We start from the raw sequence: 112,025 nt of genomic DNA on the forward strand, positions 1-112,025 counted from the left end.
CGCTGTCGCCAGGCGGGAGCGTGCGTGGTGCGCATGGCTCGGGCCCTCCTGCGGTCGATGTTCTCGGTGCGGCATTCGCGATCTACAGTGCTCGGGGATGGCCCCGCAGGCGGGCTGCGCCGGGTGAGGTGAAGAGGAGATGGCGGCGCCCCGGTCGGCGCCTCAGCGCAGCAGGCCGTGCCTGCGCCCCTGGAAGACCGCCTCGGTGCGCGAGGTGACGGCCAGCTTGCGGTAGATGTTCTTGGTGTGGCATTCCACCGTGAGCCGCGAGATCGACAGCGATTCGGCCATGTCGCGGTTGCTCAGCCCCTGCGCGACGAGCTCCAGGATGCTGCGCTCGCGCGGCGTGAGCGCCACGGGCAGCGGCGGCGGCGCATCGGCCGCCAGCACCGCCGACAGCGACGGCTGCTGCGCCGCGAGCCAGCCGAGGATGCGCCGCGCGATCGCCGGATCGATGGGCGCGCCGCCCTGCTCGATGCTGCGCAGCGCGATGCTCAGCTCCAGGTCGTCGCGTTCCTTGAGCAGATAGCCGATGGCGCCGGCACGCAGCGCGGCAAAGATGATTTCCTCGGTCCGCCAGGCCGAGACCACCACCGCGGGCACCTTGGGGTGCAGCGTGCGCATCCAGCCGATCAGCTCGACGCCGCTGCCGTCGGGCAGGCCGATATCGACCAGCGCCACGCCGAAATCCTGCTCGTCGAGCAAGGCCTTGGCCGTGGTCACGCTGTCGGCCCAGGCGATCTGCGGCTCGTCGCATCCGAGCGTGGACAGCACATAGGCCAGCCGCTCGCGCATGGCCGGATCGTCTTCGACCACCAGGGCGGGGCTCAACGAAACGGCTTCGACGTCTTCCAGCTGCAAATTGGACATGTGGGCGGAATTTTGATCGGTCCCTGGGTCTGTACGACGTTTTTACTTATATCGGGATTGTTGCAGAACATGCCGGTTGTATCCGAGAGTTTCCTGGTTGAAAACAGGGCGGCGAAGAGCCGGCACGAACCATCGCGCTCTTTGGAATAGGGCGTTCCGATCGGGTCCGGCAGGCCGTTGGGGGCCTGGATGGCACGAATACCGCCGTATTCGCCCGCGAGCGCCTCCAAAGACCTGGAGACAATCCCCGCATGCCCGACCTTCATGAACTGACCCGCCGATTCGCGCGGCCCGGCCGCCTCGAGGCCATCCTGCTGCGCCCGGCGCGCCGCGCGCCGGTGCTGTCGGTGAGCGAGGCGGTTGCGGTGGAAGGGCGCGGACTGGAGGGCGACCGCATCGGCGCCGCGCGTCCCGGCGGCAAGCGGCAGGTCTCGCTGATCCAGCACGAGCACCTGCCCGTGATCGCCGCGCTCACCGGCCATGCGCAGGTCGATGCACAGGGGCTGCGCCGCAACCTCGTCGTCTCGGGCCTGAACCTGCTGGCGGCGCGCTCGCTGTTTCGCGACCAGCCGCTCGTGCTGGCCATCGGCGCCGAGGTGCTGCTCGAGGTCAGCGGCCCGTGCGAGCCGTGTTCACGGATGGAAGAGCTGCTCGGCCCCGGCGGCTACAACGCCATGCGCGGCCATGGCGGCGTGACGGCGCGGGTGCTGCGTGGCGGGGTGCTGCGCGTCGGCGACGGCATCGCATGCCGCCCGCTTTCCGCCGATGACTCACAACAGGTTGCGTAGCGCGGCCTCGACCGCCGCGGCAGTCGCCAACGGCTTCTCCATCGGAAACAGGTGCGTGCCGTCGAGCATCGCGATGCGCCCCTTGGTCACCTGCTCGGTCATCGCCATGCCCACGCGCTTCATCTCGGCCGACTGCCGCCCGCCGATGAACGCCGCCTTGCACTTGAGCGGGTGGCTGCGCAGCAGCGCGCCCAGGTTGTGGGGCAGGGTGTTGTAGATCGCGGTTTCCACGTCGCGGTCGAAGCTCAGCTCGCGGCTGTCCTCGCCTGCTGTAATTCCGCTTGAAGTGCCGTCGAAGGTGCCGTGGTCGATGTAGTCGTGCAGCACCTGCTCGTCCCACTTGGCGAACGCCTTCTTGCTGCGAAAGTGCTCGAACACCGCCTCGCGGTGCGCCCAGGTGTTCTTGCGCTTTCGGCTGATGGCGCCGGGCGAAATGCTCTTCATGAGCGGCGTGCGCTTCACGACATTGAGCGTGTTCGCGCGCCAGCCGCCCAGGATCGGCGAATCGATCAGCACCACACCGCGCGCGAGCGCCGGATGCAGCGCCGCGCACATCAGGCTCAGGAATCCGCCGAGCGAATGGCCGATAAGGAACACCGGCCCGCCCGCGCGATCGGCGCGCACCTGCGCGAAATCGGCCAGCTGCTGCACCAGATGCGGCCAGTTGTCGGTGACGGGGTACTTCGGGTCATGCCCGAATTTCTCGATGGCATCGACCTCGAAGCCGCGGTTGCGGAGGCTCTCGAGGACGACGCGGTAGGTGCTCGCGGGAAAGCTGTTGCCGTGCGAAAAGATGACGGGCGGCACGGCTTTCAGATGAGCTTTTCGTCGGGCGTCGAGATTTTCCGCAGCGCGCCGTGCCGCGTGGCCGGCATCTTCAACGGATGCTCGGTATGGCTGTCGTCCCACACCGGGTCCTCGATGCTGTCGAACACCTCGCGCAGCTTCTGGCCCCAGCTGTTGTGCATCATGCGGTAGTAGGGGTTGTCGGCGTCGATGCAGATCACCCGGTCGGTCTCGAACTTGTTGGCCTCGTACACCACCAGGTCCAGCGGCAGGCCCACCGAGAGGTTCGACTTCATCGTCGAGTCCATCGACACCAGCGCGCACTTGGCGGCTTCATCGAGCGGCGTCTCGGGTGTGAGCACCCGGTCGAGCACGGGCTTGCCGTACTTCGATTCGCCCACCTGGAAGTAAGGCGTCTCGGTGGTCGCTTCGATGAAGTTGCCCGCGGCGTAGACCAGGAAGAGGCGCATGCCCTCGCCCTTGACCTGCCCGCCGAAGATGAAGGACACGTTGAAGTCGAGCCCCGCGTGCTTCAGCGCCTCGGCATCGCGGTCGTACACATGGCGCACCGCCGAGCCCAGCACGCGCGCCGCGTCGAACATGCTCTTGGCGTTCCAGATGGTGATCGGGTCGCCCTGCGAGCCGTCTTCGCGCGTTTCGCGAAGCTCTTCGATCTGCAGGATCTCGCGCACCGACTGCGAAATGCTCAGGTTGCCCGACGACAGCAGCACCATCACCCGGTCCCCCGGCTGCTCGTAGACGATCATCTTGCGGAAGGTGCTGATGTGGTCCACGCCCGCGTTCGTGCGCGAGTCGGAGAGAAACACCAGGCCGGCGTTGAGTTTGATGCCTACGCAATAAGTCATGAGTTCGTCTCGCATGAATCAGGCCACTCAGGCGGCACTGCGTTCACGCGTGTTCAGTTTCTGGAGGGCATAGAGCGCGTCGAGGGCTTCGCGCGGGCTCATGGTGTCGGGGTCTAGCGCAGCCAGCGCGGATTCTACGGCGCTGGCCAGCGGCGTCTCGGCCACGGGCGGGGGGCGAACAGGTCCACCTGCGCACGCGTTTGGGCATGCTGCGATTCGAGCGCCTCCAGCGCCTGTCGCGCATGGTTGACCACCGCGGCCGGCATGCCCGCAAGCCGCGCCACCTGGATGCCGTAGCTCTTGCTGGCCGGGCCCGGCTGCATTTCGTGCAGGAACACGATGTCGCGGCCCGCCTCGGTCGCGCTCACGTGCATGTTCACCGCGCCGTGGTGCGTGGCCGGGAACTCGGTCAGCTCGAAGTAGTGCGTCGCGAAGAGCGTGAAGGCCTTGCTGCGGTCATGCAACTGCGCTGCAATGCCCGCGGCCAGCGCGAGGCCGTCGAAGGTGCTGGTGCCGCGGCCGATTTCGTCCATCAGCACCAGCGATTGCGCCGTGGCGCTGTGCAGGATCTGCGCGGCCTCGGTCATCTCCAGCATGAAGGTCGATTGCGCATTGGCCAGGTCGTCCGCCGCGCCGATGCGCGTGTGGATCGCATCGATCGGCCCGAGCCGGCAGGCCGCCGCCGGCACGTGCGAGCCGATGGAGGCGAGCAGCACGATGATCGCCACCTGCCGCATGTACGTCGACTTGCCGCCCATGTTCGGCCCGGTGATCACCTGCATGCGCTGCTGCGGTCCGAGCTGCGTGTCGTTGGCGATGAAGCCGCCCGACGATTTCTCTGCAAGCCGCGCCTCCACCACAGGATGCCGTCCCTGCTGGATCTCGATGCACGGATGCGCCACGAAGCTCGGCGCGCGCCAGTGCAGCGTGTGCGAACGCTCGGCCAGCGCGCACAGCGCATCGAGCGTCGCGATGCCGCCGGCCAGCTGCGTAAGCGCGGGCACCGAGGGCTGCAGCGCATCGAGCAACTGCTCGTAGAGCCACTTCTCGCGGGCGAGCGCCCGGTCTTGCGCGCTCAGCGCCTTGTCTTCGAAGGCCTTCAGCTCGGGCGTGATGAAGCGCTCGGCGTTCTTCAGCGTCTGGCGGCGGCGGTAGTTGTCGGGCACCTTGGAAAGCGCGCTCTGCGTCACCTCGATGTAGAAGCCGTGCACCCGGTTGAACTGCACCCGCAGGTTGCTGATGCCGGTGCGCTCGCGCTCGCTCACTTCGAGCTTCAGCAAGAAATCGTCGCAGTTGTCGCTGATGGCGCGCAGCTCGTCGAGCTCCGCGTCGTGGCCGGTGGCGATCACGCCGCCGTCGCGCACCAGCGCCGAAGGGTCGGGCTTGATCGCGCTCACCAGCAGATCGGCGCACCCCGGCGGCGGCGCGAGCCGCTCGGCGATGCGCGCCAGCAGCGGCGCGGCGGCGGGAAGCAGCGGTGCCAAATGCTCGGCCTTGTCGAGCGCCAGACGCAGCGCCAGCAACTCGCGCGGGCGCACCTGGCGCAGCGCGATGCGCGCGGCGATGCGCTCCACATCGCTCGTGTTCTTCAATTGTTCGCGCAGCGTGCGCCACGGCGCGGCCGTGCCGCCGAGCACCGTGGAATGCAGCGCGCCGATGGCTTCGAGCCGCGCTTGCGCTTCGCTCCGGTCGCGCCGCGGCGAGAGCAGCCAGCGCTTCACGAGGCGGCTGCCCATGCCCGTCATGCAGGTGTCGAGCAGCGAGAACATCGTGGGCGAATCTTCGCCGCGCAGCGTCTGCACCAGTTCGAGGTTGCGCCGCGTGGTGGGCGGCAGCTCGATCAGGTCGCCATCGCGTTCGACAGAAAGCCGCTTCACATGCGAGAGCGCACGGCCCTGCGTGTGCTCTGCATAACCCAGCAGCGCGGCCGCGGCGGCATGCGCGTTGGTCAGCGATTCGGCATTCCACGCAGCCAGGCTGTTGCTGCCCATCTGCTCGCTGAGCTTGCGCTCGCCCAGGCCGCCGTCGAACTGCCACGCAGGGCGGATCGAGAGCGTGAAGGGCGTTGCCGCCCGCGCGGCTTTCAGGCGCTGCTCGAAGGCCGGCGTCACCTCCGCGCTGTAGAGCAGTTCGCTCGGCGCGATGCGCGCGATCCACGCCTCGAGCGCATCGGCCGGGCACTCGGCCAGCCGCAGCTCGGCGCCCGTCACGCTCAGCCACGCGAGCCCGCAGAAATTGCGCGTGCCCGCATGCACCGCGAGCAGCAAAGATTCGCTCTTGTCGTTGAGCAGTTCCGAATCCGTCAGCGTGCCGGGCGTGACCACCCGCACCACCTTGCGCTCCACCGGCCCCTTGCTCGCGCCGACCTCTCCCACCTGCTCGCAGATGGCTACCGATTCACCCAGCTTGATGAGCCGCGCGAGGTACGTATCGACCGCATGGAAGGGCACGCCGCACATCACGACGGGCTGGCCCGCCGACTGGCCGCGCTGGGTGAGCGTGATGTCCAGCAGGCGCGCGGCCTTTTCGGCATCGGCCCAGAACAGTTCGTAGAAATCGCCCATCCGGTAGAACAGCAGCGTGTCCGGATGGTTCGCCTTGAGGCCCAGGTACTGCGCCATCATGGGCGTGTGCCCGGAGAGATCGCTGGTCGGGGGAAGGGATTGGGCAGTCGTCGTTTTCACTCGGGGGATTATCGGGGACGGGAGGGCGGCGCTCAGCCGACGCTCAGCTTCACCGGCTTGCCGATGCGGCTGAGCATTTCGACCAGTGTGTCGAGGGTGAATTTGGTGGTCTTCCTGTTGACCACGTCGGAAACCCGAGGACGGGAGACCATCAGGATTTCTGCGGCTTCGGCCTGTTTCAGGTGATGCGCTTCGATCCAGTTCGACAGCTCCTCCATGAGCTGCTGCTTCAACAGCCGCGTGTCGTTGATCTGCTTTTGCGATGCGGCGTGCAGACGCTTGGCCTCGGCCGCCGGAAAGCCCAGTTCGAGAAAGATGTTGGCGCCCGGCTTTGTGACGTGCTGGATGGTGGTGTCGGTCTTCATGGTCGATGCTTCCTTGTGTCGATCATCGCGCGGTAGCGCGTCTCGGCGATGGCCTTGTCCTGCTGGCTGGTGGCTTGTGTCTTCTTCTGGAAGCAATGCAGGACATAAATCGCTTCCTCGAACTTGGCTACGTACATCACGCGATAGATACCGCTTGAATCCCTGAGCCGGATTTCCCGCGTGCCGGCGCCAACGTCGTTGAAGGGCTTCCAGTCCGTCGGGTCCAGCCCGGCCTGTACCTTGCCCAACTCGAAGCCGGCTGCCCGGCGTGGCTCCTCGGGGAAGGTCAGCAGATCCGCATAGGAAGAGCCAACCCACCGAATTTCCTTTTCGTCCATCAACGCGCCTGTCTGTATAAGATTTTATACGCGAAAGCCGATGCGCTCCACACGCAATGGCTTCCCCCCTGTCGAATCATTCTCGGCACGGCCTGCATGCTTTTTCGCAGGCGCTGGCCAACTCGGTCCCGATTACCGTGAACTTTGCGCGGGTACCGAGGCTGATCGTTCGCGCGGCCTGCGGCAGCGATACCGGGCGCAATGTCCGCATCCATCCGTCCGCATCCCCCGCTCTAAAATCCCCCCGCGCAAACCCCGCGTGAAGAACAAGGCGCCCATGGCCCCCCCGGAAGAAATCAAAGGCCCTGAAGCGGACGCGCTCCCCGACACCGCCACCTTGCCCGCCGAACTCGCGGCGCTGTATCTGTGCATGTCGCCCGCCCAGCTGGCGGACCTGCGCAAGTCGAAACGCCCCGAGCGCGGCGCAGGCAACGGCCCCTCCGTCATCCGGCCCGTCGAAGGCGGCCCGGCCGGCCCCAAGGACCCGGTGCTCTACCAGCTGGGCACCCTGCGCGACTATGCGAAGGCGCACGCCGCGCCCTCCGACTACGACACTGCATCCAAGAGCGGCATGCTCGGCTGGGTCTCCGCCAAGCTGCCTTTCTTCGCCGAGCGCGAGCCGCGCATCAAGCGCGGCAAGCGCGTGCTCATCGGCGGTGCGTGGGACCGCGCGGACCCGCTGCGCGAGAAGCGTTTCATCGATCTGGCCAAGGGCCGCATCCGCTTCACCTCGCTCACCTGCGCCGAAGCCGCGGTGAGCCTGTGGGCCGACGTGGCGAGCCACGCGGCCTTCGCCGAAAAGGGCCTCGCCTTGCTCAACGGCGAGACGCAGGCCATCGAGGCCTCGCTGGCAGCCACCCGCGACCTGGCCGCGGCCGCGAAATCCGACGCGGCGATCTGACACGTCGCGCCGCACGACTGACATGGACGAGCACCGATGCTGATCAACTGCGTGGCCTACGAAAACGGCGCCAAGCTCGCCGACATTCCCGTCGAGGACATCAGCGACTACATCACCCGGCCCGGCTGCTTCGTGTGGGTGGCGCTGAGCGATCCCGCGCCCGAGGAACTGGCCGAGATGCAGAAGGAATTCAACCTGCATCCGCTGGCCGTCGAAGACGCCCACCACGGCCACCAGCGCCCCAAGGTCGAGGAGTACGGCGATTCGCTCTTCGTCGTCATGCACCTGGTGGAGCCATCGGAAGAGGGCGAGCACTGCGTGAACGTGGGCGAGGTCGATGTGTTCGTCGGCCGCAACTACGTGCTCTCGGTGCGCAACCGCAGCCAGCAAGGCTTTCTGGGCGTGCGCGAGCGCTGCGAGCGCGAGCCCGACCTCTTGCGCAACGGCGCGGGCTTCGTGCTCTATGCGCTGATGGACGCGGTGGTCGACCGCTACTTTCCCGTCATCGATGCGCTCGAGGTCGAGCTGGAGACCATCGAGCAGCAGATCTTCGGCCACAGCGGCGCGGCGCGCGACAAGATCAAGCAGCTCTATGACCTGAAGCGCCGCAGCATGACCCTGAAGCGCGCGGTGGCCCCGCTCGTGGAGGCCGCGGGCAAGCTGTATGGCGGGCGCGTGCCGCAGATCTGCATGGGCACGCAGGAATACTTTCGCGACGTGGGCGACCACCTGGGCCGCATCAACGGCTCGATCGACGCGATGCGCGACACCATCGGCACCGCCATCGCGGTGAACCTGTCGATGGTGACCATCGAAGACAGCGAAGTCACCAAGCGTCTCGCGGCCTGGGCCAGCATCTTCGCGGTGTGCACCGCGTTCGCCGGCATCTGGGGCATGAACTTCGAGAACATGCCCGAGCTGAAATTCAGGTACGGCTATGCGGTGGCGCTGGGGCTCATCGTCAGCACCTGCGGCTATCTGTACTACCGGTTCAGGCGCGCGGGCTGGCTCTGAAGGCCGTGCGCCGCTCAGCCTGCTAATCCCAAACTAATAAACATGTAGATAATCCAGTCCCTTATGAAAAGGGACTTCACCCAGCGCTTCGGCTTCCTCGTCAAGGAGGTCGGCAAGCTCTACGTCGATGAGTTCGACCGCCTCGCGCGCGAACGCATCGGCCTGACCAGCGCGCAATGCCGCCTCCTGGGCGTGCTCGCGATGCGCGGCGACGAAGAGCCGCTCTCGCAGGCCGAACTCGCGCAGCGCCTGGACCTCACCCCCATGGCCGTCGCGGGCCTGTGCGACCGCATGGCCGCAGCCGGCTGGATTCGCCGCGAGCCCAGCGCCACCGACCGCCGCGTCAACAAGATCCACCTGCAGCCCAGCGCCGAGAAGGCGCTCGATGCGGCGCTGAGCATCAGCGACGGCCTCAACGCGCGCGTGATGTCGGTGCTCTCGCAGCCCGAGCGCGCGCAGTTGCTGGTCCTGCTCAACAAGGTGCGCGGCAGCCTTGTGGACATCACCTCCGGCGACGCGCAAAAACCATGAGCGTCGCCCCCGGAACCACCGTGCCGCACCGCGGCATGATCACCATCTCGATCATGCTGGCGACCATCATGCAGGCGCTGGACACCACCATCGCCAACGTCGCCTTGCCCCACATGCAGGGGAGCCTTCAGGCCTCGCAGGACCAGATCACCTGGGTGCTCACCTCCTACATCGTCGCCTCGGCCATCGCGCTGCCGCTCACCGGGTGGCTGTGCGGCCACTGGGGGCGGCGGCGCGTGTTCATCATTTCGGTGATCGGGTTCACGGTCGCTTCGGCGCTGTGCGGCGTGGCGACGTCGCTCGTGGGCATCGTGGCCGCGCGCCTCTTGCAGGGCGTGTTCGGCGCGGCGCTGGTGCCGCTGTCGCAGGCGGTGCTGCTCGATATCAACCCGCGCGAGAAGGTCGGCCAGGCCATGGCCATCTGGGGCGCGGGCATCATGGTCGGGCCCATCCTCGGGCCGCTTTTGGGCGGCTGGCTCACCGAGAACTTCGACTGGCGCTGGGTGTTCTTCATCAACCTGCCCGTGGGCATCTTCGCGTTCTGGGGCATCGCGCGCTACCTGCCCGAGAGCCGGCCGCAGGGCGAGAAGCTCGACATCTTCGGCTTCGTCACGCTGAGCCTCGCGATCGGCATGCTGCAATTGTTTCTCGATCGCGGCGAGCAGCTCGACTGGTTCGACTCGTGGGAAATCAAGCTCGAAGCCGCCGCCGCGCTCGTGGCCTTCGGCTTCTTCGTGGTCCACACATGGACGGTGCAGGGCGTGTCGTTCTTCGACCGCGATTTGCTCAAAGACCGCAACTTCGTCACCGGCCTCCTGTTCGCGTTCATCGTGGGCATGATCCTGTTCGCGACGATGGCGCTGTTGCCCAACTTCCTGCAAGGGCTCATGGGCTATCCGGTCGTCTACACCGGCGAGGTGACCGCGCCGCGCGGCGTGGGCACCATGATCGCGATGATCATCGTCGGGCGCCTCGTGCAGCGCATCGACGTGCGCGCCATCATGGCCGTGGGCTTCGGCCTCACGGCGTTCTCGCTCTACCAGATGACGCGGCTCACGCTGCAGATGGACAGCAGCCTCATCGTTCTCTCGGGCTTCATCCAGGGGCTGGGCATCGGCTTCACCTTCGTGCCGCTGTCGACCGCCACCTTCGCGACGCTCGCGCCGCGCCTTCGCAACCAGGGCACGCCCATCTTCAGCCTGCTGCGCAACATCGGCAGCAGCGTGGGCATCTCGATCGTGCAGGCGCTGTTGACCGAAGGCTCGAGCAAGGCGCATGCGCAGATCGCGGCGACGGTCACGCCCGGCAACCCGGGGCTGATCAACCTGCCGCCGATGATGTCGCCCGACACCATGACCGGGCTCGCGATGCTCAACGCCGAGGTCACGCGGCAGGGCGCGCTCATCGGCTACCTCGACGACTTCGCGATCATGATGGTGATCACGCTGCTGGCGATTCCGCTGCTGCTGCTGATCCGCAGCCCGCGGCGCAATGCGGCCGCGTCAGGCCCCGCCGAAGTGCCGCACTGACGACGCGCGCTTACTCGTCGTGCGAATCGTGCGTGGCCGCAGTGCCGCGCCGCCAGTAGCCCGACGCCCGCGTCCACTTCGGATTCGCGCCGCGCTCGCTCACGAGGTGCGCGCGCACGGCCTTTGCGATGCCCGACTCGCAGCCGACCCATGCATGGAAGTCACCGGCCGGCAGCTTCGCGGCCTTCAGCGCATCGACCAGCACTGTGCTCACGCCGGCCTCGGCGCCGCGCCGGTACACCCACTGCAGCGTGAGCTCGGCCTTCGTCTCGAACGGAATCTCGTCCGCTTCGCTGTCGACTTCCGCCAGCACCACCGCCCGCGCACCGGCCGGCAATTCGGCCAGGCGGCGCGAGATGGCGGGCAGCGCGGTGTCGTCGCCCACGAGCAGGTGCCAGTCGAATTCGGTCGGCACGATGAACGAGCCGCGCGGGCCGCCCACGCCCAGCGTGTCGCCGGGCTTGGCCTTCTCGGCCCATTGCGTGGCGGGGCCGGCGTCGTGCAGCGCGAAGTCGATCTCCAGCGTGTTGGCCTTGGCGTCGTGGCGGCGCGGCGTGTAGTCGCGCATCGTGGGGCGGCCGCTCGCGGGCCAGACCGGGCCATCGGGCCCGGCCGTCGGCAGCGTGAGCTGGCCCGTTGCGGCATCGGGGAAAAAGATCTTCGCGTGGTCGTCGAACCCCGGGCTCGTGAAGCCCGCGAGGTCGTCGCCCGTGAGCACGATGCGGATGAGGTGCGGCGTCACGCGCTGCACCGTCTTCACCGTGAGCTGGCGAAAGCGAAGGTCATGGCGCACGCGGCGCGGCGTGCGGTCTGGAGTGCTGGAAGAAGCAGTAGTGGTTGTGAAGTCGGTCATTTCAAAAAAGTTGGTTCAGATGCGCTCTAACTGTTGAGCGGCGCTGTCGAGCACCGCGGCGAAATCGTGGGCTTGTTGTTCGGTGAGGGGCGCGCCCGACAAGCGCATGCGCATCGCGAGCTTCAGGTTCTCGATGGCGCGCGTGACCTGCGGCGGGCGTCCGCCGCGCGGGCCCGCGCCGTCCACGCCGCCCGACATGCGGGCCATCATGGCGTCGGCCGTTTCGCGGTTGGCGGCCAGAAACTCCTGGCCGCCGGGCGTGATGCTGTAGCGCTTGCGGCCACCGCCATCGGCCGTTTCCACGCTCAGGTGGCCCATCTCCTCGAGCAGCGTGAGGGTGGGGTAGACCACGCCGGGGCTCGGCGCGTAGCTCCCGCCCAGGCGGTCTTCGATGGCCTTGATGAGCTCGTAGCCGTGCGACGGTTTGTCGGCGATCAGCTGCAGCAGCACGAAGCGCAGGCCGCCGTGGCCGAATACGCGCCCGCCGCCGCGTCCGCCGCGGCCTCCGTGCATGCGCTCGTCGCCGGGCGCGCCGTGGTGCCGGCCGCGGCCGCCCGAGCAGCCGTCGTCGTGTTCGCCACGGGGGGCGTGGCAGTGGTGGTTGTGGTGGTGATGGCCGAAGTGGGGGTGTCGCATGTCGATGTCCTTCATGACTGGTATCGAAAGTATTTTAGATATATCGATTTAAAAGTCAAACAGACATGCATCCGGCCATTTCCGGGAGCGGGGCGAAGGGGCGCTACGCAGCGCCGGCCCGGTGCTGGTGAAGGTGCGCCAGCGTCAGCGCCTCGCCGATGTGCGACAGCTGCACGGCCGCCGCTTCGGCCGAGCCTTCCGCGATCTCGGCCACGCGCTCGAACATCTGCGTTTCGTAAGCCGCGACGGCGCTGTCCCAGTCCTGTTCCGAGGCCAGCAGCGCGGCCAATTCAGCGGCATCCCTCAGCGCGGCATTCACGCCTTCGCCGCCGAACGGCGACATCACATGCGCCGCATCGCCCAGCAGCGTGAGCCCGCGCCGGTGCGCCCAGCAATGCCCGACCGGCAGCGCATGAATCGGCCGCGCCGCGAAGTTGTCGTTGCTCGCGCGAAAGAGATCGGTGATCGCATCGCCATACCCCGTGAACTCGGCAAGCAGGGCGCTGCGCACAGCGGCGGGCGAGGCGAAGTCGAAACGCTGCGCCGCCCAATCCGCCGGCACCCGGAAGATCGCGTACCCCCGGATGTGCGCGTTGCCGTTGCGCTGCGCAATGATCGACATGCCATTGCCCTGCACGTCGAGCTTGCCGCGCCCGACCAGCTGCGCGAGGGCAGGGTGGCTGCGGTCCACGTCGTCGATGCCGAACTCGATGAAGGTCAGCCCGCTGTACTGCGGCTTGTACGGCGACAGCAGCGGCCGCACGCGCGACCACGCGCCGTCCGCGCCGACCACGAGATCGAAGGGCCCGGCCTCACCGTTCGAGAAGGCGAGGCTCCATTGACCATCGCCTTGCGGCACCACCTCGCGCAGCGCGCACCCCCACTGCACGCAGCCATCGGGCAGCGACGCGAGCAGCATGTCGCGCAGCGCCGTGCGATCGACCTCGGGCCGGTCGCCCGCGGACGCATCGGGCTCCTCGAAAAGCACGCGCCCCGACTTGTCGACCAGCCGCGAGCCCTGGTCGTCATAGCGCGCGATGCGAAGGAACCCGGCTTCGAGGCCGGCGCGGCGCACGGCCATCAGCCCCGAGTCTTCGTGCAGGTCGAGCGTGCCGCCCTGCGGCCGCACGAGCGCGCTGTCTTCGCGCTCGAACACGGTGGCCGCGATGCCCGACAGGTGCAGCAGGCGCGCCAGCATGAGGCCGCCGGGGCCCGCGCCGACGATGGCGATGCGGGGCGTGAAAACAGAAGAAGAGGGATGCATCCGGATGACTCCGCAGAAAGGATAGGTTCCTATGCATATTAGCATAGGAGCCTATGTATAGAATGAGCGCATGACCGAAGCCAACGACACCCTCGATCTCCCTGAAACCAACCCCCTCAAGCTCATCGGCCGCGTCGCCCGCGGCTTCGTGCGCATCGCCGATGCCGATCTGCGCGAAGCGGGCCTGGCCGCGGGCCAGCTGCCGGTGCTCGTGTCGCTCAAGAAAAGCAAGGCGCTCTCGCAGGCCGAGCTCGCGCGCATCGCGCAGGTCGAGCAGCCCAGCATGGCGCAGCTGCTCACCCGCATGGAGCGCGACGGCCTGGTCCAGCGCGTGGACGACCCCGCCGACAAGCGCAGCCGCCTCATCTCGCTCACGCCGCTGGCCGCGCGGCGGCTGCCCAAGGCCACGGCGCTGATGGAAGGGCACACGCAGCAGGCGCTGGCCGGCTTCTCCAAGGCGGAGGTCGCGCAGCTGCTGGCGCTGCTGCGGCGCGTGAATGCGAACGTGGAGCGCATGGGCGGCGGCTGATGGCACCGGCGCGCAGCGGTGTCGCCTTGAGCGATTGACGGTCGGCCCTCGCGAAGCGCATCGCATCGCACAGTGCGACCGAGGGAACGAGGGAACGAGTGATCGCGCAGCATCCCCGGCTTCATCGCGCGCTTTGCGGCCCCATGTGCGCGATGAATTGAGCGGGACGAATTGCGCACAGCCCCGCCTCGTTTTTCTTCGTCGGATGCCGCGGCTTTTGCACCGCGCCTGGCGCGCGTCGGGCCTTCAAATGTCAGCCCTTTGTGTCCCTCGGCCGCGAGCCCGCAGATACCTCGCGAATTCGAGAATTCCTAGACGAATTCTCTTCGCCGGACACGGCTTTGCTTCTCTACAGTGAATGCCCTGACGACAAGACGCCGCACCGAGTGCGCGACGAACAGCGTCAGACAAACAGCCCCGGAAAAACGAATGAACGAATGAACCGCTTTGCCTCACAGCGGGTGTCGATGGCCTTGTGCTGGCGATGCGAATGTGAGGCGCAAAAGGCGACGGCCAAGGTGTTCACGCACCTTGACCGTCTAACCACATGACGTGCATTAACTTTTCAGGACGCACACCAAATGGCTAAGCAAATTATCGCCGGGCGCTCTACGCCCAAGTCTTCCCGTCACACGGCAACCGCCCTCACCAGCGGCTCACCGCCCGTGCCCCCGACCGGCCAGGACGCGTTCGACCTCCTCGAAAACAAAGCCGCCCAACTCAGATCACTGCTGTGGTGCGCCTACGGCGACGGCAACGGCTGGTTCGAAGAAGCAGGAGAAGAACACCGATCGAACATCGTCTGGATCGCTGCGGATCTGGCGATGGAGGTGGAGGAACTGGTGCAGGGGAGTGTGAGGGGGTAACCCCGAGGCCTCAGTCTCTGAGGCCACGGCTCAGAATCAGCTCGTTGAACTCTGAGTCTGATATGAGCTGTGAAGCGGAAATGGCTTTCTGAAACTGCGTCCGAGGAGACGCAGTTTCCTTCGCTCTACAAAGTCGAAACTCGCTGCCAGGGCACCGTGCAGATCTGCTTCCGCAGTGGCGCGGATCGACCGTGCGTCAGCTCAAAAAGGGACATTTCACGCCCGGCTTTCTGTGCCGGATAGCCTGACGGTCCTGCAGAATCACCTTTAAGTCCACTTTTCGGACGCTGTGGGCATTTGAATCACCAGATGGGAGAGCACTGATGATTTACCAGGCCCGCCATACAAGGCGAAAAATAAATGAGTAAAGCAGGCATTCAGTCCAATAGAGGGGACGGCTATCAAACTTTGATTGCTTTTGAGTGGGCGTTATCTGTCTTATCCAATCCAAATTACCAGTGGATCGAGGTCGATTCAGTAAGATGGACCGTCGACGATGTGGTTATCGGAAAATCCGACGGCACTAAAATTTGCTGTCAATGTAAAAAAAATCACCCAAAACATCAAGCTTGGTCTATCGCAGATCTAGCCGGTGAGTTAGGGAAAGCGAGTCAGCTGCTGGCGAATGACCCCTTGGCTAGCGTTCGATTTTATTCGCGCAGCGCTTTCGGTGAGATATCCGCTCTTCGAGAGTACAGCGTCAATTTTGGCGACGAGTCGACATACCAAAGCGATCTAAGCAAAGGGCATCGCGAGGTGGACGCGAACCTAAAAACGCTGATTGGCAAACACACTAAAAATCTGTCCACCTACGAATTTTTGCGGCGCACAACGTTCGAAATTAGTCCGGAAATGGACCGCATGGCCGAGTTGCTGCGTGGACGACTGAGTCAATTAGCCAGTAATCATTCGGCAGTCTATGACGCTCTATGGGTGAACCTTGATAACCTAGGAATGCGTTTGAGCGAAAAGGGTCCGCACGCCGCAATCCAGCACCGCCTTACAAAAGAGGATATGAAATCCTTGTTGGCCAACGTGGGTTCGATGTTGACTCCGTCTATGGATATCGCGGAGGTTCGTACCGCATTCAAAAATACATCTGCCATTGGTCGCTCATGGCGAAGGGATATTGGTGACGAGCGGATAAAAAGCCCACTAGTCGATGAACTTATAGGCGCTATTGAAGACAAGTGCGATTCCATTTTGCTCACGGGAGCTCCGGGTTCTGGCAAAACCTGCGTAATGCTCGGTGTGCAGGAGGCACTGGAAAAAATCGCAACAGTGCGCAGCGATTTGTTGCCGATTTTTATTCAATCACGCGAATTCGCAGATCTTGCTTCTGCGCAGGATCGTCAAGCCTTCGGCCTGCCGGAGCAATGGATAGAAAGGGCAGCCCGCGCGGCGGAGTACGCGCATGTGGTCGTGCTGATTGACTCGCTAGATGTATTGTCTATTGCCCGAGAGCATAGTGTACTTACATATTTTCTAGCTCAAATTGATCGACTTTTATTAATTCCGAACGTCACCGTCATTACTGCCTGTCGGGACTTTGACTCTCACTATGAGCGACGTATTGCTCAGCGCGAATGGGGCAAAAAAATAATTTGCCGGCCGCTTGACTGGAATTTGGAAGTTGCACCGCTACTCGAAAAACTAAAAATTTCTTCTGAAGCAGTCGACGCAACCACGCGGGAGCTAATACGCAACCCCCGCGAACTTGCTTTGTTTGTAGAGCTGGCTCAGCATGGAGGTAGCTTTAATGTAGTGACAAGCCAAGCTCTTGCGCACCAATATCTTGTTCAAATCGTCAGGGAAAATAATTTGCTTGGCGATCTCGCGATGCAGGCGCTGGAGGCTATCGCATCCGAGATGCTAAGACTGCGTAGCCTGGCGGTGTCACATCTAAGATTTTCGGCGTCACAAGACATTAAACGAGCGCTTCTCAGCAATAAGATATTGCACGAAACCCAAGATGGAAATCTGACATTTGGACATCAGACCCTGTTAGATGTGCTCGTGATCAGCGGCGCAATTCGCCAAGGTGCTAGTTTGCATGTATTCATTCAATCTTTGCCACCGGTGCCTTTTGTGCGCCCCACAATACGCAGCTTTGTAACGCAATTGGCGACTGGCGAGCGCCGTGAATTTAGAAGGCAGGTGCGCACAGTCTTAACCGGAGGCAATGCCTTTCATATCCGCCGTCTTGTTGCTGAGACTTTTTCAGAGCAAATTCCTCAGGATGAGGATTGGATATTGATACGCGATCTGCGTGTTCATCATCCAGAGATTTTCCAAGTCATTTACACCCAAGCAGTTCGCGTAGAGTGGCATTATTTCTGGATGAAGCACTTGGTGCCTATGCTGAAGGACATCCCAGATAAAGAAAGCCTAATAGCACATTCGCATCGATCAACCCAGTGGAAAAATGACGACCCTGCGGGGGTGCTTGAATTTTGGCTCGAAATATTGGAAATGGTTGAGGTCGAGAAAGTTCAGTTAGCTGGATCGATGGCATATGCAATTACGCAAATTAGCGCCGAGTACTCTGAGTTATGCGTCCCCTTGCTTTTGAAGTTACTCGAGCTCCCGCGACAGAAGCACAGCTTTCTTGGACATGCGCTTGCTAGGTGTGTGAGCGATGGTTCTGTGGATGATGATGAATTGTGGCGCTACATCGCCGGTGGGGTTGTAGAGGCTGATGTTCTTGGCTATAGCTTAGACGATAAATTGCATTGCCAACCGCATGAATTTGGTGACAAAAATGAGAATTTCCTTTCAGATCGAATGCGGCAATCAGAAGCATTGCTTGAATTGGCCGTCACGTCGATTGAGGAATGGAGTCGAATAAAAAAACGCCGATACGAAGAGGGCACAAACTACTGGGTTGGTTTTTTGTCTCAAACCTCTCACGAAGACGCGCATAGTCAGACCGATATCCGGCATTTGAACAGCGAACGCATTTTGCTAGATGCAATCGAAGCTGCTGTAGTGCATCACGCGAAAATTCAATCTGTTTGGTGGAAATCAAATTGCGAGCGTCTTTGCTTTAGTGCGGAAGGTGCACTGCGCTATTTTTCGATCCTCGCATGCACCGCGTCGCCAACCACCAACCTTGATTTGATTTCTCGGATGCTATGCGACAAGGATTTACTAGAATCCCAGCTATCGTATGAACTTGGAACGTTGATCGGAGCGGGATTTTTTTATCTTGATGCTGCAGCACAAGACGCTGTGCAGTCAACAATCTTAGCTCTTCGCCATGAATCCAAAATTGATCCGGAGCAACGAATTTTGGCTCTTAACGAGCAGGCACAGTTTTTTATTGCGATTCCGCATTTTTTGCGTTCTTACGAAACGCAGGCTGTTTTGAATGAATGCGAAAAAACGACATGGCCGTTGGTTCGTCGACCAAGCATTGGAATCCGGGGCGGAATTATCGCTGCGCCATTTTCCTTTGATGTTTTTATGGGCATAAGTGACAAAGGTGTACTTCGTTTGTTAAACCATTACAAGGACTATAAAAGAAATTCTTTTGATGATTTTGGGTTGGGTGGCGAGAGGGAGATTGGTGTCCAACTGAGTGAAGCGGCTTCGCGGTGCCCCAATCGTTTTGTCAAAATCCTGTCGACGAACTGGAAGGAAATTTCAGATCGATTTCGCGATGACATTCTCGAAGGTGCTAGTTCATATCTTGCGTATCGCTACGGAAATACGCAGCCAAGTAATAATTGGTCTGCCCAAGAAAATCCAGACGCGGAAGATTTGGTGCAAATAATTCTTGATGAACTAGAAAAACATCCCGAGCATTGGCGTCATAACCGAGCTGCATCTAAAGCCATACAAGGTTGCGCGCACGCGATGATGAGCGTTCAAACCGCGAGCCGAGTGGTCTCATTGGCCACTGATTTCTCGATTTTGCAAGAAGAAAGCACCATCTCTGGGGACTCTGTTGATTTAATTACTATTGGCATCAACATGGCGCGTGGCAATGCGGCGGAGGCGCTAATGATCGTGGCAAATCAGATGGAAAAAAATGCCGCGCATTGGCCTCATTCGTTGCAAGATGCGCTACGTTTATTTGCAGAAGATGAAAATCCTGCTATTCGTGCTTTGTTGTTAAGGCGGTTGCCATATTTGCAAAGCCATCATCCTGAATTTGGCTGGGAATTGTTTGAACGTGCCATGCGTGTGAATGCGGTCGGGCTATGGCCGGCGGCGGAGCACTGCTTGTACTATGCCTATCACCAGCAATTTGAGATTGTTGCCCCTTGGCTAGCACGCCTTTGTCGGGAAGGCACTGGTAAGGATCTTGAGATTTGGGGGCGTATTTCTGCTTTGGCGGCACTTTCGCAGAAGCTGGATTTTTCGGACTTTATTTCACAGCTAGAAGCATTAGAAGATGCGCAAGCCTGGCGCGGTGCAGCGAACGTTTGGACGCACTCGGGTAATTTCCAGCAGAACGAGGAGCAGTGTGTTTCGGGCCTTAGATTTGGGTTAAATGCTGGAGAGCACGCCGTACCGATCGCGCACAGATTTTGTACCTTATTGCAAGAAAAAGCGCCGGTAATTATTGCACCTATCGAATTATTGCGACGTTGTTTTGGTTTGCTGGAGGCCAAGGCAACCATCTATGGTTTTGACGCTTGGGTAAATGCCGTTTCGCTTCGAGATTCGGCATACGCGCTGGAGGCCATAGAGATTTATCTGGATTTTGTTCGTCGTACAAAACCTTATATGTACGATCACGAAAACAACTTCATGCAGCTTCTAACGCGTCTTTTCGCGCAGGCTGAAGAACAGGAGGAGTCAGATAGCGGTGCAATGTTGCAGCGCGTGGTCACGTTGCAAGATGAACTGCTTGCGCTGGGTGTTAGCGGCATGAATGATTGGCTTAAGGCTGCTGAAAGACCATGAAATCGACAGCCGGAGAACAAGCGTATTTCGATGAATGCCTCTGCGGCTCGAGGTTTCTCCACGACTCCGATGTTGCGTCACTGATTTCCTCTTCGCCATATTCAAATACGCCAAGGTAATCAAGCCGCGATCGCTCAATTGGTTAGCAATCGCCCATTAAAAAGCACCCGCACCGTCCGAACCGCCAACACAAACATCGTTGCAGTCAGCACCACCAACATCCCCCCAGCCACCACCTTCAACGGCACCGCCCCCCGCACACTCGCGTACTTCAACCCCGCATTCACCATCGCAGCCAGCGGAAAGCTAATAGCCCACCACCCCGCCCCGAACGGCACGCTCCGCTTGAACACCTTCGGCGCCAGCACCACGAACAAGAACAGCCCGAAGTAGAACAGCAGCCCCGCGAACAGATCCACCCGCCCCGTGAGGTTCACATACGCCGTGAACCCCACCTCGAAGGGCGCGACAAGAATCAGCAGCGAGGGCGTCATCGCCGGCGCGAGCGGCTTGTGCTGGATCAGCCGCGTGACGATCATCGTGAACAGCACGAGCGCCAGCACCGAGCCCACCGCCGCCGACAGCAGCAGCACCAACCTCGCCGCCCCGGCTCACCTCACAGCAGCGGCAACCGCCCCGACTCCTTCACCGTCTGCATGATCAACGTGCTGCGCACCTCACGCACATGCGGCAGCCGCGCAATCACCTGGCGCATGAACAGCGCAAACGAGTCGAGGTCGCGCTCCACCACCCGCAGCAAATAGTCCTCCTGCCCCGACAGGACCTGGCACGACAGCACTTGCTCGATCGGCGCCAGCGCGCGCTCGAATTCGAGCGCTTCCGTTTCGTGGTGCGAGTCGATCTTCACGAACAGGTAGCCGTCGATGCCCAGGCCCAGCGCGCGGCGGTCCAGCTCCATGCGGTAGCCGCGAATGAGGCCCGCCTCCTCCATGCGCTTGACCCGGCGCCAGCACGGCGAGATCGAGCTGTTGGCCTTTTCCGCCAAGGTGGCCAGCGACATGCGCGGGTCTTCCTGCAGGTAGGCGAGCAGTTGCCGGTCGAGGGGAGAAAGCGCAAGCGTGGTCATGGAAGGCGTCCTGAGCGGGAGGGTGAGAGACAGAGCAAGCGAGCAAGAGAGCAAGAGAGGAGGGGAGGAAGAGCGCAAGAAAGGCGGGCGATGGCCGTGCACTTCGCATGCACGGAACGTTTTTTTATTTTCACGGCCGCATTCGAAAAAGCATTCCCGAAACACCGTGCCCGCGTGCCGATTCAGGAAAAAGCTCACGGCCATAGTTCAAGAGAATTTCTGCACCGAGGCGTGTCCGCGCAGGTGCTGACAACCCGGCCCATCCGACTCAACAAGAAGAGCAAGGCAGGCCATGCAGGAAATTCAATTGAAGCGCGTGCTCAATGCACGACAGGTCCGGTTCATCGCGCTGGGCGCGGCCATCGGCGTGGGGCTGTTCCTGGGCTCGGCCAAGGCGATCCGCATCGCGGGCCCTTCGGTGTTGCTCGCGTACCTGGTGGCAGGCGGCGTGGTTTTTCTCATCATGCGTGCGCTCGGCGAAATGGCGGTCGAGCAGCCGGTGTCCGGCTCGTTCAGCACCTACGCGTCGCAGTACCTCGGGCCGTTCGCGGGCTTTCTGGCGGGCTGGAACTACTGGGTGCTGTGCATCGGCGCCGGCATCGCCGAAACCACGGCGGTGGCCATCTACATGAAGCTCTGGTTTCCCGGTGTGCCCCAGTGGGTCTGGGCGCTCGCCGCGGTGGTCTCCATCGGCGCGCTGAACGCGACCACCGTCAAGCTGTACGGCGAGCTGGAGTTCTGGTTCGCGTTGATCAAGGTCGCCGCCATGCTCCTGTTCATCGCGGCAGGGGTGCTGATGATCACGACCGGCTGGGGCAATGGGGGCGCGCCCATCGGTCTCTCGAACCTCTGGGTCCATGGCGGCTGGTTTCCGCACGGAATCTCCGGCACGCTCATGGCGTTGCCCACCGTGATCTACGCCTTCGGGGGCATCGAGATGATCGGGCTCACGGCCGGCGAGGTCAGCGATCCGAAGCGCGTTCTTCCCGGTGCCATCAACTCGGTGCTGTGGCGCATCCTGATCTTCTACGTGGGCTCGCTCACGGTGATGCTCGCGATCTATCCGTGGAACCAGATCGGCACGCAAGGCAGCCCCTTCGTCATGACCTTCGAGCGGCTGGGCATCCGCGAAGCGGCGGGGCTCATCAACTTCGTGGTGATCACCGCGGCGCTCTCGAGCTTCAACTGCACCATCTTCGGCGGCAGCCGCCTGCTGCATGGGCTCGCGCTGCAAAAGCAGGCACCGGCCGCGATGGCGCGCACCGCCGCCAACGGCGTGCCGGTGCGAAGCGTGCTGCTGTCGCTCGCGTGCCTCTTCATCGGCGTGGTGCTCAACTACCTCGCGCCCGAGTCGATCTTCGACTGGCTCATGGCGCTGGTGTCGTTCGCCGTGATCTGGACGTGGGCCACGATCCTTGCCGCGCACTATCGCTTTCGCGTGCTGCGCCGGCGGCGCCTGCAGCCCGCGGCCGCGTTCCCGATGCTGGCCTGGCCGCTGAGCTCGTGGATCGCATTGGCGTTTCTCGCGTTCCTGGCCTGCACGATGGCCATCGATGTTCACAGCCGCGCCTCGCTCATCGCGGGCGTCGTGGGCATCGTTTTTCTGGGTGTGGTCTACAAGGCGTTCGGGCTGGGCGCTTCGGCGCTGCGCGCGGGCGAGCCGACGACCCGCGATGCCCGCAAGAAGACCGCAGCGCCATGAGCACCGACGTCATCGTGCTGGGCGCGGGCATCGTGGGCGTGTGTTCCGCGCTGCATCTGCAAGACCGCGGCATGCGGGTGGTGCTGGTCGACCGGCGCGGTCCGGGGGAGGAGACCAGCTTCGGCAACGCGGGGCTGATCCAGAGCGCATCGGTCGTGCCGTTTGGCTTTCCGCGCGACGTGGGCACCGTGCTGCGCTACGCCCGCAACGCATCGACGAGCATGCGCTACGACTTCGTCTCGCTGCTCCGATTCGCACCATGGCTCGCGCGGTACTGGTGGGAGTCCGCGCCCGAGCGGCTGGCCAGCGCGGGCCGCGACCTGTTGCCGTTGATCACCACGAGCGTGAGGGAGCACGACATGCTCATCGACCGCGCCGGCCTGAGGCATCTGGTGCGCCCGAGCGGGTGGCTCCAGGCATACAGCACGCAAGCGATCTTCGCTCGCGAAGCGCGCGTTGCGGCCGACCTCGCTTTCAAGCACAAGCTGGCCATGCGCATCCTGGACGCCGCTGCGTTGCGCGCCGCCGAACCGGCGCTCGGCGATGGCTACGTGGGCGCGATTCATTGGCTCGACCCCAAGACGGTCAGCGACCCCGGCGCATTGACCAAGGGGTACGCACGGCTCTTTCGGCAAGGCGGCGGCAGCATCGCGCGTGGCGACGCCATGACGCTCGAACGTCGCGAAGGCGGGTGGTGCGTTCAAACGGAACGTGGCCTCTGCACCGCGCCGGCCGCCGTGCTCGCGCTCGGGCCGTGGTCCGACAGGGTGTATCGCAAGCTGGGCTATCGCATCCCGCTGATGCCCAAGCGCGGGTACCACATGCACTATGCAAGCGCAGCGCATCAGCCCGTGCTGAAGGTGCCCGTCATCGACGCCGAAGAGGGCTTTGCCATCGCGCCGATGGACCGGGGCCTGCGCCTGAGCACGGGCGTGGAAATCGCGCGGCGCGGGCTGCCTCCAACGCCGATGCAGCTGGAGCGCGCGGAGCGAAAGGCCCGCCCGATCTTCGGATTGGGCGATCGCGTGGACAAGACCCCGTGGCTCGGAATGCGCCCGTGCACGCCGGACATGCGACCGGTCATCGGTCCTGCGCCCCGGCATGTCGGGCTGTGGTTTTCGTTCGGGCACAACCACCACGGGCTGACCCTGGGGCCGGGCAGCGGGCGGCTGCTGGCGGAATTGATGACCGGGGCCACGCCCTTTGCCGATCCTCGCCCGTTTCGGCCGAGCCGGTTCAGTTGACGCGCTGCATGGTGGGCTGCTCAGGCCTTGGGCTCAGGCCGTGAGCAACCGGCCGTTGAACACGATGCGCAGCGTGCGCAACGTCAGCACGACGAGGCCGGCGGTCAGAAGCACCAGCATTCCGCCGGCCATCAACTGCAACGGCAGCATGCCCCGCACTGCCGCATATTTCAAAGCCGCATTCACCATCGCAGCCAGCGGAAAGCTAATAGCCCACCACCCCGCCCCAAACGGCACGCTCCGCCTGAACACCTTCGGCGCCAGCACCACGAACAAGAACAGCCCGAAGTAAAACAGCAGCCCCGCGAACAGGTCCACCCGCCCCGTGAGGTTCACATACGCCGTGAACCCGACCTCGAAGGGCGCGACAAGAATCAGCAGCGAGGGCGTCATCGCCGGCGCGAGCGGCTCGTGCTGGATCAGCCGCGTGACGATCATCGTGAACAGCACGAGCGCCAGCACCGAGCCCACCGCCGCCGACAGCAGCAGCACCTCGCCGGCCCAGGCCATGGGCATGTGGCTGCCGGTCACGGGAATGTCCAGCGCGGCGACGCCCGGAATGATCCACGCAGGCACCGCGTGCGCGGGGTGGCAGTTGCCGCCCAGAAGGCGCGAGACCACGTATGCGGCCAGCAGCAGCGTGGCGACGGTGCCGGCGATCCACATGGCCTGGCTCAGCGCGTGGCCCAGCGCGCTGTCGCAGGTGGTGCCGAGCACAGCCGATTGCAGCAGCAGCGCAATGGCGATGGTGCCGAAGAAGTTGCCGGCAATCGGGTGATGGAACTCCGCCTTCACGGCCGCCGGGTGCCGCAGCAGCTTGGCGCCATAGCCCACGAGCAGCACGACGAACACGAAGGTGGCGAAGAGGCCGATCGCATCCGACACGACGCGCGGCACGCCGAACTCGGTGTGCGCAAAGCGCCAGCCCATCGAAAGGCCCGAGAGGCCCATGACCGCGGCGAAGAGGTTGACGGGGAGGTTCTTGATCGAAGCGCCGGAGGCAGGGCGAGTGCCCGCCGCGGCGAGGGCAGAGGTAGCGGAATTTGTCATGGCGCAGTCTCGGGCCCACGAGGGCCGGCCGTCAGTGCCGTGGGGCGGCGATTCCTGCCAAATTCAGGTGTTGTCTGACGTGCGCGGTGGTCCCCGCTTTTTTCCGCTCCACGTGGCCTCGGCGATTTCGTTTTGTCTGAGTTGTCGCAGTTCAACTGCGACAACGCGAACAAATCGAAATCGGCCGAGCAGATCAGGCTTGGAAAAAGGTCAAGCCATCGCAGGCGCAGCCCGGCCCTCAGCCCTGCGCCGTGTCGCCGCCCACGCGCCACAGGCTGGTCATCGCATCCTGCGCAATCCGCAACTCGAAGATGAACCGCACCGCGCCGGGCCGCGACAGCATGCCCGCGGCCACGCCCGCCGAATGATCGAAGGCCTGTTGCCAGGTGCGCGCGTTGTCGCGCTCGATCTTGTTCATCCAGTCGAAGCCGCTCTCGCGCTGCTTTTGCCACGCACGAAAGCAGGCGATGACATGGTCCGGCCCGCCCAGGCCCTGCTCCAGCATCACGAGCATGGCCTGGCTCACCTGCATGCGATCGCGCAGCGTGATGCCGTCGCCTTCGAGCCGGACGGCGTAGGGCGAGATGAACGAGGCGCTGTGCCGGCGCGCGAAGGCCTGCGCCTCCTGGGCGCCTCTTGCCTCGTCCTCACCGTGCGCTTGTCGGGCGCCCGTGCTCACCACTTCACGCGCACACCGAGGGAGCCGTTGATCGCGCTCTTGACCTTCGCATCGCCGCCCGACGACCACAGCTTGCCGACCTCGCCGTAGAGGCTGGTCGTGGGGCCGAGCGCCAGCGTGAAGCCGCCCGCGAGTTCGGTGCTCGTGCCGCCGGTGGGCGCCGCGATGTCGGTGGTGGTCGCGCCGTTCACGAAGCGCGCGATGTCGGTGCCGCTCGATGTCTTGTAGACGTTGAAGCGGCCGTACGGCTGCAACGCGCCCATGGCGGTGTCGATCTCGCCCTTCACGCGCACGCCGGCGCGCGCGATCCAGCCGCTGTCGGCCTGCGGTTGCACCACGGCGCCCAGGATCACCGAGTTGCCCAGGTCCAGGTGCTGGTGAATCAGCTGCAACTGCGGCTCGATGCGCCAGCCGCTGCCGCCCAACGGAAAGGACTGGCCCACTTCGATGGAGCCCAGCAGGCTGTTGCCCTTGCCTTCGGCACCGGTGCCGATGTTCGTCTGCACGGTGTAGCGGTGGCGGCCCGACTGCACGACGGCATCGGCATAGAAACCGTTGTCGCCGGTGAAGGTGCCGTACACGCCGACGTATTCGTTGTGCAGGTCGTTGCGGCCCGTGCGCAGGTTGCTCACGCCGCTCGCGAAACCGTTGACCGTGGCGTCGCCGTCGAGCTGGCCGACGTACAGGCCCGCGCGCCAGTTCGGCGTGGCCAGCAAATCGGTGCCGGCCTGGAAGCCCGTGAGGCGCCCCTTGCTGGTCGGCGACACGGTGCCGCCTTGCTGGATGTCGATGTCGGTGGAGAGCACGCGCGCCCAGGCGCGGCGGGCGGTCCCCTCGGAGGCCGCGGCCGGGCCCTTCACGTCGTCGTCGCCGATGCGTTGGTGCAGGCTGCCGAGCATCGAAAGAGAAGCCTGGCGCAACTGCGCGGGCAGCGCGGCGAACAGCGGCACTTCGGTGCGGTAGGTCGGGATGACGATGGGCGCAGGCGCCGGTGCGGCACCACCCGGTGGATTGCTGGGGGCGTCTGGCGTGCCGGGGTCCGCGGGCGGCGTGCCCGGATCGACCGGCGGCGCGACCACAACGGCCGAGCGCAGGTACCAGCTCTCGCCCGCGCCGCCGGCATCGGCCGCATGCAGGCGGTATTCGAAGGCGCCCGCATCGACATGGCCGCCTGCGAGGCTGAAGGCGTCCTTGGTCGTCTGCGCGGTGGTGGTCGCGCCGTTGATCGCGCTCACCACTTCGATGCCGTTGCCTGTGGTGAGCGCCCCGAGCCCGCCGAGGTTGGCGATGCGCACTTGCGTGTTGCCGCTGGCGATGGCGCCTGCGCCGTCGAGCACCAATCGGTCCGTGGGGCTCGCGCTGTTGCCCAGCGCAGTGCCCAGGCGCAGCGTGCCGCCGTTGCCGACCCACGCGCCTTTCACGGTGAGCGTGGTGCCCGGTGCGGCGCCCACGAGCGACACGGTGCCCGCGTTGTCCACCGAGGCGAGCGTGTGGCTGAAGCCGGCCAGGTCGAGCGTGCCGGCCGCGGCCACGGTGTAGGCCGAGGCGGCGCTCAGCGTGCCGGCCGCGCCCGCGCGCAAGGTGCCGGCCGCCACGCGCGTGGTGCCCGCGTAGCTGTTGGCGCCGCTGAGCACCGTGGTGCCGGGGCCGCTCTGGCTCACCACGGCGGCGGCGGAGCCTCCGAGGATCGGCACGGCGAAGCGGTAGTTGCCGTCGGTGTGGTTGAAGTCGATGGTGGCCGCGCCGGTGCTGAGCGTGACCGATGCCGCTTCGAGCACGCCCGGCGCCTGGGCCGCCTGGCCCAGCGCGCCGCCGATGCTCAGGGTGCCGCGGGCCGCGGCCGCGCTGGCGATCTTCACGGTGCCGACGCCCGCGCGCGCGGAAGCCGTGCCGCCGTTGGCCAGCTGGAGCGAGGCGTCGCCGGCCCGCGCGATCTCGAAATCGACGCCTGCGCTGGAGGAGCTGGACACCAGTTGCGAGCCCACGCCCGAGATGACGGTCGAGGCCGTTTGGCCTGCGGTGGTGCCGATGCGCGTGTACGCGGTGGCCACCACGCCGCCATCGAGAATCGCAAGGGAGCCGTCGTGCAGGTTCGCTGTGCCGGTATCGAGCCGTGAGCCGGGGCCGGTCACCGTCACCGCACCGGTGCCTCCCGCCGAAATCGTGCCGATGCCGCCGATGGCGAACGAGCCGCTGTCGATCTTGCCTCCGGCCGTGACGTCGATGAAACCCGTTCCGCGGAATATCGACAGTCCGTTGATCGAGACCAGGGAGCCCGCACCGTCGACCCTCAGTCGTCCCGTCGTGCCCGCTGTATCGCCGAGCATGAGCGCGTTGCTCGTGCGGAACTGGCCGCCGCTCTCCACGGTCAGCGAACTGCCGGCCACGGAGCCCACCCTGGATGCGCCGTCGCGCGCATCCATCAACGAGCCCGCGCCGGTGATGGTGACGCTCGCGTTGTTGCCGCTCACCTCCAGCCCTGTGTTACCGACGGCATTGCCGAAGGTGATCTGTCCGCCGCCCTGCACGCGCACCGCGCCGGCCCCGATCACCATGCGGTTGGTGTAGCTGCTGCCCGTGCCCGTCAAGACCAGCGTGCCCGCGCCGTTCTTGTTGAACTGGCCGGTGCCCGTGATGCGGCCGTCGACGGTCACCGTCGCGCCGGCCGCTGCATCGATGCTGCCGTTGCCGGCCGTGGCCAGCATGAAGGCGCCGGGGCTGATCGTCAGCGCCTTGGTGGCGGAGGGCACCGCGCCGGGTGCGGCGATGGTGATGTTGCTGGTGAGGGTGATGGTGGACGACGGATCGCCGTCCGCATTCGCGGACGCGATGGCGGTGGCCAGCTCTGCTTCGTTCGATGCGGTGTAGGCGGCGGCCAGCGCCGATGGCGCGATGGCCAGGGCCAGCACCGCCGCCGCGGCGTGCGGCGCGAGGCGAATGGCCGCATGCCGCGTGGCGCGGGCCGAGCTCTTCACCCGCCCCGACGCCAGCTCCGATGCGGCGACCCATGCGCCCAGCGTTTCGTTCCACACCGACCTGTATGTCCTGTTCAAGCTCTCGCTCCTCGTTGTTTTGTGAAGGCGCCTAAGAAACAATATTTAACGTTTGGCGCGGGAGCGACTGTCAGGGATCAGGGGGGTGGGGTCAACGCTCGTTCCTTTCACTAAGTTGCAGAGAATTGCAGCGGCACGCGCGCCGTGCGCGCCGTGCGTGCTCGCCTTTTCGCCTGCGCGCGCGCTACGCGGCGAACTGGTAGCCCGCGCCGCGCACCACATGCAGCGGCAGGCGCATGCCGGCCTGCTCGCTCTTGCGGCGCAGGCGGCTGGCGATCACGTCGAGCCGCTTGGGGTCCAGGGCGCCGGCTTCGCCTTCCAGGCCCGCGAGCAGGTCGTTGCGGCTCACCACGCCGCCGTGCGAGCGCATCAGCACGGCGAGAAAACCGCGCTCGTTGCTGGTGAGCTTGAGCGTCTTGCCCTCGGGGTCGCACAGCATCCAGTCGCCTTCGGTCAATCGCCATCCGGCGCCAGAGGGCAGGGCGGGCGAGGAGGGCAGTGAGGGCAGGGTGGGCGCCGATGCATTGGCCGGCTGCATGGCCGAGCGCACGCGGCTGCCGAGCATGCGGATCGTTGCGCTCAGTTCATCGACGTGCACGGGCTTGACCATGTACACGTCGGCGCCCTGGCGCAGTGCCGCGATGCGGTCTTCGACAGCGCCGCGGGCCGACGCCATCACGATGCCGATCGAGCCCGAGGCGCGCAGTTGCGACGCGAGCGAGAGGCCGTCTTCGCCATCGAGCCCGATGTCGAGCACCACGACCTCGCAGGGCGCGAGCGCGTGGGCCTTGTAGAACGCGGGCGCATCGGCCAGCCCCAGCACCTCGAAGCCGGCGCTGCCCAGCAGCAGGGCCATGTCTTCGCGCAGGTCGTCGTCGTCTTCCACGAGGTAGACGCGAAGGGGCGTCGATGCGTCGATCATCCTCATGCGATGCGCCTTGCGGCGTCAGGATGCAAGGGGGGCACTCGACGCATCCGATGCACCCGATGCAACGGGCATCCCGAAGCGAAAGAGCGAGCCCTCGATGCCCGAGCGCACGAGCGTGAGCGAGCCGCCGTGCGCATGCGCGATCTCGGCGCCGAGAAAGAGCCCGAGCCCGGTGCCGCTCGCGATGCGGGAGCCCGCGCCGCGAAAGAAGCGCTCGAAGATCCGGCCTTGCTCGCCGGCGGGAATGCCGCCGCCGCGGTCTTCCACGTCGATGCGCGCGGCGCCCTCGTGGTCGGTGAGCCGGATGTCCACGGGGCTCTCGGGCGGGGAGTACTTGATGGCATTTTGAACAAGGTTGTGAAGTGCGATTTCCAGCAGTGCGGGGTCCGCATGCACCCAGCTGCCGGCGGCGGGCAACTGGATGCGGATGCGCGCCTGGTCCAGCGGCGCGAAGGGCGAGGCCAGCGCCTCGACGATGGCCTTGAGATCGACCGTCTCGGTCCTGGGCAGCATGCGGTCGGCATGCAGGCGGTCTTCGGCGAGGCAATTGACCACCAGCAGCGTGAGGCGCTGCACGGCGCGCCGGATCTTGACGATGCGCGGCTCCACCGCGACGCCCGGCAGCGCGATGGACTGCGCCGCCGCATCGATGACCGCGAGCGGCGTGCGGAATTCGTGCGACACCAGCGAGACGAACTGGCGCTGCTGCTGCATGGCGCTGCGCTCGGAGCTGAGCGCGGCCTCCAGGCCGGCCTCCGCGCGGCGGCGGCGGTCGATCTCTTCGGCCAGGAGCGCGTTGCTGCGCGCGAGCTCGGAGGTGCGCTGCAGCACCTTCTCTTCGAGCACGCGCTCCGCGCGCTGCGCCTCGTCCAGCTCGCGGCGCCGGGCGCTGCGCACATGCAGCTCCGCGCGCCGGGTGCGGTCGGCAACGATGATGGCCAGCAGCAGCATGTAGGTCAGGCGCACGACGATCCACGTCGGCCCGAGGCCTTCGTCGGGCCCCGCATCGAGCACGCCGAGCCAGCGCAGCCGACCGACGAGGCTGGCCACCGCGAGCAGCAGCATCAGCGCCGCGGGCCAGGTGAACTGCCACTGCCGCTTGACGAACAGCAGCCAGCCGGCCGCGGCGATGGTGCCCGCGAGCGCCGAGAGTTCCAGCACCGCGGTGAGGTACTCGATCGCTTCGTGATGGCCCGCCAGCGAAATGACGCCCGTCACCACGTTCAACGCGACGAACACGCCCACCATTCGCGCCGCCATGGGAAGGTAGCGCCTGAACTCGAACATGCGCGAGACGAAGAGCGCGGTGGTCGCCTGGAACAGCGACTGCATCGCGCCCCGAAGCGCCAGGTCGCCCACGCGCTCGGGCTCCCACATCGAGGGCGCGATCTGCCAGGCGTGCAGCAGCACGGCCGAGAGCATGACGAGCGCGAAGTACAGAAAGAGCCGGTCGCGCAGCCACCGCCAGAAGATCAGGTTGAGCACCAGCAGCGCGAAGGTGGCGCCGGCGCTGATGTTCAGGTACGTGCTCAGCTGCCGCTGCTGGCGCTCCAAGCCGCCGTCCTGCAGCAGCGAGAAACCGTCGACGCCGAACGTGTCTTCCAGGCGCATGTAGTAGGTCGCGGGTTGCTGCGTGAGCTGCACGGGAAAGAACAGGTCCGAGCTGACGAAGCGCCAGTTCAGCGGGAGCTCGCGGGGCAGCAGCGCGTTGGTTTCGTTCGTCTTGTTCGCACCGGCCGCGTACAGCGCCACGGCGCCGGGCCGCACGGCCCTCGCGCGCAGCCACCAGTGGGCCGGTGCCTGCGCACTGCGCTGCAGCGTGAAGCGGACCCAGCACACGGTGCCGTCGTTGCACTTGAGGTTCGGCGAGTCGGGCTCGATGAACCCGGCGTCCCGACGGCCCGACAGCACCTCGCTGGTGGCCAGTGAATTCGCAGGTGTGCGAAGCACCGCGATCGCCTGCCCGAAGCCGAAGGGCTGCGCCACGCCATCGGCCTCGGTCGCTTCGACCGATTCGAGCGCATCAACCGATTGGGCCGATGCGGTGCAGGACAGGCAGAAAAGAAATGCGGCCAGCAGGCAGAAGAGAAACCGGTGCGCAAGGCGAGGAGGTGCGAGGTTCGGGATGGAGGCGTCTCCGTTCGGGGCTGAGGGGCCGCCGGATTCTCACACTCAACGCCGGATGCTGCAGGCCGCGTCACGGCGCGGGGACATCACAAGGCGCCCCAGGGGGGCGCCTCGGTCAGACCTTCGCCCGGCGCTCGCTCGCCAACTGGAAGATGCAGTCGCCGCGCTTGACCATCGCGATCGCGCGCTTGCAGATCACTTCGCCGTCGCCCGGGAAGTACACCGTCTCGGGTTCGCGCTTCGGGTGCGCCGGAAAGTGCACCAGCGCGGCGGGATCGCCCTTGCGCACCACCGCGCCCAGGCCCACCAGCGGCTCGTGCACGCCGTCGTCCATCGCGTACACGTAGTGCAGCTTGCGGTCGATCTGCATGAGACGCGCGGTCGCCGGCGGCGCGGCCGGTACCAGCGCGCCGTGCAGCAGGCCGATGTAGCCCAGCAGGTGCAAGAGGCCGTGGCGGCCCTGCTCGACGAGCGCCCCATCCACGCCGCCGCCGCCCCCCAGCTCGGTGAGAAAGCAGATGGCGCCTTGCCGCCGCGCGGCCGCCGTCACGTTCACCGGGTTGGGCTGGTAGAGAAAGGCGCGCGGCAGGCCGAAGGCTTTCAAAAGGCCCGTGACGCGCGCTTCCTCTTCGGCATCGCGCGGCTCCAGGCCCATCATGTTGGCGCCGTCGTACACGAGCGAGGTGCCGCCCGAGTGCAGGTCGATCATGTACTGCGCACGTGCGAGCAGCGTGTGCTCGATGTAGTGCGCAATGACCTGCGAGGGCGTGCCCTGCGGGTTGCCGGGGTACAGGCGGTTGAGGTTGCCGTCGTCCAGCGGCGAGGTGCGAAGGCCCGCCTCGGCCGCGGGCGCGTTGGCCATCGGCATGAGGATGAGCTGGCCTTTCACCATCGCGGGGTCGATCTCGCGGATGAGGCGCGAGACGATGATCTGCCCCTCGTACTCGTCGCCGTGCGTGCCCGCGGACACCAGCACCACGGGGCCTTCGCCGTTGCGAATCGATGCGATGGGAATCGGCAGCCACCCGTAGGCTGAGCGGTGCACGGAGTGCGGCAGGCGCAGGAACCCGATGTGCTTGCCGTCGGCATCGAGGTCGATGTCGCACTGGATGGGGTTGGCCGCTGTTGTCGTTGTCGTTGTCGTTGTCGTTGCCGCGCTCATTTCCAGGCCGAGCCCTTCTTCATGTTGCCCACCATGTCGTAGCCGGGCGCGACGTACTGGTCGGCGAGCTTTTGCAGCGTGCCGTCCGCGATCATGTCGCCGATGGCCTTGTCCATGGCCGCGAGCAGCGCGGGCGAGTTCTTGGGCACCACGGCCGCGCCGAGCGAATACACCACGGGTTCGCCGACCGATTTGATCGGCAGCTTGTTGACGGTCTTCATCTTGTAGCCGTTGAAGTACGAGTCCACGATGCTGTCGATGCGCCCGTTCACCAGGTCGTTGAAGACGAAACCGCCACCGTCGTAGGCCTTGATCTCGGAGGAGGGCAGGTTGTTGCGCGCCCACATCTCGTTGGTGGTGCCCGCGCTCACGCCCACGGTCTTGCCCTTGAGGGTGGCCGCGTCCTGGATGTCGGTGTTGCGCTCGTGCACCCAGAGGCGAAAGTCCTGCACCGTGTAGGGCACGGTGAAGTCGACCACCTTGGCGCGCTCGCTGGTGCGCGCGAGGCTGTTGACGACCACGTCGTACTTCTTCGCGTTCACGCCGTCGATGAAGTGCTTGAACTTGTCCGCGACGAATTCGACCTTCGCAACGCCCAGGCGGCGGAAGATCTCGCGCGCCACGGCCACGTCGTAGCCCGTGGGCAGGTTGTCCGCGCCGAGGTAGCTCCAGGGCGGGCTCTCCTGCGTGTTGGCGACCTTGACGACGCCGGCTTTCTGCAGGCGCGAGAGCGAGTCGTCCGCTTGCGCGGTGGCGAGCGATGCGCCGCAGAGGCCGGCGGCGGCGAGCGCGATCGCGCCTGCCGTGCGAAAGAGAAGGCGGCGCTTCATGGCTTGGCGCTTCATTGTTTTTCCGCCTGCTTCTCGGCCTTCGCGATCTCCACCGTCATCTGGTAGCTCACGCCGAGCCAGCGTGTGGAGAGGCGGTCGATGGTGCCGTCCGCGCGCATGTCCCGCACGGCCTTGCTCACCGCCTCGCGCAGCGCGGGCTGGTTCTTGGCCATGGCCGCGGCCGACAGCTGGTAGGTGAGGATGGGGCCGACTTCCTTGATCGGCAGCTTGTTCACGGTCGCGTACTTCATGCCGCCGAAGTGCGAACTGATGACCGCATCGATGCGGCCGATGGCGATGTCGTTGAACACGAGGCCGCCGTTGTCGTAGGTGACGATCTCCGAATCGGCGAGGTTCGCGCGCGACCACGATTCGTTGCTCGTGCCCGCAGTCACGCCGATGCGCTTGCCCTTGAGGTCGGGGCGGTCCTTGATGTCGTTGTTGGCGGTGCGAACGAAGATGCGGAAGTCCTCCAGCCCGTAGGCCGCGCTGAAGTCCACCTGCTTCTCGCGCTCCACGGTCGGCGTGAGGTCGTTCATCACGAGGTCGTACTTGCCGGCCTTCAGTCCCTCGACGAAGTTCTTGAAGAGGTCGGCCACGAACTCGACCTTCGCCACGCCGATGCGCCGGGCCACTTCCTTGGCCACTTCGACGTCGTAGCCGGCGGGCTGGTTCTTGTCGTCCAGCATGCTCCAGGGCGGGCTGGCCTGCGTGTTGGCGATGCGGATCACGCCGCTGCTGCGCGCGGCGGCCAAGAGGTCGCGCGGCTGCTGGGCCCAGGCGGCGGAGCCGAGGAGTGCGAGCGATGCGCAAGCGCCCATCAGGCTGCACAGCAGTGTTCGGCGAAGAGGGGTTCGGCGAAGAGGGGTTCGGTTCATGGCGCTGTCCTGCAAGAAGGTGTGAATGAGCGCGATCTTGTCGGCGTCATCCGCCCGCCACAATCGGGCGCCGGTAGTTGCTCAATAACCTGAGCTTATGCACCAATGAGGGAAACCACTATCCCCTTTTAGGTGCCCGCTTCACCGAAGACACGGCCGAGCGGCCCAGCACCTCGCGCACGCGCTTCAAGTCCGCATCCAGCTGGATGCGCATCACGCGCAGCAGCTCCTTGGCGTTGTCCGACAGCGGCATGCCGGGCCGAAAGACCAGGAGCGACGTGGCCGGAATGTCGAACACCATCGGCTTGAGCAGCAGGCCGCGCGAGATGTAGTCCAGCGCCATCACCGGATGCGCCATGCCCATGCCCACGCCCTGCAGCGCGAATTCGCACACCGAGATGGAGTAGGGCGTCTCGATCACCGGGCGCAAGGTCTTGCCTTCTTCGGCCAGCGCCTGGTCGAGCGCGCGGCGGCCCACGTCTTCGGGGTTGAGCGCGATGAAGGGGTGGCTCGCCAAGTCGTCCGCGTCCAGGATCTTCTTGCGCGCGAGCGGGTGCTTCGCGTTCATCACGATGACGCCGCACACCGCGGCGAACGGCGAGTGCTCCAGGCCCGTGACCGACAGCTCCTCGGCCATGAGCCCGAAGTCCAGCTGGCCGGCCGACACCTGCTGGTAGACCTCGCGCGAGCTCATGACCTGGAACGACAGCTGGATCTGCCGCTCGTGCAGCCCGAACGCAGCGATCGCGCGCGGCATGAAGCCGGTGCCCAGCGCGGGCAGCGAGCCGATGGCCAGCCGCCCCAGGCCGAAGGACTTCAAGCTGCGGATGCGGTGCTCGATCATCTCCAGGCCGGTGAAGTAGCGGTCCACCTCGACCATGAGCGCGAGCGCCTCCTGCGTGGGCACCAGGCGCCCGCGCACCCGCTCGAACAGGCGCAGTTCGCAGGCGGTCTCGAACTTGCGCAGCGACTGGCTCACCGCGGGCTGCGACACCCCCAGCAGGTTGGCCGCCTGGCTGGTCGTGCCGGCGCGCATGACCGCGCGGAACACCTCGATGTCGCGTTTTTCCATCCATAACCTCTGCTTATTGAGCGACTCTTGCAGCCTGTTGAGCCGATAGGGCGGAAGGCGAATACTTCCATGGCACCGGTCGCGGACCGCCTAACCTGAACGAATAGCATAAATGCAATCTATAGACCCAACTAATGTGGCGTTCGAGAGCCTTTCGCCCCCGGTGATGCGCGGCTCCACGGTGGTGTTCGACACCTTCGCCGACTTCGTGAACCGCAAGAGCCGCCAGCCCGACGGCTTCAGCTACGGCATCACCGGCACGCCCACGGCGCGCGGGCTCGAGCGCAAGATCGCCGAGCTCGAGGGTGGGCGGCACTGCGTGGTCACGCCCTCGGGGCAGTCCGCGCTCATGACCACGGTGATGGGCTTCGTGCGGGGCGGCGAGCACCTTTTGGTGTCGGCCGCCTGCTACGGGGCGCTCAAGACCTTCGCGCAGAAATGGCTCGCCGCGATGAACGTCGACGTGGAGTTCTACCCGCCGGCCATCGGCGCGGAGATCGAGGCGCTCATCCGATCGAACACGCGAATGATCTGCATGGAATCGCCCGGCACCGTGACCATGGAGATGCAGGACACGCCCGCCATCGCGGCGGTGGCCCGGCGCCACGGCGTGCTCACGATGATGGACAACACCTGGGCGAGCCCGCTCGGGTTCCAGCCGCTCGCGAACGGGGTGGATTTCAGCATCGAGGCGGCGACCAAGTTCATGGGCGGGCACTCCGACCTCCTGATGGGCAGCATCAGCACGAACGACCACGCGCACTACGAGGTGCTGCGCGAAACGCAGAGCATCCTGGGTCAGCAGGTGAGCCCCGACGACTGCTTCCTGGTGCTGCGCGGGCTGGAGACGCTCAAGGTGCGGCTGGCCGCGCAGAGCGCCTCGACGCTGCACATCGCGCAATGGCTGCAGGCGCAGCCGGCCGTCGAGCGCCTCTTGTACCCACCACTCGAATCGGACCCGGGCCACGCGCTGTGGAAGCGCGACTTCCGCACCAACGGGTGCCTCTTTTCGCTGGTGCTCAAGCCCGCGCCCGAAGGCGCGTTCCACGGCTTCTTCGATGCGCTGCGGCACTTCGTCATCGGCGCGAGCTGGGGCGGCGTGCACAGCCTGGCCGCGTACTACCCTGCGGCGCTGCAGGCCGACCGCGTGTTCCCGGCCACCGACCAGCCAGTGGTGCGCCTGTCGATCGGGCTGGAAGACACGGACGATCTGATCGCCGATCTGAAGGCGGCGCTTGCCGGCTACAGCGCGCACGGCACCGCAGCGTCCGCGCGCTGACGAACCCCAAGGAGTCCCACGATGATGGATCTGTTTCTGAGGGCGCTGCCCTTGCTCGAGAAGGCCGTGCTGGTCACGCTGGGCCTCGGGTTCTCGGCGTTCTTCTTCGGCTGCGTGCTGGGCCTTCTGATCGCGCTGGCGCGCATCTCGCCGTTCCGGCCGCTGCGCTGGTTCGCGTTCTCGTACGTGTCGGTGTTTCGCGGCACGCCGCTGCTGATCCAGATCCTCTTGATCTACTTCGGCCTGCCGACCTGGGGCATCGTGATTCCGCCCATTCCCTCGGCGCTGCTCGCGCTCAGCCTCTTCGCCGCGGCCTACCTGAGCGAGAACTTCCGCTCCGGGATCATGGCGGTGGACAAGGGCCAGTGGGAGGCCGCCTGGGCCATGGGCATGGGCTACTGGAAGACGCTGGTGCGCATCGTGCTGCCGCAGGCCTTTCGCATCGCGCTGCCGCCGGTGGGGAGCCGCCTCATCGGCCTCATGAAGGACACCTCGCTCGCCTCGACCGTCACCGTGGTGGAGCTCACGCGCGTGGCCGAGCAGATGGGCGCCACGACCTTCCGGTACATGGAGATGTTCCTCATCGTCGGGGCCATCTACTGGTTCATCAACCAGATCCTCACCATCCTGCAGACCTGGCTCGAAAACCGACTCTCCAAGCGCTACGCATGAACGATTCGCTCAACCCCCCGGTGCAGGTTCGCGGACTTGCCAAGAGCTTCGGCGCCAACCAGGTGCTCAGGCACATCGACTTCTCGGTCGCGCGCGGCGAAGTGGTGGTCATCATGGGGCCCTCGGGCTCGGGCAAGACGACGCTGATCCGCTCGCTCAACTTCCTGGAGATGCCCGACCGCGGCAGCATCCGCATGTGCGGCATCGAGATCGCCGATGCGGGGCCCAGGCCCTCGGGCGAGACGCGCCGCAAGATGCGCGAGATCCGCAAGAAGACCGCGATGGTGTTCCAGTCGTTCAACCTCTTCGCGCACATGACCGCGCTGGACAACGTGATCGAGGGCATGGTCTCGGTGCAGGGCATCCGCAAGGCCGAGGCGCTGCCGCGCGGGCGCGAGCTGCTCGGCCAGGTCGGGCTGCTGGAGAAGGCGAACGAGTACCCGGGGCGCCTGTCGGGCGGGCAGAAGCAGCGCGTGGCGATTGCGCGCGCGCTCGCCATGAACCCCGAGGTGATCCTGTTCGACGAGCCCACCTCGGCGCTGGACCCCGAGCTGCGCGGCGAGGTGCTCAAGGTGATGCGCGATCTCGCCGACAAGGGCATGACGATGCTCGTGGTGACGCACGAGACGCGCTTCGCCAAGGACGCGGCGGACCGCATCATCTTCATGGAAGGCGGCGTGATCGTGGAAGACGCGGCGCCCGATCACTTCTTCGGTGCCGCCGCGAGCCAGCGGTCGAGGGACTTCCTGGGGCTGATACAGGATTGAGGGGGGCCGTGCCGCGGCGGCGCTGTCAGCGCTGCGGCATGTCCTTGACCGAGTAGCCCAGGCTCACCGTCGCATCCTCTGGAATCGCCGGCATCGTCGCGTTCCACGCATCCCAGTTCGCGCGCATCGCGGCCAGCCGCTCGGGCTCTTTCTTCGCGAGGTTCGCGCGCTCGCGCTCGTCCGCCGGAATGTTGAACAGGTACTCGTTGCCATCGACCTTCAGGTACTTCCAGTCGCCGTCGCGCATCGCCTGCTGGCCGCGGTGGTTCATGCGCCAGTGCAGCGGGCGGGCAAAGCTCTGCGTCGCATCTTTCAGCACGGGCATGAGCGATACGCCATCGAGCGGGTAGGCCGCATCGGCCTTCACGCCGGCCGCGTCGAGCATCGTTGCGGACCAGTCCATCGTCATGCACAGCTGCGTGCTCTCGCTGGCCTTGGCGATCACTGCGGGCCAGTGCGCGATCCATGGCACGCGGATGCCGCCTTCGGTCAGGTCCATCTTGCCGCCCACGAGCGGCCAGTTGTCCGAGAAGCGCTCGCCGCCGTTGTCGCTGGTGAACACCACGAGGGTGTTGTCGGCCATGCCGTGCTTCTCGAGCGCGGCCATGATCCAGCCGATGCCCTCGTCCATGTGATGGATCATGCGGCGGTACACGTGGATGTTGCCGCCGGCCAGGTCGAAGAGGTTGTCCTTCACGGCGGGCGCCTTCTCGGCGTCGTCGCGCGTTTCCCACGGCCAGTGCGGGGCGGTGTAGTGCAGGCTGAGGAAGAAGGGCGCTTCTTCCTGCTTTTGCTTTGCGGCCATGCGCTCTACGTAGTCCACCGCGCGCTTCGAAAGAATGTCGGTGAGGTAACCCTCTTCCGCCTTGTCTTCTTCGCCGAACCACAGGTCGTGCTTGCCGGTGGAGTCGCAGTGGGTGAAGTAATCCACGCCGCCCGACATGGGCCCGAAGAACTCGTCGTACCCCGAGCGCAGCGGCCCGAAGTGCGGCGGATAGCCCAGGTGCCACTTGCCGATGAGCGCGGTCTGGTAGCCGCTGGCCTTGAGCAGCGAGGGCAGCGTGGGGTGGTCGGTGGGCAGGCCCAGCGTGGTGCTGCCGCGGCTGCTGCTGCGGATGGGCTCCTCGGCCGCGCCGCGCAGGCGGTACTGGTAGCGCGCGGTGATCATCGCGAACCGCGTGGGCGAACACACGGGCGAGTTCGCGTAGCCCTGCGTGAGCTTCAAACCATTCGCGGCCAAGCCGTCGAGCACGGGCGACACGGGGCCGAACGCGGCATCGCGGCCGCCGTAGCAGCCCAGGTCCGCATAGCCGAGGTCGTCGGCGACGATGAAGATGATGTTGGGTCGGGTCATGTCTCTTTTTTTAAAAGGTCAGGGCTGGTAACCCGATTTCTGCACGACGGGCGCCCACTGCGTCTTGTACGCCTTGAGCATCGCGATCGTCTGCGCCTGCGAACTCACCACGGGGGTCATGCCCGAGTCCTTGAACTTGCGCTGCGTGTCGGGGTCCTGCATCACGTCGCGGATGGTCGCGGCCAGTTGCTCGACCTTGTTCTTGGGCATGGTGGCGGGCGCGAAGAAGGTGTTCCAGCCGGTGGCCGCAAGGTCCAGGCCCGCTTCCTTGAAGGTGGGAATGTTCGGCGCGAAGGGCGAGCGCTTTTCGCCCGAGAGCGCCAGGATGCGCAGCTTGCCCGCGTTGTGCTGGGGGATCACCACGTCTTCGGTATCGACGGCGATGGGCACCTGGCCGCCGATCAAATCATTCAGCAGCGGCGCCGAGCCGCGGTAGCCGATCACCTGGGTCTGGACCTTGGCCTTCTCGCCGACCATGAGGCCGAAGAAGTGCGGGAGGCTCCCGGTCGCGGGCACGCCCACGTTGGCCTGCTGCGGGTTGGCGCGCATCCATGCGAGCAGGTGCGGCAGTTCGCGCACGGGCAGGGTGGGCGAGACGGCCAGCGCGAAGTCGTAGGCGTTCACGTGCGACACGGGCACGAAGTCGCGCTCGGCGTCGTAGTTGTTGTCCTTGAAGACCAGGGGCGCGACCACCATCACGGCGGGGTTGGCGAGCATCAGCACGTTCTGGTTGGCGGGCGTGAGCTTGACTTGCTGGGCCGCCAGGCGCCCGCCCGCGCCGGGCTTGTTGTCCACGATGACGGGCACGCCCAGCTTGGCGCCCAGCTTCTCGCCCACGATGCGCGCCACGCGGTCGGTGGCGCCGCCGGGGGCGTAGCCCACGACGATGTGCAGGGGGCTGTCGAGCTTCAGCTGCGCGCTGGCGGTGGTGGGCACGGCGGCGATGGACGCCATGAGGCCGGCCGCGGCCATGAGGCCGGCGGCGCGGCGGGTGATGCGGCGGGTGATGCGTCGTGCAGTGGGTTGGTTCGGGTTCGGCATGGTGTTGGTTCCTCCTCGTTCAGTCATTCGGTCGTCTGTCGTTCAATCTCAATCGTTGGCCTGGAAATTCACGGCCTTCATGATGCCGGCCCAGCGTGTCGTGTCTTCGCGCATGGTCTTCAACAGCGCCTCGCTGCCGTCGGCGATGGGGTACATGCCGTTCTGCAGCAGCAGCTGGCGTACCTCGCGCGAATTGACGGCGCGGGTGAGTTCGGCGCGCAGCTTGTCGACGGTGGCCGGCGGCGTCTTGAGCGGCGCGTAGTACGCGAACCATGCGGTGGCCACCACGTCCTTGTAGCCGGCCTCCAAGAAGCACGGCAGGTTGGGCATGAGCGGCGAGCGCTTCTCGCCGCTGGTGGCCAGCACCTTCACGCGGCCCGAGGGCAGCATCTGCTGCGCGCCGCCGATGGTGTCGAAGTACACGGGCACGGTGCCGCCCATGAGGTCCTGCCGCGCGGGCGTGGAGCCGCGGTAGGGCACGTGCACCATCTTCAGGCCCGCCGCGCGGTTGAGCATTTCGCCCAGAAAGTGCGAGGGCGTGCCCGCGCCGTAGGAGCCGAAGCTCAGCTTGTCGCCTTGTGCCTTGGCCCAGGCGATGAATTCGGGGAGCGTGCTGGCGGGCACGTCCTTGTGCACGGCGAGCGCGAGCTCGAAGCGGGCCGCGTTCAGCAGCGGGATGAAGTCCTTCACCGGGTCGTACGAGAGGTTGCGGTACGCGCTCGGGAACATCGTCATCATGCTGGCCGTGCCGAGCAGCAGCGTGTGGCCATCGGGCGGCGCGGTCTTCACTGCGTCCACCGCGATGCGGCCCGCCGCGCCCGAGCGGTTGTCGATGATGAGCGGGCCGAGCGACTCGCGCACCTGCTGCGCGATGGCGCGCGTGAGCACGTCCTGCGTGCCGCCGGCCGGCACGCCGATCAGCACCTTGATCGGCTGGCCCGGCACGAAGGCCTGTTGGGCCTGCTGGGCGTGCACGCGACCGGCGAGCGGCGCGAGGGCCAGTCCGCCCAGGGCGGCCAGTGCATGGCGGCGGTCGAAGGCGAGGCGGCTGCGGGACATGGGCATGGGCGGGTCTCCGGTTCTTTCGTTCGGTGGCGAACGACTTTAGAGACGCTACATTCGATTGATCTAATCAACCATCCCCCGGACTAACCCCCACATGCCCGCCCCAGCCTCCGCCGCGTCCCGCCGCCCGCTGGACGACCTGCTGCTGTACCGCCTGTCGCGGCTGCTGGCCGTGGCGGGGAGCATGGTGATTCGCCTGTGCGAAGGGCGCTTCGGCATCACGCGGCGCGAGTGGCGGCTGATCGCGGTGCTGGCGAGCCGAGGTGAGCTGGGGTCTTCTCAACTGGCCGAGCACGCGCAGCTGGACCGGGCGCGCACCTCGAAGGCGGTGGGCTCGCTGGTCGCAAAGCACCTGATCTCGCGGGTGGCCAAGGCCGGGGACCGGCGGCAGGTGCAACTGGGACTCACCGAGGCGGGGCGGGCGCTGTACGACGAGCTCTTTCCGCTGGTGACGAAGATCAATGCCGACCTGATGGGTGCGCTGGATGAGGACGATGCGGCGCGCTTCGATGCTTCGTTGAATCTCTTGCAGGCGAGGGCGGAGCGCATGGTCGAAGAGGCGGTGCTGCCCAAGGCGGACCGGGGTCGCCGCGGCGCCAAGGCATAGACCCCGTGGGGACAAGCGCCCCGCACGAACACTGCCGCCCCGCCTACGCACAGCCCGATTGACGGGTGCTAGAAGTTGTCGATCGATTCCATCATCACCAACTCAGGAGCATCCCCCAATGGCAGCCTCGAAGAACACCAAGCCGACCGCGCGCACGACGTCCGCCCGCTCGAAGCAGGAAGAAGTCAAACCCGATCTCGACCAGAAGAGCCACGAGACGCAGCGCTTCGGCGAGATCGTGAAGCTCCCCAACGGGTTGTCGGAGAAGGTCTGCAAGGAGAGCGTGGCGCTGCTGAACCAGTGCCTGGCCGACACGATCACGCTGCGCGACATGTACAAGAAGCACCACTGGCAGGTGGTCGGCCCGACCTTCAACCAGCTGCACCTGATGTACGACCAGCACTACGAAGGACAGGTGCTGCTGGTGGACATCCTGGCCGAGCGCATCCAGCTCCTGGGCGGCATCGCGCTCGCGATGGCGGCCGACATCGCCGAGACCACGAAGATCGCCCGTCCGCCGCGCGGCCGCGAGCCCGCCGCGGTGCAATTGCGCCGGCTCGCCGAGGCGCACGAGCACATCATCGTGGGTGCGCGCGAGGCGGCCGAGAAGGTCGACAAATCGGGCGATGCGGGCAGCAACGACGTGTTCGTGAGCAACGTGCTGCGCACCAACGAGCTGCAGGTGTGGTTCCTGACCGAGCACCTGGTCGCCGCGTCGCCTGTGACGGCCTGAGGCAACGGCCTGCGCCTTTTCAGCGCATTGGCGATCGATCCACAAGAGCCGTTCGGGCTGAGCTTGTCGAAGCCTCGCGCGGCGCTTCGACAGGCTCAGCGTGAACGGGTCCCTCTTTTCGAACGCGCCTTGGCAGCCTTTGCAGCCTTTGCAGCCTTTGCAGCCTTTGCAGCCTGGTATCAGGCCGGTGCGCGCAGATCGTTCTCGCGCAGCATGATGGGCGCCGTGGAGCCCGCTGCCAGCCGGCGCCGCACGGCCGCATCGAACTCCTCGATGTGCATGCCGTAGGTGTCGAGCGGGTCGGCGTTCTCGGCGGTGCGGTAGTGGTAGCGCAGCACTTCGCGTCCGATGCTGGCGTTCACGTCCTGGCCCTCCACCGTCACCGAAAACCTGACCGTGCCCGAAGCGTCGTGAAAGAAGGGGGCGTCAGCCATGGCGTGGCTTCGTGTGTGTCAAGGAGATTCCTTTGGACGGATGCGCAGGAGGACTCCCGCGTCGGGCCACTCTAGTCCTTTAGGCGGGTGGCGTCTGTCGGGTCTCACGCTTATGCTCTCGCCGGCGCCAAGACCCCGAGGCACCGGCGCACGAGAAGGAGAGGCCGATGAGTTCCATGGAAGAAGTCTGGGCGTACCGCGAGGAGACGCTCTACCCGCAGCTGTTCGGCGACAAGCGCAGCGGCATCTACGTGCTGGACTTCGATGTCTTCTCGTCGCTCGGCGCAGAGGACATCGACCCGGCCTGGCTGCACCTGGGCGTGTTCGAGTTCGAGCCCACGCCCGCGCGCAACTCCTGGCTCTATGTCACCTCGGGCGGATCGACGCCCTGGGCAACGGAGCCGGCCGAGTACGACCCCGAAGCCTATTCATGGCTCGGCTCCGAACTCGTCATCGAGGTCGCGGAGCAGCCGAAGGACCAGTGGGCGATCAAGCTGCTGCGCCGGCTGCTGGCCTTCAACGTGCTGCTCGCGCACGGGCGTTTCGGCGAAGACAAGCCGCTGCTCGACTACGGCGACCGGGTTCCGATGGGCGAGGTGGTCCGTGAGAAGGGCGCCGTGGGCCTGCGCAACGTGGTGCTGGCCGAGCCGAAGCACTATCCCGCCACTGCGCAGCTGGCTTCGGGCAAGTTCGACTTTCTGCATGTGGTCGGCATCACCGATTCCGAGAAGGACTGGGCCAAGGCGCACAGCTCCGAGGCGCTGGTGCGGTTGCTCGAAGTGCATGGCGGTTTTCCGGTAACGGACCCGGGGCGCAAGGCCGTCGCTTGAACTGAATCAGCCGCCGACGTACGCCGCGAGGTGCTTGCCTGTGAGCGTGGCGCGCGCCTTGACCAGCGCGGCCGGCGTGCCTTCGAACACGACCTTCCCGCCGTCATGCCCCGCGCCGGGCCCGAGGTCGATGATCCAGTCCGCATGCGCCATCACCGCCTGGTGGTGCTCCACCACGATGACCGACTTGCCCGCATCGACCAGCCGGTCGAGCAGGCCGAGCAGTTGCGCGACATCGGCCAGGTGCAGGCCGGCGGTCGGCTCGTCGAGCACGTAGATGCCGCCTTTCTCGGCCATGTGCGTGGCCAGCTTCAGGCGCTGGCGCTCGCCGCCCGAGAGCGTGGTGAGCGGCTGGCCGAGGCTCAGGTACCCGAGGCCGACGTCGGCGAGCCGTTCGAGGATCGCGTGCGCGGCGGGGGTGCGCGCATCGCCCTTGCCGAAGAATTCGGTGGCCTCGGTGACGGACATCGCGAGCACTTCGCTGATGTCGCGTTGGCCGAGCTTGTGTTCGAGCACCGAGGCGTGGAAGCGCTTGCCCTCGCACTCCTCGCAGACCGTGGCCACGCCGGCCATCATCGCGAGGTCGGTGTAGATGACGCCCGCGCCGTTGCACGCGGGGCAGGCGCCTTCGGAGTTGGCGCTGAAGAGCGCGGGCTTCACGCCGTTGGCCTTGGCGAAGGCGTTGCGGATCGGGTCGAGCAGGCCCGTGTAGGTCGCGGGATTGCTGCGCCGCGAGCCGCGGATCGAGCCCTGGTCGACCGAAACCACGCCCGCGCCCGCGGGAATCGATCCATGCACCAGCGAGCTCTTGCCCGAGCCCGCGACGCCGGTCACGACGACGAGCACGCCCAGCGGCACGTCGACGTTCACGTTGCGCAGGTTGTGCGCCTTCGCGCCGCGGATCGGCAGCGTGCCGGTGGGCGTGCGCACCTTCTTCCTGAGCGTGGCGCGGTCGTCCAGGTGGCGGCCGGTGAGGGTGGTGCTGGCGCGCAGCGCATCGACCGTGCCCTCGAAGCAGATGCGGCCGCCGGCCGCGCCCGCGCCGGGGCCCAGGTCCACCACGTGGTCCGCGATGGCGATGGCCTCGGGCTTGTGCTCCACCACGAGCACGGTGTTGCCCTTGTCGCGCAGCCGCAGCAGCAGGCCATTCATGCGCTGGATGTCGTGCGGGTGCAGGCCGATGGTGGGCTCGTCGAAGACGTAGGTCACGTCGGTGAGCGAGGAGCCCAGGTGGCGGATCATCTTCGTGCGCTGCGCCTCGCCGCCCGAGAGCGTGCCCGAGGGGCGATCCAGGCTCAGGTACCCGAGGCCGATTTCCACGAACGAATCGAGCGTGTGCGCGAGCTTCTCGAGCAGCGGCGCGACCGAGGGCTCGTCGAGGCCGCGCACCCATTCGGCCAGGTCGCTGATCTGCATCGCGCAGGCGTCGGCGATGTTGATCTTCCTGATCTTCGAAGAGCGCGCGCCTTCGCTCAGCCGCGTGCCGTCGCACTCGGGGCAGGTGCTGAAGGTGACCGCGCGTTCCACGAAGGCGCGGATGTGCGGCTGCATCGCATCGACGTCCTTCGCGAGAAAAGACTTCTGCACCTGCGGGATCAGGCCCTGGTAGGTGAGGTTGATGCCGTCGACCTTGATCTTGGTGGGCTCCTTGTGCAGCAGGGCGTCGAGCTCTTTCTTCGTGAACTTGCGGATCGGCTTGTCGGGGTCGAAGAAGCCGCAGCCGTTGAAGATGCGGCCGTACCAGCCCTCCATGCTGAAGCCCGGAATGGTGAGCGCGCCTTCGTTGAGCGACTTGCTGTCGTCGTAGAACGCAGTCAGGTCGAAGTCGGTGACCGCGCCCCGGCCTTCGCAGCGCGGGCACATGCCGCCGGTGCGGTTGAAGGTTTGCTTGACCGTCTTGCTCGCGCCGCGCTCCACGGTGATGGCGCCGGTCGCCTTCACCGAGGGCACGTTGAAGGCGAACGCGCTCGGCGAGCCGATGTGCGGCTTGCCCAGGCGGCTGAAGAGAATGCGCAGCATCGCGTTGGCATCGGTCGCGGTGCCGACGGTGGAACGCGGGTCGCCGCCCATGCGCTCCTGGTCCACGATGATCGCGGTCGTGAGGCCATCGAGCACATCGACCTCGGGCCGCGCGAGCGTGGGCATGAAGCCCTGCACGAAGGCGCTGTAGGTCTCGTTGATGAGCCGCTGCGATTCCGCGGCGATGGTGCCGAAAACGAGGGAGCTCTTGCCCGAGCCGGAGACGCCGGTGAACACGGTGAGCCGGCGCTTGGGGAGTTCGACGCTGATGTCCTTCAGGTTGTTCACGCGCGCGCCCTGCACGCGGATCATGTCGTGATGGTCGGCGGCGTGGGGCGTGTTCTTGGTGTCCTTCTTCGGGGCTTTGCTCATCAGGTCTCCGGCGTTTTCCTGTCGTGCGGCTCAGCGCAATTGCTGGATGCGGATCATGTTGCCCGCCGGGTCGCGCACCGCGCAGTCGCGCACGCCGTAGGGCTGGTCGGTCGGCTCCTCGACGATCTCGGCCTTGCCGGCCTGCAGCTTGGCGAAGGCGCCGTCGAGGTCCCTGGTGGCCAGCAGCATCGTGGCGTAGGTGCCCTTGGCCATCATCTCGGCGATGGTGCGGCGCTCGTCGTCGGTGATGCCGGGGGTGGCCGCCGGCGGGTACAGCACGATGGAAACGCCGGGCTGCCCCACGGGGCCGACGGTGATCCAGCGCATGCCGCCGTAGCCGACGTCCTTGCGGATCTCGAAACCGAGGGTGTCGCGGTAGAAGGCCAGCGACACCTCGGCGTCGGTGTGCGGAAGAAAGGTGGAGTGGATGGTGATGTCCATGGCAATGTGCTTCTAAGTGGGTTCGGGCGCCGATGCTATTTCGGCAGGCGCGGTCGGCGCTTCTCGATTCCTGATCGGTCGCGTCACCTGGCGGGCGACGCACGACGGCATGCCCTCGGTCGTGTTCGCGTCCTGGCGCCGGTACACGCCGGGCGGCACGCCCACCAGCTCGGTGAAGCGGGTGGTGAAGGTGCCGAGCGACCCGCAGCCGACCGAAAAGCACACCTCCGTCACGCTCAGGTCGCCGCGGCGCAGCAGCGCCATCGCGCGCTCGATGCGCCGCGTCATGAGGTACGCGTAGGGCGGCTCACCATAAGCGATGCGGAACTGGCGGCTCAGGTGGCCGGCCGACATGCCCGCGTCGCGCGCGAGCGTCTCGACGTCCAGCGGCTGCGCGTAGTCCCGGTCGATCCGGTCGCGCACGCGGCGCAGGCGCGCAAGGTCGCGCAGGTGCTGCGCGGCGGTGGGCTTGGTGGTCATCGACGGGATCGTGCCACGTCGCACCGGCGCGCTCAAGCCGCCCCCCGCGAGGTTGTTGTCGTCAGGCCGCGGCGGGCCCCTGGACGTGCGCCGGCGCGGCCATCGCCGGATCGGCCTCCACGCGCATCTTCGGCAGGAACTGCGGGTACTCGCGCTGCATGAAGTCGATGAGGCCTTCGCGCACGCTGCAGCGCAGGTCGAAGGCCAGGCCCGAGGTGGCCGCGGTGCACAGCACGCGGACCTGCATGGTGCGCTCGGTGGCGTCGGTCACGCGCAGGTTGAAGAAGCGGCCGTCCCATTCGGGCGCGGCCTTCACGATGCGCTCGGCCTCCGCGCGCAGCGGCGCGAGCGGCATGCCGTAGTCCACGGAGATGAACACCGAGCCGAGCAGTTGCGCGGAGTGGCGCGTCCAGTTCTGGAACGGCTTCTCGATGAAATAGGTGAGCGGCAGGATGAGGCGCCGGTCGTCCCAGATGCGCATGACCACGAAGGTGCCGGTGATCTCTTCCACGCGGCCCCATTCGCCCTCGACCACCAGCACGTCGTCGATGCGGATCGGCTGCGCGAGCGCGATCTGAAGGCCCGCGATGAGGTTGCTGAAAACCGGCTTGGCCGCAAGGCCGGCCACGATGCCGATCACGCCGGCCGAGGCCAGCAGGCTCGCGCCGACCTGGCGCGCGCCCGGAAAGGTCATGAGCATCATCGCGCCGCCGGCCACGATGACCACCGACATGGCGGTGCGCGCGAGCACGCGGGTTTGCGTGAGCACGCGGCGCGCCTGCAGGTTGTCGGCCACGTCGGAGGGGTGCTGCGCGAGCACGCCGTCGGCAAAACCGCTGATGGCGCGCACGATGAACCAGGTGGTCGCGGCGATGAGCAGGAGGCCGTTCAGGTGCCGCACGCTGGCGATGAAGCGCAGGTCGTCGGGCGCGGCCTGGAACACCAGCAGCAGCGCGGCCAGCGGCAGCACCAGCCGCCCGGGCGACTGGCAGTTGACGACCATGGCATGCACCGCGGGCGCGGGCCGCGTGATGCGCCGGAGCACGAGGCCGCCGATGCGGTGAACAAGAAGCGCGAGCGGGACGGCGACGAGGACGGCAAGCCAGGTGCCGAACCAGGGGTGGGCAAGAATGTCTCGGATCATCAGGCGGTGGTGGTCGCTGGTTCTGTTGTCTCGTTCAGAGGTTGAAGAATGCGCGCCGCGTCGTCGCGCAGCTGCGTGGCAAGGGCCGTCGCCAGGTCGAGCCGGCGCAGCAGCCAGGGGCTGATGTCGTTGTCGAACGGGTCGGGCAGGGGAATCGGGCCGCCCACCGTGGTGGAGCCCGGGCTCTCGGGTTGAGAGGGGCCGGTGGTCGGGGTGGTTCCGATCGCGGCCTCGATTCGTTGCGCGGTGCGCGCGAGCGGGCCTTCGACCTCGCCGGGCGTGAGGCGGTCGCGCCGCAGCACGAGCATCGATTTGACGGCGCTCAGCTGCGCGAGCATCTGGTAGCTGTGGGCCTGCAGGTGTTCGAGCGGCTCCAGCGGCGGCTGCACCGCGCGCGGCTCGGAGAGCGCGCGCTGTGTGGCCTGCACGAGGGCCGAGAGGCTGTCGAAGGCCTCGCGGCGCGCGAGCCGCCATTCGAGCTCGGGGCTGCTGTCGATGGCCTGCAGTTGGCCCAGGCCCAGCGCAAGGCGCGCATGCCGCGCCTGCGCGGTGAGCACGCGCGCCACCAGCGCGGGCAGCTGCGTGCGCTCCCACGAGGGCAGCACGTAGCAGAAGCCCCAGGCGAGCGCGGCGCCGATGAGCGTGTCGGCGATGCGCTCGAAGAGCGCGAAGATGGGCGCGGTGCCGGTGTTGAGCATGTGCGCTTGCACGAGGCCGAGCACCGTGGCGGCCACCGCCGTGATGAGGTAGCGCCGCACCGCGAAGCTGTGGGCAATGGCCTGCGCCACCGTCACGATGACCAGCAGCCACAGCGCCGACGGATGCGCCGAGAGCAGCCCCACCGCGAGCACGCAGCCCAGCAGCGTGCCGGCCACGCGGGCGTTGCGCCGCTCCAGCGTCTGCGAGAGGCTGCCGCGCAGCACCACCACGATGGTCAGCAATATCCAGTAGTCGTGCGAGCCCCACGGCATCGACACTGCGATGCCGTAGCCGGCCGCGATGGCGAGCGACGCGCGAATGGCGTGGCGCAGCGGCGGCTGGTCCCAGCGCCACAGCGTGAAGAAGGGGCGCCACGACCAGTCGGTCGGGCTCACGAAAAGCTGCCAGTTGGCGCGCACCACGGCCAGGTTGGGCTCGGCATCGCCGCGGGCCATGGCCGACAGGCGCAGCACCTCGTCGTTGATGTGGCCGATGCGGCTTGCGAGGCCGCGCGCGAGCATCGCGGCGGTCGGGCCGGGGTGGCCGTGGTGATGTTCGTCATCCGCCGAGACGTGGATGGCCGCCAGGCGCGGGCGGCGGTCGGTCACCGCATCGGGGTGGCGGCGCAGCATGAGCGCGTCGGCCAGGGCGATGGTGTCGTCGGAAAGCTCTTCGAGCACGCGGCGCATTTCGATGAGCGCATCGGAATGGGCGGGGTGCGCCAGCAGCGCGTCGAGGTCGAGCTCGCTCGCGAGCAGCTGGTCGCGCATCTCCAGCACGATCACCAGCATGGCGGCCAGGCGTTGGCGACGCGGCGTGCGGGGCGATTCGAGCACGATGTCGCGCGTGGCCTGCAGCTGGTCGGCCAGCGCCGCCTGTTCGCGCAGCAACTGGCCGAGCACCGGGGCGGGGGTGTCGCGGATGTCGCGGGTTTCGTCCTGCGGGGTGAACTGGCTGGCCTCGGTGCGCATGAGCGCGGCCAGCGAATAGAGCACGTCGGCCACCGACTGGGTGCGAAAGCGCCCGTTGAGCACGAGGTTGGCCAGCGTCGCCCAGATCACGTAGAGCCCCGCGCCGAGGCCGAAGTGCCAGGTGCGCTGCACGGCCTCGGCCATGTCGACCGGCGCGGGCGTGGCCATCGAGAAGATCATCGAGAACATCACCGCGATGGCGATGGGAATGCCGCGCTTGCCCCAGGCCATGGCCAGGAAGGCCATGAAGGTGGCGGGCACCAGCAGGAGCCCCAGGCGGATCGGCGCGGTGTGCAGCATCTGCACCGCAAAGAACAGCGGCAGACCGATGAGCGGCGCCGGCAGCATCTGGAAGAACTTGCCGCGGCGCGGGCCGGGCAGGTCGGGCGGGGCGGTGACGATCACGCCCGTGGCCGCGGCCGACGCGGCGATGGTGCCGAGCCAGAGGTGAACGCCGCCCGAGATGAACAGGAGGCCGAGCGCGACGGTGAGCCCGCTCGCCACGTAGTGGCTGAGCGCAATGCGCAACGCGGCTCGGCCCCGGACGGCTGCGCTGGGCCCCGTCATCACTTGGCGGAGGCGTCGCCCTCGGAGGGGCTGGTGGGAGCGTCGCGGCGGATGCGCGTGAGCTTGCGCTGCACGGGCTTGGGGGCCACGGCGGGTGCTTCACCCTCGGCGGATTCATCCGCGAAATCGACCACGGTGCTGCGCGCGTACAGGTCCACCGAGGCGTCGTCGGCGTTCGACTTGGTCGAGGCCGACACGGCGCGCACGCGGTCGCTGGCGCGCAGCTTGTCGTCCACGTTGGCGAACTTGGAGTACTTGGCCAGCAGCGGCACGATCTGGCCGTAGATGCGCGGGGCGCCTGCGAGGCACTCGCGCTGCTCGAGGAAATCGGGCTCGCCCGTGAAGTTGCCGATGAGGCCGCCGGCCTCGGTGACCAGCAACGAACCCGCGGCCACGTCCCAGGGGTTCAGGCCGGTCTCGAAGAAGGCGTCGGTGAAGCCGGCCGCCACGTAGGCGAGGTCGAGCGCGGCAGCGCCGGGGCGGCGCAGGCCCGCCATGCGGGGCATCATGTCCGCCATGATGGCCAGGTACTGCTTGAAGTTGTCGCCGCTGCGGAACGGGAAGCCGGTGGACACCAGGCACTCGCTCAACTTGGTGCGCTTGGAGACGCGGATGCGCCGGTCGTTCATGTAGGCGCCGCGGCCCTTGGTGGCGGTGAACAGGTCGTTGCGGCTCGGGTCGTAGATGACCGCCTGCTCGATCTTGCCGCGCACCGACAGCGCGATGGACACGCAGTAGACCGGGAAACCGTGGATGAAATTGGTGGTGCCGTCCAGCGGATCGATGATCCAGACGTAGTCGGAATCCTTTGCACCGTATTCGGTGCCCGATTCTTCGGCCAGGATGCCGTGCCCCGGATATGCGCCAAGCAGCGTTTCGATGATGACCTTCTCGCTGGCGTGATCGACTTCGGTGACGAAATCGTTCACATGCTTTTGCGAGACGCGGACCGATTCGACGTCGAGCGCGGCGCGGTTGATGATGGCGCCGGCGGCGCGTGCGGCCTTGACGGCCACATTGAGCATGGGATGCAGGTTGGGGGACGACATTCTGGATTGTGAGAAGAACGGTGGGAGTGGCCCCCAAGAGGTGATCCTGGCGACCCCGCGGTCCGGCGATGCGGGCGGCGAGAATCGGGCATTTTACCGGCTCCGCCCCGTTAGTGTCTCCAAACCCTCCCATGCGCACCCGTTTCATCCTGATCCAGACCAGCCACGCCGGCAATGTGGGCGCCGCCGCCCGCGCCATGAAGACCATGGGTTTCGACGACCTCGTGCTGGTGGCGCCGCGCTGGGCCAACGTGCTGCGGCGGGAAGAAACCATCCAGCGCGCGAGCGGCGCGCTCGACGTGCTGACCAACGCCCGCATCGTCGAAACGCTGGACGAGGCGCTCGACGGCGTGACCCATCTGTGCGCCACGGCGATGATTCCGCGCGACTTCGGCCCGCCCACGCGCACGCCGCGCGAGCACCTGGAGCCGCTGGCAAAGCAGGATGACCAGCACGTGGCCTTCCTGTTCGGCTCGGAGCGTTTCGGCATGCGCAACGAGGACGTCTACCGCTGCAACGTGGCGCTGAGCATTCCCACGGACCCGAAGTTCGGCTCGCTGAACCTGGGCGCGGCGATCCAGGTGGTGGCCTACGAATGGCGCCTCGCGCTGGGCGGCTACGAGGTGCGCGATGCCACGGCGCCGGTGCAGGCGGCCGATGCGCAGGCCGTGGCGGGCATGCTGGACCACTGGGAGCGCTCGCTGGTGGACATCGGCTTTCTCGACCCGGCCGCGCCCAAGAAGCTGATGCCGCGGCTGCAGCAGCTTTTCAACCGGGCGCAGCCCACGCCCGAGGAAATCCACATCCTGCGCGGCATCGCCAAGGCCATGACCGATGCGGCCAAGGGCCCCAAAGGCGGCGCCGAGGGCGGCTCGGGCGCTTAAAACCCCATCGAAAGTACGCGAAGACACCGGGCCTTAGACTGCCCGCCCACTATCGATATAACGACAACAAAGGCAGCGATGTTCTCTCGACTGCGCGCCGACATCCGGTGCATCCTCGAACGCGACCCGGCGGCCCGCAGCGCCTGGGAAGTGATGACGGTCTACCCGGGCTTTCACGCCGTGGTGCTGCATCGCTGGGCGCATGCCTGTTGGACGCACGGTTTCAAGTGGCCCGCCCGCTTCATCGCGCACTGGGCGCGGTGGATGACCGGCATCGAGATCCATCCGGCCGCCAAGATCGGCGAGCGCGTGTTCTTCGACCATGCGATGGGCGTGGTGGTCGGCGAGACCGCCGAGATCGGCGACGGCTGCACCATCTACCAGGGCGTGACGCTGGGCGGCACCTCGCTCTACAAGGGCGAGAAGCGCCATCCGACGCTGGGCCGCGACGTGGTGGTGAGTGCGGGCGCCAAGGTGCTGGGCGGCTTCCTGGTGGGCGATGGCGCCAAGATCGGCAGCAACGCGGTGGTCATCAAGCCGGTGCCGGCCGGGGCGACCGCGGTGGGCATTCCCGCGCGCATCATCCCCTCGAAGGCCGGCGAGAGCGCCGACGTGTCGGCGCCGCAGAAATTCTCGGCCTACGGCATCACGCAGGAAGACGATCCCCTGAGCCAGGCCATGCGCGGACTGATCGACAACGCATCGAGCCAGGAGCACCAGATCGCGCTGCTGTGGCAGGCGATCGAGAAGCTGTCGGCGCGTCCGGGCAACGGGGACTGCGTGCCCGGCGATGCGGCGCGCGACGAATGCTTCGAGGCGGAGAAGCTCACGCAGCTCATCGGGAAGTAGGCCCCCCAAACACCGATCACCGCCGATCAGGGCTTCGTCAGCGGCTGGTAGAGCTGGATCAGATTGCCGCAGGTGTCCGCGAAGATCGCCAGCTTGATCGGCCCCTGGTCGATCGGGTCCATCGTGAAGCGCACGCCATGCCCGCGCAGGCGCTTCGCGTCGGCCTCCAGGTCGTCGCTCTGGAACGCCGTGGCCGGGATGCCCTGGCTCATCAAGGCCTGCTGGTACGCGCGGGCCGCGGGGTTGGCGTTGGGCTCCAGCGACAGCTCCGTCTCGCCGCCTTCGGGCGACTTGACCGTGAGCCACCGGTACTCCCCGGCCGGGATCTCCAGGCTCTTCACGAAGCCGAGGACCTGCGTGTAGAAGGCCAGGGCCTTGTCCTGGTCGTCCACGAAGATGCTGGTGAGGTTGATGCGCATGATGAAGAAGGGGTTCAGTGAGGTGGTGGAACGCCGCCATCCTGCCCGACATGCCCGCTCGCGACTTCGCCGAAATTGCGGTCGCCCGCATGGGCCAGGTTCATGAGCGAGATGCACCCCGCGGGCGCCGCGGACGGCTGGGCGCTGCGCCGGTAGGCCCGCGGCGGCACGCCGAAGTGCCGGGTGAAGAGGCGCGAGAAACTCCCCAGGTCGGTAAACCCCAGGGCCAGGCCGATCTGCGTGGCCGGCTCGTCGCTGGCCAACAGCATCGCCCGCGCGCGCTCCAGCCGCGCGCGCGTGCGGCATTGCAAGGGCGTCTCGCCGAAGAGCGCGCTGAACTGGGTGATGAAGTGCGAGGTCGACAGGCCCGCCTCGCGCGCCAGGTCCGCCACCCGGGCCGGCGGCTCCAGTTCGAACTGGAGCCGGTCGCGCGCATCGCACATGCGGCGCAGCAGGTCGGGCGAGATCATGGCGAGGTCGATCTCAGGCCGGGCGCCTGGCCGACGCGCCGTGCAGCGAGCCGTGCACATGGCCCGCATGCTGGCCGAAGGTCTCGGGCGCGAGTGCGGCGGTGTCCAGCTCCTGCAGGATGCCGCAGGCATTGGCCGATTCGGGCCCGCAGCACTGCAGGCGCAGCGCCTTCAACTGCTTCTCCAGCGTCTTGAGTTCGGAGATGCGCGCGGCCACGTGGCCGATGTGGTCGTCCAGCAGCTGGTTGACCTGGCCGCAATCGTCCTGCGGCGCATCGCGGAATTTCAGCAGGCTGCGGATCTCGTCCAGCGTCATGTCCAGCGAGCGGCAGCGCCGGATGAAGCCCAGGCGCTGGGCGTGCTCGTCGTCGTAGATGCGGTAGTTGCCATCGGTGCGCGCGGGCGCGGGCAGCAGCTGCTCGCGCTCGTAGTACCGGATGGTTTCGACCGGCGTGTTCGCGGCCTTGGCGAGTTCACCGATTTTCATGATGCGGCAAATCGAAGTGAAGGGATTTGCGTTTGACTCTACACCTGCTTCAGGGTTTCCAATCGACTTCATGACGAACCAGAACGCCCTGAAGCCCGTGACGCCGGCCCTTCATCAAGACCATGACCACGGTCACGATCATTCGCATGGCCATCCTCATGCGCATGCAGAAACAAGCTGCTGCGGCAGCCCGGTCTGCGCCTCGTCCCCCGCCGCGGACACCACCGACATTCCCAAGGGCGCCTTGCTCTTTCGCATTCCCACGATGGACTGCGCGGTCGAAGAATCCGAAATCCGCCGCGCGCTCGAGCCGGTTGCCGGCGTCAAGGGCCTGCGCTTTCGCCTCGGCGAACGCACGATGGCCATCACGGCCGACGATGCGGCCTTGCCCCAGGCGCTCGATGCGATCCGCAAGGCCGGCTTCAAGCCCGAGCCAGTCGGCGATGCAGCCGACCCGGCCACCCCTGTCGTCCCGGCGCGCATCGCGGGCATGAGCACCGGCCTCGCGCGGCTGGTCGCCGCGCTGGTGCTGGCCATCGCGGCCGAATCGATCTCCTTCCTCGCGCTCGAAGGCAAGGGCTTCATGGCCGTCGAGATGGGGCTCGCGCTCGCGGCCATCGGCCTCGCGGGCCTGGACACCTACAAGAAGGGCTTCGGCGCGCTGGTGCGCGGCCGCCTCAACATCAACGCGCTGATGGCCGTTGCCGTGACCGGCGCCTTCGTCATCGGCCAGTGGCCCGAGGCCGCGATGGTGATGGCGCTCTATGCGATCGCCGAACTCATCGAAGCGCGCGCCGTGGACCGCGCCCGCAATGCGATCCAGGGCCTGCTCGCGCTCACGCCCGAAGAGGCCGAGGTGAAGCAGCCCGACGGCAGCTGGCAGACGGTGCGCGCCGACGCGGTGCCGCTCGACGCCATCGCCCGAATTCGCCCCGGCGAGCGCGTGCCGCTGGACGGCGTGGTGACCGCGGGCCTGAGCGCCATCGACCAGGCGCCCGTCACGGGCGAGAGCATTCCGGTCGACAAGACCGTCGGCGATGCGGTCTTCGCGGGCACCATCAACCAGACCGCCGCGCTGGAATTCCGTGTCACGGCCGTGGCCGCCGACACCACGCTCGCGCGCATCATCCACGCGGTCGAAGAGGCGCAGGGCACGCGTGCGCCCACGCAGCGCTTCGTCGACAAGTTCGCCGCCATCTACACGCCCACGGTCTTCGTGCTGGCGCTGGCGATTGCGCTGTTCGCGCCGCTGTTCATGGACTGGACCTGGCTGCAGGCCCTCTACAAGGCGCTGGTGCTGCTGGTCATCGCCTGCCCGTGCGCGCTGGTGATCTCCACGCCCGTCACGGTCGTGAGCGCGCTCGCATCGGCCGCGCGGCGCGGCATCCTCATCAAAGGCGGCACCTACCTCGAGGAGGCGCGCAAGCTCAAGGCGGTGGCGTTCGACAAGACCGGCACCATCACCGAAGGCAAGCCCAAGCTGGTCGAATCGACGCTGCTCGATGCATCGGGCAACGAGACGGCGGTGTTCGCGATCGCCGCGAGCATCGCGGGGCGTTCGGACCATCCGGTGTCCAGGGCCATCGCCGCGGGCCTGAAGGGCGAGCGCGCAGAGGTCGGCGACTTCACCGCGCTGCCGGGCCGCGGCGTGCAGGCCGCGCTTTCGGGCCAGACCTACATGCTCGGCAACCACCGGCTGATCGAGGAGACGGGCCTGTGCACGCCGGCGCTCGAAGCCGAACTCCAGCGCCATGAAGAGGCCGGCCGCACCGTCACGCTGCTCGCATCGGGCCAGGCCGTGCTCGCGCTCTTCGCCGTGGCCGACACCATCAAGGAATCGTCGCAAGCGGCGGTGGCCGAGTTGCGCGCCCTGGGCGTCGTGCCGGTGATGCTCACCGGCGACAACGCCGCGACCGCCAGGACCATCGGCGCCCACGCCGGCATCGAGGACGTGCGCGGCAACCTGCTGCCAGAAGAAAAGCTCGGTGCCATCCAGGCGATGCAGGCGCGCTACGGCGCGGTGGCGATGACCGGCGACGGCATCAACGACGCCCCCGCGCTCGCGCAGGCCGACATCGGCTTCGCCATGGGCGGCGCGGGCACCGACACCGCAATGGAAGCGGCCGACGTGGTCATCATGAACGACGACCTGCGCCGCATCCCCGAGACCATCCGCCTCTCGCGCCGCGCGCACGCGGTGCTGTGGCAGAACATCACGCTGGCGCTGGGCATCAAGGGCGTGTTCTTCGTGCTCGCGGTGTTCGGCAGTGCGACGATGTGGATGGCGGTGTTCGCGGACATGGGAGCGAGCCTCCTGGTGGTGGCGAACGGGCTGCGGTTGATGCGTGCGGAGAAAGGCTGAGGCCTACCAGCGCGCGGCCCATTTCTCCAACGGTACGCGCGCCGCATTGCACACATAGCTCACCGCGTGGTACCACCCCGCGAGCATCATCAGCTCGATCAGTTGCGCGTGACTCCAGTGTTCGCTGAGCGATTGCCAGAGCTCGTCGTCGATGTCGCTGCGGTCGTGCAACTGGTCGACCATCGACACCAGCAGCCGGTCGCGCGGCGCGAGCAGGTCCACGTCTTCGGCGACCGACGCCATCACGCGCCGATCGACTGCGCTGAACCCCGCCGCATCGGCAAACGCCGTGACGTGCACGCCCCATTCGTACTCGGCGCCGCAGCGGGCGCAGGCGCGGGTGATCACCAGCTCGCGGTCGCGCAGGCCGACGGCGGCCTTCCGGCCCAGCAGGTAGCGGCCCAGCCCCAGCGTCCGCTCGGCGAGTTCGGGGTTCACGGCCAGCACGCGGAAGAGCGCGAGGATCTCGGGCTGTCCGGGCGGATTCATCCGCGCCAGCAGGTCGGCGATGGGCTCGGGGAAGGGCGCTTCGAGCGGTGGAATGCGTGGCGCGCTGAGGGGCTGCAGGGCGGCGGTCGTCATGGTCGGAATCCTTCATAGAATGCGTCGAAATCGCTACGAAAAACGTAGCGATCCGGCGCAGTCTATCGCTACGAAATGCGTAGCGCAAGAGGCGCCCGTTCGATCACCGGAAGCACGACATGGACAACGAAGAAGCATCGGCCTCGGAGCCCGCGCCCCCCACACCTCCCACGGCGCGGCGGCCCATCATGCGATTGCTGGAGCAGTTGGGCCGCAAGGGCACGCTGCGCATCCTGTGGGAGTTGCGCGATGGCTCGCCGCAGAGCTTCAGGGCGCTGCGCACGAGCACGGAGGACATGTCGCCCTCGGTGCTGAACGACCGGCTCAAGGAGCTGCGCGCGGCTGGCGTCGTCGAGCTCTCGGGCACGGGCTACGTGCTCACCGAGGCGGGCGGCGAACTCGTCAAGCGGTTGACGCCGCTCAACCAGTGGGCCAACCGCTGGTTCGAATGACCCTGTATTTCATCTGCAATCGTTCCCGCTTCATCTGAATCGGCCGCGCCGCGCGCGCAATTCGTGCGCAACGCGCGCTTTGCAAAGTAGAGCCCGAGACAAGCACCGGCACCCCCGGTGCCTGGATCACCCAGTGTTGGCTCGGGGCCTGCCGGACGCGTGTCTGCCGGCGCACCCCTTCTACTTTTTCAGATGCGCAAGAAGGAAACGATCATGAAGAAACTCAATGCCGCCATGGCTGCCCTTGCCGCCACCGTGATGCTCACCGCCGCCGGCGCCGCCTCGGCCCAGAGCCTGACCCGCGCCGAAGTCGTCGCGCAACTGAAGGCGGCGCAGGCCAGCGGCCAGTTGGCTGCACTGACGGGCGAAGACAGCGGCTCGGCCTACCTGTCGCGCCACTTCCAGTCGAGCGAACCGCGCGCCGAGGTGAAGGCCGAACTGGCGCAGGCCAAGGCCGACGGCACGCTGGGCGTGCTGGTCGCCAGCGACAGCGGCTCGGCGTATCTCTCGCGCAACTTCAAGTCGACCGAGCCGCGCGCCGAGGTCAAGGCCGAGCTGGCCACGGCCGAGAAGAGCGGCCACTTCGATGCGCTCTACGGCGAAGACAGCGGCTCGTTCTTCCTCGCGCACGGCGGCAACGCGGTGGCGACGAACAGCGCCGTCGCGATGGCCACGCCTCAGAACGCGGGCCAGTGAGCGCCACGTCACCACGCCGCCGGCGCGGCATCGCGCTGGCGGCTGCAGTGGGCGCCGCGCTGGTCGCTGCCGCGGGCGTTCTGCCCGCGGCAGCCGACTCGCTCGCCGCCGCCTTCGCCGCCGAGAACGACGCCGCCATGAACCGCATGATGGCCGCGATGGAGGTCAAGCCCTCGGGCGATGTCGACCGCGATTTCGCCGCGATGATGATCCCGCACCACCAGGGCGCCATCGAGATGGCGCAGGCCGAGTTGCGCTACGGCCGCAACGAGCAGCTGCGCCGCATCGCGCAGGAAATCATCGTCGAGCAGCAGCAGGAGATCGCGGCGATGCACCTCGCGCTCGGCCAGCCGCTGCCGCCTTCGGCACCCGCGCCCACGCAGGGCCTTTCCGCCATCAACACAACAGATGCCATGCCGCATCGACACACGATGCCCGGCATGCACATGGAGCACCGAGACAACCCATGACCCCCATTCGTCACGCCGCCGCGCTGCTTTGCGCATCGTTCGCTATTGCCGCGTCGTTCACGTCGTTCGCGCACGCGGGGCAGGCCCCCGGTGCCACCGCGTCCGCCGACATTCCGGTGAGCCACCGCGACCGCCTCTACGCCGCCGAGCAGTTCTCCAACACCGTCTCCGTGACCGACCCGGCCGACAACCGGCTGCTGGGCGTGATCCGCCTGGGCGATCCGTCGCCCGGCAACTTCAGCCCGCTCTACAAGGGCCAGGTGCTGGTGCACGGCATGGGCTTCTCGCCCGACCACCGAACGCTGGCCATTGTGTCGATCGGCTCCAACTCGGTGACCTTCATCGACACCGCGACCAACGCCGTCAAGCACACCACCTATGTCGGCCGCTCGCCGCACGAGGCCTTCTTCACGCCCGACGGCAAGGAGGTGTGGGTCACGGTGCGCGGGGAGAACTACGTGTCGGTGATCGACGCGGCCACCTTCCAGGAGAAGACCCGCATCGTCACGCCCGCCGGACCCGGCATGCAGATCTTCTCGCCCGACGGCAAGTACGGCTACGTGTGCTCGTCGTTCAACCCCGAGACCGTGGTGATCGACACAGCGACGAAAGAGATCGCCGGCCGCGTGAAGCAGGACAGCCCCTTCTGCCCCAACATCGCCGCCACGCCCGATGGCAAGCAGGTGTGGTTCACCCTCAAGGACGTGGGCCGCACGATGGTGTTCGATGCGAAGCCGCCGTTCGCTGTCATCAAGTCGTTCGACACCGGGCCGATCACCAACCACGTCAACTTCGCCGCCACGAAGAAGGGCACCTTCGCCTACGTGACCATTGGCGGGCTCAACCAGGTGAAGGTGTTCCGCACCGACGATTTCTCGCAGGTCGCGACGATCCCGGTGGGCAAGCTGCCGCACGGCATCTGGCCCTCGGGCGACGGCTCGCGCATCTACGTGGGGCTGGAGAACGCCGATGCGCTCGCCGTCATCGACACCGCGACGAACAGGGTCGTGGGCGAAGTGCCCATCGGCCAGGCGCCGCAGGCGATCGCCTATGTGCCGAACGCGGTGCCCGAAGGCGATGGCACGCAGGGCCTGCAGCCGCTCGGCGTGGCGGGGCAGGCCGCGCACCTGACGCTCATGGCCGTGCAGGGCGACAAGGCGGGTGCGCCCACGCCCACCAGCGTGGCGCTGTTCGACCAGGGATTGACGCAGGTGCTGCAGGCCTCCGCGACGGGACTCGAGCCGAAGTCGCCCTACGTGCTCGCGCTCGCCGAGCAGCCCGACGGCGGCGGCGCGCTGCAGCCGCTGGCCAACTTCATGACCAACCCGGCGGGCTCGGCCATCGTGAACGCGATCGGGCCGATCCGCCAGATCGTGCAGTCGAATGCGGATGCCTCGCGCCGCTACCTCGTGATCGCGCCGCAGGTGGCGGGCCAGCCCGGCAAGCCGGTGCAGGTGCAGGGCCTCTGACGGGCCTCTGACGACGCTTCAGTTCAGCGCGTCGACCTGCGTGTCGAACACGTAACCCGCACCGCGCTCGGTGCGGATGAACTGCGGCGCCGAGGCATCGACCTCGATCTTTCGCCTGAGGCGCAGGATCTGCACGTCGATCGACCGGTCGTACACCTCCGCGCCGTGCAGGCGCGAGAGTTCGAGCAGCTGGTCGCGCGAGAGCACGCGCTGCGGCGCCTCGCACAGCGCCAGCAGCAGGTTGAATTCGCCGTTGCTCAGCTCCACCCGCCGGCCGTCCGGCGCGGTGAGGCGGCGCACCAGCACGTTCAGTTCCCAGCCCGCGAACCGGTAGGCCCGCCGCTCGGTGCCGCCCTTGGCCGGTGCCGCCGCGGTGGCGTCGCGCTGCACCTGGTAGCGCCGCAGCACCGCGCGGATGCGCGCGAGCAGCTCGCGGTTGCTGAAGGGCTTGGTGATGTAGTCGTCGGCCGCGATCTCCAGGCCCATCACGCGGTCGGCCTCATCGCGCTTGCCGGTCACGATGATCACCGGGATGGCGCTGGTCTCGCGCAGGTGGCGCGCCAGGTGCATGCCGTCCTCGCCGCCCAGGCGCAGGTCCAGCACCACCAGGTCGATGACCGATTCCGCGAGCGCCTTCTTCATCTCGGCGCCCGAGACGGCGGTGGTCACGCGCAGCTCGTTCTCGGTGAGGTACTCGGCCATCAATTCCCGGATGGCCGGATCGTCGTCGACAACAAGGATGTGGTGGCTGGCGCTCATGGAGGCGAAGGGTAATGCAACTTCGCTGCGCGCGGCGTGCGGGCGCATTACAGATGAAACGCCCGCGCCGCCGCCGACATGAGCGCGGCATGTGCAGGAGCGCCAATAGCGTCATGGCGGCAACCCGCGCCGCCCGCACCTGCAGAGAGACCATGCCCACCGTCGTAGTGATCGAGGAAGATAGCGCCATGCGAACACTGATTTGCGAATGGCTGCTGGGCGAGGGCTACGCCGTGCGGGCGCTGCCCGCGCAGGGCCTCGCCACCTCCTCCCACGGCGGTAGCGAGGCAGACCTGGTGATCGTCGACGTGCCCGACCTGCGCGGCGGCGGCGCCGACACCGTGCGCGCCGTGCGGGCCGGCTATCCGCGCGCGGCGCTCATCGGCCTCTCGACCCGCCTGGGCCGCAGCCTGCACAGCGATTCGAACCCCGCGCGCGCCCTCGGGCTGCGCCGCCTCGTCGCCAAACCCTGCGCGCGCGGCGAGCTTCTCCAGGCGGTGGCCGACACCATCGGCGCGGCGCACTGAGAACGCGTGACGCCATGAAATCCGCCGACCGCCTGCGCCGCCGCATCGTTGCCGCCGGCGTGCTGCTGATCGCCGCGTGCATCGGCTCGGCGGGCTACGACGGCTGGCGGCTGCACCAGCAGATCATGCTGGCCAACGAGCGCGAGCTCGGCAACCTCGCCAAGGCGCTGGCCGAGCAGTCGCTGCGCAGCATGCAGGCGGTCGACGTGGTGCTGCGCGACACCGCGAGCTGGTACGGCGCCTCCAGCGGCGACTTCGGCCCCGGCGAGGTGTCGCCGGGCCTGGCCTCCCGCACGGTCGGTGTGCCGCAGGTGAGCGTGCTCACCATCGTCGATGCCCGCGGCATGCAGCGCCATCGCTCGCGCGAGACGGGCGGTCCGCTGTCCGATGTGTCCGACCGGCCGTACTTCACCGCGCAGCGCGATTCGCGCGACACGGGTCTTTTCATCAGCGAGCCGATGACCACCCGCACGGAAGGCATGCCGGGGCTGGTGGTGTCGCGCCGCATCGACGGGCCGGGCGGCGCGTTCGCGGGCGTGGTCACCGCCATCGTCACGCTGCAGCACCTCGAAGGCATGTACTCGGCCATCCAGCTGGGCCAGGGCAGCTCGCTGCTGCTCACGCTGAGCGACGGCACGCTGGTGGTGCGCCAGCCCGGGCCCACGGACCCCGAAAAGAAGCTGAGCTTTCCCGAACTCGCGGCGCTGAAAGAAGGCGGCAAGGTGGCGCGCGCCATCAACCCGATGGACGGCCGCCCCAAGCTGATCGCCGCGGTGGGCGTGGGCAAGCGGCCGCTGATATTGGCCATCATGCGCGACGAGGAAGAGGCGCTGCGCCCCTGGTACGACGAGATGTGGAGCTCGGGCATCCGCACGGTGCTGCTGATCCTGCTGGTGGTGCTCACCATCGTCGGCCTCCTGCGCCAGTTGCGCCGGCAGGAGCGCGGCGAACTGGCGCTGCGCCAGAGCGAGGAGCGCTACGCCATGGCCATGGAGGCCGCGAACGAAGGCCATGCCGAATGGAACTTCGCCGAGGACTCGGTGTTCGTCTCCGACAAGTGGCGCGCGCTCCACGGCGTCGATGCGTCGGTGCCGCTGGGCACCTCGGCCGACGTGCTGCGCCATGTGCACCTGCACCCCGACGACGCCCCGCGCGCGAAGGCTGCCATCGACGACCACCTGGCCGGCCGCACGCACGCGGTCGAACTCGAATACCGCGTGCGCCACGCCGGCGGCGAATGGCGCTGGATCCACGCGCGCGGCCGCTGCGTGCGCGACGAGGCGGGCGCTGCGCTGCGCCTCTTCGGCGCGGCCACCGACGTGAGCGACCGCAAGCTCGCCGAGGCCGACAAGGCCCGGCTCGAGGCGCGCCTGCAGCAGACGCAGCGCCTGGAGGCGCTGGGCACGCTCTCGGGCGGCATCGCGCACGACTTCAACAACATCCTGGGCGCCATCCTCGGCTTCGGCGAAATGGCGCAGCAGCAGGCCGAGGCCGGCAGCGCGATGCGCCGCCACATCGACCGCGTGATGCAGGCCGGCGCCCGTGCGCGCCTGCTGGTGCGGCGCATTCTCGATTTCAGCCGCAGCGGCATCGCCGAGCGCGTGCCCGTCAACATGCAGGCGCTGGTCGAAGAGGTGATCTCGATGCTCGTGCCCACGCTGCCGCCGGGCCTGCGCGTGGACGCGCGGCTGCAGTCCGGCAGCGCGGCCGTGGTGGGCGACGGCACGCAGCTCTACCAGGTGGTGATGAACCTCTGCACGAACGCCGTGCAGGCCATGGGCGAAGTGAGCGAGGTGGGCGTGGTGAGCCTGCGGCTCGACCGCGTGGACATCGGCGAGAAGCGCGCGCTGCTGCACGGCGACATCGCCGCCGGTTCGTACGTGCGCCTGGACGTGGGCGACACCGGCCCGGGCATTCCGCCCGAGGTGCTGCAGCGCATGTTCGACCCGTTCTTCACCACCAAGAAGGTGGGCGAGGGCACGGGGCTCGGGCTCTCGGTGGTGCACGGCATCGTGGCGGACATCGGCGGCGCCATCGATGTGGTGACGGGCAATGGCCAGCCGACGGTCGTGTCGGTGTGGCTGCCGGTGCTGCAGGGCCAGGCGGCGGAGGGCGAGCCCGAACAGGCGCCGCTGGACACCGTGCCCGGCTGCCCGCGCGGCAACGGCGAGGTCGTGATGATCGTGGACGACGAGCAGCCGCTGCGCGAGCTGGCCGAGGAACTGCTCGCGAGCCTGGGCTACGAGCCGGTGGGCTTCGGCACCAGCGAGCGTGCGCTGGCCGCGTTCGAGGCCGATCCGCAGCGCTTCGACGCGGTGCTCACCGACGAGATGCTGCCCGGCATGCCCGGCAGCGAGCTGGCCCGGCTGCTGCGCGCGAAGCGCCCGGCGCTGCCGGTGGCGCTGGTGAGCGGCAACGTCAACGTGGCGCTGGAGCAGCGGGCGCGCGACGCGGGCGTGGCCGAGGTGCTGCACAAGCCGCTGGGGCTGCAGGAGCTGGCCGAGTGCCTCGCGCGCATCCTGGCGGCCCGGCGGCCGGATTGAACCCGGCCCCCCGCGGCACTAACATCGCCGGCTACGCCCCCTGGCGCCCGCGCCCCGATCTCCCATGTCCGTCACCACCCTGCTGCTGCAACTCGTCGTCATCCTCACCACCGCGCGCGTCTGCGGCTGGGTGCTCCGCTACCTGGGCCAGCCCAGCGTGGTGGGCGAAATGGCCGCGGGCCTGATGCTCGGGCCGGCGGTGATGGGCGCGCTCTTTCCCGCACTGCATGCGCAACTGTTCGCCAAGGATCTGCTGCAGGGCCTCTCGTCGCTCTCGACCGTGGGGCTGGTGCTTTTCATGTTCGTCGTCGGGCTGGAGCTGCGGTCTTCGCAGAACATGCGCTCGCAGCTGAAGGCGGCCGGCGCGGTGGGCGTGCTCAGCGTGATCGTGCCGCTGGCGCTGGGCCTGGCGATCTCGCCGACGCTGTATCCCGCGCTCGCGCCGGCCGGCGTCGCGTTCTGGCCGTTCGCGCTCTTCATGGCGGCGGCGCTGTCCATCACGGCTTTCCCCGTCATGGCGCGCATCCTGAAGGACCGCGGCATGACGCGCACTTCTTTCGGCCAGCTCTCGCTCAGCGCCGCTGCGGTGGTCGATGTGTTCGCCTGGATCCTGCTGGCCTTCGTGGTGGCCATGGTCGGCGCGGGCGAGGGCTATGCGGGCCTCGTGAAGATCACGGTCGGCGTGGTGGTGATGCTGGCCTTCCTGTTCTTCGGCCTGAAGCCGGCCTTCGCCTGGCTGCTGCGCGTGAAGGCGCCCGACGGCGAGCCGTCGACCACGGTGATGGCCTCGCTGATGATCGGCCTGCTGGTCACCGCGCTGCTGACCGAATGGCTGCACCTGCATGCGGTGTTCGGCGCCTTCCTGTTCGGCGCCTGCCTGCCGCGCGACGACCGCCTCTTGCGCTCGCTGAGCGAGCGCATCGAGCCCATTTCCATCGTCGTGCTGATGCCGCTCTTCTTCGCGCTCGCGGGGCTGGGCACCACCGCCAGCGCCTTCACGGGCACGAGCCTGGGCGCGATGCTGCTGATCATCGGCGTGGCCACTGTCGGCAAGGTGGCCGGCGGCGCGGCCGGCGCGCGCATGGCCGGCTACAGCTGGCGCGACAGCATGGCCACCGGCTCGCTGATGAATGCGCGCGGGCTGATGGAGCTGATCGTCATCAAGATCGGCTTCGACGTGGGCCTGATCGGCCCCGAGCTCTTCACGATGCTCCTGGTGATGGCGCTCGCCACCACCGCGATGACGGGGCCGCTGATGACGCTGTGCATCGGCCGCAAGCCCAAGGCGGTGGCCGGCGTGGCCGCCCCGGCCGAAGCCGAGGCGCACGCCAAGCCCTGAGCGCGAGGCGGCGCTTTCAGCCGTTGCGGCGCACCGTGAAGCCGATGCGCGTTTCCCCGCCCTCGCTCGACGCGAACACGCGCCCGCCGTGCATGCGCGCGATGGCCTCCACGATGGCAAGGCCCAGACCGTGGTGCCGCGTCGATCCGTCGCGGGCCTGCGCGGCGCGGTAGAAGCGCTCGAACAGGCGAGGGAGCGCGGCCGCATCGATCGGCTCCCCGCGGTTCACGACCGAGAGGATGAACGCGTCGCGGTCTTCCTTCAGTTCGATGCCGATGGCCGAAGCCGGCGCTGCGAAGCGGATCGCGTTGCCCAGCAGGTTGGAGAGCGCGCGGCGGACCAGTGCGGCGTCCACGTCGGCCATCGCATCGCCGGTGACTTCGGCCCGCAGCCCGGCCTCGTCGAGCATCGCGTCGTAGAAGTCGATCACGTCGCGCGCCTGCGCTGCCAGGCTCACGACGGCGCGCGAACGCGTCGAGGTGCCGCGGTCGGCCTTCGAGAGAAACAGCATGTCGGTGACGATGCCCGAGAGCCGGCCGATCTCCTCCAGGTTCGATGCCAGCACGCCCTGCAGTTCTTCGTTGGAGCGCGGCCGCGTGAGCGCGAGTTCGGTGGAGCCGATCAGGTTCGCGAGCGGCGTGCGCAGCTCGTGCGCCACGTCAGCATTGAACGATTCGAGCTGCACATAGGAACGCTGCACGCGCAGCAGCAGCGCGTTGAACTGCGTGATCCACGGGCGCAGCTCTTCGGCGAAGGCCAGTGCATCGATCGGTTGGTTGGCCTTGTCGGGCGCCATCGCCGCGGTCCGGTCGGCCAGCGCCTTCAGCGGCCGCAGGCCGCGCCGCACCAGCCACATGCCGGTGAGCGACACGAGCGCGGTGCCCAGCACCACGGCGCCGAGCAGCGTCCAGGCGAGCCGCTCGAGCAGCCGCGCTTCCTGCGCCACGTTCACGCCGAGCTGCACCTGCAACTGGGTTGCGGGACCGTTTTGCTGCCAGGGCACCGTGAGGTCGCGCCGCATCCAGCGCCCGCCCGCCGTGGGCCGCGACTGAAAGAGTTGCTGGCCCGCATGCGAGATCGACAGGCTCACGTCGTCCTGCATCGAGAAGAAGTCGTCCAGCTTGTGCTTGAGGAAGACGAGGTCGCCGCCTTTTTCGGCCTCCTGAAGCAGGTGCTGCACCAGCACCGCCTTCTGGTCGAGCTCGTCCTCCTGCTTCTGGCCGAAATTCCAGGCCGTCACGAGGTAGATGGCCAGGCAGATCACGCTGAGGCCGAACAGCGTCTGCGCGGCGATCCAGAGCGAGAGGCGGCGCTGGATTGAGTTCGCGTGCGGCCGGGGGCTCATGCCCAGGAGCGGTCTTCCAGCACGTAGCCCATGCCGCGCACGGTGTGGAGCAGCTTCACTTCGAAGGGGTCATCGATCTTGCTGCGCAGGCGCCGGATGGCCACTTCCACCACGTTGGTGTCGCTGTCGAAGTTCATGTCCCACACCTGCTCGGCGAGCGTGGTGCGCGAGAGGATCTGGCCGCGCCGGCGCAGCAGCACCACCAGCAGCGTGAATTCCTTGGCCGTGAGGTCCAGCCGCCCGCGGTTGCGAAACACCTTGCGGCTGGCCATGTCCAGTTCCAGGTCGGCCAGGCGCAGCACCGTGGAGTCCTGTGCCTTGCCGCGCCGAAGCAGCGCCTGCACGCGCGCCAGCAGTTCGGAAAAGGAGAAGGGCTTGACGAGGTAATCGTCCGCGCCTTGCTGCAGTCCCTGCACGCGGTCCTCGACCTTGTCGCGCGCGGTGAGCACCAGCACGGGCACGTTCTTCGTGCGGCGTATGGCCTGCAGCACGGCGAATCCGTCGATGCCGGGCAGCATCACGTCCAGCAGGACCAGCGCGTAGTCTCCCTCGGTGGCGAGGTAACGGCCCTCGATGCCGTCGCGGGCTATGTCGACCACATATCCGTTTTCCTCCAGCCCTTTTTTCAGATAGTCGCCCAGTTTGGGCTCGTCTTCGATGACAAGAATTCGCATCGTCGAATCGTACCCAATACCTTTCAATGCACTGGTTACGATTTAGTAATCCTATTGACGGACAAGGCGCCGCCTTCGCGTCGTAGATTGCGCCGGGCCCTCGAACCGCAGGGCTTTTGCGGGATGGGGGCTTCACCCCCGTCGATATACTTTTTGACTCATGCGTCGCTGGCTCCTCATCTTTCTGCTGCTCCTGCTTCCGTTCCAGCTCAGCTGGGCGGCGTCGGCGGCGTATTGCGAGCACGAGCGCGACACGCAGCCCGGGCACTGGGGCCATCACGAGGACGATGCCCGCGGCACCGATCGCACGCACACCGGCGACGGCGCCAAGAAGAACGCCACCACGCAGCCCAACGGCGCGGTCGGCCACTGCACCGTGAGCCACTTCGGCTGCGCGCAGCATGTGAATGTGGCGGCCGGCGATGCAGCCGATGCACCCCAGTTGCCGCAAGTGCTGCACGCCCGATCGGAAGAGCGTTTCGTTTCGCATGTCTCCGAAGTCCCGGTGCGCCCCGCACGGCCTCTCGCCCTCTGATTCGGCGAGAGAACACCACCCACCACTGATCCCCTTCATCAGCTGAGCTCTCGCCGAATTCGTCCGTCCGTTGTTTCGCAACCCAGGAGAATTCGATGCGCACGCTCTTCGTGCCGCTGGCCGTGTTGGCCTTGGCGGTGCCCCCGGCCTATTCACAAACGCAGTCGCAGACTGCTGCCGGCTCCCAGTCTTCTTCATCCCGCGCGCCCGCCAGGATGCTGGAGCCCGCGGGTCCGCTGACCCTTCGCAGCGCCGTCGCGATGGTGCTGCAGTCCAACCCCAGCCTGTCCGCGGCCTCGCGTGAGCACGAGGCCACCGAGGGCGCGATCGTGCAGGCCGGCGCCTGGCCCAACCCGGTGCTCGGCGCGCAGCTGGAAGACCTGCGCCGCGACAACCGCACGACCACGCTGCAGCTGAGCCAGCCCATCGAGCTGGGCGGCAAGCGCGCGGCGCGCGTGACGGCCGCCGAGCGCGCGCGCGACCAGGCCGCGTCGGCGCTCGCCGCGCGACGCTCGGAGTTGCGCGCATCGACCGTCACGCTGTTCTTCGAGGTGCTGACCGCGCAGGAGCGCCTGCGGCTCGCGCAGGATTCCGTCGGCCTCGCGCAGACCGCGACGAGGGCCGCCGCCAACCGCGTCACGGCCGGCAAGGTGTCGCCGCTGGAGGAGACCCGCGCGCGCGTCGCCGAGGCGGGCGTGCGCGTCGAGCTGCTGCAGGCCGAGGGCACGCTGCGCGCCGCGCGCCAGCAGCTGGCCGCGCTGTGGGGCAACCCGTCGCCGCGCTTCACGCAGGTGGACGGCGCGGTCGATCAGTTGCCGACACTTGCCTCGCCGCAAGACGTTGAAGGCCGATTCTTCGCCGCGCCCGTGCTGCGACAGGCGCGGCTCGAAGTCGAACGGCGAGAGGCGCTCTCCAGCCTGGAACAGGCCAAGCGCATCCCGGACATCACCGTCTCTCTCGGCGCCAAGCGCGTGCCCGCGTCCACCGACACCGAAGGCGCGAACAGCCGCCGCAACCAGGTGGTCGTCGGCCTCTCTGTGCCGCTGCCGATCTTCGATACGAATCGCGGCAACCTCGCCGAGGCGCTCAGCCGCGAGGAGAAAGCGCGCGACGACCTCGCCGCCGCCGAGCTGCAGCTGGGCGCCGACGTGGCGCAGGCCACCGAGCGCCTGCGCTCGGCGCGCGCCACGGCCGAGACCTTGCAGCGCGATGCGCTCCCCGGCGCCGAGACCGCCTACAGGGCCGCGACCAAGGGCTTCGAGCTGGGCAAGTTCAGCTTTCTCGAAGCGCTCGATGCGCAGCGCACGCTGTTCCAGGTGCGCAACCAGTACCTCGTCGCGCTGGCCGATGCGCACCGCGCGGCCGGCGAGCTCGACCGGCTGCTAGGCACCGACGGCGAAGAAACCCTGCATGCGACGCCCGTCGCGCGCTGACAAGGACAGACCATGAACACGCAACAAGAACGCAAGACCTTCGCCGACCGCATCGGCAAGAAGCAGTGGATGGCTATCGTCGCCGTCCTGGTCGTGGGCCTCGCGGCGGGCGCACTCATCCTGCGCACCGCGCCGGCCAAGCCCGAGGCGGCGGGCCATTCGGAAGCCGAGGGGCATGCCGACGGCGAGCACCACGAGGAGGGAAAGGCCGAAGGCAAGGACCATGGCCATGAGCACGGCCATGAAGAGGCCAAGGGCCATGGCGACAAGGAGCACCACGGCGAGGAGTCCACGGAATCCAAGGAGAAGGGCGCTCCCGGCGAAGCGAAGGCCGAGTCGAAGGAACGCAAGGCGGAAGAAGAAAAGATCCCCTTCACCGACGAGCAGGTCAAGGCCGCCGGCATGGCCATCGAGAGCGCCGGCCCCGCGCGCATCAAGACCTCGCTGCAACTGCCGGGCGAGATCAAGTTCAACGAAGACCGCACGGCCCACGTGGTGCCGCGCGTGGCGGGCGTGGTCGACAGCGTGTCGGCCAACCTGGGCCAGGAGGTCAAGCGCGGGCAGGTGCTCGCGGTGCTCTCCAGCCCGGGGCTCTCGGAGCAGCGCAGCGCGCTGCAGTCGGCGCAGCGCAGGCTCGAGCTCGCGCGCAGCACCTACGAGCGCGAGAAGAAACTCTGGGAAGAAAAGATCTCGCCCCAGCAGGACTACCTGCAGGCCCAGCAGGCCACGCAGGAGGCGCAGATCGCCGTGGCCAACGCCAACCAGAAGCTGCTGGCGCTGGGCGCCACGCCGGGCTCGGCCGCGCTCGGGCGCTACGAGCTGCGCGCCCCCTTCGACGGCATGGTGGTCGAGAAGCACATCGCGCTCGGCGAATCGGTGGGCGAGGCGGTCAACGTGTTCACCATTTCCGATCTCTCGACCGTGTGGGCAGAGATCAGCGTGGCCGCGGGCAACCTGAACCTCGTGCGCATCGGCGAGCCGGTGACCATCCGCTCGACCGCGTTCGACCAGACTGCCAGCGGCACCGTGTCGTACGTGGGCTCGCTCATCGGCGCGCAGACGCGCACGGCCACCGCGCGCGTCACGCTCACCAACCCGCAGCGCGTGTGGCGCCCGGGCCTGTTCGTGAACGTGGAGCTGGTGGCGTCCGAGGCGGACGCGCCCGTCACGGTGTCGGCCGAGGCGGTGCAGACGGTGGAAGACAAGCCCACCGTGTTCCTCAAGGTGCCCGGCGGCTTCCTGCCGCAGCACGTGCAGACCGGCCGCAGCGACGGAAAGCGCATCGAGATCGTGGGCGGCCTGAAGCCGGGCGCGCCCCATGCGGCCAGCGGCAGCTTCGTCGTGAAGTCGCAGCAGGGCAAGAGCTCGGCCACGCACACGCACTGAGGACCGACGCATGTTCGAACGCATCATCGGCTTCTCCATCGCGCAGCGCTGGCTCGTGCTGCTCGCCGTGCTCGGCATGGCCGCGCTCGGCGTCTTCAGCTACCAGAAGCTGCCCATCGACGCGGTGCCCGACATCACCAACGTGCAGGTGCAGATCAACACCGCCGCGCCCGGCTATTCGCCGCTGGAAGCCGAGCAGCGCGTGACCTATCCGATCGAGACGGTGATGGCGGGCCTGCCCGGCCTGCAGCAGACCCGCTCGCTCTCGCGCTACGGCCTCTCGCAGGTGACGGTGATCTTCCAGGACGGCACCGACATCTACTTCGCGCGGCAACTGGTGAACGAGCGCATCCAGTCGGCGCGCGAGCGCATGCCCGCCGGCATCTCGCCGGTGATCGGGCCGATCTCCACGGGGCTGGGCGAAATCTACCTCTGGACCGTCGAGGCGCAAGAGGGCACGAAGAAGCCCGACGGCACGCCCTACACGCCCACGGACCTGCGCGAGATCCAGGACTGGATCATCAAGCCGCAGCTGCGCAACGTGAAGGGCGTGACCGAGATCAACTCCATCGGCGGCTACGCCAAGGAGTTCCATATCGCGCCCGACCCCGCGAAGCTTTTGGCGCACGGCCTCACGATGACCGACCTGGTCACCGCGCTGGAGCGCAACAACGCCAACGTGGGCGCGGGCTACATCGAGAAGCGCGGCGAGCAGTACCTCATTCGCGCGCCGGGGCAGGTGAAGTCGGCCGAGGACATCGGCAACGTGATCCTGGGCAATGCGGGCGGCATTCCGCTGCGTGTGCAGGATGTGGCCGCAGTCGGCATCGGGCAAGAACTGCGCACGGGCGCGGCCACCGACAACGGCCGCGAGGTGGTGCTGGGCACCGTCTTCATGCTGATCGGCGAGAACAGCCGCACCGTGTCGCAGGCGGTCGACAGGAAGATGCAGGAGGTCAACCGCACGCTGCCCGCGGGCGTGAAGGCGGTGACGGTGTACGACCGCACGGTGCTGGTGGACAAGGCCATCGCCACGGTGAAGAAGAACCTCTTCGAGGGCGCGGTGCTGGTGATCGCGATCCTCTTTCTTTTTCTCGGCAACATCCGCGCGGCGCTGATCACCGCGCTGGTGATTCCGCTGTCGATGCTCTTCACCTTCACCGGCATGGTGAACCAGAAGGTCAGCGCCAACCTCATGAGCCTGGGCGCGCTGGACTTCGGAATCATCATCGATGGCGCGGTGGTGATCGTGGAGAACTGCGTGCGGCGCCTGGCGCATGCGCAGGCCAAGCACGGCCGGCCGCTCACGCGCAGCGAGCGCTTCCACGAGGTGTTCGCCGCCTCGCAGGAGGCGCGGCGCCCACTGCTTTTCGGGCAACTGATCATCATGATCGTGTACCTGCCGATCTTCGCGCTCACGGGCGTGGAAGGGAAACTCTTCCACCCGATGGCCTTCACCGTGGTGATCGCGCTCCTGGGCGCGATGATCCTGTCGATCACCTTCATCCCCGCGGCCGTGGCGCTGTTCATCGGCAACAAGGTGAGCGAGAAGGAGAACCGGCTGATGGCGTGGGCCAAGCGCGGCTATGCGCCGCTGCTGGCGCGCGTGATGACGGTCAAGCCGCTGGTCATCACCGCGGCCGTGGTGGCGGTGCTGCTCTCGGGCCTCCTGGCCACGCGGCTGGGCACGGAGTTCGTGCCCAGCTTGAGCGAGGGCGACTTCGCGGTCCAGGCGTTGCGCATTCCGGGCACCAGCCTCACGCAGTCGGTGGAGATGCAGATGCAGCTCGAGCGCACGCTGAAGGCGAAATTCCCGGAGATCGAGCGCGTGTTCGCGCGCACCGGCACGGCCGAGATCGCATCGGACCCGATGCCGCCGAACATTTCCGATGGCTACATCATGTTGAAGCCCGAGAGCGAGTGGCCTGCGCCCCGCCGCACGCGCGCCGAGCTGCTGACGGCGGTGCAGGAAGAGGTCGAGAAGCTGCCGGGCAACAACTACGAGTTCTCGCAGCCCATCCAGCTGCGCTTCAACGAGCTGATCTCGGGCGTGCGCAGCGACGTGGCGGTGAAGATCTTCGGCGACGACATGGCCGTGCTCGACAAGACCGCGGCCGAGGTCTCGAAGGTGCTCGCGGGCATCGCCGGCGCGGCCGAGGTGAAGGTCGAGCAGACCACGGGCCTGCCGATGCTCACGGTGAACATCGACCGCCAGAAGACCGCGCGCTACGGCCTGAACGTGGGCGACGTGCAGGACGCGGTGTCCATCGCGGTCGGCGGCCGCGAGGCGGGCACGCTGTTCGACGGCGACCGGCGCTTCGGCATTCTCGTGCGCCTGCCCGAGAACCTGCGCACCGACCTGGAGGCGATCAAGCGGCTGCCGATCGCGCTGCCGAAAGGAGTGGGTGTGGGAGTGGGAGTGGGCACAGGCGCGGAGGCCGCGCGCACCAGCTTCATCCCGCTCGGCGAAGTCGCCACGCTGGAGCTCGCGCCGGGCCCCAACCAGGTGAGCCGCGAGGACGGCAAGCGCCGCATCGTCGTCAGCGCCAACGTGCGCGGGCGCGACCTGGGCTCCTTCGTGGCCGAGGCCGAAGAGGCGATGCGGGCCGTGCGCATTCCCGCGGGCTACTGGACCGACTGGGGCGGCCAGTACGAAAACCTCGAATCGGCCACCCAGCGCCTGCAGGTGGTGGTGCCGGTGTCGCTGCTGCTGGTGTTCACGCTTCTCTTCGCGATGTTCGGCAACCTGAAGGACGGGTTGCTGGTGTTCACCGGCATCCCGTTCGCGCTCACCGGCGGCATCGTGGCGCTGTGGCTGCGCGGCATACCGCTGTCGATCTCGGCGGCGGTGGGTTTCATCGCGCTCTCGGGCGTGGCGGTGCTCAACGGGCTGGTGATGATCTCGTTCATCCGCAACCTGCGCGAAGGCGGGATGCCGCTGGACGAGGCGATCCGCGAAGGCGCGCTCACCCGGCTGCGGCCGGTGCTGATGACGGCGCTGGTCGCGTCGCTGGGCTTCGTGCCGATGGCGATCGCCACCGGCACCGGCGCCGAGGTGCAGCGGCCGCTCGCGACGGTGGTGATCGGCGGCATCCTCTCTTCGACCGCGCTGACGCTGCTGGTGCTGCCGCTGCTCTACCGCATCGCCCACCGGCGCGATGAGGACGAAGCGGTAGAGGAGGCCCGCAGGCGCGAGGCCCGCCCCGTGTCGATGGGGCTGCCCTAGGCGCGCAGCGGGTCGCTTTCCTGGTTTTTCGCCCGGCCTGTCACAAACCCGTGACGCCGGACGTCTAAGGAACAGGCGCCTCCGGACGGAGGTGCTTCTTTCGCCATTCACCAGGAATCGATCATGAAAATCGTCATCATCGGAGGCTCCGGCCTCATCGGCTCGAAGCTTGCACCGCACCTGCGCGCGGCGGGCCACGAGGTCGTCGCGGCCTCGCCCTCCACGGGCGTCAACACGCTGACCGGCGAAGGCCTGAAAGAGGTGCTGGCGGGCGCCCAGGTCGTCGTCGACGTGGCGAATTCGCCCTCGTTCGAGGACGCGCCGGCGCTGCATTTCTTCGACACCGCGGGGCGCAACCTGCTGGCTGCCGAGGCAGAGGCCGGCGTCGCGCACCACATCGCGCTGTCGGTGGTCGGCACCGATCGCCTGCTGGCCAGCGGCTATTTCCGCGCCAAGCAGCGCCAGGAAGAGTTGATCGAGGCCTCGCCCGTGCCCTGGACCATCGTGCAGGCCACGCAGTTCTTCGAGTTCGTGGCCGGCATCGCCGACGGGAGCGTGCGGGGCGGCGAGGTCCGGCTGTCGAACGCGCTGATCCAGCCGATGGCGGCGGACGACGTCGCCGCCGCCCTTGCCGTGGTGGTGGGCGAGCCGCCCGCGCGCGGCCGCATCGAGATCGCGGGGCCCGAGGCGCTGCCACTCGACGCACTGGTGCGCCGCCTGTTCGCGGCGACCGGCGACAAGCGTCCGGTCGTCACCGATGCCGGGGCCAGCTACTTCGGCGTGGAGCTGGACGACCGCTCGCTGACACCGGGCCGCGACCCGCGCCTGGGCACGACGCTTTTCGCAGACTGGCTGGCACTGCGCGCACGCGCCTGATTCACTCGCTGCCGGTTCACCAACCCATTCATCCAATGCCCGCGACCCGGGCCGAAAGACAACCCATGACCCGTTTCCATAAGACCTGCAATTCCCTCGCCCTCGCGCTCGGCGTGTTTGCCGCGATGCCCGCCCTGGCCGCGCCTGAAGCCGCCGCGACCGTCCTCATGACGAAGGACCTGGCGGACATGCCCGGCAAGGAGGCGATCTCGTTCATCGTGGACTTTCCGCCGGGCTCGGTAGACCCCGTCCACCGCCACGACGCCCACGCCTTCATCTACGTGCTCCAGGGATCGATCGTCATGGGCGTGAAGGGCGGCAAGGAGGTCACGCTGACGCCGGGCCAGACCTTCTACGAAGGCCCGGGCGACATCCACACGGTCGGCCGCAATGCCAGCAAGACCAAGCCGGCGAAGTTCCTGGTGACGATGGTCAAGGACAAGGGCGCGCCGCTGCTGACGCTGGTCAAGTAGCCAGCGGAAAAGCGGAAAAAGCGGAAAGAGCGCTCAGCGCGCGGGCCGGATCGCCGACTTGGGCCGGAAGGCCTTGCAGACCGCGTCGTCGGTTTCCAGGTACGGCCCGCCGACGAGGTCGATGCAGTAGGGCACCGCCGCGAAGATGCCCGGCACGACCTGCGCGCCATCGGCATCCTTCAGCCCTTCGAGCGTTTCCGCGATCGACTTGGGCTGGCCCGGCAGGTTGATGATCAGGCTCTTGCCGCGGATGACCGCCACCTGCCGCGAGAGGATCGCGGTCGGCACGAAGCGCAGGCTGATCTGGCGCATCTGCTCGCCGAAGCCGGGCATTTCCTTGTGGGCCACGGCCAGCGTGGCCTCGGGGGTCACGTCGCGCAGCGCGGGGCCGGTGCCGCCGGTGGTCAGCACCAGCGAACAGCCGGCGTCGACCAGCTCGATCAGCGTGGCGCTGATCAGGGCCGTTTCGTCGGGAATCAGGCGGGGTTCGAATTCGAGGGGGTTCTTCAGCGCCCGGCCGAGCCACTCTTTCAGCGCGGGCAGCCCCTTGTCCTCGTAGGTGCCGCTGGAGGCGCGGTCGCTGACGGAGACGATGCCGATGCGCACCGGGTCGAACGACGAACTCATGCGTCCTCTTCCCGGTCCTGCGCGGCGGCGGCCGCGGCGTGGTCGTCGCCGCCGTGCACGGCCAGTTGCTCCCGCACCAGCTGGAAGATCTCGCGGTAGGCCTTGCCCTGGCGGGGCGCCTCGCCGGCCGGGCCGGTCTTCATGTCCTTGCGGGCCTGGCGCACCAGGGCGCGCAGCTGCTGGGAGTCGGTGGCGGGGTGGGTCTCGATCCAGCCGCCCAGGGCGTCGTCGTCGGCGATCAGCCGGTCGCGCCAGCGCTCGGCCTCGTGCAGGGCGGCGGTTTCGGCGGCCGGCGTGCTGTTCTGCTCGGTCAGCGCGAGCTTCACGGCCTCCAGCACCTCAGGTTCGAGCTTGCGCATGAGCTTGCCGATGAACTGCATCTGGCGGCGCTTGCCCTCGAAGTTGGTGATGCGCTTGGCCTCGGCGACGGCGTCGACCAGTTTTTCGTCCAGCTGGAGGGCATCGAACAGGGCGGCGCGCAGCGTGAGCAGCTCGGTGCCGAGCTTTTGCAGTTCGTCGCTTTCGCGCTTGAGATCGGTGCGGCTGGCTTCGTCGGTGCCCTTGAGCTCACGCTTGAGCTCCAGGTCGAGTTCGCTGCCTTCGGCAACGAACTGGCCACGAACGAAATAGCCTTTTTTGGGTTTGCGGGACATGTGGGTGGATTCTGGGCCGCGCCGTGCGGCGTTGCAATGCGCAACAGACAACGCGAGACAGCGGGAAGCTGGGGGGAAAACCGGGAAATGGGGGGCGCAAGTATCATAGCCACCACATGACGACATCCTCCTCGCGCGCCGATTCCGGCTTCGCCTACAGCCGCTCCTTCTTCGAAAACCTGGTCGACACGGCCCTGGCCCACGCCAAAAAGCTCGGTGCGACCGATGCCGGCGCCGAGGCCTCCGAGGGCTGCGGGCTCAGCGTCTCGGTCCGCAAGGGCGAACTCGAGAACGTCGAGCGCAACCGCGACAAGTCCCTCGGCATCACGGTCTACGTGGGCCACCGCCGCGGCAACGCGAGCACCTCCGACTTCTCCGAGGGCGCCATCAAGCAGACCGTGCAGGCCGCCTACGACATCGCCCGCTTCACCGCCGAAGACCCCGTGAGCGGCCTTCCCGACGAGGAAGACATCGCCAAGGAACACCCCGAGCTGGACCTGTTCCACCCCTGGGATGTGACCAGCGAGCAGGCCGCCAAGCTGGCCCTGGAATGCGAGGCTGCTGCCCTTTCCACCGACAAGCGCATCACCAACAGCGAAGGCGCGGGCGTCTCGGCCCAGCAGAGCCACTTCTTCAGCGCCCACACGCACGGCTTTCGCGGCGGCTACGCCAGTTCGCGGCATTCGATTTCGGTGGCACCCATCGCCGGCAAGGGCGACAACATGCAGCGCGACGCCTGGTACAGCTCCATGCGCTCGGCCGACGAACTCGCAAGCCCCGAGGCCGTGGGCCGCTACGCCGCCGAACGGGCCTTGAGCCGCCTGAAGTCGCGCAAGATCAAGACCACCGAATGCCCGGTGCTGTTCGAGTCGCCGCTGGCCGTGGGCCTGCTGGGCGGGCTGGTGCAGGCCGTGAGCGGCGGGGCGCTGTACCGCAAGAGCACCTTCCTGCTCGATTCGCTCGGCAAGCCCGTGGTGGCCAAGCACATCGACGTGGCCGAAGACCCGCACGTGATGCGCGGCAAGGGCAGCTCGCCCTTCGACGACGAAGGCGTGACCACGCGCGCGCGCAAGGTGGTCGACGCGGGGCGGCTCGAGGGCTATTTCCTCTCGACCTACTCGGCCCGCAAGCTGGGCATGAAGACCACCGGCAACGCCGGCGGCTCGCACAACTTGACGCTGAGCTCGCGCCTGACCAGGCACGGCGACGACCTGGACGCCATGCTCGCCAAGCTGGGCACCGGCCTCTTCGTGATCGAGCTGATGGGGCAGGGCGTGAACTACGTGACCGGCGACTACTCGCGCGGCGCGAGCGGCTTCTGGGTCGAGAAGGGCCGCATCGCCTTCCCCGTGGAGGAGATCACCATCGCCGGCAACCTCAAGGACATGCTGATGGGCATTGAAGCCATCGGCGCCGATGCCTACACTTTCGGTGCAAAGACCACGGGGTCGATTCTGGTCAACCGCATGAAGGTGGCCGGCGCCTGACAGGCGGCCGCCTGTCGGTACCGCCGTCCACGGCGCGCATGCTCGGAAGCATCCTGCGGTTCAATCCAGGGAGACGCCATGAGCAGACCACACACCGCCCGCAAGCCCGAACTCGAGCATGAACTGCTGCGCGACCCGCGCCTGGGCTTCGAGCCGGCGGGCGGCAGTTCGGTGCGCTGCCTGCAGCACGGCGCGCCCTGGCCGTTCGACTGCTGGCACTACCACGACGAGTACGAGCTGCAGTGCATCAACCGCAGCAGCGGCGACGTCTACGTCGGCAACCACATCGGCCGCTTCGAGCCGGGCTACGTGGCGCTGGTGGGTGCGCGCCTGCCGCACACCTGGATCTCCGACGACGTGCCGCCCGAGGGCATCGTCGGGCGCAGCATGGTCATCCACTTTCGCGACGAGCCGCTGCGCAAGGCCACGGGCCTGTTCCGCGAGCTGGAGGCGGTGTTGCCGATGCTCGACCGGGCGAAGCTCGGTGTGGAGTTCTTCGGCATCGGCGACCGGGTGCGCGAGCGTTTCCTGCGCGTGCAGGCGCAGGAGGGCATGGCCCGCCTGGCGGAATTCATCGCGCTGCTGCACGAGCTGGCGAACTGGAAAGACTGGCGCCAGATCTCCAGCGCCACCGGGACGCTGGACGACGACCCGAGCGCCAACACCCGCATGCGCCGCGTGCTCGACTACCTCGACGCACACTTGACCGAAGAGCTCTCGCTGCCGGCCGTGTGCGCCGTGGCCAACATGGCCGAGAGCAGCTTCTCGCGCTACTTCCACAAGCACATGGGCAGCACGTTCACCGATTTCGTCACACGGCTTCGCATCACCAAGGCCTGCGAGATGCTGCAGACCTCCGACCGGCTGGTGAGCGACATCTGCTACGAGGTGGGGTTTGCGAACCTCGCGAATTTCAACCGGCGCTTCCTGCAACTCAAGGGCATGACGCCCTCGGCCTACCGCCAGCAGGCGCAGGACCGCTTCGGCCTGCGCTCGGGGCAGGCGACGCCGGCCGCAGCCTGAGCTTTTTCAGCCGCCGCTGTCCCGCGGCGTCAGGTGCCGGGTCGCGGCCCAGAACGCCAGCGCGGCGCCGCTGGTGAGGGCGCCCGCGAGGCAGACGCTGTTCCAGCCGCCGTGCGCGTACAGCATCGTCGAGACGATCGATCCCGTCGCGGAGCCGATCGAATAGAAGACCATGTAGCCGGCGACCAGCCGGCTCTGCGCCTCGGGGCGCACGCGGTAGATCAGGCTCTGGTTGGCCACGTGCACCGACTGCAGGCCGAAGTCGATCGCGACCACGCCGACCGCCATCGCCCAGAGCGACCACGGCAGCAGCGCGATGAGCCCCCACGACAGCAGCATGACCACCAGGCCGATGCAGGTGGTGCGCTGCGCCCGGCCGCTGTCCGCCTGCCGGCCCGCGCGCGCGGCGCCCAGCGCACCCGCCGCCCCGGCCAGTCCGAAGAGGCCCACCTGCGTGTGCGACAGCGCAAACGGCGCCGCAGTCAGCGGCAGCACCATCGGCGTGAGCAGCATCGTGACGGCCATGAAGATCAGCATGGCGAGCACCGCGCGGATGCGCAGCACGGGCTCCTCGGCAAAGAGCGTGAACACCGAGCGGATCAGCTGCACGTACGGGATGCGCACCGAAGGCGGCGCGTGCCGGGGAAGCGCCTTCCACAGCAGGGCGGCGACGACCAGCGTGGCCGCGGCCGACACCAGGTACACCGAGCGCCAACCAAAAAGATCAGACAGCGTGCCCGACACCGCGCGCGCGAGCAGGATGCCCACGACGATGCCGCTCGTCACGACGCCGACCACGCGCCCGCGCTCGCCCGGCGGCGCCGTGAGCGCGGCGTAGGCGACCAGCACCTGCGTCACGACGGCCAGCACGCCGACGGCCGCCATCGCCGGCAACAGCACCACCGCGCTGGGCGCGAGTGCCACGCACAGGAGCGCGATCACCGACAGCAGCGACTGCCCCACGATCAACCGCCGCCGGTCGATCAGGTCGCCCAGCGGCACCACCAAGAGGAGCCCGAGGCCATAGCCCACCTGCGTGATCGTGATGACGATGCCGACCGCGGCGGGGCGGATGCCGAAGGTGGCGGCGAGCGTGTCGAGCAGCGGCTGCGCGTAGTAGACGTTGGCCACCGCGAGCCCGCAGGCGATGGCGAACAGCAGCGCCATCGCCGAGGAGATGGCGGGCGCGGTGGCGTGTGCGTTCGAGGGGCGGGCCGCGGCCGGGTCGAGGTTCAGTTGCATGGCGGTGTTCGTTGCGGCCAGATGAAGCGGGAACGGCATCTGGTTTCAAAAGAAGACCGGGCGGATTCTAGTTATCTGGTTTTACATTGCAACCGATAGGGGCAAGGCGAAGTGGGGGTGCCGTTCATTCCAACGCCCGGGATTTCGAGCAGAACCGGTTGTTCGTTCTGTCATCGGCGCCGCGGCGCCGGAGCGATCACTTGCAGAAGGACTTGATGTCGTTCTGCGCCACGTCGCGGTCGTACTGATCGATGGGTTTGCCGTTGCTGTGCCGCAGGGTGCCGTCGAGCACATCCCTGGCGAGGGTGCACCGCGAGGCGTCGGTGCCGTTCTCTCTGCCACCCGAGACGGACCTGGGCCTTGCTGCGGGCGGCCCGTAGGGCGGTCCGCCCGTCGCTGTCTGCGATGGCGGTGCGGCCCGGCTCCACGCGCGCCAGTCTTCCTGCGGCGCGGAGGCTTGCGGTGGTGGTGCGGGGGCTGGCTTGACTTCCACGGTCCTGGCGTTGCCCGCATCGGCCTTGCGCTCGGAGTAATGCGTCTGGCCCTGCACATCGACCCACTTGTAGATTTCCGCATGGCCCGCGGATGGAAGAAGCAGCACCGCGAGAAGGGCGCAGGTCACGTACCGGCGAGGAGTCGAGCGTTGCATCGTCAGGGCCGTGTGCATGGCACCTGCGTGCAGCGTGCGAATGCGGATGGATGAATCGGTGGCACCGATTCTGGCCCGGATGATGCCCGACTGGCGGCGCTTGTCGCGAGCCAGTCGGGGGGCCTTCAGCGCAGGCCGGTCAATTCACCAGGACGGCGCTCCAGGCGCGAGCAACGGCGGCCGTCTCGACGGAGTTGGTGCCGTAGAGGTCGGCGGCCGCTTGAATCGATGCGGCGCGGGCGTTCGGGTATGTCGAGTTGGAGTTCAGGTACACCGTCAGGGTGCGGTACCAGATCTTGCCGGCCTTGTCGCGGCCGATGCCTGCGAGCTTCGTGTCGCCGTTGCACACCAGCTCGCTCTTGTCCAACTTTTTATCCGTCGATGGCGCTACCGAACCTTCGGCCAGAAGGTAGAAGAAGCGGTTGCCCACGCCTGAGGTGAGGTGCGGGTCGTGCATCGCCCTCTCCTCCTTCGTCGCACCCTTGAATTCACGGTTGAGATAGCAGACGAAAGAGCGCCCGTCGAGATCCTGCTTGTACATCTTGCGCAGGCCGCCATCGATGACCTTGTCGCCGACGACGTAATTCCCCGGAGCGACCGGATTGTTGGCGTAGTACTTCACGAGCGTTCCGAAAATGTCGGACGTCGACTCGTTCAGCCCGCCAGCGTCGCGCGAGTACTCGAGCCGTGCCGTGTGTTGCGTTACCCCGTGCGCCATCTCGTGGCCCGCGACGTCAATGGTGACGACGGGTCTGGGTAGGGAGGAGCCCGGCTGTCCGTCACCGTAAGCCATCGCACCTTCGGGATGCCATTGGGCATTCGCGCCAGTTGTGTTTCTGAACTCGTCGGCATAAAAAATCACGTGCGCGTAGCTCTTCACACCCGTGCCGTCATTGAAGATGCCGTTGCGACCGTGGACATCCTTGAAATAGTCCCAGGTCTTTGCGACGCCGTAGCTGATATCGGCGGCCACGGTTTTGCGGTCGTTCGTCGTGTTGTCGCCCCACCTGTTGTTGGTGCTCGTGAACGGCACGAGATCGGGTGCATCCCCCAGATCGTTCGACAGCAGACCGCGCCCATCGAGCACCGCGCCATTGCCGCGGGTCGGGTCGACCATTCGATAGCTGTTGACACCCGTCTGGTCCGTGGTGATCTGCAGGTCGCCGTAGTAGAGCGATTCCCCGATGCCATTGGCTGCGATTCTCTTGTTGATGTCCTGCGAATCCAGGACGATGCCCTCGCTCGCGTCCACGTAGTAGACGACGGAGGCTCCGTGGTTCGCAGCGGGCCTTCCGAACACCCGGACCTCATAGGCCAGCACCGGCGTCTCGTCGCGAGCGAAGACCACGAGATAGGGCGCCTCGGAGCGCATCGCGCCGTTGCCGAACTCTTCGCTCGCAATGCGCTTCGCACGATCAAAGCCGATGTCCGGCGCATTCTGGATGACCGTTCGCCCATCGACCTTGGCCAGCGTTGCGCGCAGCTGGATCGCGTTGCGCAACGTCAGGCTGGGCGTTGCCAGCTGGCCTTGCTTGGAGTGCACCACCACATCACCGCCGATCACATGCAGCCCCTGGTGAAAGCGATCGAAGCGCACATGCTCGGTCCCATCCTTGTCCACGATCACATCGCGCGGCTTGAACTCATCGCCCTGCGTGGGTGGTGCCGCGCTGCTCGCAAAGCCCTGCGAATCCGCCGACCGGCGAGCTGGCGCCGGTGCCGGTTTCGCCACGCTGAAGCTCGCCGGATTGCTCTGGATCAGCGCCAGCGCGCGGTCGACTGCCGCCTTCCTGTCCGCCTCCGCATCCGCGGCGAAGGCGCCATGCCCCGCCAACGCCAACACCGCGGCAACGACAACTTTGATTCTGGTTTTCATAGGCATTCCACAAAAGGTGATGTAAGGGATCAACACATACCGGCCGGCCGAAACTTGTGACCTCGGCGATTGGCCGCGTGGATTACATCGGGGAACGCATGCAGCGTCGATACAGGGGAAGTAGTCGAATTCGAGCTATTTCTTCATGCGCGTTTTTTGCCTGCAAACCTAGGCGTTGCAATGAAATAAAAGCGACTATCTCGCGCACCCCCGGCTAAACCCCAAGTCCGCTGGTCATGGAAATACCAGTCCGCCAGCGCGCGTGTACGCAGCGCGCGGCGGGGCCTGCATACGCTTCGTTCCTCTCACACACAAGCACAAGGAGACGAACGATGACGAACCGATTCACTCGCCGCGCCACCGCCGGCGCGCTGTTGCTGGCGGCACTGGCCATGGCCGGCAATGTGCAGGCCCAGCAGGCCTGCAAGGACGATGTGCGCGTGCTTTCGCAACCGCGCGACGGCCTCACCTTGCTGGAAAAGTACAAGGACGAGTTCAAGGCCCTGAGCGGCGCCTCGTTCACCATCGACAACCTCAACGAGAACGACCGCCGCACCAAGACGCGGGCCGACGCCTCCACCGTCGGCAAGTACAACGTGTACTACGTCGACGAGGCCAACGTGCCGCTGTTCGCGCAATCCAAATGGATCGTGCCGCTCGCCAAGTACTACCCGGCCGACTACGACTACGCCGACTTCGACCCCGGCCGCCAGAAGGTCGCGACCTTCGCGGGCGAGGCGTGGTTCGCGCCGCTCACCGGCGGCGGCGACCTCCTGGTCTACCGCAAGGACCTGCTGGAGAAGGCCGGCGTGAAGCCGCCCACCACGCTCGACGAATTCGTCGCGGCCGCCAAGAAGTTGAACGACCCGGCCAACGGCATCTACGGCGTCGCCCTGCGCGGGCAGCGCGGCTCGGGCGCCAACGTGTGGCGCTGGATGCCGTTCTTCCGCGGCCTGGGCGGCCAGTGGTTCGAGGGCGACAAGCCGGTCTTCAACTCGCCCGCCGCGGTGAAGGCCACGCAGACTTATCTGGAGCTCTTCAAGTACTCCGCGCCCGGCACCAAGACCGGCGGCTGGGACGAGGCCACCGGCGCCTTCCTCGCGGGCAAGGTCGCGATGCTGGTCGAATCGACGCCGCTCGCGGGCAACGCGCTCGACCCGAAGATGTCCACCGTCATCGGCAAGATCGCCTACCTGTCGCCGCCCGCGCCGCTCACCGGCGGCGGCTACGGCCATGGCCTGGCCATCGGCACCAAGGCCAACAAGACCGAAGAGGCGAAGAAGTGCGCGGGCCTCTTCGTCGCCTGGGCCACCTCCAAGAAGCAGGAGCAGCGGCGCCTGGCCGAAGGGCAGTTCGGCGAACTCAACCGCACCAGCGTGTTGTCCAGCCCCGAGTTCGCCAAGCGCTACGGCGCCGATCTGGGCAAGGCGCTGGCCGACACCGGCAAGCTCACCGCGGTCAACTTCTGGCAGGACGCGGCGTGGCCGGACCTGGGCGACCGCTGGGGGATCATTCTCGAAGAGCTCATCACCGGCTCGCGCACCGACATCCAGGGCGGCCTCGACGAACTCGACGCCTACGCCAAGCAGCTGATCGCACGGCGCAAGAAGTGAAGCCGACGCGAAGCAACAACAAGACGAGGCTGCCGGTCGTCTTCATCGGCCCGGGCCTCCTGGTGCTGGCGGTCCTCGCGCTGGTGCCGACGCTCTTCGCGATCGGCATCTCGCTGCAGGACCGCGAGCTCGGCCAGGCCGATGCCGGCTGGGTCTGGTTCTCGAACTACGTGCAGCTGTTCTCCGACCGGCGTTTTCTCAACTCGGTGCGGGTCTCGCTCATCTGGGAGGTGCTCACGGTCAGCGCCACGATGGGCGTCGCGGTGCTCTTGGGCGTGCTGCTGTTCCAGAACACCTCACCGCGCTGGCGCAACGTGCTGTCGATGCTGTTCATCGTGCCGGTGCTGCTGCCGCGCGTGTCGGCCGCCTTCGTCTGGAAGTTCGCGTTCCATCCGCTGTTCGGCCTGCTGACGTACCCGTACAAGGCGATCACGGGCGAGCCGCTGGACCTGCTGGCCAATCCGCTGACGGCGCTGCTCACCGTGGCCTTCGTCGATGTGTGGCAGTGGGGCCTCTTCTTCGCGGTCATCGTGCTCAAGCTGCTGGAGACGCTGCCGCCCCAGCCCTTCGAGGCCGCGCGCATGGACCATGCGAAGACCTGGGAGGTCTACACCTACGTCGCGCTGCCGATGCTCAAGGCGCCGCTCATCAGCCTGGCCTTCGTGAAGATGGTCGAGTCGCTGCGGGCCTTCGACCTCATCTACGTGATGACGCGCGGCGGCCCCGGAATTTCCACCGAGACGCTGGACATGTACGCCTTCTCGCAGGGCTTCATCGAGTCGGGGCGCATCTCCTACGCCTCGAGCATGGCGGTGCTGATGATGGTCGCATCGACCGTGGCCTTCACCTACATCTGGAAATGGACGAGGCCCTCGTGATGAAGAAGCCGTCTTTCTCTGTCGGCACGCTGCTCGCGCGGCTGGTGCTCATCGGCGCCGGGCTCTCCGCGCTGGTGCCCGTGCTCTGGACCTTCATCAACTCGTTCAAGAACCGGGTGGACATCGTCTCGGCGGTGCCGAAGTTCATCTTCACGCCCACGCTGGAAAACTACGCCTACGTGCTCGGCCGCGAGGCGGTGGCGCAGGGGCTGGTCAACTCGATCGTCGTGGTCGGCGCGGCGGTGGTCATCGGCGCGGTGCTGGGCCTGCCGGCCGCGTATGCGCTCGCGCGCTATCCGCTGCGCTGGGCCGACGACATCCAGTTCTTCGTGCTGTCGATGCGCTTCCTGCCGCCGGTGGCGGTGGCCATTCCGCTCATGGTCATCTGGCTGCAGCTGGAGTTGTACGACACGCGCTTCGCGCTCATCGTGACCTACACGCTGCTCACGCTCTCCACCGTCATCTGGCTCGCCATTCCGGCGTTCAAGGCGGTGCCGAAAGAAGTGGAAGAGGCGGGCCGCGTCGATGGCTACGGGCCCTACGCGATCTTCTTTCGCGTGTCGCTGCCGATCGCCGCGCGCTCGCTCATCGGCGCCATCGCCTTCGGCTTCGTGCTGGTGTGGAACGAGTTCCTCATCGCGCTGATGCTCACCACCTCGGATGCGAAGACGCTGCCCATTATCGCCTCCGAACTCAGCCAGCTCGGGCGCGATGTGCCCTGGGGCATCCTGAATGCGTCGGTCATCCTGCTGTCGGTGCCGCCGCTCTTGATGGTGGGCGTGCTCAGCGGTTTTCTCAACGCCGCGTTCAAGCGCAAACGGGAGGCTGCATGAGCCGCGTCGTTCCTCTTTCCAAAGATCAAAAAATGTCCGCCATCAGCTGTCACCACATCATCAAGCGCTACGGGGAAACGCAGGTCGTGCACGAGTTCGACCTCGACGTGGCCGACAACGAGTTCGTCGTGTTCCTGGGCCCCTCGGGCTGCGGCAAGTCGACCATCCTGCGCATGCTCGCGGGGCTGGAGGACATCAGCGGCGGCGACCTGCACATCGCCGGCCGGCGCGTCAACGACCTGCCGCCGCAGGAGCGCGGCATCGCCATGGTGTTCCAGAACTACGCGCTCTATCCGCACATGACGGTGCGCGACAACATCGCCTTTGGCCTCAAACGCCTGAAGGTGCCCAAGGCCGAGATCGACAGCCGCATCAAGGAGGTGTCGGACACGCTGGGCCTGGAGCGTTACCTGCAGCGCAAGCCCGCTGAGCTCTCGGGCGGCCAGCAGCAGCGCGTGGCGATCGCGCGCGCGATGATCAAGACACCCAAGGTGTTTCTCTTCGACGAGCCGCTCTCCAACCTCGATGCCAAGCTGCGCAACCACATGCGCATCGAGATCGCCAAGCTGCACCAGGCGCTCAAGACGACCACCGTCTACGTCACGCACGACCAGCACGAGGCGATGACGCTGGCCGACCGCATCGTGCTGCTGCGCGACGGGCGCATCGAGCAGGTCGGCTCGCCCAGGGAGATCTTCGAGCGCCCGCGCTCGGCCTTCGTGGCCGGCTTCATCGGCACGCCGCCGATGAACCTGCTCGACATGTGGGTCGAACCGCCCGCCGACGGGCATGTCGTGCTGCGCGGCCCCTTCGGCACGGTGCATGTCGATCCGCGGCGCTTCGCGCTCGGTGGCCGCGCGCGCGTGACGCTGGGCATCCGGCCCGCTCATCTGCAGGTGGACACGAACGAGGGCCGCGACGGCGGCTTTTCCGGCGAGGTCCAGCTCATCGAATACCTCGGCAACGAAGTGCTGGTGAGCTTCGCCCAGAGCGGCGGTCAAGACGGCGGCGAAATCTCCGCGCTCATGCCATCGGCCCGGAGCCCACGCATGCACGACCGCGTGCGCTTCGTCGCCGACCCGCAGCAGGTGCACCTGTTCGACATCGACACCGGCGCCTCGCTGTTGCACGCCGGCACCCCTTTTCACTGAACCCCAATACACACACAAACACCCTTGAGCGAAAGATCGAAATGAAAGCACTGGTCCTGGAAAAGGCGCACGAACTCACGCTGCGCGACGTCGACGTTCCCCTGAACATGGGGCCACGCGACGTGAAGATCCGCATGCACACCGTGGGCGTGTGCGGCAGCGATGTCCACTACTACCAGCACGGCGGCATCGGCCCCTACGTGGTCAACGAGCCGATGATCCTCGGCCACGAAGCCTCCGGCGTGGTCGCCGAGGTGGGCGCCGAAGTCACGCACCTCAAGCCCGGCGACCGCGTGTGCATGGAGCCCGGCATTCCCGAGATGGATTCGCGCGCCACCCGCGAAGGCATCTACAACCTGGACCCCGCCGTGCGCTTCTGGGCCACGCCGCCGATCCACGGCTGCCTCACGCCGTTCGTGGTGCATCCGGCCGCGTTCACCTTCCGCATGCCCGACAACGTGAGCTTCGGCGAAGGCGCGATCGTCGAGCCGCTGGCCATCGGCCTGCAGGCCGCGAAGAAGGCCGCGCTGAAGCCCGGCGACGTCGCGGTCGTCATCGGCGCGGGCACCATCGGCGCGATGACCGCGCTCGCGGCGCTGGCCGGCGGCGCGGCCCGCGTGATCCTCGCGGACCTCGTGCCCGAGAAGCTGGCGCTCTTCGCCAACAACCCGGCCGTGACGACGGTGAATGTGCACGATGCGAACCTCGCAGACACCGTGAAGACGCTGACCGACGGCTGGGGCGCGAACGTCGTCTTCGAAGCCAGCGGCAGCACGCGCGCCTACGAGGGCATCTTCGAGTTGCCATGCCCCGGCGGCTGCGTCGTGATCGTGGGCTGCCCGCCCGCCAAGGTCGCGTTCGACATCGTCGCGATCCAGGCGAAGGAGTTGCGCATCGAGTCGGTGTTCCGCTACGCCAACATCTTTCCGCGCGCGCTCGCGTTGATCGCTTCGGGGCAGGTGAACGTGAAGCCGTTCATCTCGCGCACCTTTGCGTTCGAGGATGGCATCCAGGCCTTCGAGGAGGCGGCGGCGGGGAGGGCGAGCGATGTGAAGATACAGATCGAGTTTCCGGCGACAGCGCCGGTCTGAGCGACGCTGCGAGGGAAAACGCCGGGGAGTGCGGCGCGGGTGCGCGGCTAAAGTGGCTGCGTTTTGCCACTCGCCGCCTCATCGCATATGCCATTTTCGTTTCGCAACGTCGTCCTCACCGGAGCCTGTGGAGGCCTGGGCCAGGCACTGGCGCGCGAGTTGATCGACGGTGGCGCGCAGGTGGCACTGGTCGGTCTCGACGTCGCGAAGCTGGAAGCGCTGCTTGCGCTGGCACCTGGGCGCTGCGCGGCCTACACGCCCGATGTGTCGGACAGCGCCGCGATGCAGTCCATGGCCATCGACTGGATGGCCAGGGCCGGCGTGCCGGACCTCGTGATCGCCAATGCGGGCGTGGCGGGTGGCTTCGACACTGCGGAGGCCGATGACCTTGAGGTATTGCGCCGCATGCTGGAGATCAACCTGCTCGGCGCGGCGACCACCTTCCAGCCGTTCGTGAAGCCGATGCGTGCGCAGCAGCGTGGCGCATTGGTCGGCGTGGCCAGCATCGCGGGATGGCGCGGCATGCCGGGCAACGGCGCGTACTGCGCGAGCAAGGCGGGGCTGATCCGTTATCTCGAAAGTCTGCGTGCCGAGTTGCGCGAGACGGGCATCACGGTGCACACCGTGAGCCCCGGCTACATCCGCACTGCGCTGACGGCGGGCAACCGCTTCGCGATGCCGGGTTTGCTCGAAGCCGACGAGGCCGCGCATCAGCTGCTTGCCGGCGTGCGTGCAGGGCGCGAACAGATCGTGCTGCCGCGCCGCATCGGCTGGCTCTCGAAGCTCTTGAACCTGCTGCCCGAGAAGCTGCACGACCGCGTGCTGCGCGGGCAGCCGCGCAAGCCGCGCGTGGGCGAGGCGGGTGCCACCGCCATTCCCGGTCTTTCCGGCGTCTCAGACAAACATCCACCGCACTGATGGCAGACAACGTCCCCACCCACGAGAAGATCGCGCTCATCGGCGCCGGCCCATCCGGCCTTGCAGGGGCGCGCAACCTGCAGAAGCACGGCGTTCCCTTCCAGGGCTTCGAGGCGCACAGCGACGTGGGTGGCCTCTGGGACATCGAAAACCCGCGCTCCACGGTCTATCACTCGGCACACCTGATCTCCAGCAAGCGCACCACCGAATTCGCCGAGTTCCCGATGGCCGACACCGTGGCCGACTACCCGAGCCACCGCGAGTTGCGCCGCTACTTCAGCGACTTCGCCGACCGCTTCGGGCTGCGGGAGCACTTTCGCTTCAACACGCGCGTGCTGCGCGTGGAGCCGGTGAGCGAAGCGCCCGACACGCGCTGGCGCGTGACCGTCGATACCGGCGGCGGCGCCGGCGAGACGGCCGAATACAAGGGCGTGGTCATTGCCAACGGCACGCTCGCCGAGCCCAAGCGCCCGCGCTTCGACGGGCACTTCGATGGCGAGCTGCTGCACACCAGCGACTACAAGCACCCCGAGCTTTTCAAGGACAAGCGCGTGCTGATCGTCGGCGCGGGCAACTCGGGCTGCGACATCGCGGTCGATGCGGTGCACTACGCCAGGAGCGTGGACATCTCGGTGCGGCGCGGCTATTACTTCGTGCCGAAGTACGTCTTCGGCAAACCCGCCGACACGCTCGGCGGCAAGCGGCCGCTGCCGCCGTGGCTCAAGCAGCGGGTCGATGCGACGGTGCTCAAGTGGTTCACCGGCGATCCGGTGCGCTTCGGGTTTCCGAAGCCCGACTACCGGATGTACGAGTCGCACCCGATCGTGAATTCGCTGGTGCTGCACCACGTGGGGCACGGCGACATCGGCGTGCGCGGCGACATCGCGCGGCTCGAGGGGCACACGGTGCATTTCAAGGACGGCAGTGCGCGCGACTACGACCTCATCCTGTCGGCCACCGGTTATGCGCTGCACTACCCGTTCATCGACCGCGGGCTGCTCAACTGGGAGGGCATGGCGCCGCGGCTGTACCTCAACATCTTCTCGCCGCGCTTCGAGAATATCGGGGTGCTCGGGATGATCGAGGCGAGCGGCATCGGCTGGCAGGGGCGCTATGAGCAGGCCGAGTTGCTGGCGCGCTATTTCCGCGCGAAGGCGGTCGGCTCGCCCAAGGCCGAGGCGTTGCGCGCGGCGGTGCAGGGGCCCGCGCCCGATCTCTCGGGCGGCTACAAGTACCTGCAGCTCGAGCGCATGGCGTACTACGTGCACAAGGACACCTACCGCGCGGCGGTGCGCAGCGCCTCGGCGGCGCTGGCCGATCCGCGCTGAACGAGGTCACCACTCTCATGCTGCCCGTCGACGAAATCCGCCTTCACTTCAACCCCGCCTCGCTGGTGCTGCTGAACATGGTGCTGGGCTTTTTGATGTTCGGCATTGCGCTGGACACACGCATCGACGACTTCAAGCGCGTCGCGCGCATGCCGGGCGCGATGGCGGTGGGTATCGGCGCGCAGTTCATCGTGCTGCCGGCCGTGACCTTCGCGCTCACGCTCATCCTGAAGCCGGGGCCGAGCATCGCGCTGGGCATGATCCTGGTGGCGTGCTGTCCGCCGGGGAACATCTCGCAGATCCTCACGCACCGCGCGGGCGGCAATGTGGCGCTGTCGGTGTCGATGACGGCGATCTCGAATGCGCTCTCCATCGTCGTCATGCCGCTGAACTTCGCGTTCTGGGGCGGGCTGCATCCGACGGCCTCGGCGCTGCTCAAGACGATTGCGCTCGATCCGCTCGACATGCTGGGGCACATCGTGATGATCATCGGCATTCCGTTCGTGCTGGGCGTGGCCTGCGCGCATCAATTGCCGCGGCTCACGGCGCGCATCAAGAAGCCGGCGCGCATCCTGAGCTTTCTTGCGCTGATCGCGTTCATCGTCGGCGCCATCGCGGGCAACTGGCGCTACTTTCTGGACTACGTGGGGCTGGTGCTGCTGGCGGTGGCGATCCACGATGCGCTGGCCTTCGGCACGGGGTATCTCTGCGCGCGGCTCTCGGGGCTGGGCGATTACGACCGGCGCGCGGTGTCGATCGAGGTGGGCATCCGCAACGCGGGGCTTGGGCTGGTGCTGATCTTCAGTTTCTTCGGCGGCCTCGGCGGCATGGCGGTGGTGGCCGGCGTGTGGGGCTTCTGGGACATCATCGCGGGCCTCGCGCTCGCGAGCTGGTGGGGGCGCAAGCCCGCGACGCCATGAGTGCGCGCCGCGTGCTCGTGACGGGCGGCGATGGGTTTCTGGGGCGCGGCGTGCTGGCTGCGCTGGTGGGGAAATCTCCTGAAGCGCTCGTGTCGCTCGACGTGCGCGAGGTGCCTGCGGAGCGTCGGCTGCCGGGCGTGGTCTATCGGCAGCAGGACGTGCGCGATGCGGGCATTGCCGGCACGCTCGCCGAATACGCGATCGACACGGTCGTGCATCTCGCCTCCATCGTCACGCCGGGCAAGGACTCGAACCGCGCCTTCGAGCATTCGGTCGATGTGGGCGGCACGCGCAACGTGCTCGAAGCCTGCGTGGCGCAGGGCGTGCGGCACATCGTGGTGTCGTCCAGCGGCGCGGCCTACGGGTACCACGCGGACAACCCGGCGTGGATGTCCGAATCGCAGCCGCTGCGGGGCAACCCGGTGTTCGCGTATGCCGACCACAAGCGGCAGGTGGAGGAGATGCTCGCGGACTACCGCGCGATGCACCCCGCGCTCGCACAGACGGTGCTGCGCATCGGCACCATCCTCGGCGAGCGGGTCGACAACCAGATCACCGCGCTGTTCGAGAAGAAGCGGCTGATCGCCATCCGTGGCAGCGCGAGTCCGTTCGTGTTCGTGTGGGACGAGGACGTGACGGGCGCCATCGCGCATGCATTGGGCGATGCGCCGCCCGGTTGCTACAACCTCGCGGGCGATGGCGCGCTCACCATCCACGAGATCGCATCGCGCCTGCGCAAGCGGGCGACCGACTGGCCGGCGGGTGTGCTCAAGGCGGCGCTCGCGGTGGGTTCTGCGTTGGGTGTCAGCCGCTACGGCCCGGAGCAGCTCGACTTCCTGCGCTACCGGCCGGTGCTGCTCAACACGGCGCTGAAGGAGCGCTTCGGCTACGTGCCGCGCAAGACCAGCAGCGAGGCCTTCGACGCGTTCGTCGCAGCGCGTGCGCGGCAGGGGCGGCCGGTCACTTCCGCGTTTTCTTCTTGGTAGCTTCTTCGGGCGGCGCGATGAGGTGCTCGAGCATGCGCCGCGCGTTGATCGGCAGGTCTTCCGACGAGCGCACGCAGGCCATCAGCGTGCGCTCGGCCCAGGCATCGGCGAGCGAGGCGCGCGCGATCTTCATCGAGCGGGCGCAGCGCTCGGCCGCGGTCTGCGGCACGATGCCCACGCCGATGCCGTACTCGACCATGCGGCACACCGCCTCGAAGTTGCGCACGCGCACGCGGTAGGCCAGGTGCTTGCCGAGGGCGCGGACGTGGCCGGTCAGCAGTTGCTGCAGCGCGGTGTCGGCGGGCAGGCCCACGAATTCATCGTCGACCACTTCGGCCAGATGCACGCGCCGGCGCGCGGCCAGCGCATGGCCGCGCGGCATCACGAGCACGAGGTCGTCGCGGCGAAAGGGATGGCATTCGAGGCCCTCGGAATCGATTGCGTCGGAAACGATGCCGATGTCGCAGAGGCCCGCCCGCAGCGCATCGACGGTGTCGGGGCTCGGGCGCTCCTCCAGGTCGACCGAAATGCGCGGGTGCTGCGCGAGAAAGCGGCTGAGCACCTCGGGCAGGTGCTCGGTGAGCGCCGAGGTGCCGCACATGAAGCGCACGTGGCCCTTCAAGCCCTGGCCGTATTCGCCGAGCTCGCCGCGCAGCCGCTCCATCTGCTGCAGCACGACGCGCGCATGGTGCAGCAGCGTGCGGCCGGCCTCGGTGGGGCGCACGCCCTGCGCGTGGCGGGTGAGAAGAGGGCTGCCGAGCGCGTCTTCCATGCCGCGCACGCGCTGGCTGGCCGAGGCGAGCGTCATGTGCGAGCGCTCGGCGCCCGCGGTAAGGCTGCCGGCCTCGACGACGTGGATGAAGAGCCGGAGGTCCGTGAGGTCGAATCGCATGGTGGGCCGCAAGGTAGCACGGGAGCCTCAGCCTGTGCCTGAGGCTGGGTGCGCGAATGCCGCATTTTCAGCGGCACGACTGGCCGGCAGACTCGGCGGCGATGACGATTTTTTCCAACGAACTGACAGCGGGCCACTGGGCTGCGGCCGCTGCCGTATTTCTCCTGGCCGGGGTGATCAAGGGCGTGATCGGGCTGGGGCTGCCGACCGTGTCGATGGCGCTGCTCGCGCTGTGGATGCCACCGGTGCGGGCCGCAGCGCTGCTCATCGTGCCCTCGCTCGTCACGAACATCTGGCAGACCGGGCCGCGCGCGAGCTTCGGCGCGGTGCTGCGGCGCATCGGCGGCATGCAGGCGGGGATCGTGGTGGGCACGCTGGGCGGGGCGGTGTGGCTCGGCGCGCCGGGGGGCGCGTGGGCGTCGGTGGCGCTCGGCGTGGCGCTGGTGGCCTATGCGCTCTGGGGGCTCACCGGGCGGCAGTTGCACGCGCCTGCGGCGCAAGAGTGGTGGCTGGGGCCGCTGGTGGGCGTGGCGACCGGGCTGGTGACGGCGGTGACCGGCGTGTTCGCGGTGCCGGCCGTGCCCTATCTGCAGGCGCTGGGGTTCCAGCGCGATTCGCTGATCCAGGCAATGGGGATTTCGTTCACCACCTCGACCATCGTGCTGGGCATCGGCTTGGCGGGCAACGGCGGCTATCCGATGGCGGCGGTGGGTGGGTCGGTCGCGATGCTGGTGCCGGCGATCGTCGGCATGGTGATCGGGACGTGGCTGCGGCAGAAGCTGCCGGTGGCGGTGTTCAAGCGCTGCTTCCTGGCCGGGCTGGCGCTGCTGGGGACGTACATGGCGGCTCGCGCCATGGCCTGAAGTGCCTCAGGCGACGGACAGCAGCGCGGCGCGCACGCGCTCGATGGTCTGGCGGTAGGGCAGGGCGAAGTCCTCGAGCGGATCGTCCGGGTTCAGCCAGCGGAAGGAGAACACGAGGCCCTCTTCCTCGGGGCTGCCGGTGGCCATGTGCGCGAAGGTCTCGGGCAGCGGCGCCTCGGCGCGCATCAGGAACAGGTGCCACAGCTGCGGATGGCGGTGCGTGTTGCCCTCGACGCCGGCTTCGCATTCGCGGTCCAGCGTGCCGAGCGATTGCAGCGCGCCGGTGAAGTCGATGCCCGATTCCTCGAGCAGTTCGCGCCGTACCGCCACTTCGGGCGATTCGCCGGGCTCGATGGTGCCCTTGGGCAGTTGCGTGTTGCCGTCGCCGGGGTGGCGGAACACCAGCAGCCGGCCCCGCGCGTCGACCAGGCAGGCGCAGGCCTTGAGGATCGGATCGGAAGGGCTGGCGCTGCTGTCGCTCATCAGGCGCCCGTCAAGGCGGCCTTGACCGCTGCGCTGACCTGGCCCATGTCGGCCTTGCCGGCCAGGCGGGTCTTGACCACGCCCATCACCTTGCCCATGTCGCCGGGGCCGCTGGCGCCCAGCTCGGCCACGATGGCTTTCACGGCGGCCACGGTTTCATCGGCGCTCATGCGCTGGGGGAGGTAGACCTCCAGCACCTTGATCTCGGCGGCTTCCTTGTCGGCGAGGTCGGTGCGGCCGCCGGTGGTGAACGCGGCGATCGAGTCCTTGCGCTGCTTGACCATCTTGTCGACGATGGCCACGACCATGGCGTCGTCCAGCTCCACGCGCTCGTCGACTTCCTTTTGCTTCAGGGCCGCGAGCAGGAGGCGGATGGTGCCCAGGCGCTCGGAGTCCTTGGCGCGCATCGCCGTCTTCATGTCTTCGGTGATCTGTTCTTTGAGTGTCATTCGTCAACCTTTCGGAAAAAACAAAAGCCGCGGCAGGTTTCCCTGGCGCGGCTGAGGCAACGGGGCGCGGGCGGTGACTTTCGTCGAGGGCCGGCTGCCCGCAGGTGTTGCTTAGTACAGCTTCTTGGGCAGCTGCATGCTGCGCACGCGCTTGTAGTGGCGCTTGACGGCGGCTGCCTTCTTGCGCTTGCGCTCGGCGGTCGGCTTTTCGTAGAACTCGCGGGCGCGCAGGTCGGTCAGCAGGCCGAGCTTTTCGATGGTGCGCTTGAAGCGACGCAGAGCGACGTCGAAGGGCTCGTTTTCTTTAACGCGGATGGTGGTCATTGATGAATCGTTGAACTGAAGTTGGCTCGGGGAGATCGAGGCCCAAAGCCGGGGTTCCTCAACTGAAATCTTTGGTGGCCGTTGAGGGAAGGCCAAAAGTTAGCCCGCGATTATAGCACTCCCCCAGGCTGCGCGCACTTCGTGTCGCTCCTCCTTCCCCCTCGCCGGGGGCAACACTGGCGGCCCGGCAAAGCCGGTTCCGCGGTGTTCTGGAAGGGATCTTCTCCTTCTCGCTTCAGAGGGCTGTTGCGCACGCGTGGGCGCTCGCCCAAGCCCATTGGAAGTTGTATCCGCCCAACCAACCTGTCACATCGACTACTTCGCCGATGAAATACAGGCCCGGCTGCTTCGATTCCATGGTCTGGGACGACAGATCGCGCGTGTCGACGCCGCCGGCGGTGACTTCGGCCTTCTTGTAGCCCTCGGTGCCGCTCGGGGTGATCTGCCAGCGGGCAATGCGCTCGGACAGCGCCGCCAGCGCCTTGTCGGCCGCTTCGTTCACGGGCCGCTGCAGGGCCGGGTCCTGCCCGACCCAGGCGTCGGCCAGCCGGGAGGGCACCAGCGTGGCCAGCTCGTTGGCGATGCGTTTCTTCGACCGCAGCTTGGCCTCGCCCAGCGCCTCGGCCACATCGGTGCCGGGGGCGAAATCGATGGTGAGCGGGGCGCCCGGCTTCCAGTAGCTCGAGATCTGCAGCACCGCCGGGCCCGAAAGGCCGCGGTGTGTGAAGAGCAGGTCTTCGAGAAAAGCCATCTTTTCTTTCTTCGCCCCCGTCTCGATCCGCACCGGCAGCGCCAGCCCGGCCAGTTCGGCATACGGCGCCCAGCCTTCGCCGCCGAAAGTCAGCGGCACGAGGGCCGGGCGGGGCGTGACCATGCGCAGGCCGAACTGCTCGGCGAGGCGATACCCGAAGTCGCTGGCGCCGATCTGGGGGATCGACAGGCCGCCGGTCGCGATCACCAGCTTCGGCGTCTCGATCACGCCACGATCGCTATCGATTCGATAGCTTCCGGCGCCCGCTGCATCAGCGGTTGCCGGAGAAAAAGCAATGTTCCCCAGCTTGCAGGGCTGCCACCGCGTCACCCCGCCGGCCTCGCATTCCGCCAGCAGCATGTCCACGATCTGCTGCGAGGAGCCGTCGCAGAACAGCTGCCCTTTGTGCTTCTCGTGGAACGCGATGCCGTGCTTCTGCACCAGCTCGATGAACTGCTGCGGCGCATAGCGCGACAGCGCCGAGCGGCAGAAATTCGGGTTGTCGCCGATGAAGTGGCGCTGCGGGGCGCGCACGTCCAGGTCGCGATTGGTGAAATTGGCCCGCCCGCCGCCCGAGATGCGGATCTTCTCGCCGACTTTTTCGCTGTGGTCCACCAGCAGCACCTTGAGCCCGCGCTGGCCCGCCACCCCGGCGCAAAACAGCCCGGCCGCACCGGCGCCAACCACGACCACATCGAACTGGAAAGGAGCGCTCAAGACGGTCAGGGCCCATCGGCCGCCAGGATCGGCGGCGCGTTGTACTTCAGGTGCCCGACGTAGCGCAGCGGCTGCGTCGCGGCGATGGAGGGCACGTCGCCCTCGCGCATGTGCAGCAGGTCGGCCGGGCTCACCCAGCGCGGATCGGCCGCGGTGATCGGCAGTCCTGCCTGGCGGTAGGCCTCCAGCACGAACTGCGAGCAGAAGAACTGGTCGTCGCGGCTCGCGCCCAGCTGCACCATGGCCATGCCGCTGATGCAGAAGTTGCTCACCGAGGCCGGGATCAGCGGCAGCTCGCAGAGGCGCCGGTTCAGCACGAAAGGTGCGTTCAGCAGCACGCCGGCGGTGTTGTAGCGCGTGCCGACCTGCGAATTGGCCCAGGCGCGCAGCTTCGCGACGCCCGCGTCGTCCAGGCCCGGGACGCGAAAGGCCACCACCATCTGTTCTTCGGCCACCACGTCGGCCAGCGGCCGCGCGCGCACGCCGGTGCCCACGGCTTCGGCGATCAGCCCGTCGCCCAGGTACAGCACCGCATGGCTCACCGGCGAGAAGGTGCCCAGCCGGATGCCGAAGGAATTGACCGTGGCGATCGAGGTCAGGAGGATGTCGCCCGGCGCGAGGGCCTTGGCCGTGATGAGCTCGCCGCCGTTGCCCGGCGCGATGACCGAGCTCTGCACCCGCAGGCGCAGGCCGTTGTCCTTGGAGGGCATGTCCAGCCGGGTGGCGCAGGCCGAAAGCAGCAGCGCGGCACCCGCCGCGGCCACGAGCGCGGCGGCACGAAGAGCGGCGCGCATCATCCCTTCCAGACGAACGGAAACTTCAACTGCTTGAAGAAGCCGTTGGGCACGTAGTCGCCCAGCACGCCGTACTTCTCGGGCCAGAGCTTGGTGCTCTTGACTGCGGTGCCGAAGAGGTAGTCGAGGAAGGCGTAGTGCGCCGCGTAGTTCTTGTCCAGCGCCTCGATGTCCTGGCTGTGGTGCCAGTGGTGGAAGTTGGGCGTCACGATGATGTAGCGCAGCGGCCCCAGGCGCACGCTCACGTTGCAGTGGTTGAACACCGCCTGGAAGCCGACCACCACGATGTACGCGTCGATCACTTCCTTGCTGAAGCCCAGCACGTAGATCGGCGCGAGCACCAGCGTGCGCGTGATCAGCAACTCCAGGATGTGCTGGCGCGAGCCGGCCATCCAGTCCATGCTTTTCACGCTGTGGTGCACCGCGTGCAGGCGCCAGAGCACGGGCACCTCGTGGTACGCGCGGTGCGTCCAGTACTGCACGAGGTCGGCCACCAGAATGATCAGCAGGATGCCCGCCCAGAACGGCAGGTTGCCCACCCAGCCGCGGATGCCGTCGTTGGCGGCCCAGCCGAAGAGCTTGTGCACCATGAGGTTGGTGGCCAGCAGCACGAAGCCCACGATCATGTGGTTCACCACGAAGTGGTGGAAGTCGGTTTGCCACTCTTCGCGGAACACCGGCTGGTCTTTGCGCAGCGCGAACAGCTTCTCGATGAAGATGAAGATCAGCGACGAACCCAGGAGGTCCAGGATGAACCAGTCCAGCCCGATGTAGGGCGTGTTGTCCGCAAAGTCGTGCACGGGCACCTTGTGCCCGCCGAGCAGCGCCGAGGCCACCACCAGCAGGAACGCGGCCGACGAGAGCCAGCGCGAGCGGTTGAAGATGATGTTGACCAGCGAGAGCCCGCCCGAGACGACCAGCGCCGCGAGCAGGATGTAGCGCATCACGTCGACGTTGTAGCTCTTGCGCAGCTCGGGCGTGGTGAGGTACTGCGGAAAGTGAAAGGCCAGCACGCCCAGGAAACACAGGATGCCCAGGCTCAGGGCGATGGTTCCGGTGACGAGGCCGCGGCCGCGCTGCAGTTGGCCGTGGCTCCCCGTGAAATCGTTCAATTTGTCGAGCATGTCCGCCTCTCTCTCTATCGCTTGTGCTTTGTTGGAGCGCGATTTTAGGCGGCGTAGGAAAAATCTCACATAGGCCGAACGGCCCGCCGCCGCAACAGCGCCGCCGCGCCCAGCGCCACGGCCATGACCAGCAGCGAAACGACGGTGGTCACCGTCCCCAGCGCATAGATCGAGGGCGTGGTGACCGTCGAGGTCAGCCCCTGCAGTTCGAGCGGCAGCGTGTTGACGTCGCCGATCGCCTGCGAGGTGCGGGCGATTTCGTCCCACGAGAGCGTGAAGCCGAACATGCCGATGCCCACGATCGAGGGGCCGATCAGCGGCAGCACGACATGGCGAAAGGCCTGCCAGGGCGTCGCGCCCAGGTCGCGCGCGGCCTCTTCGTAGGCCGGGTTGAAGCGGTTGAACACCGCGAACATGATCAAGAGCCCGAAGGGCAGGGTCCACGTCAGGTGCGCGCCCAGGGCCGAACTGAAGAGGCCGAGCGCCGTGCCGTACCCTTCGAGCAGCGTGGTGGCGTCCATGGCCGTGAGCACGCCCTTGATGCCCGTATCGAGCAGCCGGAACTGCAGGCCGATGCCCAGCGAAATGATGATCGACGGCATGATGAGGCTGGCCACCGTGACGAAGAACAGCGCATTGCCACCCTTGAGCTTCTTGCGGAACGCGAGCCCGGCCAGCACCGACAGAACCACGGTAAAGGCCATCACGACCGCACCCAGCGCGAGCGAGCGCCGGAAGGCCGCGCCGATGTCGACGGTGCCCAGCCCTTCGGCGAGTTTGTAGAACCAGTGCAGCGACACGCCCCGCAGCGGAAAGGTCAGCCCGCCCTCGGGGCCCTGGAAGCTCAGCACGAAGATCGTGATCATCGGGCCGTAGAGGAACAGCACGAAGAGGGCGAACACGATCGCCAGGGGCCAGAAGCCGGGGGCGCGTTGTTCTCTGATGGGTGGGGTCATGGGGTCTTTCGGGGCGTGTGCACAGGCCACCGGGTACTTCCCTCCGCGAATGTCCCCCGGCCTGCGGCCTCCTCCTTGATTTCGCTGCGGGAAGCACCCGATGCCCTGCGCACCTGGGCACGCGGCGGGTGTGCGGCAATCAACGACTGTTCTGAAAAACGAGCACGCCGATGGGGTGCCTTGCGCAGCGAAATCAAGGAGGAGCCCGAAGGGCGGGGGACATTCGCGGAGCAAGGTACCCCGTCGGCGGGATCGCGCCCTGGATGACCCCGCACGATTCGAACGTTGGCGCACAGGAGCACTTCAAAGCTCCTTGCGAATATCGACCAGCCGGGTCAGCCCCCAGATGATCATCAGCACCACCGCCAGCAAGATCATCGCGTTGGCCGCGGCCAGCGGAAACTGCAGGTACGAGGTCTGCACCTGGATGATCTTGCCGATCGAGGCGATCTGCTGGCCGCCCATCACGCCGATGGTCACGAAGTCGCCCATCACGATGGTGATGACGAAGATCGAGCCGATCAGGATGCCCGTGCGCGACAGCGGCACCACCACGTTCCACAGCGTCTGCCAGCCCGAGGCGCCCGCGTCGCTGGCCGCTTCGAGCAGCGACCGGTCGATGCGCATCATGCTGTTGAAGATCGGCACGATCATGAACATCGTGTAGAGGTGCACGAAGGCCAGCACCACCGAGAAATCGGAGAACAGCAGCCACTCGACCGGCTGGCTCACGAAGCCCGCGCCCATCAGCGCCTGGTTGACCAGCCCGTTGCGCCCCAGCAGCGGCACCCACGAGATCATGCGGATCACGTTCGATGTCCAGAAGGGCACGGTGCACAGCACGAACAGCACCGTCTGCACGGTGGAGGAGCGCACGTGAAAGGCCAGGAAGTACGCCACCGAAAAACCGACCAGCAGCGTGATGCCCCACACCAGCACGCAGAACTTGAAGGTGCTCAGGTACGTGTTGAGCGTGACGCACAGGTCGCCGTTGTCGGTGAGGTGCGAGCACCCCTCGAACAGGCTCAGGTAGTTGCGCAGCGTGACCGCGGGGATCAGCTCGTACTCGTTGAAATTCCAGAGGCTCACCATCGCGACCAGCGCCAGCGGAACCAGGAAGAACAGCAGGAACACCAGCGCGAACGGCGCCGCCTGCCACCACGCCTTCACGGTGTGGAGCGGGTCGGCGGCGGCGGCGCGGGTGGCGGGAGCGCTCACAGGATCAGGAGGGCGGTCAGGCCGCGACGAACTCGTTCCACTTGCGCACCATGTACTCGTTCTCGTCCATCACGGCGTTCCAGCACGCGATGCCGCCCATGCGCTGCTCGTAGCTGCCGCCGTCGCGCAGCGCGCCGGCCTTGGCGATCACGTCGCCCTGCGGGCTCTTGATGTCCTGCGCGGCGGGCTTGCCTTCCATCCAGTAGGCCCACTCGTAGGCTTCCATCTTGGTCTTGGCGGTGTCCAGCACGGCGCTGTAGTAGCCCTGGCGGTTGAGGTACGCGCCGGCCCAGCCGTCCAGGAACCAGTTGATGAATTCATACGCGCCATCGAGCTTCTTGCCCGAGAGCGTGGCCGGAAGGCCGAAGCCCGAGGCCCACGCGCGATAGCCTTCCTTCAGGGGCTGGAAGGTGCAGTCGATGCCCTTGCCGCGCACGGCGGTGACGGCAGGCGACCACATCGACTGGATCACCACCTCGCCCGAGGCCATGAGGTTGACGGATTCGTTGAAGTCCTTCCACAGCGCGCGGAACTGGCCGGCCTTCTTGGCTTCGATCAGGGTCTTGATCGTCAGGTCGATCTCGGCCTTGGTCATGTTGCCCTTGTCGGCGTACTTGTGGATGCCCTTGGCCTCCACCACCATCGCGGCGTCCATGATGCCGATCGAGGGAATGTTCAGGATCGCGGCCTTGCCCTTGAACTCCGGGTTCAGCAGTTCGGCCCACGAGCCGATCGGGCGCTTGATGAGGTCGGGGCGAATGCCCAGCGTGTCGGCGTTGTAGGTGGTCGGAATCAACGACATGAACTGCGTCGGCGACTTGGCGAAGGCCTTGCTCTTCTCGCCTTCGAGGTAGATCACCTTGATGGGCGCCGTGCCCTGGTCGCCGACCTTCTTGCCGCCCACTTCGCCCTTGGTGAAGAGCGAGGTGATCTTGCCGGCGTTCTTCACACGCTTGGTGTCGATGCCCTTCAGGTTGCCGGTGGGCACGATCTTCTTGAGCGAGAAGAACTCGGTGTCGATCAGGTCGAAGCTGTTGGGCGCGGTCACGGCGCGCTTGGTCACGTCGTCGGTGGTCACGGCCACGTACTGGATCTCGATGCCGGTGTCGGCCTTGAACTTCTCGGCGATGGCCTTGTCCTGGTTCACCGCGGTGCCCAGGTAGCGCAGCACGACCTTTTCCTGTGCATGCACGAAGGGCGCGATGCCCGTGGCCAGGATGCCGGCGGTGCCTTGCAGCAAGGTGCGGCGCTTGACGCCAGTGGAGGAGTCGATGGGATCGGTCATGGCAGTGTCTCCGTGAAAAAAAGAGGCGGACGAAAGGGAAAGGAAAAGATCAGGGGGCCACGGCGAGCGCGCGCGCATCGGCCTCGGCCCACGACAGGTGAACCGTCTCGCCCTGTGCATAGGGGCTCGCGAGAAAGGCGGCTTCGCCCAGCAGCACCGAGACGTTCCGGCGCTCCGGCGCGGCGGCTTCCAGCGCCAGGCCGAGCAGCACGTAGGTGCCCTGGTATTCGACGTCGGTGACCGCGGCGGCCAGCCCGTTGGCGTCGGGGCCCGGGGCGATCCGCATGTGGTCGTTGCGCACCGCGATCGGCCCGGCGGGCGTGTCGATCACGTTGTGCCCGCCCATGAAGCGCGCGACGAACTCGTTGGCGGGGTGGTTGTAGATCTCGTGCGGCGAGCCGACCTGCTCGATCACGCCGTGGTTCATCACCACCATCGTGTCGGCCAACGCCATGGCTTCTTCCTGCGAGTGCGTGACGTGCACGAAGGTCAGCCCCAGCTCCTTCTGCCAGCGCCGCAGCTCCGCGCGCATCTGGATGCGCAGGAACGGGTCGAGCGCCGAGAGCGGCTCGTCCAGCAGCAGCACGCGCGGCTCGGTGATGAGCGCGCGCGCCAGCGCCACGCGTTGCTGCTGGCCGCCGGAGAGCTCGCCCGGTTTGCGCTCGGCCAGGTGGCCCATCGCCACGCGCGCCAGCAGGTCGCGCGCACGCTTCTGGCGCTCGGCCTTGCCGACGCCTTTCATCTTGAGGCTGAAGGCCACGTTGTCGGTGGCCGAGAGGTGCGGGAACAGCGCGAAGCTCTGGAACATCATCGCCGTGCCGCGCGCGGCCGCGGGCAGGTTGGTGATGTTGCGGTTGTCCAGGAGGATGTCGCCGCTGGTGACCGACTCGTGGCCCGCGATCATGCGCAGCGTGGTGCTCTTGCCGCAGCCCGAGGGGCCCAGCAGGCAGCAGTAGCTGCCGCTGGCGATGCGCAGGTCGATCGCGTCGACGGCGGCCGGCGTGCCGGGGGCGTAGCGCTTGCTGAGCGCGACGATCTCGACCGCGGCGGGCGGAAGCGGGGCGACGGCGTTCATTGCCGGGCGGAGGGCGGGCTGGAGGCGGGCATGCACGGTCTAAGCACGCTCCATGCCACATGGCCCCGGAACGGGGCGGCCGCCGGCGCACCGTGTCAGGGCATCGCGTGGGTCAAGAACCCGTGCGCCCGATCATCTTCGGTGTGATGAACACCAGCATCTCCACCTTGTTCACTACACGCTCGCGCGAGCGGAACAGCGCACCCAGGTAGGGCACCTCGCCCAGCACGGGCACGCGCGATTCGTCGTTGGTTTCGGTCAGCTCGAAGATGCCGCCGATCACCACCGTGCCGCCGTTGTCGATCAGCACCTCGGTTTGCACATGCTTGGTGTTGATCGCCGGCCCGGCCGAGGTGTTGACGCCGCGCGCGTCCTTGCTCACATCGAGCGTGAGGATGATGTTGCCCTCGGGCGTGATCTGCGGCGTGACCTCCAGCTTGAGCACGGCCTTGCGAAACGAGATCGACGTCGCGCCGCTGGAGGTGGCCTGCTGGTAGGGAATCTCCTCGCCCTGTTCGATCAGCGCCTTGGTCTGATCCGCCGTCACCACGCGCGGGCTCGACACCAGCCGCCCCTTGCCCTCGGCCTCCAGCGCCGAGATCTCCAGGTTCAGCATGCGCGTGAAGCTCGAGTTGAACAGCGACAGCGAGAACGCCCCCGCGCTGTTGCCCGTGCCGCCCGCATCGCCGGCCGGCAGGTTCACGAAGTTGCTGTTGGTGAACGCGGTGAAGGCGTTGCCGGTGCCCGTGGGGCTGGTGCCGAAGGAGGCGTTCTTGCCGGTGACGCCGCCGCCCAGCTTCACGCCCAGCGACTTGCCGAAGGTGTCCGAGGCCTCGACGATGCGCGCCTCGATCAGCACCTGGCGCACCGGCACGTCGAGCTTGCGGATGAGCTCGCTCACTTCCGCCAGGCGCACGGGCGTGTCGGTGACGAAGAGCTGGTTCGTGCGCACCTCGGCGATGGCGCTGCCGCGCGTGCTCAGGAGGCGCGTGGCCGCCGCGCCGCCACCGCCACCGCCGCCGCCGCTTCCGGTGCCCGTCAGGCTCTGCACCACCGTGGCCGCCTTGGCGTAGTTCAGCTGGAACGACTGCGTGCGCAGCGCCACCAGGTTCTCGACGGTGGCCTGCGCCTCCAGCTCGGTCTTTTCCTTGGCGTTGATCTCGTCCTTCGGCGCGATCCAGAGAATGCTGCCGTTCTTGCGCAGCCCCAGGTTCTTCGCCTGCAGGATGACTTCGAGCGCCTGGTCCCACGGCACGTCCTTCAGCCGCAGCGTGAGGGCGCCCGAGACGGAGTCCGAGGTCACCACGTTGAAGCCGGTGAAGTCCGCGATCACCTGCAGCAGCGCGCGCACGTCCACGTTCTGGAAGTTGAGCGTGAGCTTCTCGCCGCTGTAGCCCGTGCCCTGCGTGAGCCTGGCCGGATCGGTCTTGCGCGGGCGCACCTCGATGACGAACTGGTCGTCCGCCTGGTAGGCGCTCTGCTCCCAGTCGCCGTGCGCGGTGATCGCGAGGCGCACGCGGTCGCCCAGCTGCTGCGCGCTCACCGTGTCGACGGCCGTGCCGAAGTCGGATACGTCCAGGCGCCTTCGCAACCCCTCCGGCAGCGACGCCCGCATGAACTCGGCGACCAGCGTCGCGCCCTGGCGCCGCACGTCCACGCCGAGCTGGCTGTTGCCCATGGCGATGAGCACGCGGCCGGCGCCATCGCTGCCGCGGCGGAAGTCGATGTCCTGCAGCGGCGTCACCCGGCGTTCCCGGCCTTCGGCGAACTCGGCGTTGGCCGGCGTCTTCGTCGGCTGACCCGTGCCGGACTGCAGCGAGACCAGCAGCGAGCGCCCCTGGATCTGCGCCTCGTAGGTCGCCGCGCGCTGCAGGTTCAGCACGACGCGCGAGCGCTCGCCGGCCTGCACGACATTGGCGGTGCGCAGGTTGCCGGTGTTGAATTCGATGGCCGAGCGGCCGACCGCGTTGGTCACGCCCGGAAAGTCCAGCGCGATGCGGGCCGGTTCCTGCACGACGAAGCCGGTGGGCAGCGCGGCGAGCGGCTGCGTGAAGTCGATGCGCACCAGTTCCACGCCGGCCCTCGCGGTGCTCGTGACGGCCTCGATGGCGTTCTGCGCATGCGCGGTGATCGAGACCAACGCAACGACCGCTGTAGCGATCCAACGTCGCGTTCGCAAAACGCTCGGCGAGCGCGGGCAATTCTTCATGGGTTCTCTCCGTGTGAGGCGAGGCGCGAACGACACGCGCGCCCTGCCGATGACGGATGGATGGTTTCGCCCAATGTGGGAGGAATCTTGCCGAGCGGCGACGGATCGCAACTTGTGTTGCACGGATGCAATGGACTGCGACGGCAGCGCTTCGCCGCCTCTTCGATTTCTCCGAATTTGCAATGAACCATCGCGGCTTGCGGATTTTTGTGGAGCGTGCGAATGGTGCTGAATCGGTCGATGGTGGCGATGCTGGTCGGGGCGCTGGGCATCGCCTGCGCCGGTTCGGGCGTGAGCGCGAGCTACGCCATGGCGCATCGGGAGGCGCTGCCTGTGGCGGTGCCCGCATTGCGCCCCGGCGCAGTCCCTTGGTGGTCGGCTTTCGGGAGCGAGACGCTGAACACGTTGATCGCCGACGCGGGCCGCGGCGCGACCGGTGGCGGCGATCTCGATGCGCCAGCTCCGGAGATCGGCGTCTCGGCGGCCTACGTCGCGGTGGTCGTTCAGACGCTGCGATTGATCTACATCGAAAGCGCGCTCACCGCGGTGCGCCGGCAGTCGCAGCTCGTCGCGGCCAGTCCTGCGTTGCACGATGACTTCGCCAAGGAACTCAAGCGCCGCGAAACCGGCGCCGCGGCGGCGATGAAAAAGATCGATGCGCAGCGCGAAGCGAACTTCGCGTTTCTCATCGCGCGCTGCGGCCTGTCGGAAGCAGCGTTGAACCAGGCGATCGCCGAAGAAGTTGCAGAGCGCAGGCTGCCCCGTTTCGCGGCCTCGCTGCCGCAGGCCGTGCCCGCCGCGCTGCTCGCGAACCGCGACGACATCCAGCTGGCCGCGTCGCTCTACGGCATCGAGCCGCAGGCCTTGCTCGCGGGCACCATCGACGCCGCGAGCGATTCAGCCGCCGATGCGGACCTGCCCGGCGCGCCGCTCTTTCCGCAGGTCGTGGCGCAGGGCCGCGCGGAGGTCGCCGAGGCCTTGCGCAGGCTGCAGGCATCGAACGGCGTGGCGGCCGATGCGGCCCGGCGGGCGCATGAAGCGAAAGACGAATTCGCGCGTTCGAAAGTGCGGATGAGCCGCGGAGACATGTCGGAAGTCCAGATGCTGGAAGACTTCCAGGGCCTGATGCTGGAGCAGCAGCGCCTGGCCGCGGCCGATGGCGAACTGGCCATCGCCTGGATCGCGCTCGTCGCGAGCCTGGGGAGCCAGACGCCGGTCGTGCTGCGCGGGCGTCCTGCGCCGGATGCCGCCGCTTTGCGCACGCGACCCGGCCTCTTCGGGCGTTTCTGAAGGCTAGGTGCCGAAGCGGTCGGCGTCCGCCGGCAGCGCTGCCGCCTCCAGCCCGCGCAGCACATCGCCCACCACGATCACCGCGGGGCTCGCGAGCCCGGCTTCGGCGATGCGCGCCTGCAGGCCGTCGAGCGTGGTCGCGATGTGGCGCTGGTGCGGCAGGCTCGCGTGCTGCACCACGGCCACCGGCGTGTCGCCGGGCAGGCCGTGCAGCAGTTCGCGCTCGATGTGGCGGGCGCCCGCCACGCCCATGTAGATCACCAGCGTGAGGCGCGCGTTGTGCGCCATGGCGGCGAGCGCGCGCCAGTCGGTCGGGTCGTCCTCCGCGCCCGCGCCGGTCTTGGCGTGGCCGGTGACGAACACCACGCCCTGCGCATGGTCGCGGTGCGTGAGCGGCACGCCCAGCGAGGTGACGGCAGCGAGGCCCGCGGTGATGCCGTTGACCACCGCGCATTCGATGCCCGCCTCGCGCAGGTGCTCCACCTCTTCGCCGCCGCGGCCGAAGATGAACGGGTCGCCGCCTTTCAGTCGCACCACGGTCTCGCCTTCGCGCACCGCGGTGATCATGAGCCGCTCGATGAAGGCTTGCGGCGTGCTCTTGCAGCCGCCGCGCTTGCCCACGTGCACGATGCGCGCGCCGGGGCGGGCGTAGGCCAGGATCTCTTCGCTCACGAGGTCGTCCACCAGCAGCACGGTGGCGGCCTGGATCGCCTTGACGGCCTTGATGGTCAGCAGTTCCGGGTCGCCGGGGCCGGCGCCCACCAGCGTGCAGCGGCCGGTGATGAGGTTCGAGGAAGTAGTCATGCGTGGGATGCCAGTTGCTTGATGTGCCCGACCTGTGCGGCGATGGCTTCGGGCACGGGAAGCTCGCCGTTCAATACGCGCCGCGTGTAGTCGGCCGTGGTGGCGACGTCGATTTCCTTGGGCAGCCCGGGCACCTCGGCCGCGGTGCCGCTGGCCTGCGCCTGCAGTTCGGTGCGCGCGCCGCGCACGAAGCCGTCGATCTGCGCGGTGCGGCGTGGGTCGGAGACCACTTCGCCTTCGAGGCCGCGCGAGAGGAGGGCGGTGGTTCCCATCAACTCGAAGGTCTCGCCCATGGTGCGCGCGTATTCGGGGTGCGTGTAGCTGGCCACCACCACGGCGGGGCCGGCAGTGGGCTGCATCAGCTTGACCACGCTGTGGCCGGGGTTGCGCAGGCCGACGACGCGGCGCACGTCCAGCAGGCGCTTGAGCGCGGGGTTCAGCAGCTCGGTCGCGGCGAAGCCCACGGTGCCGTTGGCGATGGGGCCGATGGCGGCCATGGGCGGCACGTCGAGCGCGGCGAGCACGTTCGAGGCGAGCACGCGCGATGTTTCGGTGGCGCTGCCATGCACCAGCACCGGCAGGCCTTCGCGCGCCAGCAGCAGCGCCAGCAGCGGGGTGAGCACCGGCAGCTTGCGCGCGCCGTTGTAGCTGGGCAGCACGATGAGTGCACGATCGCCGGCGGGAATGTGCTGCAGCCGCGCATGCGTGGCGTCGAGGAAACCGGCCATCTCCTCGGGCGTCTCGCCCTTGATGCGCATCGCCAGGCAGAAGCCGCCGATCTCCAGGTCGGTGACGGTGCCGTCCAGCACCTGGCCGAACAGGTCGGTGGCCTGTTCGCGCGTGAGCGGCTTGGCGCCTCGCGCGCCGCGGCCGATTTCCTTGATGTATTGACTGATTCCCATGGGTAGGCGGATTGTCCTGCAACGCTTATGCCGGAATGCGAGTCGGCTTATGCCCCCTCGGGAATGACTTCGGCGGGCGCCATGCGGATCATGCGTTTGAGCTCCGGAATGCACGAGCCGCAGTTCGTGCCGCATTTCAGCGCCCCCTGCAGGGCGGCCAGCCGTTCGTCGGGTGCGCCGCCGCAGCGGCCGAGTTCGGTCCGGATCGCCAGATCGGTCACGTTGAAGCAGGTGCAGACCGGCTTTCCGCGCGATTGCACCGCCAGCGGCGCGCGCGAACCGGGCGAGAGCAGCAGGCGGCCGTAGCTCTGTGCGGGGAGTTCTTCCCGCAGCAGCGTGGCGATCCATGCCTCGGCGCTGGTGTCGCCTGCGAGCAAAAAGGCTTCCAGGCCGGCGCTCTGGTCGGCGCGGCGCACCAGCCGCGCCGAGCGGCGCTGGCCGCGCCGGCGGTCGGCGTAGCGCAGGGTGTCGGCGCTTTGCAGGCCGAGCAGGGCCTCGATCTGTTCGAGCAGCGCATCCGCCGGCGCATCGTGCGCGGCCGCGCGGAACAGGAGGCCGCTGCGCTCGGCGCCTGCCGCGTCCCGGGTGTTGCCCGAGAACGGCACGCAGGTGGCGAACGGAAACATCGCCATCAGCGGCTGCAGCGCGCGGTGCACCGCCAGCACCTCGTCGGGCGGGAGCCACGCCATCGCGAGCAGCGACCACGGCAGCTCGGCCTTGAGGATCTTCACCGCCGTGTGCTTGAGCTCGGGCTGCTTGGAGGTGGGGCAGTAGGCGGGCGTGGTGACCGCGTTGATGCCGGCCAGCCGCGTGCCGGTCGACGAGCAGCCGCTCAGGTACTCCTCGCCCCAGTGCATCGCGACGAAGGCCTGGGCGAGCCCGATCTCGGTGCTGGCGCGCGCGGGCAGCATGATCGAGCCGCGCCTGGATGTCAGGTGCACCAGGTCGCCTTCGCCGATCTGGCGCTGCGCCATGTCCTGCGGGTTCATCTGCACCATGGGCTCGGCCACGTGGCCGAACAGACGCGGTGCGGTGCCGGTGCGGCTCATGCCGTGCCACTGGTCGCGCAGGCGCCCGGTATTGAGCGAGAAGGGGTAGCGCGCCTCGCGGGCCTCGGCCACGGGCGTGTAGGGCGTGTCCGCGAAACGGGCGCGGCCATCGGCCGTGGGGAACACGCCGTCTTCGTAGAGGCGCGCGCGGCCGGTGGCGTCGCCTTCCTTCAGCGGCCATTGCTGCGGGCCGAGGTCGTCCAGCATCGCGTAGCTCAGGCCGGTGATGTCCAGGTCGCGCCCGCGCGTGGTCTCGCGGTGCTCGTTCCAGACCGATTCGGCGGTGTCGTAGGGAAAGAGCGTGCCCGCGCGGCCGAGCCGCGCTTCGAGCCGGCGCGCGAAGTCGGTGGCGATCGACCAGTCGTGCCGCGTCTCGCCCGGCGCGGCGATGGCCGGGCGCACGCGCGAGATGCGGCGCTCGCTGTTGGTCACGCTGCCGTCCTTCTCACCCCAGGTGGTGGCCGGCAGCAGCAGGTCGGCGAAGGCGCAGGTGGCGGTGGTGGCGAAGGCCTCCTGCACCACCACGAACTCGGCGCGCTCCAGCGCCCGGCGCACCGTCGCCTGGTCTGGCATCGACTGGGCGGGGTTGGTGCAGGCGATCCACAGCGCGCGGATTTCGCCGTCGGCGGCGGCCTGGAACATTTCCACGGCGGTCTTGCCGGGCTTCTCGGGCACCGAGGGCACGCCCCAGAGCGCGGCCACCTCGGCACGGTGCGCAGGATTGGCCAGGTCGCGGTGCGCGCTCAGCAGGTTGGCGAGGCCGCCCACTTCGCGCCCGCCCATCGCATTGGGCTGCCCGGTGAGCGAGAACGGGCCCGCGCCGGGCTTGCCGATCTGGCCGGTGGCCAGGTGCAGGTTGATCAGCGCCGCATTCTTCGCGGTGCCGCTGGAGGACTGGTTCAGGCCCTGGCAATACAAGCTCAACGTCGCGCGCGAAGTCGCGAAGAGGCGCGCGGCCGCGAGCAGATCGTCCTTCGCAATGCCGCAGATCTGCGCCACCTTGTCGGGGGTGCAGTCGCGCACCGTGGCCTTCAGCGCATCGAAGCCGCTGGTGTGGGCGGCGATGTACGCCGCGTCGGTCCAGCCCTCCCGCAGCATCAGGTGCAGCATGCCGTTGAACAGCATCACGTCGGTGCCGGGCTGGATCGGCAGGAACAGGTCGGCGATCTCCACTGTGTCGGTGCGGCGCGGGTCGGCCACCACGATTTTGAGCGCCGGGTTGGCGGCCTTCGCGTCTTC

Annotated in this window: 101 protein-coding genes and 1 pseudogene (1 of these 102 cut by a window edge); 45 read left to right on the plus strand and 57 right to left on the minus strand. The window is 67.3% G+C overall.

All coding sequences use genetic code 11. The features are described from left to right. Positions 1-162: 162 nt before the first annotated feature. Entirely contained in the window at positions 163-870 is a 708-nt protein-coding gene (locus tag ACZYRS_RS12165; RefSeq protein WP_198787297.1) for a response regulator transcription factor, read from the minus strand. Positions 871-1,121: 251 nt separating this feature from the next. Between ACZYRS_RS12165 and ACZYRS_RS12170 the strand changes: the two genes are divergently transcribed. Then, entirely contained in the window at positions 1,122-1,658 is a 537-nt protein-coding gene (locus ACZYRS_RS12170) for an MOSC domain-containing protein (protein WP_463419471.1), read from the plus strand. On the opposite strand, the gene ACZYRS_RS12175 is transcribed toward ACZYRS_RS12170, so the two are convergent. From ACZYRS_RS12175 to ACZYRS_RS12195, 5 genes and pseudogenes are all read right to left on the minus strand, one after another. Then, positions 1,641-2,465, minus strand: a complete 825-nt coding sequence (locus tag ACZYRS_RS12175; RefSeq protein ID WP_463419472.1) for an alpha/beta hydrolase — start codon at positions 2,463-2,465, stop codon at positions 1,641-1,643. The genes ACZYRS_RS12170 and ACZYRS_RS12175 overlap by 18 nt on opposite strands. 5 nt (positions 2,466-2,470) lie before the next feature. After that, a complete protein-coding gene (locus ACZYRS_RS12180) occupies positions 2,471-3,310 on the minus strand; it encodes a proteasome-type protease (RefSeq protein WP_013542517.1) in 840 nt (279 codons plus the stop codon). A gap of 27 nt (positions 3,311-3,337) precedes the next feature. Next, positions 3,338-5,934: pseudogene (mutS, locus tag ACZYRS_RS12185) on the minus strand (DNA mismatch repair protein MutS). A 92-nt stretch (positions 5,935-6,026) separates the two neighbouring features. After that, a complete protein-coding gene (locus ACZYRS_RS12190) occupies positions 6,027-6,359 on the minus strand; it encodes a helix-turn-helix domain-containing protein (protein ID WP_463419473.1) in 333 nt (110 codons plus the stop codon). Next, on the minus strand, positions 6,356-6,697 hold the full coding sequence (locus ACZYRS_RS12195; protein WP_443083361.1) for a type II toxin-antitoxin system RelE/ParE family toxin: 342 nt from the start codon (positions 6,695-6,697) through the stop codon (positions 6,356-6,358). Before ACZYRS_RS12195 ends, ACZYRS_RS12190 begins: the two co-directional genes overlap by 4 nt. 277 nt (positions 6,698-6,974) lie before the next feature. Between ACZYRS_RS12195 and ACZYRS_RS12200 the strand changes: the two genes are divergently transcribed. The 4 genes from ACZYRS_RS12200 (at position 6,975) to ACZYRS_RS12215 (ending at position 10,672) form a co-directional block, all read left to right on the plus strand. Further along, positions 6,975-7,598 carry a hypothetical protein gene (locus ACZYRS_RS12200; protein ID WP_463419474.1) on the plus strand — a complete coding sequence of 208 codons (624 nt, stop codon included), beginning with the start codon at positions 6,975-6,977 and terminating at the stop codon, positions 7,596-7,598. A 36-nt stretch (positions 7,599-7,634) separates the two neighbouring features. After that, positions 7,635-8,612 (plus strand): magnesium/cobalt transporter CorA, encoded by a 978-nt coding sequence (gene corA, locus ACZYRS_RS12205; protein ID WP_463419475.1) that lies wholly within the window; start codon positions 7,635-7,637, stop codon positions 8,610-8,612. Between the two features lie 63 nt (positions 8,613-8,675). Beyond that, positions 8,676-9,143: a MarR family winged helix-turn-helix transcriptional regulator gene (locus tag ACZYRS_RS12210; RefSeq protein ID WP_463419476.1), complete on the plus strand. Its 468-nt coding sequence runs from the start codon at positions 8,676-8,678 to the stop codon at positions 9,141-9,143. Beyond that, positions 9,140-10,672: a DHA2 family efflux MFS transporter permease subunit gene (locus tag ACZYRS_RS12215; RefSeq protein ID WP_463419477.1), complete on the plus strand. Its 1,533-nt coding sequence runs from the start codon at positions 9,140-9,142 to the stop codon at positions 10,670-10,672. Before ACZYRS_RS12210 ends, ACZYRS_RS12215 begins: the two co-directional genes overlap by 4 nt. Positions 10,673-10,682: 10 nt before the next feature. On the opposite strand, the gene ACZYRS_RS12220 is transcribed toward ACZYRS_RS12215, so the two are convergent. From ACZYRS_RS12220 to ACZYRS_RS12230, 3 genes are all read right to left on the minus strand, one after another. Next, the gene (locus tag ACZYRS_RS12220) at positions 10,683-11,525 is read right to left on the minus strand and encodes a siderophore-interacting protein (RefSeq protein WP_463419478.1); all 843 of its coding nucleotides are present in this window, start codon (positions 11,523-11,525) and stop codon (positions 10,683-10,685) included. 15 nt (positions 11,526-11,540) lie between these two features. Continuing rightward, on the minus strand, positions 11,541-12,161 hold the full coding sequence (locus ACZYRS_RS12225; RefSeq protein ID WP_463419479.1) for a PadR family transcriptional regulator: 621 nt from the start codon (positions 12,159-12,161) through the stop codon (positions 11,541-11,543). Positions 12,162-12,264: 103 nt separating this feature from the next. Beyond that, positions 12,265-13,425, minus strand: coding sequence for an FAD-dependent oxidoreductase (locus tag ACZYRS_RS12230; protein WP_463419480.1), 1,161 nt, complete (start codon positions 13,423-13,425; stop codon positions 12,265-12,267). A gap of 70 nt (positions 13,426-13,495) precedes the next feature. Here ACZYRS_RS12230 and ACZYRS_RS12235 point away from each other — a divergent pair, with 70 nt between their 5' ends. From ACZYRS_RS12235 to ACZYRS_RS12245, 3 genes are all read left to right on the plus strand, one after another. After that, positions 13,496-13,954: a MarR family winged helix-turn-helix transcriptional regulator gene (locus tag ACZYRS_RS12235; protein ID WP_463419481.1), complete on the plus strand. Its 459-nt coding sequence runs from the start codon at positions 13,496-13,498 to the stop codon at positions 13,952-13,954. A gap of 581 nt (positions 13,955-14,535) precedes the next feature. Next, positions 14,536-14,820 carry a hypothetical protein gene (locus ACZYRS_RS12240; RefSeq protein WP_463419482.1) on the plus strand — a complete coding sequence of 95 codons (285 nt, stop codon included), beginning with the start codon at positions 14,536-14,538 and terminating at the stop codon, positions 14,818-14,820. Positions 14,821-15,180: 360 nt separating this feature from the next. After that, positions 15,181-19,734, plus strand: a complete 4,554-nt coding sequence (locus tag ACZYRS_RS12245) for an AAA family ATPase (RefSeq protein ID WP_463419483.1) — start codon at positions 15,181-15,183, stop codon at positions 19,732-19,734. A gap of 134 nt (positions 19,735-19,868) precedes the next feature. On the opposite strand, the gene ACZYRS_RS12250 is transcribed toward ACZYRS_RS12245, so the two are convergent. Both ACZYRS_RS12250 and ACZYRS_RS12255 read right to left on the minus strand, forming a co-directional pair. After that, entirely contained in the window at positions 19,869-20,327 is a 459-nt protein-coding gene (locus ACZYRS_RS12250) for an SLAC1 family transporter (protein ID WP_463422480.1), read from the minus strand. A gap of 23 nt (positions 20,328-20,350) precedes the next feature. Beyond that, on the minus strand, positions 20,351-20,821 hold the full coding sequence (locus ACZYRS_RS12255) for an Lrp/AsnC family transcriptional regulator (RefSeq protein ID WP_463419484.1): 471 nt from the start codon (positions 20,819-20,821) through the stop codon (positions 20,351-20,353). Positions 20,822-21,113: 292 nt separating this feature from the next. Here ACZYRS_RS12255 and ACZYRS_RS12260 point away from each other — a divergent pair, with 292 nt between their 5' ends. Together ACZYRS_RS12260 and ACZYRS_RS12265 are read left to right on the plus strand one after the other, a co-directional pair. Beyond that, complete coding sequence (locus tag ACZYRS_RS12260; RefSeq protein WP_463419485.1) at positions 21,114-22,523, plus strand: amino acid permease; 1,410 nt, start codon at positions 21,114-21,116, stop codon at positions 22,521-22,523. Then, positions 22,520-23,767: an NAD(P)/FAD-dependent oxidoreductase gene (locus ACZYRS_RS12265; RefSeq protein ID WP_463419486.1), complete on the plus strand. Its 1,248-nt coding sequence runs from the start codon at positions 22,520-22,522 to the stop codon at positions 23,765-23,767. Before ACZYRS_RS12260 ends, ACZYRS_RS12265 begins: the two co-directional genes overlap by 4 nt. Positions 23,768-23,800: 33 nt before the next feature. Here the strand turns inward: ACZYRS_RS12265 and ACZYRS_RS12270 are convergent, their stop codons facing one another. From ACZYRS_RS12270 to ACZYRS_RS12310, 9 genes are all read right to left on the minus strand, one after another. Further along, a complete protein-coding gene (locus ACZYRS_RS12270) occupies positions 23,801-24,817 on the minus strand; it encodes an SLAC1 anion channel family protein (protein WP_463419487.1) in 1,017 nt (338 codons plus the stop codon). A 238-nt stretch (positions 24,818-25,055) separates the two neighbouring features. Continuing rightward, the gene (locus ACZYRS_RS12275; protein WP_463419488.1) at positions 25,056-25,496 is read right to left on the minus strand and encodes a hypothetical protein; all 441 of its coding nucleotides are present in this window, start codon (positions 25,494-25,496) and stop codon (positions 25,056-25,058) included. After that, positions 25,493-28,549 (minus strand): autotransporter outer membrane beta-barrel domain-containing protein, encoded by a 3,057-nt coding sequence (locus ACZYRS_RS12280; RefSeq protein WP_463419489.1) that lies wholly within the window; start codon positions 28,547-28,549, stop codon positions 25,493-25,495. Before ACZYRS_RS12280 ends, ACZYRS_RS12275 begins: the two co-directional genes overlap by 4 nt. 184 nt (positions 28,550-28,733) lie before the next feature. Next, entirely contained in the window at positions 28,734-29,477 is a 744-nt protein-coding gene (locus tag ACZYRS_RS12285) for a response regulator transcription factor (RefSeq protein WP_463419490.1), read from the minus strand. 18 nt (positions 29,478-29,495) lie between these two features. Then, positions 29,496-31,463 (minus strand): sensor histidine kinase, encoded by a 1,968-nt coding sequence (locus ACZYRS_RS12290; RefSeq protein ID WP_463419491.1) that lies wholly within the window; start codon positions 31,461-31,463, stop codon positions 29,496-29,498. Between the two features lie 256 nt (positions 31,464-31,719). After that, on the minus strand, positions 31,720-32,766 hold the full coding sequence (locus ACZYRS_RS12295) for a succinylglutamate desuccinylase/aspartoacylase family protein (protein ID WP_463419492.1): 1,047 nt from the start codon (positions 32,764-32,766) through the stop codon (positions 31,720-31,722). Next, positions 32,763-33,596, minus strand: a complete 834-nt coding sequence (locus ACZYRS_RS12300) for a transporter substrate-binding domain-containing protein (protein WP_463419493.1) — start codon at positions 33,594-33,596, stop codon at positions 32,763-32,765. Before ACZYRS_RS12300 ends, ACZYRS_RS12295 begins: the two co-directional genes overlap by 4 nt. 11 nt (positions 33,597-33,607) lie before the next feature. After that, positions 33,608-34,474 (minus strand): transporter substrate-binding domain-containing protein, encoded by an 867-nt coding sequence (locus tag ACZYRS_RS12305; RefSeq protein WP_463419494.1) that lies wholly within the window; start codon positions 34,472-34,474, stop codon positions 33,608-33,610. Between the two features lie 118 nt (positions 34,475-34,592). After that, the gene (locus tag ACZYRS_RS12310; RefSeq protein WP_093442858.1) at positions 34,593-35,546 is read right to left on the minus strand and encodes a LysR substrate-binding domain-containing protein; all 954 of its coding nucleotides are present in this window, start codon (positions 35,544-35,546) and stop codon (positions 34,593-34,595) included. Between the two features lie 112 nt (positions 35,547-35,658). Between ACZYRS_RS12310 and metC the strand changes: the two genes are divergently transcribed. Genes metC through ACZYRS_RS12325 form a run of 3 tightly spaced genes read left to right on the plus strand, consistent with a single transcriptional unit; the run spans position 35,659 to position 38,264 of the window. Beyond that, positions 35,659-36,825 (plus strand): cystathionine beta-lyase, encoded by a 1,167-nt coding sequence (metC, locus tag ACZYRS_RS12315; protein WP_463419495.1) that lies wholly within the window; start codon positions 35,659-35,661, stop codon positions 36,823-36,825. A 21-nt stretch (positions 36,826-36,846) separates the two neighbouring features. Further along, positions 36,847-37,497, plus strand: coding sequence for an amino acid ABC transporter permease (locus ACZYRS_RS12320; protein ID WP_198787323.1), 651 nt, complete (start codon positions 36,847-36,849; stop codon positions 37,495-37,497). Further along, complete coding sequence (locus tag ACZYRS_RS12325) at positions 37,494-38,264, plus strand: amino acid ABC transporter ATP-binding protein (RefSeq protein ID WP_463419496.1); 771 nt, start codon at positions 37,494-37,496, stop codon at positions 38,262-38,264. The genes ACZYRS_RS12320 and ACZYRS_RS12325 overlap by 4 nt, the downstream gene beginning before the upstream one ends. A 25-nt stretch (positions 38,265-38,289) precedes the next feature. Here the strand turns inward: ACZYRS_RS12325 and ACZYRS_RS12330 are convergent, their stop codons facing one another. From ACZYRS_RS12330 to ACZYRS_RS12340, 3 genes are read right to left on the minus strand one after another with little or no spacing between them, the layout of a single operon-like run. Beyond that, complete coding sequence (locus ACZYRS_RS12330; protein WP_463419497.1) at positions 38,290-39,618, minus strand: sulfatase family protein; 1,329 nt, start codon at positions 39,616-39,618, stop codon at positions 38,290-38,292. 18 nt (positions 39,619-39,636) lie between these two features. Then, entirely contained in the window at positions 39,637-40,659 is a 1,023-nt protein-coding gene (locus ACZYRS_RS12335; protein WP_463419498.1) for a Bug family tripartite tricarboxylate transporter substrate binding protein, read from the minus strand. A 48-nt stretch (positions 40,660-40,707) separates the two neighbouring features. Next, on the minus strand, positions 40,708-41,718 hold the full coding sequence (locus ACZYRS_RS12340) for a Bug family tripartite tricarboxylate transporter substrate binding protein (RefSeq protein ID WP_463422481.1): 1,011 nt from the start codon (positions 41,716-41,718) through the stop codon (positions 40,708-40,710). A 100-nt stretch (positions 41,719-41,818) separates the two neighbouring features. On the opposite strand from ACZYRS_RS12340, the gene ACZYRS_RS12345 reads away from it, so the two are divergent. Together ACZYRS_RS12345 and ACZYRS_RS12350 are read left to right on the plus strand one after the other, a co-directional pair. Further along, on the plus strand, positions 41,819-42,331 hold the full coding sequence (locus tag ACZYRS_RS12345) for a MarR family winged helix-turn-helix transcriptional regulator (RefSeq protein WP_198787326.1): 513 nt from the start codon (positions 41,819-41,821) through the stop codon (positions 42,329-42,331). Between the two features lie 118 nt (positions 42,332-42,449). Beyond that, positions 42,450-43,064, plus strand: a complete 615-nt coding sequence (locus tag ACZYRS_RS12350; RefSeq protein WP_463419499.1) for a Dps family protein — start codon at positions 42,450-42,452, stop codon at positions 43,062-43,064. 179 nt (positions 43,065-43,243) lie between these two features. Here the strand turns inward: ACZYRS_RS12350 and ACZYRS_RS12355 are convergent, their stop codons facing one another. Further along, positions 43,244-43,498, minus strand: coding sequence for a DUF1488 family protein (locus tag ACZYRS_RS12355; protein ID WP_042577022.1), 255 nt, complete (start codon positions 43,496-43,498; stop codon positions 43,244-43,246). Positions 43,499-43,665: 167 nt separating this feature from the next. Between ACZYRS_RS12355 and ACZYRS_RS12360 the strand changes: the two genes are divergently transcribed. Beyond that, positions 43,666-44,328, plus strand: coding sequence for a suppressor of fused domain protein (locus tag ACZYRS_RS12360; RefSeq protein ID WP_463419500.1), 663 nt, complete (start codon positions 43,666-43,668; stop codon positions 44,326-44,328). A gap of 6 nt (positions 44,329-44,334) precedes the next feature. Here the strand turns inward: ACZYRS_RS12360 and ACZYRS_RS12365 are convergent, their stop codons facing one another. The 6 genes from ACZYRS_RS12365 to ACZYRS_RS12390 form a co-directional block, all read right to left on the minus strand. Further along, positions 44,335-46,719: an ATP-binding cassette domain-containing protein gene (locus ACZYRS_RS12365; RefSeq protein WP_463419501.1), complete on the minus strand. Its 2,385-nt coding sequence runs from the start codon at positions 46,717-46,719 to the stop codon at positions 44,335-44,337. 30 nt (positions 46,720-46,749) lie between these two features. Next, the gene (locus tag ACZYRS_RS12370) at positions 46,750-47,160 is read right to left on the minus strand and encodes a VOC family protein (RefSeq protein WP_463419502.1); all 411 of its coding nucleotides are present in this window, start codon (positions 47,158-47,160) and stop codon (positions 46,750-46,752) included. A 12-nt stretch (positions 47,161-47,172) separates the two neighbouring features. Further along, positions 47,173-47,640, minus strand: coding sequence for a helix-turn-helix transcriptional regulator (locus ACZYRS_RS12375; protein WP_463419503.1), 468 nt, complete (start codon positions 47,638-47,640; stop codon positions 47,173-47,175). Positions 47,641-47,701: 61 nt separating this feature from the next. After that, positions 47,702-48,784 carry a mechanosensitive ion channel family protein gene (locus ACZYRS_RS12380; protein WP_463419504.1) on the minus strand — a complete coding sequence of 361 codons (1,083 nt, stop codon included), beginning with the start codon at positions 48,782-48,784 and terminating at the stop codon, positions 47,702-47,704. Beyond that, positions 48,784-51,021, minus strand: coding sequence for an FUSC family protein (locus ACZYRS_RS12385; protein ID WP_463419505.1), 2,238 nt, complete (start codon positions 51,019-51,021; stop codon positions 48,784-48,786). The genes ACZYRS_RS12380 and ACZYRS_RS12385 overlap by 1 nt, the downstream gene beginning before the upstream one ends. Then, the gene (locus ACZYRS_RS12390; protein WP_463419506.1) at positions 51,021-52,070 is read right to left on the minus strand and encodes an inositol monophosphatase family protein; all 1,050 of its coding nucleotides are present in this window, start codon (positions 52,068-52,070) and stop codon (positions 51,021-51,023) included. The genes ACZYRS_RS12385 and ACZYRS_RS12390 overlap by 1 nt, the downstream gene beginning before the upstream one ends. A 131-nt stretch (positions 52,071-52,201) precedes the next feature. Between ACZYRS_RS12390 and ACZYRS_RS12395 the strand changes: the two genes are divergently transcribed. Next, positions 52,202-52,954 carry an RNA methyltransferase gene (locus ACZYRS_RS12395; protein WP_463419507.1) on the plus strand — a complete coding sequence of 251 codons (753 nt, stop codon included), beginning with the start codon at positions 52,202-52,204 and terminating at the stop codon, positions 52,952-52,954. 57 nt (positions 52,955-53,011) lie between these two features. Next, entirely contained in the window at positions 53,012-53,803 is a 792-nt protein-coding gene (gene cysE / locus ACZYRS_RS12400; RefSeq protein WP_443083362.1) for a serine O-acetyltransferase, read from the plus strand. A 26-nt stretch (positions 53,804-53,829) separates the two neighbouring features. Here cysE and ACZYRS_RS12405 read toward each other — a convergent pair whose 3' ends face one another. From ACZYRS_RS12405 to cadR, 3 genes are read right to left on the minus strand one after another with little or no spacing between them, the layout of a single operon-like run. Continuing rightward, positions 53,830-54,222 carry a VOC family protein gene (locus tag ACZYRS_RS12405; RefSeq protein WP_198787336.1) on the minus strand — a complete coding sequence of 131 codons (393 nt, stop codon included), beginning with the start codon at positions 54,220-54,222 and terminating at the stop codon, positions 53,830-53,832. Between the two features lie 14 nt (positions 54,223-54,236). Next, positions 54,237-54,692 carry a helix-turn-helix transcriptional regulator gene (locus ACZYRS_RS12410; RefSeq protein WP_463419508.1) on the minus strand — a complete coding sequence of 152 codons (456 nt, stop codon included), beginning with the start codon at positions 54,690-54,692 and terminating at the stop codon, positions 54,237-54,239. Positions 54,693-54,705: 13 nt separating this feature from the next. Then, positions 54,706-55,179 carry a Cd(II)/Pb(II)-responsive transcriptional regulator gene (cadR, locus tag ACZYRS_RS12415; protein ID WP_463419509.1) on the minus strand — a complete coding sequence of 158 codons (474 nt, stop codon included), beginning with the start codon at positions 55,177-55,179 and terminating at the stop codon, positions 54,706-54,708. A gap of 70 nt (positions 55,180-55,249) precedes the next feature. Between cadR and ACZYRS_RS12420 the strand changes: the two genes are divergently transcribed. Further along, on the plus strand, positions 55,250-57,541 hold the full coding sequence (locus ACZYRS_RS12420) for a heavy metal translocating P-type ATPase (RefSeq protein WP_463419510.1): 2,292 nt from the start codon (positions 55,250-55,252) through the stop codon (positions 57,539-57,541). A gap of 3 nt (positions 57,542-57,544) precedes the next feature. On the opposite strand, the gene ACZYRS_RS12425 is transcribed toward ACZYRS_RS12420, so the two are convergent. Next, positions 57,545-58,123, minus strand: coding sequence for a carboxymuconolactone decarboxylase family protein (locus ACZYRS_RS12425; protein ID WP_463419511.1), 579 nt, complete (start codon positions 58,121-58,123; stop codon positions 57,545-57,547). Positions 58,124-58,242: 119 nt separating this feature from the next. Here ACZYRS_RS12425 and ACZYRS_RS12430 point away from each other — a divergent pair, with 119 nt between their 5' ends. From ACZYRS_RS12430 to ACZYRS_RS12445, 4 genes are all read left to right on the plus strand, one after another. Beyond that, positions 58,243-58,575, plus strand: coding sequence for a winged helix-turn-helix transcriptional regulator (locus tag ACZYRS_RS12430; protein ID WP_463419512.1), 333 nt, complete (start codon positions 58,243-58,245; stop codon positions 58,573-58,575). A 213-nt stretch (positions 58,576-58,788) separates the two neighbouring features. Next, positions 58,789-59,271 (plus strand): hypothetical protein, encoded by a 483-nt coding sequence (locus ACZYRS_RS12435; RefSeq protein WP_463419513.1) that lies wholly within the window; start codon positions 58,789-58,791, stop codon positions 59,269-59,271. Next, entirely contained in the window at positions 59,268-59,741 is a 474-nt protein-coding gene (locus ACZYRS_RS12440; protein WP_463419514.1) for a DUF305 domain-containing protein, read from the plus strand. The genes ACZYRS_RS12435 and ACZYRS_RS12440 overlap by 4 nt, the downstream gene beginning before the upstream one ends. Continuing rightward, positions 59,738-61,210, plus strand: a complete 1,473-nt coding sequence (locus ACZYRS_RS12445) for a YncE family protein (protein ID WP_463419515.1) — start codon at positions 59,738-59,740, stop codon at positions 61,208-61,210. Before ACZYRS_RS12440 ends, ACZYRS_RS12445 begins: the two co-directional genes overlap by 4 nt. An 18-nt stretch (positions 61,211-61,228) precedes the next feature. Here ACZYRS_RS12445 and ACZYRS_RS12450 read toward each other — a convergent pair whose 3' ends face one another. Continuing rightward, complete coding sequence (locus ACZYRS_RS12450) at positions 61,229-61,969, minus strand: response regulator (protein ID WP_463419516.1); 741 nt, start codon at positions 61,967-61,969, stop codon at positions 61,229-61,231. Positions 61,970-62,157: 188 nt separating this feature from the next. On the opposite strand from ACZYRS_RS12450, the gene ACZYRS_RS12455 reads away from it, so the two are divergent. From ACZYRS_RS12455 to ACZYRS_RS12465, 3 genes are all read left to right on the plus strand, one after another. Beyond that, positions 62,158-62,496 carry a hypothetical protein gene (locus ACZYRS_RS12455; RefSeq protein ID WP_463419517.1) on the plus strand — a complete coding sequence of 113 codons (339 nt, stop codon included), beginning with the start codon at positions 62,158-62,160 and terminating at the stop codon, positions 62,494-62,496. 14 nt (positions 62,497-62,510) lie between these two features. Beyond that, positions 62,511-65,039 (plus strand): ATP-binding protein, encoded by a 2,529-nt coding sequence (locus ACZYRS_RS12460; protein ID WP_463419518.1) that lies wholly within the window; start codon positions 62,511-62,513, stop codon positions 65,037-65,039. Positions 65,040-65,103: 64 nt separating this feature from the next. Beyond that, positions 65,104-66,378: a cation:proton antiporter gene (locus ACZYRS_RS12465; RefSeq protein WP_463419519.1), complete on the plus strand. Its 1,275-nt coding sequence runs from the start codon at positions 65,104-65,106 to the stop codon at positions 66,376-66,378. 16 nt (positions 66,379-66,394) lie between these two features. Here ACZYRS_RS12465 and ACZYRS_RS12470 read toward each other — a convergent pair whose 3' ends face one another. Next, a complete protein-coding gene (locus ACZYRS_RS12470) occupies positions 66,395-67,723 on the minus strand; it encodes a heavy metal sensor histidine kinase (protein WP_463419520.1) in 1,329 nt (442 codons plus the stop codon). Further along, positions 67,720-68,397, minus strand: a complete 678-nt coding sequence (locus ACZYRS_RS12475; protein WP_198787350.1) for a heavy metal response regulator transcription factor — start codon at positions 68,395-68,397, stop codon at positions 67,720-67,722. Before ACZYRS_RS12475 ends, ACZYRS_RS12470 begins: the two co-directional genes overlap by 4 nt. A gap of 160 nt (positions 68,398-68,557) precedes the next feature. Between ACZYRS_RS12475 and ACZYRS_RS12480 the strand changes: the two genes are divergently transcribed. From ACZYRS_RS12480 to ACZYRS_RS12505, 6 genes are all read left to right on the plus strand, one after another. After that, positions 68,558-68,932, plus strand: coding sequence for a hypothetical protein (locus ACZYRS_RS12480; RefSeq protein ID WP_463419521.1), 375 nt, complete (start codon positions 68,558-68,560; stop codon positions 68,930-68,932). Positions 68,933-69,027: 95 nt separating this feature from the next. Then, on the plus strand, positions 69,028-70,365 hold the full coding sequence (locus ACZYRS_RS12485) for a TolC family protein (protein WP_463419522.1): 1,338 nt from the start codon (positions 69,028-69,030) through the stop codon (positions 70,363-70,365). Between the two features lie 12 nt (positions 70,366-70,377). Next, positions 70,378-71,751 (plus strand): efflux RND transporter periplasmic adaptor subunit, encoded by a 1,374-nt coding sequence (locus ACZYRS_RS12490; RefSeq protein WP_463419523.1) that lies wholly within the window; start codon positions 70,378-70,380, stop codon positions 71,749-71,751. 10 nt (positions 71,752-71,761) lie between these two features. After that, positions 71,762-74,977 carry a CusA/CzcA family heavy metal efflux RND transporter gene (locus ACZYRS_RS12495; RefSeq protein WP_463419524.1) on the plus strand — a complete coding sequence of 1,072 codons (3,216 nt, stop codon included), beginning with the start codon at positions 71,762-71,764 and terminating at the stop codon, positions 74,975-74,977. 123 nt (positions 74,978-75,100) lie between these two features. After that, the gene (locus ACZYRS_RS12500; RefSeq protein WP_463419525.1) at positions 75,101-75,853 is read left to right on the plus strand and encodes an SDR family oxidoreductase; all 753 of its coding nucleotides are present in this window, start codon (positions 75,101-75,103) and stop codon (positions 75,851-75,853) included. Between the two features lie 65 nt (positions 75,854-75,918). After that, entirely contained in the window at positions 75,919-76,326 is a 408-nt protein-coding gene (locus ACZYRS_RS12505) for a cupin domain-containing protein (protein WP_463419526.1), read from the plus strand. 33 nt (positions 76,327-76,359) lie between these two features. On the opposite strand, the gene mog is transcribed toward ACZYRS_RS12505, so the two are convergent. Together mog and yjgA are read right to left on the minus strand one after the other, a co-directional pair. After that, positions 76,360-76,953 (minus strand): molybdopterin adenylyltransferase, encoded by a 594-nt coding sequence (mog, locus tag ACZYRS_RS12510; protein ID WP_463419527.1) that lies wholly within the window; start codon positions 76,951-76,953, stop codon positions 76,360-76,362. Further along, positions 76,950-77,606, minus strand: a complete 657-nt coding sequence (gene yjgA / locus ACZYRS_RS12515) for a ribosome biogenesis factor YjgA (RefSeq protein ID WP_042576993.1) — start codon at positions 77,604-77,606, stop codon at positions 76,950-76,952. The genes mog and yjgA overlap by 4 nt, the downstream gene beginning before the upstream one ends. A 116-nt stretch (positions 77,607-77,722) precedes the next feature. On the opposite strand from yjgA, the gene pmbA reads away from it, so the two are divergent. Both pmbA and ACZYRS_RS12525 read left to right on the plus strand, forming a co-directional pair. Then, complete coding sequence (gene pmbA / locus ACZYRS_RS12520) at positions 77,723-79,093, plus strand: metalloprotease PmbA (protein WP_198787358.1); 1,371 nt, start codon at positions 77,723-77,725, stop codon at positions 79,091-79,093. A 78-nt stretch (positions 79,094-79,171) separates the two neighbouring features. Further along, positions 79,172-80,116, plus strand: coding sequence for a cupin domain-containing protein (locus ACZYRS_RS12525; RefSeq protein ID WP_463419528.1), 945 nt, complete (start codon positions 79,172-79,174; stop codon positions 80,114-80,116). 6 nt (positions 80,117-80,122) lie between these two features. Here the strand turns inward: ACZYRS_RS12525 and ACZYRS_RS12530 are convergent, their stop codons facing one another. The 3 genes from ACZYRS_RS12530 to ACZYRS_RS12540 all read right to left on the minus strand — a co-directional run bounded on the left by ACZYRS_RS12530 (position 80,123) and on the right by ACZYRS_RS12540 (position 83,883). After that, positions 80,123-81,358 carry an MFS transporter gene (locus ACZYRS_RS12530; RefSeq protein WP_463419529.1) on the minus strand — a complete coding sequence of 412 codons (1,236 nt, stop codon included), beginning with the start codon at positions 81,356-81,358 and terminating at the stop codon, positions 80,123-80,125. 196 nt (positions 81,359-81,554) lie between these two features. Next, positions 81,555-82,007, minus strand: a complete 453-nt coding sequence (locus tag ACZYRS_RS12535) for a DUF4124 domain-containing protein (RefSeq protein WP_463419530.1) — start codon at positions 82,005-82,007, stop codon at positions 81,555-81,557. A 139-nt stretch (positions 82,008-82,146) separates the two neighbouring features. After that, on the minus strand, positions 82,147-83,883 hold the full coding sequence (locus ACZYRS_RS12540; RefSeq protein ID WP_463419531.1) for a M4 family metallopeptidase: 1,737 nt from the start codon (positions 83,881-83,883) through the stop codon (positions 82,147-82,149). A gap of 332 nt (positions 83,884-84,215) precedes the next feature. On the opposite strand from ACZYRS_RS12540, the gene ACZYRS_RS12545 reads away from it, so the two are divergent. From ACZYRS_RS12545 to ACZYRS_RS12585, 9 genes are all read left to right on the plus strand, one after another. Further along, positions 84,216-85,496 carry an ABC transporter substrate-binding protein gene (locus ACZYRS_RS12545; RefSeq protein WP_463419532.1) on the plus strand — a complete coding sequence of 427 codons (1,281 nt, stop codon included), beginning with the start codon at positions 84,216-84,218 and terminating at the stop codon, positions 85,494-85,496. Beyond that, on the plus strand, positions 85,493-86,374 hold the full coding sequence (locus tag ACZYRS_RS12550; RefSeq protein ID WP_463419533.1) for a carbohydrate ABC transporter permease: 882 nt from the start codon (positions 85,493-85,495) through the stop codon (positions 86,372-86,374). Before ACZYRS_RS12545 ends, ACZYRS_RS12550 begins: the two co-directional genes overlap by 4 nt. Continuing rightward, entirely contained in the window at positions 86,356-87,207 is an 852-nt protein-coding gene (locus ACZYRS_RS12555) for a carbohydrate ABC transporter permease (RefSeq protein ID WP_463419534.1), read from the plus strand. Before ACZYRS_RS12550 ends, ACZYRS_RS12555 begins: the two co-directional genes overlap by 19 nt. A 32-nt stretch (positions 87,208-87,239) precedes the next feature. Beyond that, a complete protein-coding gene (locus ACZYRS_RS12560; protein WP_463419535.1) occupies positions 87,240-88,358 on the plus strand; it encodes an ABC transporter ATP-binding protein in 1,119 nt (372 codons plus the stop codon). Between the two features lie 41 nt (positions 88,359-88,399). Continuing rightward, positions 88,400-89,449, plus strand: a complete 1,050-nt coding sequence (locus ACZYRS_RS12565) for an NAD(P)-dependent alcohol dehydrogenase (protein ID WP_463419536.1) — start codon at positions 88,400-88,402, stop codon at positions 89,447-89,449. Positions 89,450-89,536: 87 nt separating this feature from the next. Continuing rightward, positions 89,537-90,367, plus strand: a complete 831-nt coding sequence (locus tag ACZYRS_RS12570) for an SDR family oxidoreductase (RefSeq protein ID WP_463419537.1) — start codon at positions 89,537-89,539, stop codon at positions 90,365-90,367. Further along, positions 90,367-91,695: a flavin-containing monooxygenase gene (locus ACZYRS_RS12575; protein ID WP_463419538.1), complete on the plus strand. Its 1,329-nt coding sequence runs from the start codon at positions 90,367-90,369 to the stop codon at positions 91,693-91,695. Before ACZYRS_RS12570 ends, ACZYRS_RS12575 begins: the two co-directional genes overlap by 1 nt. A 17-nt stretch (positions 91,696-91,712) precedes the next feature. Continuing rightward, on the plus strand, positions 91,713-92,615 hold the full coding sequence (locus ACZYRS_RS12580; protein ID WP_463419539.1) for a bile acid:sodium symporter family protein: 903 nt from the start codon (positions 91,713-91,715) through the stop codon (positions 92,613-92,615). After that, positions 92,612-93,601: an SDR family oxidoreductase gene (locus ACZYRS_RS12585; protein WP_463419540.1), complete on the plus strand. Its 990-nt coding sequence runs from the start codon at positions 92,612-92,614 to the stop codon at positions 93,599-93,601. The genes ACZYRS_RS12580 and ACZYRS_RS12585 overlap by 4 nt, the downstream gene beginning before the upstream one ends. Here the strand turns inward: ACZYRS_RS12585 and ACZYRS_RS12590 are convergent. Then, a complete protein-coding gene (locus ACZYRS_RS12590; RefSeq protein WP_463419541.1) occupies positions 93,576-94,493 on the minus strand; it encodes a LysR family transcriptional regulator in 918 nt (305 codons plus the stop codon). The genes ACZYRS_RS12585 and ACZYRS_RS12590 overlap by 26 nt on opposite strands. 101 nt (positions 94,494-94,594) lie before the next feature. Here ACZYRS_RS12590 and ACZYRS_RS12595 point away from each other — a divergent pair, with 101 nt between their 5' ends. Next, the gene (locus ACZYRS_RS12595; RefSeq protein WP_463419542.1) at positions 94,595-95,356 is read left to right on the plus strand and encodes a sulfite exporter TauE/SafE family protein; all 762 of its coding nucleotides are present in this window, start codon (positions 94,595-94,597) and stop codon (positions 95,354-95,356) included. Positions 95,357-95,362: 6 nt separating this feature from the next. Here ACZYRS_RS12595 and ACZYRS_RS12600 read toward each other — a convergent pair whose 3' ends face one another. From ACZYRS_RS12600 to pilQ, 11 genes are all read right to left on the minus strand, one after another. Further along, the gene (locus tag ACZYRS_RS12600) at positions 95,363-95,839 is read right to left on the minus strand and encodes an NUDIX domain-containing protein (RefSeq protein ID WP_463419543.1); all 477 of its coding nucleotides are present in this window, start codon (positions 95,837-95,839) and stop codon (positions 95,363-95,365) included. Continuing rightward, positions 95,839-96,288, minus strand: coding sequence for a GatB/YqeY domain-containing protein (locus ACZYRS_RS12605; RefSeq protein WP_198784829.1), 450 nt, complete (start codon positions 96,286-96,288; stop codon positions 95,839-95,841). The genes ACZYRS_RS12600 and ACZYRS_RS12605 overlap by 1 nt, the downstream gene beginning before the upstream one ends. A 111-nt stretch (positions 96,289-96,399) precedes the next feature. Further along, the gene (rpsU, locus tag ACZYRS_RS12610) at positions 96,400-96,612 is read right to left on the minus strand and encodes a 30S ribosomal protein S21 (RefSeq protein ID WP_007833691.1); all 213 of its coding nucleotides are present in this window, start codon (positions 96,610-96,612) and stop codon (positions 96,400-96,402) included. 235 nt (positions 96,613-96,847) lie between these two features. Next, positions 96,848-98,080: a BaiN/RdsA family NAD(P)/FAD-dependent oxidoreductase gene (locus ACZYRS_RS12615; RefSeq protein WP_463419544.1), complete on the minus strand. Its 1,233-nt coding sequence runs from the start codon at positions 98,078-98,080 to the stop codon at positions 96,848-96,850. A gap of 5 nt (positions 98,081-98,085) precedes the next feature. Next, complete coding sequence (locus tag ACZYRS_RS12620) at positions 98,086-98,877, minus strand: YaeF family permuted papain-like enzyme (protein WP_463419545.1); 792 nt, start codon at positions 98,875-98,877, stop codon at positions 98,086-98,088. Continuing rightward, positions 98,874-99,998, minus strand: coding sequence for a sterol desaturase family protein (locus ACZYRS_RS12625; RefSeq protein WP_463419546.1), 1,125 nt, complete (start codon positions 99,996-99,998; stop codon positions 98,874-98,876). The genes ACZYRS_RS12620 and ACZYRS_RS12625 overlap by 4 nt, the downstream gene beginning before the upstream one ends. Positions 99,999-100,063: 65 nt before the next feature. Further along, entirely contained in the window at positions 100,064-100,954 is an 891-nt protein-coding gene (locus ACZYRS_RS12630) for an ABC transporter permease (RefSeq protein ID WP_463419547.1), read from the minus strand. Positions 100,955-101,257: 303 nt separating this feature from the next. Next, positions 101,258-102,172 carry an ABC transporter permease gene (locus ACZYRS_RS12635; RefSeq protein ID WP_463419548.1) on the minus strand — a complete coding sequence of 305 codons (915 nt, stop codon included), beginning with the start codon at positions 102,170-102,172 and terminating at the stop codon, positions 101,258-101,260. A gap of 16 nt (positions 102,173-102,188) precedes the next feature. Continuing rightward, positions 102,189-103,457, minus strand: a complete 1,269-nt coding sequence (locus tag ACZYRS_RS12640; protein WP_463419549.1) for an ABC transporter substrate-binding protein — start codon at positions 103,455-103,457, stop codon at positions 102,189-102,191. Positions 103,458-103,506: 49 nt separating this feature from the next. Continuing rightward, a complete protein-coding gene (locus tag ACZYRS_RS12645) occupies positions 103,507-104,532 on the minus strand; it encodes an ABC transporter ATP-binding protein (RefSeq protein WP_463419550.1) in 1,026 nt (341 codons plus the stop codon). A gap of 112 nt (positions 104,533-104,644) precedes the next feature. Further along, positions 104,645-106,741, minus strand: coding sequence for a type IV pilus secretin PilQ (gene pilQ, locus ACZYRS_RS12650; protein WP_463419551.1), 2,097 nt, complete (start codon positions 106,739-106,741; stop codon positions 104,645-104,647). Positions 106,742-106,963: 222 nt separating this feature from the next. On the opposite strand from pilQ, the gene ACZYRS_RS12655 reads away from it, so the two are divergent. Continuing rightward, on the plus strand, positions 106,964-108,031 hold the full coding sequence (locus ACZYRS_RS12655; protein WP_463419552.1) for a hypothetical protein: 1,068 nt from the start codon (positions 106,964-106,966) through the stop codon (positions 108,029-108,031). A 3-nt stretch (positions 108,032-108,034) separates the two neighbouring features. Here the strand turns inward: ACZYRS_RS12655 and cobA are convergent, their stop codons facing one another. The 3 genes in view from cobA to ACZYRS_RS12670 are tightly spaced (at most 47 nt apart) and all read right to left on the minus strand, a layout consistent with a single transcriptional unit that may run on beyond the window. Beyond that, on the minus strand, positions 108,035-108,835 hold the full coding sequence (gene cobA, locus ACZYRS_RS12660) for a uroporphyrinogen-III C-methyltransferase (RefSeq protein WP_463419553.1): 801 nt from the start codon (positions 108,833-108,835) through the stop codon (positions 108,035-108,037). Beyond that, entirely contained in the window at positions 108,832-109,737 is a 906-nt protein-coding gene (gene ybiB, locus ACZYRS_RS12665; RefSeq protein ID WP_463419554.1) for a DNA-binding protein YbiB, read from the minus strand. Before ybiB ends, cobA begins: the two co-directional genes overlap by 4 nt. 47 nt (positions 109,738-109,784) lie before the next feature. Further along, positions 109,785-112,025 carry the 3' portion of a nitrate reductase gene (locus ACZYRS_RS12670; protein WP_463419555.1) on the minus strand. Its footprint extends 564 nt past the window's final position, so only the last 2,241 of its 2,805 coding nucleotides appear in the window; its start codon lies off the right edge, out of view; it ends in the stop codon at positions 109,785-109,787.

Source organism: Variovorax sp. AC194 (assembly GCF_979257995.1).

Excerpts from the sequence above, each read along its gene's own strand:
- ACZYRS_RS12430 (WP_463419512.1), top strand. The coding sequence starts at position 58,243 with ATGGACAACGAAGAAGCATCGGCCTCGGAGCCCGCGCCCCCCACACCT.
- ACZYRS_RS12645 (WP_463419550.1), bottom strand. The coding sequence starts at position 104,532 with ATGAACGCCGTCGCCCCGCTTCCGCCCGCCGCGGTCGAGATCGTCGCG.
- ACZYRS_RS12450 (WP_463419516.1), bottom strand. The coding sequence starts at position 61,969 with ATGAGCGCCAGCCACCACATCCTTGTTGTCGACGACGATCCGGCCATC.
- pmbA (WP_198787358.1), top strand. The coding sequence starts at position 77,723 with ATGACGACATCCTCCTCGCGCGCCGATTCCGGCTTCGCCTACAGCCGC.
- ACZYRS_RS12235 (WP_463419481.1), top strand. The coding sequence starts at position 13,496 with ATGACCGAAGCCAACGACACCCTCGATCTCCCTGAAACCAACCCCCTC.
- ACZYRS_RS12195 (WP_443083361.1), bottom strand. The coding sequence starts at position 6,697 with ATGGACGAAAAGGAAATTCGGTGGGTTGGCTCTTCCTATGCGGATCTG.
- ACZYRS_RS12580 (WP_463419539.1), top strand. The coding sequence starts at position 91,713 with ATGCTGCCCGTCGACGAAATCCGCCTTCACTTCAACCCCGCCTCGCTG.
- ACZYRS_RS12210 (WP_463419476.1), top strand. The coding sequence starts at position 8,676 with ATGAAAAGGGACTTCACCCAGCGCTTCGGCTTCCTCGTCAAGGAGGTC.
- ACZYRS_RS12655 (WP_463419552.1), top strand. The coding sequence starts at position 106,964 with ATGGTGCTGAATCGGTCGATGGTGGCGATGCTGGTCGGGGCGCTGGGC.
- corA (WP_463419475.1), top strand. The coding sequence starts at position 7,635 with ATGCTGATCAACTGCGTGGCCTACGAAAACGGCGCCAAGCTCGCCGAC.
- ACZYRS_RS12300 (WP_463419493.1), bottom strand. The coding sequence starts at position 33,596 with ATGAAGCGCCGCCTTCTCTTTCGCACGGCAGGCGCGATCGCGCTCGCC.
- ACZYRS_RS12240 (WP_463419482.1), top strand. The coding sequence starts at position 14,536 with ATGGCTAAGCAAATTATCGCCGGGCGCTCTACGCCCAAGTCTTCCCGT.
- ACZYRS_RS12360 (WP_463419500.1), top strand. The coding sequence starts at position 43,666 with ATGAGTTCCATGGAAGAAGTCTGGGCGTACCGCGAGGAGACGCTCTAC.
- ACZYRS_RS12340 (WP_463422481.1), bottom strand. The coding sequence starts at position 41,718 with ATGTCCCGCAGCCGCCTCGCCTTCGACCGCCGCCATGCACTGGCCGCC.
- ACZYRS_RS12455 (WP_463419517.1), top strand. The coding sequence starts at position 62,158 with ATGCGAACACTGATTTGCGAATGGCTGCTGGGCGAGGGCTACGCCGTG.
- ACZYRS_RS12600 (WP_463419543.1), bottom strand. The coding sequence starts at position 95,839 with ATGAGCGACAGCAGCGCCAGCCCTTCCGATCCGATCCTCAAGGCCTGC.
- ACZYRS_RS12620 (WP_463419545.1), bottom strand. The coding sequence starts at position 98,877 with ATGATGCGCGCCGCTCTTCGTGCCGCCGCGCTCGTGGCCGCGGCGGGT.
- ACZYRS_RS12585 (WP_463419540.1), top strand. The coding sequence starts at position 92,612 with ATGAGTGCGCGCCGCGTGCTCGTGACGGGCGGCGATGGGTTTCTGGGG.
- ACZYRS_RS12380 (WP_463419504.1), bottom strand. The coding sequence starts at position 48,784 with ATGATCCGAGACATTCTTGCCCACCCCTGGTTCGGCACCTGGCTTGCC.
- ACZYRS_RS12215 (WP_463419477.1), top strand. The coding sequence starts at position 9,140 with ATGAGCGTCGCCCCCGGAACCACCGTGCCGCACCGCGGCATGATCACC.
- ACZYRS_RS12565 (WP_463419536.1), top strand. The coding sequence starts at position 88,400 with ATGAAAGCACTGGTCCTGGAAAAGGCGCACGAACTCACGCTGCGCGAC.
- ACZYRS_RS12435 (WP_463419513.1), top strand. The coding sequence starts at position 58,789 with ATGAAGAAACTCAATGCCGCCATGGCTGCCCTTGCCGCCACCGTGATG.
- ybiB (WP_463419554.1), bottom strand. The coding sequence starts at position 109,737 with ATGGGAATCAGTCAATACATCAAGGAAATCGGCCGCGGCGCGCGAGGC.
- rpsU (WP_007833691.1), bottom strand. The coding sequence starts at position 96,612 with ATGACCACCATCCGCGTTAAAGAAAACGAGCCCTTCGACGTCGCTCTG.
- ACZYRS_RS12460 (WP_463419518.1), top strand. The coding sequence starts at position 62,511 with ATGAAATCCGCCGACCGCCTGCGCCGCCGCATCGTTGCCGCCGGCGTG.
- ACZYRS_RS12255 (WP_463419484.1), bottom strand. The coding sequence starts at position 20,821 with ATGACCACGCTTGCGCTTTCTCCCCTCGACCGGCAACTGCTCGCCTAC.
- ACZYRS_RS12605 (WP_198784829.1), bottom strand. The coding sequence starts at position 96,288 with ATGACACTCAAAGAACAGATCACCGAAGACATGAAGACGGCGATGCGC.
- ACZYRS_RS12325 (WP_463419496.1), top strand. The coding sequence starts at position 37,494 with ATGAACGATTCGCTCAACCCCCCGGTGCAGGTTCGCGGACTTGCCAAG.
- ACZYRS_RS12525 (WP_463419528.1), top strand. The coding sequence starts at position 79,172 with ATGAGCAGACCACACACCGCCCGCAAGCCCGAACTCGAGCATGAACTG.
- ACZYRS_RS12590 (WP_463419541.1), bottom strand. The coding sequence starts at position 94,493 with ATGCGATTCGACCTCACGGACCTCCGGCTCTTCATCCACGTCGTCGAG.
- ACZYRS_RS12530 (WP_463419529.1), bottom strand. The coding sequence starts at position 81,358 with ATGCAACTGAACCTCGACCCGGCCGCGGCCCGCCCCTCGAACGCACAC.
- ACZYRS_RS12170 (WP_463419471.1), top strand. The coding sequence starts at position 1,122 with ATGCCCGACCTTCATGAACTGACCCGCCGATTCGCGCGGCCCGGCCGC.
- ACZYRS_RS12265 (WP_463419486.1), top strand. The coding sequence starts at position 22,520 with ATGAGCACCGACGTCATCGTGCTGGGCGCGGGCATCGTGGGCGTGTGT.
- cobA (WP_463419553.1), bottom strand. The coding sequence starts at position 108,835 with ATGACTACTTCCTCGAACCTCATCACCGGCCGCTGCACGCTGGTGGGC.
- ACZYRS_RS12625 (WP_463419546.1), bottom strand. The coding sequence starts at position 99,998 with ATGCTCGACAAATTGAACGATTTCACGGGGAGCCACGGCCAACTGCAG.
- ACZYRS_RS12385 (WP_463419505.1), bottom strand. The coding sequence starts at position 51,021 with ATGACGGGGCCCAGCGCAGCCGTCCGGGGCCGAGCCGCGTTGCGCATT.
- ACZYRS_RS12245 (WP_463419483.1), top strand. The coding sequence starts at position 15,181 with ATGAGTAAAGCAGGCATTCAGTCCAATAGAGGGGACGGCTATCAAACT.
- ACZYRS_RS12220 (WP_463419478.1), bottom strand. The coding sequence starts at position 11,525 with ATGACCGACTTCACAACCACTACTGCTTCTTCCAGCACTCCAGACCGC.
- ACZYRS_RS12630 (WP_463419547.1), bottom strand. The coding sequence starts at position 100,954 with ATGACCCCACCCATCAGAGAACAACGCGCCCCCGGCTTCTGGCCCCTG.
- ACZYRS_RS12505 (WP_463419526.1), top strand. The coding sequence starts at position 75,919 with ATGACCCGTTTCCATAAGACCTGCAATTCCCTCGCCCTCGCGCTCGGC.
- pilQ (WP_463419551.1), bottom strand. The coding sequence starts at position 106,741 with ATGAAGAATTGCCCGCGCTCGCCGAGCGTTTTGCGAACGCGACGTTGG.
- ACZYRS_RS12345 (WP_198787326.1), top strand. The coding sequence starts at position 41,819 with ATGCCCGCCCCAGCCTCCGCCGCGTCCCGCCGCCCGCTGGACGACCTG.
- mog (WP_463419527.1), bottom strand. The coding sequence starts at position 76,953 with ATGAGTTCGTCGTTCGACCCGGTGCGCATCGGCATCGTCTCCGTCAGC.
- ACZYRS_RS12410 (WP_463419508.1), bottom strand. The coding sequence starts at position 54,692 with ATGATCTCGCCCGACCTGCTGCGCCGCATGTGCGATGCGCGCGACCGG.
- ACZYRS_RS12425 (WP_463419511.1), bottom strand. The coding sequence starts at position 58,123 with ATGACGACCGCCGCCCTGCAGCCCCTCAGCGCGCCACGCATTCCACCG.
- ACZYRS_RS12375 (WP_463419503.1), bottom strand. The coding sequence starts at position 47,640 with ATGACCACCAAGCCCACCGCCGCGCAGCACCTGCGCGACCTTGCGCGC.
- ACZYRS_RS12390 (WP_463419506.1), bottom strand. The coding sequence starts at position 52,070 with ATGTCGTCCCCCAACCTGCATCCCATGCTCAATGTGGCCGTCAAGGCC.
- ACZYRS_RS12330 (WP_463419497.1), bottom strand. The coding sequence starts at position 39,618 with ATGACCCGACCCAACATCATCTTCATCGTCGCCGACGACCTCGGCTAT.
- ACZYRS_RS12465 (WP_463419519.1), top strand. The coding sequence starts at position 65,104 with ATGTCCGTCACCACCCTGCTGCTGCAACTCGTCGTCATCCTCACCACC.
- ACZYRS_RS12575 (WP_463419538.1), top strand. The coding sequence starts at position 90,367 with ATGGCAGACAACGTCCCCACCCACGAGAAGATCGCGCTCATCGGCGCC.
- ACZYRS_RS12560 (WP_463419535.1), top strand. The coding sequence starts at position 87,240 with ATGTCCGCCATCAGCTGTCACCACATCATCAAGCGCTACGGGGAAACG.
- yjgA (WP_042576993.1), bottom strand. The coding sequence starts at position 77,606 with ATGTCCCGCAAACCCAAAAAAGGCTATTTCGTTCGTGGCCAGTTCGTT.
- ACZYRS_RS12180 (WP_013542517.1), bottom strand. The coding sequence starts at position 3,310 with ATGACTTATTGCGTAGGCATCAAACTCAACGCCGGCCTGGTGTTTCTC.
- ACZYRS_RS12190 (WP_463419473.1), bottom strand. The coding sequence starts at position 6,359 with ATGAAGACCGACACCACCATCCAGCACGTCACAAAGCCGGGCGCCAAC.
- ACZYRS_RS12475 (WP_198787350.1), bottom strand. The coding sequence starts at position 68,397 with ATGCGAATTCTTGTCATCGAAGACGAGCCCAAACTGGGCGACTATCTG.
- ACZYRS_RS12405 (WP_198787336.1), bottom strand. The coding sequence starts at position 54,222 with ATGCGCATCAACCTCACCAGCATCTTCGTGGACGACCAGGACAAGGCC.
- ACZYRS_RS12270 (WP_463419487.1), bottom strand. The coding sequence starts at position 24,817 with ATGACAAATTCCGCTACCTCTGCCCTCGCCGCGGCGGGCACTCGCCCT.
- ACZYRS_RS12285 (WP_463419490.1), bottom strand. The coding sequence starts at position 29,477 with ATGAGGATGATCGACGCATCGACGCCCCTTCGCGTCTACCTCGTGGAA.
- ACZYRS_RS12480 (WP_463419521.1), top strand. The coding sequence starts at position 68,558 with ATGCGTCGCTGGCTCCTCATCTTTCTGCTGCTCCTGCTTCCGTTCCAG.
- ACZYRS_RS12555 (WP_463419534.1), top strand. The coding sequence starts at position 86,356 with ATGGACGAGGCCCTCGTGATGAAGAAGCCGTCTTTCTCTGTCGGCACG.
- metC (WP_463419495.1), top strand. The coding sequence starts at position 35,659 with ATGCAATCTATAGACCCAACTAATGTGGCGTTCGAGAGCCTTTCGCCC.
- ACZYRS_RS12535 (WP_463419530.1), bottom strand. The coding sequence starts at position 82,007 with ATGCAACGCTCGACTCCTCGCCGGTACGTGACCTGCGCCCTTCTCGCG.
- ACZYRS_RS12355 (WP_042577022.1), bottom strand. The coding sequence starts at position 43,498 with ATGGCTGACGCCCCCTTCTTTCACGACGCTTCGGGCACGGTCAGGTTT.
- ACZYRS_RS12420 (WP_463419510.1), top strand. The coding sequence starts at position 55,250 with ATGACGAACCAGAACGCCCTGAAGCCCGTGACGCCGGCCCTTCATCAA.
- ACZYRS_RS12485 (WP_463419522.1), top strand. The coding sequence starts at position 69,028 with ATGCGCACGCTCTTCGTGCCGCTGGCCGTGTTGGCCTTGGCGGTGCCC.
- cadR (WP_463419509.1), bottom strand. The coding sequence starts at position 55,179 with ATGAAAATCGGTGAACTCGCCAAGGCCGCGAACACGCCGGTCGAAACC.
- ACZYRS_RS12395 (WP_463419507.1), top strand. The coding sequence starts at position 52,202 with ATGCGCACCCGTTTCATCCTGATCCAGACCAGCCACGCCGGCAATGTG.
- ACZYRS_RS12225 (WP_463419479.1), bottom strand. The coding sequence starts at position 12,161 with ATGCGACACCCCCACTTCGGCCATCACCACCACAACCACCACTGCCAC.
- ACZYRS_RS12570 (WP_463419537.1), top strand. The coding sequence starts at position 89,537 with ATGCCATTTTCGTTTCGCAACGTCGTCCTCACCGGAGCCTGTGGAGGC.
- ACZYRS_RS12470 (WP_463419520.1), bottom strand. The coding sequence starts at position 67,723 with ATGAGCCCCCGGCCGCACGCGAACTCAATCCAGCGCCGCCTCTCGCTC.
- ACZYRS_RS12595 (WP_463419542.1), top strand. The coding sequence starts at position 94,595 with ATGACGATTTTTTCCAACGAACTGACAGCGGGCCACTGGGCTGCGGCC.
- ACZYRS_RS12310 (WP_093442858.1), bottom strand. The coding sequence starts at position 35,546 with ATGGAAAAACGCGACATCGAGGTGTTCCGCGCGGTCATGCGCGCCGGC.
- ACZYRS_RS12500 (WP_463419525.1), top strand. The coding sequence starts at position 75,101 with ATGAAAATCGTCATCATCGGAGGCTCCGGCCTCATCGGCTCGAAGCTT.
- ACZYRS_RS12445 (WP_463419515.1), top strand. The coding sequence starts at position 59,738 with ATGACCCCCATTCGTCACGCCGCCGCGCTGCTTTGCGCATCGTTCGCT.
- ACZYRS_RS12305 (WP_463419494.1), bottom strand. The coding sequence starts at position 34,474 with ATGAACCGAACCCCTCTTCGCCGAACCCCTCTTCGCCGAACACTGCTG.
- ACZYRS_RS12165 (WP_198787297.1), bottom strand. The coding sequence starts at position 870 with ATGTCCAATTTGCAGCTGGAAGACGTCGAAGCCGTTTCGTTGAGCCCC.
- ACZYRS_RS12350 (WP_463419499.1), top strand. The coding sequence starts at position 42,450 with ATGGCAGCCTCGAAGAACACCAAGCCGACCGCGCGCACGACGTCCGCC.
- ACZYRS_RS12490 (WP_463419523.1), top strand. The coding sequence starts at position 70,378 with ATGAACACGCAACAAGAACGCAAGACCTTCGCCGACCGCATCGGCAAG.
- ACZYRS_RS12370 (WP_463419502.1), bottom strand. The coding sequence starts at position 47,160 with ATGGACATCACCATCCACTCCACCTTTCTTCCGCACACCGACGCCGAG.
- ACZYRS_RS12295 (WP_463419492.1), bottom strand. The coding sequence starts at position 32,766 with ATGAGCGCGGCAACGACAACGACAACGACAACGACAACAGCGGCCAAC.
- ACZYRS_RS12540 (WP_463419531.1), bottom strand. The coding sequence starts at position 83,883 with ATGAAAACCAGAATCAAAGTTGTCGTTGCCGCGGTGTTGGCGTTGGCG.
- ACZYRS_RS12200 (WP_463419474.1), top strand. The coding sequence starts at position 6,975 with ATGGCCCCCCCGGAAGAAATCAAAGGCCCTGAAGCGGACGCGCTCCCC.
- ACZYRS_RS12320 (WP_198787323.1), top strand. The coding sequence starts at position 36,847 with ATGATGGATCTGTTTCTGAGGGCGCTGCCCTTGCTCGAGAAGGCCGTG.
- ACZYRS_RS12365 (WP_463419501.1), bottom strand. The coding sequence starts at position 46,719 with ATGAGCAAAGCCCCGAAGAAGGACACCAAGAACACGCCCCACGCCGCC.
- ACZYRS_RS12260 (WP_463419485.1), top strand. The coding sequence starts at position 21,114 with ATGCAGGAAATTCAATTGAAGCGCGTGCTCAATGCACGACAGGTCCGG.
- ACZYRS_RS12545 (WP_463419532.1), top strand. The coding sequence starts at position 84,216 with ATGACGAACCGATTCACTCGCCGCGCCACCGCCGGCGCGCTGTTGCTG.
- ACZYRS_RS12495 (WP_463419524.1), top strand. The coding sequence starts at position 71,762 with ATGTTCGAACGCATCATCGGCTTCTCCATCGCGCAGCGCTGGCTCGTG.
- ACZYRS_RS12335 (WP_463419498.1), bottom strand. The coding sequence starts at position 40,659 with ATGCCGAACCCGAACCAACCCACTGCACGACGCATCACCCGCCGCATC.
- ACZYRS_RS12230 (WP_463419480.1), bottom strand. The coding sequence starts at position 13,425 with ATGCATCCCTCTTCTTCTGTTTTCACGCCCCGCATCGCCATCGTCGGC.
- ACZYRS_RS12640 (WP_463419549.1), bottom strand. The coding sequence starts at position 103,457 with ATGACCGATCCCATCGACTCCTCCACTGGCGTCAAGCGCCGCACCTTG.